Source organism: Chryseobacterium sp. (assembly GCF_041914225.1).
Lineage (GTDB): Bacteria > Bacteroidota > Bacteroidia > Flavobacteriales > Weeksellaceae > Chryseobacterium.
The window spans coordinates 1-115,343 of the sequence record NZ_JAYSDT010000003.1; the positions used below are offsets into that span (position 1 = coordinate 1).

The 115,343-nt window shown below is 37.9% G+C and carries 94 protein-coding genes and 2 pseudogenes (1 of these 96 running past the window's edge); 35 read left to right on the forward strand and 61 right to left on the reverse strand.

Annotated features, from left to right (window positions below):
• Positions 1-91: 91 nt before the first annotated feature.
• Positions 92-910 (forward strand): hypothetical protein, encoded by an 819-nt coding sequence (locus tag ACE3RB_RS01950; RefSeq protein ID WP_374462641.1) that lies wholly within the window; start codon positions 92-94, stop codon positions 908-910.
• Positions 911-1,256: 346 nt separating this feature from the next.
• Here the strand turns inward: ACE3RB_RS01950 and ACE3RB_RS01955 are convergent, their stop codons facing one another.
• The 5 genes from ACE3RB_RS01955 to ACE3RB_RS01975 all read right to left on the reverse strand — a co-directional run bounded on the left by ACE3RB_RS01955 (position 1,257) and on the right by ACE3RB_RS01975 (position 7,848).
• Positions 1,257-3,434, reverse strand: coding sequence for a radical SAM protein (locus ACE3RB_RS01955; protein WP_374462642.1), 2,178 nt, complete (start codon positions 3,432-3,434; stop codon positions 1,257-1,259).
• A 111-nt stretch (positions 3,435-3,545) separates the two neighbouring features.
• Positions 3,546-4,307, reverse strand: coding sequence for a polymer-forming cytoskeletal protein (locus ACE3RB_RS01960; RefSeq protein WP_374462643.1), 762 nt, complete (start codon positions 4,305-4,307; stop codon positions 3,546-3,548).
• 204 nt (positions 4,308-4,511) lie between these two features.
• Positions 4,512-5,390 carry a DMT family transporter gene (locus ACE3RB_RS01965; protein WP_374462644.1) on the reverse strand — a complete coding sequence of 293 codons (879 nt, stop codon included), beginning with the start codon at positions 5,388-5,390 and terminating at the stop codon, positions 4,512-4,514.
• A gap of 67 nt (positions 5,391-5,457) precedes the next feature.
• Positions 5,458-6,729 carry an aminotransferase class I/II-fold pyridoxal phosphate-dependent enzyme gene (locus tag ACE3RB_RS01970; protein WP_374462809.1) on the reverse strand — a complete coding sequence of 424 codons (1,272 nt, stop codon included), beginning with the start codon at positions 6,727-6,729 and terminating at the stop codon, positions 5,458-5,460.
• A gap of 81 nt (positions 6,730-6,810) precedes the next feature.
• Positions 6,811-7,848, reverse strand: a complete 1,038-nt coding sequence (locus tag ACE3RB_RS01975; protein ID WP_002979259.1) for a PLP-dependent cysteine synthase family protein — start codon at positions 7,846-7,848, stop codon at positions 6,811-6,813.
• 222 nt (positions 7,849-8,070) lie between these two features.
• Between ACE3RB_RS01975 and ACE3RB_RS01980 the strand changes: the two genes are divergently transcribed.
• From ACE3RB_RS01980 to ACE3RB_RS02025, 10 genes are all read left to right on the forward strand, one after another.
• On the forward strand, positions 8,071-11,556 hold the full coding sequence (locus ACE3RB_RS01980) for a DUF2723 domain-containing protein (protein WP_374462645.1): 3,486 nt from the start codon (positions 8,071-8,073) through the stop codon (positions 11,554-11,556).
• An 89-nt stretch (positions 11,557-11,645) separates the two neighbouring features.
• Positions 11,646-13,139, forward strand: a complete 1,494-nt coding sequence (locus ACE3RB_RS01985) for a hypothetical protein (RefSeq protein WP_374462646.1) — start codon at positions 11,646-11,648, stop codon at positions 13,137-13,139.
• A 121-nt stretch (positions 13,140-13,260) separates the two neighbouring features.
• A complete protein-coding gene (locus ACE3RB_RS01990) occupies positions 13,261-13,785 on the forward strand; it encodes a DUF1697 domain-containing protein (protein WP_374462647.1) in 525 nt (174 codons plus the stop codon).
• 537 nt (positions 13,786-14,322) lie between these two features.
• Positions 14,323-15,132 carry a 3-deoxy-8-phosphooctulonate synthase gene (gene kdsA / locus ACE3RB_RS01995; RefSeq protein ID WP_047429997.1) on the forward strand — a complete coding sequence of 270 codons (810 nt, stop codon included), beginning with the start codon at positions 14,323-14,325 and terminating at the stop codon, positions 15,130-15,132.
• A 43-nt stretch (positions 15,133-15,175) separates the two neighbouring features.
• Complete coding sequence (locus tag ACE3RB_RS02000; protein WP_374462648.1) at positions 15,176-17,413, forward strand: TonB-dependent receptor plug domain-containing protein; 2,238 nt, start codon at positions 15,176-15,178, stop codon at positions 17,411-17,413.
• A 164-nt stretch (positions 17,414-17,577) separates the two neighbouring features.
• Positions 17,578-17,958 (forward strand): hypothetical protein, encoded by a 381-nt coding sequence (locus tag ACE3RB_RS02005; RefSeq protein ID WP_374462649.1) that lies wholly within the window; start codon positions 17,578-17,580, stop codon positions 17,956-17,958.
• Positions 17,959-18,074: 116 nt separating this feature from the next.
• On the forward strand, positions 18,075-18,548 hold the full coding sequence (locus ACE3RB_RS02010; protein WP_374462650.1) for a DUF3347 domain-containing protein: 474 nt from the start codon (positions 18,075-18,077) through the stop codon (positions 18,546-18,548).
• 88 nt (positions 18,549-18,636) lie between these two features.
• On the forward strand, positions 18,637-21,387 hold the full coding sequence (locus ACE3RB_RS02015; RefSeq protein ID WP_374462651.1) for a multicopper oxidase domain-containing protein: 2,751 nt from the start codon (positions 18,637-18,639) through the stop codon (positions 21,385-21,387).
• A gap of 29 nt (positions 21,388-21,416) precedes the next feature.
• On the forward strand, positions 21,417-22,040 hold the full coding sequence (locus ACE3RB_RS02020) for a DUF3347 domain-containing protein (RefSeq protein ID WP_374462652.1): 624 nt from the start codon (positions 21,417-21,419) through the stop codon (positions 22,038-22,040).
• 13 nt (positions 22,041-22,053) lie between these two features.
• The gene (locus ACE3RB_RS02025) at positions 22,054-22,530 is read left to right on the forward strand and encodes a heme-binding domain-containing protein (RefSeq protein ID WP_374462653.1); all 477 of its coding nucleotides are present in this window, start codon (positions 22,054-22,056) and stop codon (positions 22,528-22,530) included.
• A gap of 103 nt (positions 22,531-22,633) precedes the next feature.
• Here the strand turns inward: ACE3RB_RS02025 and ACE3RB_RS02030 are convergent, their stop codons facing one another.
• The 4 genes from ACE3RB_RS02030 to ACE3RB_RS02045 form a co-directional block, all read right to left on the reverse strand.
• Complete coding sequence (locus ACE3RB_RS02030) at positions 22,634-23,134, reverse strand: GNAT family N-acetyltransferase (protein WP_374462654.1); 501 nt, start codon at positions 23,132-23,134, stop codon at positions 22,634-22,636.
• A 13-nt stretch (positions 23,135-23,147) separates the two neighbouring features.
• The gene (locus ACE3RB_RS02035; RefSeq protein WP_374462655.1) at positions 23,148-23,738 is read right to left on the reverse strand and encodes a hypothetical protein; all 591 of its coding nucleotides are present in this window, start codon (positions 23,736-23,738) and stop codon (positions 23,148-23,150) included.
• 185 nt (positions 23,739-23,923) lie between these two features.
• Complete coding sequence (locus ACE3RB_RS02040; protein WP_002979276.1) at positions 23,924-24,790, reverse strand: RNA polymerase sigma factor RpoD/SigA; 867 nt, start codon at positions 24,788-24,790, stop codon at positions 23,924-23,926.
• A gap of 379 nt (positions 24,791-25,169) precedes the next feature.
• On the reverse strand, positions 25,170-25,961 hold the full coding sequence (locus ACE3RB_RS02045) for a S1/P1 nuclease (RefSeq protein WP_374462656.1): 792 nt from the start codon (positions 25,959-25,961) through the stop codon (positions 25,170-25,172).
• A gap of 451 nt (positions 25,962-26,412) precedes the next feature.
• Between ACE3RB_RS02045 and ACE3RB_RS02050 the strand changes: the two genes are divergently transcribed.
• The 4 genes from ACE3RB_RS02050 to ACE3RB_RS02065 all read left to right on the forward strand — a co-directional run bounded on the left by ACE3RB_RS02050 (position 26,413) and on the right by ACE3RB_RS02065 (position 30,734).
• Complete coding sequence (locus tag ACE3RB_RS02050; protein ID WP_374462657.1) at positions 26,413-27,354, forward strand: type VI secretion system baseplate subunit TssG; 942 nt, start codon at positions 26,413-26,415, stop codon at positions 27,352-27,354.
• A 54-nt stretch (positions 27,355-27,408) separates the two neighbouring features.
• Positions 27,409-28,311, forward strand: a complete 903-nt coding sequence (locus ACE3RB_RS02055; protein WP_374462658.1) for a TssN family type VI secretion system protein — start codon at positions 27,409-27,411, stop codon at positions 28,309-28,311.
• Between the two features lie 27 nt (positions 28,312-28,338).
• Complete coding sequence (locus ACE3RB_RS02060; protein ID WP_002979280.1) at positions 28,339-29,478, forward strand: hypothetical protein; 1,140 nt, start codon at positions 28,339-28,341, stop codon at positions 29,476-29,478.
• 98 nt (positions 29,479-29,576) lie between these two features.
• Positions 29,577-30,734, forward strand: coding sequence for an aminotransferase class V-fold PLP-dependent enzyme (locus tag ACE3RB_RS02065; RefSeq protein ID WP_374462659.1), 1,158 nt, complete (start codon positions 29,577-29,579; stop codon positions 30,732-30,734).
• 69 nt (positions 30,735-30,803) lie between these two features.
• Here the strand turns inward: ACE3RB_RS02065 and blaIND are convergent, their stop codons facing one another.
• Positions 30,804-31,532 carry an IND family subclass B1 metallo-beta-lactamase gene (blaIND, locus tag ACE3RB_RS02070; protein ID WP_374462660.1) on the reverse strand — a complete coding sequence of 243 codons (729 nt, stop codon included), beginning with the start codon at positions 31,530-31,532 and terminating at the stop codon, positions 30,804-30,806.
• A 229-nt stretch (positions 31,533-31,761) separates the two neighbouring features.
• Positions 31,762-32,415, reverse strand: a complete 654-nt coding sequence (locus ACE3RB_RS02075; RefSeq protein WP_374462661.1) for a metal-dependent transcriptional regulator — start codon at positions 32,413-32,415, stop codon at positions 31,762-31,764.
• Positions 32,416-32,756: 341 nt separating this feature from the next.
• On the opposite strand from ACE3RB_RS02075, the gene ACE3RB_RS02080 reads away from it, so the two are divergent.
• The 3 genes from ACE3RB_RS02080 to ACE3RB_RS02090 all read left to right on the forward strand — a co-directional run bounded on the left by ACE3RB_RS02080 (position 32,757) and on the right by ACE3RB_RS02090 (position 37,393).
• Positions 32,757-35,768: a reprolysin-like metallopeptidase gene (locus tag ACE3RB_RS02080; protein ID WP_374462662.1), complete on the forward strand. Its 3,012-nt coding sequence runs from the start codon at positions 32,757-32,759 to the stop codon at positions 35,766-35,768.
• A 90-nt stretch (positions 35,769-35,858) separates the two neighbouring features.
• On the forward strand, positions 35,859-36,287 hold the full coding sequence (locus ACE3RB_RS02085) for a hypothetical protein (RefSeq protein ID WP_374462663.1): 429 nt from the start codon (positions 35,859-35,861) through the stop codon (positions 36,285-36,287).
• 77 nt (positions 36,288-36,364) lie between these two features.
• The gene (locus ACE3RB_RS02090; protein WP_374462664.1) at positions 36,365-37,393 is read left to right on the forward strand and encodes a low specificity L-threonine aldolase; all 1,029 of its coding nucleotides are present in this window, start codon (positions 36,365-36,367) and stop codon (positions 37,391-37,393) included.
• Positions 37,394-37,549: 156 nt separating this feature from the next.
• On the opposite strand, the gene ACE3RB_RS02095 is transcribed toward ACE3RB_RS02090, so the two are convergent.
• A complete protein-coding gene (locus ACE3RB_RS02095; RefSeq protein ID WP_374462665.1) occupies positions 37,550-38,050 on the reverse strand; it encodes a hypothetical protein in 501 nt (166 codons plus the stop codon).
• 157 nt (positions 38,051-38,207) lie between these two features.
• On the opposite strand from ACE3RB_RS02095, the gene ACE3RB_RS02100 reads away from it, so the two are divergent.
• Together ACE3RB_RS02100 and ACE3RB_RS02105 are read left to right on the forward strand one after the other, a co-directional pair.
• Positions 38,208-38,717 (forward strand): hypothetical protein, encoded by a 510-nt coding sequence (locus ACE3RB_RS02100; protein WP_374462666.1) that lies wholly within the window; start codon positions 38,208-38,210, stop codon positions 38,715-38,717.
• Positions 38,704-39,141, forward strand: a complete 438-nt coding sequence (locus tag ACE3RB_RS02105) for a hypothetical protein (protein WP_374462668.1) — start codon at positions 38,704-38,706, stop codon at positions 39,139-39,141. The genes ACE3RB_RS02100 and ACE3RB_RS02105 overlap by 14 nt, the downstream gene beginning before the upstream one ends.
• Before the next feature lie 34 nt (positions 39,142-39,175).
• Here the strand turns inward: ACE3RB_RS02105 and ACE3RB_RS02110 are convergent, their stop codons facing one another.
• The 6 genes from ACE3RB_RS02110 to ACE3RB_RS02135 form a co-directional block, all read right to left on the reverse strand.
• Complete coding sequence (locus ACE3RB_RS02110; protein WP_374462669.1) at positions 39,176-39,730, reverse strand: DUF4256 domain-containing protein; 555 nt, start codon at positions 39,728-39,730, stop codon at positions 39,176-39,178.
• 257 nt (positions 39,731-39,987) lie between these two features.
• Positions 39,988-40,386 carry a DoxX family protein gene (locus ACE3RB_RS02115; protein WP_374462670.1) on the reverse strand — a complete coding sequence of 133 codons (399 nt, stop codon included), beginning with the start codon at positions 40,384-40,386 and terminating at the stop codon, positions 39,988-39,990.
• Between the two features lie 16 nt (positions 40,387-40,402).
• Positions 40,403-40,981, reverse strand: a complete 579-nt coding sequence (locus ACE3RB_RS02120; RefSeq protein WP_374462671.1) for a YdeI family protein — start codon at positions 40,979-40,981, stop codon at positions 40,403-40,405.
• 127 nt (positions 40,982-41,108) lie between these two features.
• A complete protein-coding gene (locus ACE3RB_RS02125; protein WP_374462672.1) occupies positions 41,109-41,579 on the reverse strand; it encodes an SRPBCC domain-containing protein in 471 nt (156 codons plus the stop codon).
• 243 nt (positions 41,580-41,822) lie between these two features.
• Positions 41,823-42,149, reverse strand: coding sequence for an ArsR/SmtB family transcription factor (locus ACE3RB_RS02130; RefSeq protein ID WP_374462673.1), 327 nt, complete (start codon positions 42,147-42,149; stop codon positions 41,823-41,825).
• Positions 42,150-42,439: 290 nt separating this feature from the next.
• Positions 42,440-43,018, reverse strand: coding sequence for an O-methyltransferase (locus tag ACE3RB_RS02135; protein WP_374462674.1), 579 nt, complete (start codon positions 43,016-43,018; stop codon positions 42,440-42,442).
• A 951-nt stretch (positions 43,019-43,969) separates the two neighbouring features.
• On the opposite strand from ACE3RB_RS02135, the gene ACE3RB_RS02140 reads away from it, so the two are divergent.
• Positions 43,970-44,752, forward strand: coding sequence for a YdcF family protein (locus ACE3RB_RS02140; RefSeq protein WP_374462675.1), 783 nt, complete (start codon positions 43,970-43,972; stop codon positions 44,750-44,752).
• 77 nt (positions 44,753-44,829) lie between these two features.
• Here ACE3RB_RS02140 and ACE3RB_RS02145 read toward each other — a convergent pair whose 3' ends face one another.
• From ACE3RB_RS02145 to ACE3RB_RS02175, 7 genes are all read right to left on the reverse strand, one after another.
• Positions 44,830-45,171 carry an EamA family transporter gene (locus tag ACE3RB_RS02145; protein WP_374462676.1) on the reverse strand — a complete coding sequence of 114 codons (342 nt, stop codon included), beginning with the start codon at positions 45,169-45,171 and terminating at the stop codon, positions 44,830-44,832.
• Complete coding sequence (locus ACE3RB_RS02150; RefSeq protein WP_374462677.1) at positions 45,168-45,551, reverse strand: EamA family transporter; 384 nt, start codon at positions 45,549-45,551, stop codon at positions 45,168-45,170. Before ACE3RB_RS02150 ends, ACE3RB_RS02145 begins: the two co-directional genes overlap by 4 nt.
• A 200-nt stretch (positions 45,552-45,751) precedes the next feature.
• The gene (locus ACE3RB_RS02155; protein WP_374462678.1) at positions 45,752-46,147 is read right to left on the reverse strand and encodes a VOC family protein; all 396 of its coding nucleotides are present in this window, start codon (positions 46,145-46,147) and stop codon (positions 45,752-45,754) included.
• A 561-nt stretch (positions 46,148-46,708) separates the two neighbouring features.
• A complete protein-coding gene (locus ACE3RB_RS02160; protein WP_374462679.1) occupies positions 46,709-48,610 on the reverse strand; it encodes a glycosyltransferase in 1,902 nt (633 codons plus the stop codon).
• Between the two features lie 20 nt (positions 48,611-48,630).
• Positions 48,631-49,635 carry an aldehyde dehydrogenase family protein gene (locus ACE3RB_RS02165; RefSeq protein WP_374462680.1) on the reverse strand — a complete coding sequence of 335 codons (1,005 nt, stop codon included), beginning with the start codon at positions 49,633-49,635 and terminating at the stop codon, positions 48,631-48,633.
• On the reverse strand, positions 49,632-50,555 hold the full coding sequence (locus tag ACE3RB_RS02170; protein WP_374462681.1) for a dihydrodipicolinate synthase family protein: 924 nt from the start codon (positions 50,553-50,555) through the stop codon (positions 49,632-49,634). Before ACE3RB_RS02170 ends, ACE3RB_RS02165 begins: the two co-directional genes overlap by 4 nt.
• Positions 50,556-50,647: 92 nt before the next feature.
• A complete protein-coding gene (locus tag ACE3RB_RS02175; protein ID WP_374462682.1) occupies positions 50,648-51,529 on the reverse strand; it encodes an AraC family transcriptional regulator in 882 nt (293 codons plus the stop codon).
• A gap of 184 nt (positions 51,530-51,713) precedes the next feature.
• On the opposite strand from ACE3RB_RS02175, the gene ACE3RB_RS02180 reads away from it, so the two are divergent.
• The 3 genes from ACE3RB_RS02180 (at position 51,714) to ACE3RB_RS02190 (ending at position 56,179) form a co-directional block, all read left to right on the forward strand.
• Positions 51,714-53,108, forward strand: a complete 1,395-nt coding sequence (locus tag ACE3RB_RS02180; protein WP_374462683.1) for an aminopeptidase P family protein — start codon at positions 51,714-51,716, stop codon at positions 53,106-53,108.
• Between the two features lie 14 nt (positions 53,109-53,122).
• Positions 53,123-55,294: a S9 family peptidase gene (locus ACE3RB_RS02185; RefSeq protein WP_374462684.1), complete on the forward strand. Its 2,172-nt coding sequence runs from the start codon at positions 53,123-53,125 to the stop codon at positions 55,292-55,294.
• 279 nt (positions 55,295-55,573) lie between these two features.
• Positions 55,574-56,179 carry a DNA-3-methyladenine glycosylase gene (locus tag ACE3RB_RS02190; RefSeq protein ID WP_374462685.1) on the forward strand — a complete coding sequence of 202 codons (606 nt, stop codon included), beginning with the start codon at positions 55,574-55,576 and terminating at the stop codon, positions 56,177-56,179.
• Between the two features lie 2 nt (positions 56,180-56,181).
• Here the strand turns inward: ACE3RB_RS02190 and mug are convergent, their stop codons facing one another.
• The 3 genes from mug to ACE3RB_RS02205 all read right to left on the reverse strand — a co-directional run bounded on the left by mug (position 56,182) and on the right by ACE3RB_RS02205 (position 57,686).
• Entirely contained in the window at positions 56,182-56,685 is a 504-nt protein-coding gene (mug, locus tag ACE3RB_RS02195; RefSeq protein ID WP_374462686.1) for a G/U mismatch-specific DNA glycosylase, read from the reverse strand.
• Positions 56,686-56,752: 67 nt separating this feature from the next.
• Positions 56,753-57,256 (reverse strand): TlpA family protein disulfide reductase, encoded by a 504-nt coding sequence (locus ACE3RB_RS02200; RefSeq protein WP_374462687.1) that lies wholly within the window; start codon positions 57,254-57,256, stop codon positions 56,753-56,755.
• 1 nt (position 57,257) lies between these two features.
• Positions 57,258-57,686 carry a rhodanese-like domain-containing protein gene (locus tag ACE3RB_RS02205; protein WP_374462688.1) on the reverse strand — a complete coding sequence of 143 codons (429 nt, stop codon included), beginning with the start codon at positions 57,684-57,686 and terminating at the stop codon, positions 57,258-57,260.
• Between the two features lie 144 nt (positions 57,687-57,830).
• Between ACE3RB_RS02205 and ACE3RB_RS02210 the strand changes: the two genes are divergently transcribed.
• Both ACE3RB_RS02210 and ACE3RB_RS02215 read left to right on the forward strand, forming a co-directional pair.
• Entirely contained in the window at positions 57,831-59,492 is a 1,662-nt protein-coding gene (locus tag ACE3RB_RS02210) for an FAD-binding dehydrogenase (protein ID WP_374462689.1), read from the forward strand.
• Between the two features lie 14 nt (positions 59,493-59,506).
• Entirely contained in the window at positions 59,507-60,310 is an 804-nt protein-coding gene (locus ACE3RB_RS02215) for an SDR family oxidoreductase (RefSeq protein ID WP_374462690.1), read from the forward strand.
• A gap of 47 nt (positions 60,311-60,357) precedes the next feature.
• Here ACE3RB_RS02215 and ACE3RB_RS02220 read toward each other — a convergent pair whose 3' ends face one another.
• From ACE3RB_RS02220 to ACE3RB_RS02245, 6 genes are all read right to left on the reverse strand, one after another.
• The gene (locus ACE3RB_RS02220) at positions 60,358-61,128 is read right to left on the reverse strand and encodes a phosphatase PAP2 family protein (RefSeq protein WP_374462691.1); all 771 of its coding nucleotides are present in this window, start codon (positions 61,126-61,128) and stop codon (positions 60,358-60,360) included.
• 68 nt (positions 61,129-61,196) lie between these two features.
• Positions 61,197-63,617 carry a TonB-dependent receptor domain-containing protein gene (locus tag ACE3RB_RS02225; protein WP_374462692.1) on the reverse strand — a complete coding sequence of 807 codons (2,421 nt, stop codon included), beginning with the start codon at positions 63,615-63,617 and terminating at the stop codon, positions 61,197-61,199.
• A gap of 43 nt (positions 63,618-63,660) precedes the next feature.
• Positions 63,661-64,419 carry a hypothetical protein gene (locus tag ACE3RB_RS02230; RefSeq protein WP_374462694.1) on the reverse strand — a complete coding sequence of 253 codons (759 nt, stop codon included), beginning with the start codon at positions 64,417-64,419 and terminating at the stop codon, positions 63,661-63,663.
• 162 nt (positions 64,420-64,581) lie between these two features.
• Positions 64,582-65,868, reverse strand: a complete 1,287-nt coding sequence (locus ACE3RB_RS02235) for a sensor histidine kinase (protein ID WP_374462695.1) — start codon at positions 65,866-65,868, stop codon at positions 64,582-64,584.
• A gap of 68 nt (positions 65,869-65,936) precedes the next feature.
• Complete coding sequence (locus tag ACE3RB_RS02240) at positions 65,937-66,611, reverse strand: response regulator transcription factor (RefSeq protein WP_374462696.1); 675 nt, start codon at positions 66,609-66,611, stop codon at positions 65,937-65,939.
• A gap of 210 nt (positions 66,612-66,821) precedes the next feature.
• Positions 66,822-67,817, reverse strand: a complete 996-nt coding sequence (locus ACE3RB_RS02245; protein ID WP_374462697.1) for an aldo/keto reductase — start codon at positions 67,815-67,817, stop codon at positions 66,822-66,824.
• Between the two features lie 238 nt (positions 67,818-68,055).
• On the opposite strand from ACE3RB_RS02245, the gene ACE3RB_RS02250 reads away from it, so the two are divergent.
• From ACE3RB_RS02250 to ACE3RB_RS02260, 3 genes are all read left to right on the forward strand, one after another.
• On the forward strand, positions 68,056-69,315 hold the full coding sequence (locus ACE3RB_RS02250) for an NAD(P)/FAD-dependent oxidoreductase (protein ID WP_374462810.1): 1,260 nt from the start codon (positions 68,056-68,058) through the stop codon (positions 69,313-69,315).
• 35 nt (positions 69,316-69,350) lie between these two features.
• On the forward strand, positions 69,351-70,343 hold the full coding sequence (locus ACE3RB_RS02255) for an SDR family oxidoreductase (protein ID WP_374462698.1): 993 nt from the start codon (positions 69,351-69,353) through the stop codon (positions 70,341-70,343).
• A gap of 125 nt (positions 70,344-70,468) precedes the next feature.
• Complete coding sequence (locus tag ACE3RB_RS02260; RefSeq protein ID WP_374462699.1) at positions 70,469-72,316, forward strand: chloride channel protein; 1,848 nt, start codon at positions 70,469-70,471, stop codon at positions 72,314-72,316.
• Positions 72,317-72,482: 166 nt separating this feature from the next.
• Here ACE3RB_RS02260 and ACE3RB_RS02265 read toward each other — a convergent pair whose 3' ends face one another.
• The 10 genes and pseudogenes from ACE3RB_RS02265 to ACE3RB_RS02310 all read right to left on the reverse strand — a co-directional run bounded on the left by ACE3RB_RS02265 (position 72,483) and on the right by ACE3RB_RS02310 (position 86,805).
• Complete coding sequence (locus tag ACE3RB_RS02265; protein WP_374462700.1) at positions 72,483-73,427, reverse strand: aldo/keto reductase; 945 nt, start codon at positions 73,425-73,427, stop codon at positions 72,483-72,485.
• Positions 73,428-73,752: 325 nt separating this feature from the next.
• Positions 73,753-75,559, reverse strand: a pseudogene (locus ACE3RB_RS02270) (hypothetical protein).
• Positions 75,560-75,957: 398 nt separating this feature from the next.
• A complete protein-coding gene (locus ACE3RB_RS02275; protein ID WP_374462701.1) occupies positions 75,958-77,109 on the reverse strand; it encodes an efflux RND transporter periplasmic adaptor subunit in 1,152 nt (383 codons plus the stop codon).
• 7 nt (positions 77,110-77,116) lie between these two features.
• Positions 77,117-81,453 (reverse strand): annotated as a pseudogene (locus tag ACE3RB_RS02280) (CusA/CzcA family heavy metal efflux RND transporter).
• Between the two features lie 221 nt (positions 81,454-81,674).
• Complete coding sequence (locus ACE3RB_RS02285; RefSeq protein ID WP_374462702.1) at positions 81,675-82,037, reverse strand: hypothetical protein; 363 nt, start codon at positions 82,035-82,037, stop codon at positions 81,675-81,677.
• Between the two features lie 132 nt (positions 82,038-82,169).
• Positions 82,170-82,739, reverse strand: coding sequence for a Crp/Fnr family transcriptional regulator (locus tag ACE3RB_RS02290; protein WP_374462703.1), 570 nt, complete (start codon positions 82,737-82,739; stop codon positions 82,170-82,172).
• 66 nt (positions 82,740-82,805) lie between these two features.
• On the reverse strand, positions 82,806-83,570 hold the full coding sequence (locus tag ACE3RB_RS02295) for a siderophore-interacting protein (RefSeq protein WP_374462704.1): 765 nt from the start codon (positions 83,568-83,570) through the stop codon (positions 82,806-82,808).
• Between the two features lie 2 nt (positions 83,571-83,572).
• Positions 83,573-84,748: an MFS transporter gene (locus ACE3RB_RS02300; protein WP_374462705.1), complete on the reverse strand. Its 1,176-nt coding sequence runs from the start codon at positions 84,746-84,748 to the stop codon at positions 83,573-83,575.
• 84 nt (positions 84,749-84,832) lie between these two features.
• The gene (locus ACE3RB_RS02305; RefSeq protein WP_374462706.1) at positions 84,833-85,441 is read right to left on the reverse strand and encodes a hypothetical protein; all 609 of its coding nucleotides are present in this window, start codon (positions 85,439-85,441) and stop codon (positions 84,833-84,835) included.
• Between the two features lie 581 nt (positions 85,442-86,022).
• On the reverse strand, positions 86,023-86,805 hold the full coding sequence (locus tag ACE3RB_RS02310) for a helix-turn-helix domain-containing protein (protein ID WP_374462707.1): 783 nt from the start codon (positions 86,803-86,805) through the stop codon (positions 86,023-86,025).
• A gap of 70 nt (positions 86,806-86,875) precedes the next feature.
• Here ACE3RB_RS02310 and ACE3RB_RS02315 point away from each other — a divergent pair, with 70 nt between their 5' ends.
• Positions 86,876-88,081: a CynX/NimT family MFS transporter gene (locus ACE3RB_RS02315; protein WP_374462708.1), complete on the forward strand. Its 1,206-nt coding sequence runs from the start codon at positions 86,876-86,878 to the stop codon at positions 88,079-88,081.
• A 175-nt stretch (positions 88,082-88,256) separates the two neighbouring features.
• Here ACE3RB_RS02315 and ACE3RB_RS02320 read toward each other — a convergent pair whose 3' ends face one another.
• Positions 88,257-89,027 (reverse strand): MBL fold metallo-hydrolase, encoded by a 771-nt coding sequence (locus tag ACE3RB_RS02320; RefSeq protein WP_374462709.1) that lies wholly within the window; start codon positions 89,025-89,027, stop codon positions 88,257-88,259.
• Between the two features lie 92 nt (positions 89,028-89,119).
• Between ACE3RB_RS02320 and ACE3RB_RS02325 the strand changes: the two genes are divergently transcribed.
• Positions 89,120-89,434, forward strand: coding sequence for a winged helix-turn-helix transcriptional regulator (locus ACE3RB_RS02325; RefSeq protein WP_374462711.1), 315 nt, complete (start codon positions 89,120-89,122; stop codon positions 89,432-89,434).
• A 206-nt stretch (positions 89,435-89,640) separates the two neighbouring features.
• On the opposite strand, the gene ACE3RB_RS02330 is transcribed toward ACE3RB_RS02325, so the two are convergent.
• A complete protein-coding gene (locus tag ACE3RB_RS02330) occupies positions 89,641-91,353 on the reverse strand; it encodes an RICIN domain-containing protein (protein ID WP_374462712.1) in 1,713 nt (570 codons plus the stop codon).
• Between the two features lie 587 nt (positions 91,354-91,940).
• Here ACE3RB_RS02330 and ACE3RB_RS02335 point away from each other — a divergent pair.
• Both ACE3RB_RS02335 and ACE3RB_RS02340 read left to right on the forward strand, forming a co-directional pair.
• Positions 91,941-92,438, forward strand: coding sequence for a hypothetical protein (locus tag ACE3RB_RS02335; protein ID WP_374462713.1), 498 nt, complete (start codon positions 91,941-91,943; stop codon positions 92,436-92,438).
• Positions 92,439-92,450: 12 nt separating this feature from the next.
• On the forward strand, positions 92,451-93,392 hold the full coding sequence (locus ACE3RB_RS02340; RefSeq protein ID WP_374462811.1) for a T9SS type A sorting domain-containing protein: 942 nt from the start codon (positions 92,451-92,453) through the stop codon (positions 93,390-93,392).
• A gap of 133 nt (positions 93,393-93,525) precedes the next feature.
• Here the strand turns inward: ACE3RB_RS02340 and bioA are convergent, their stop codons facing one another.
• The 5 genes from bioA to ACE3RB_RS02365 all read right to left on the reverse strand — a co-directional run bounded on the left by bioA (position 93,526) and on the right by ACE3RB_RS02365 (position 98,501).
• The gene (gene bioA, locus ACE3RB_RS02345) at positions 93,526-94,818 is read right to left on the reverse strand and encodes an adenosylmethionine--8-amino-7-oxononanoate transaminase (RefSeq protein WP_374462714.1); all 1,293 of its coding nucleotides are present in this window, start codon (positions 94,816-94,818) and stop codon (positions 93,526-93,528) included.
• A gap of 311 nt (positions 94,819-95,129) precedes the next feature.
• On the reverse strand, positions 95,130-96,113 hold the full coding sequence (gene bioB, locus ACE3RB_RS02350; protein WP_374462715.1) for a biotin synthase BioB: 984 nt from the start codon (positions 96,111-96,113) through the stop codon (positions 95,130-95,132).
• Between the two features lie 4 nt (positions 96,114-96,117).
• Positions 96,118-96,726 carry a dethiobiotin synthase gene (bioD, locus tag ACE3RB_RS02355; RefSeq protein WP_374462716.1) on the reverse strand — a complete coding sequence of 203 codons (609 nt, stop codon included), beginning with the start codon at positions 96,724-96,726 and terminating at the stop codon, positions 96,118-96,120.
• 49 nt (positions 96,727-96,775) lie between these two features.
• On the reverse strand, positions 96,776-97,885 hold the full coding sequence (locus ACE3RB_RS02360) for an aminotransferase class I/II-fold pyridoxal phosphate-dependent enzyme (protein WP_374462717.1): 1,110 nt from the start codon (positions 97,883-97,885) through the stop codon (positions 96,776-96,778).
• On the reverse strand, positions 97,878-98,501 hold the full coding sequence (locus ACE3RB_RS02365; RefSeq protein ID WP_374462718.1) for a hypothetical protein: 624 nt from the start codon (positions 98,499-98,501) through the stop codon (positions 97,878-97,880). Before ACE3RB_RS02365 ends, ACE3RB_RS02360 begins: the two co-directional genes overlap by 8 nt.
• A gap of 66 nt (positions 98,502-98,567) precedes the next feature.
• Between ACE3RB_RS02365 and ACE3RB_RS02370 the strand changes: the two genes are divergently transcribed.
• Positions 98,568-100,058: a PLP-dependent aminotransferase family protein gene (locus tag ACE3RB_RS02370; RefSeq protein ID WP_374462719.1), complete on the forward strand. Its 1,491-nt coding sequence runs from the start codon at positions 98,568-98,570 to the stop codon at positions 100,056-100,058.
• Positions 100,059-100,405: 347 nt separating this feature from the next.
• On the opposite strand, the gene ACE3RB_RS02375 is transcribed toward ACE3RB_RS02370, so the two are convergent.
• From ACE3RB_RS02375 to ACE3RB_RS02420, 10 genes are read right to left on the reverse strand one after another with little or no spacing between them, the layout of a single operon-like run.
• A complete protein-coding gene (locus ACE3RB_RS02375; RefSeq protein WP_374462720.1) occupies positions 100,406-101,593 on the reverse strand; it encodes a PepSY-associated TM helix domain-containing protein in 1,188 nt (395 codons plus the stop codon).
• Between the two features lie 2 nt (positions 101,594-101,595).
• On the reverse strand, positions 101,596-104,013 hold the full coding sequence (locus ACE3RB_RS02380; RefSeq protein ID WP_374462721.1) for a TonB-dependent siderophore receptor: 2,418 nt from the start codon (positions 104,011-104,013) through the stop codon (positions 101,596-101,598).
• Entirely contained in the window at positions 104,000-105,388 is a 1,389-nt protein-coding gene (locus ACE3RB_RS02385; protein ID WP_374462722.1) for an AMP-binding protein, read from the reverse strand. The genes ACE3RB_RS02380 and ACE3RB_RS02385 overlap by 14 nt, the downstream gene beginning before the upstream one ends.
• Before the next feature lie 4 nt (positions 105,389-105,392).
• Complete coding sequence (locus tag ACE3RB_RS02390; protein WP_002979498.1) at positions 105,393-105,638, reverse strand: acyl carrier protein; 246 nt, start codon at positions 105,636-105,638, stop codon at positions 105,393-105,395.
• 1 nt (position 105,639) lies between these two features.
• On the reverse strand, positions 105,640-107,043 hold the full coding sequence (locus ACE3RB_RS02395; protein ID WP_374462723.1) for an MATE family efflux transporter: 1,404 nt from the start codon (positions 107,041-107,043) through the stop codon (positions 105,640-105,642).
• Entirely contained in the window at positions 107,040-108,851 is a 1,812-nt protein-coding gene (locus ACE3RB_RS02400) for an IucA/IucC family siderophore biosynthesis protein (RefSeq protein ID WP_374462724.1), read from the reverse strand. The genes ACE3RB_RS02395 and ACE3RB_RS02400 overlap by 4 nt, the downstream gene beginning before the upstream one ends.
• A gap of 6 nt (positions 108,852-108,857) precedes the next feature.
• Entirely contained in the window at positions 108,858-110,174 is a 1,317-nt protein-coding gene (locus tag ACE3RB_RS02405) for a lysine N(6)-hydroxylase/L-ornithine N(5)-oxygenase family protein (RefSeq protein ID WP_374462725.1), read from the reverse strand.
• Positions 110,167-110,637: a GNAT family N-acetyltransferase gene (locus ACE3RB_RS02410; protein ID WP_374462726.1), complete on the reverse strand. Its 471-nt coding sequence runs from the start codon at positions 110,635-110,637 to the stop codon at positions 110,167-110,169. Before ACE3RB_RS02410 ends, ACE3RB_RS02405 begins: the two co-directional genes overlap by 8 nt.
• 11 nt (positions 110,638-110,648) lie before the next feature.
• Complete coding sequence (locus ACE3RB_RS02415) at positions 110,649-112,586, reverse strand: IucA/IucC family protein (protein ID WP_374462727.1); 1,938 nt, start codon at positions 112,584-112,586, stop codon at positions 110,649-110,651.
• Entirely contained in the window at positions 112,558-114,084 is a 1,527-nt protein-coding gene (locus tag ACE3RB_RS02420) for an aspartate aminotransferase family protein (RefSeq protein ID WP_374462729.1), read from the reverse strand. The genes ACE3RB_RS02415 and ACE3RB_RS02420 overlap by 29 nt, the downstream gene beginning before the upstream one ends.
• A 216-nt stretch (positions 114,085-114,300) precedes the next feature.
• Between ACE3RB_RS02420 and ACE3RB_RS02425 the strand changes: the two genes are divergently transcribed.
• Positions 114,301-115,343: the 5' portion of a TauD/TfdA family dioxygenase gene (locus ACE3RB_RS02425; protein WP_374462730.1), read on the forward strand. 55 nt of this gene lie beyond the right edge of the window; only the first 1,043 of its 1,098 coding nucleotides appear in the window; its start codon is at positions 114,301-114,303; the stop codon falls past the right edge of the window.

Genomic DNA, 115,343 nt, shown 5'->3' on the forward strand with positions numbered 1-115,343 from the left:
TTTGTGAATAATTAAATGAAAAGCTAAATATATTTTCAAGAAAGTGTAACTTTGTGTTACACTTTTTTTATTGATGTAAAAGTCTGATTCTATGAAGAAAAGTATAATCATATTCTTTACAGTTCTGAGTGTTTTCCTTCATGCTCAGAATATCAAAACCAAGAGGGGAATTATTAATATAGACGGCATTCCGGTGGCTAAGCTATCCAACAAATCCAGCGAATATACTTTTATGGATCTGAAGGAGACCCCGATATACACGATAAAGTTTATTGATAAAAGTATTGTTGATTCTGTACGTGACAGCTATATCAGTATCAACAGGGTATATAACAGGGATAAAACGATTGAAGTAGGCTATTCATCACCTTCTGCATTTTCCGGAGAAGAAAAATCTGCAGTTTTTACTTCAGTGAAAGATCTTAAAATTATTGATAACAAAGGCATTAATGTCAAAAATCTTGATGAGCTTTTTTCCAATGTTCCGAAAAGGAAGCTGGACGCTAAAACAAAAGATGCTTATGCGATCAGAAGGAAAATAGACAAGATGAATATTGAGGTCAATAAAGTAGGGGAGATTCTCAGCAATGGTGTTCCTGTAGGCTATTTTACCAATTTACCTGTAAGCTTCGGTTCAGAAGATACTATTATGGATAAAACCCCTATAGATATTGAGATCTATGATGCTAAGAGCAAGCTTATCGGAAGGTATATCACTACAACAAAACAGCTGAAAACAGCGGGAGGGAAGTCTTTTACAATCTATAGAGAAATGTCCGGCAGGGCTTCAATCCTGAAATTCCCAACTTATAAAGCATTGGCAGAGCGCATGGCTATTATGGATCCTAATTTTATTAAAGTTCAGGAAAAGGTATCTGTGGGTGCCGTATCAAAGGAGACTCCAAATTAAAACTCTGATTAAAAAAGAAAAATATTTTCATTTCAATAGGAACGGGCTTTAGCCCGTTTTTTTATTATGGATTAAATTCATTGACCACCCCGTCAAAAATTCTTTGAATTTTCGACACCCCTCCGGAGGAGGGGAATATTTTGCCGTTTTATTTATGGTAGTTAGAAATTTGGATTTGATTTCTTAGTTATGAAAAAGTAGAAGATTCTCTCTCAAAATTAAGATCTGTGTAAATCCGGGAAATCTGTGGGAGATTATAATTCAATAGAAGCAGGTGTTATTCGTTCAGAAAAAATTCACAAAAATTCCGCAATCTCAAAAATCCCTGAGAAAAAAGCGGAAAATTTTATAAACTCAAAATCACTCCGTTTTCCTTCAATTGCTGCATCGGTTTTGAGAACCAGAACAGTTCAAAATCATCAAAATTTTCTTCAAACTGATTCTTAAGTTGTTGAACTGTAGGTTTTTTAGAATTTTCAATCGCATTTTCTTCCAATACACTCATCAGCCATTCAGCTTTTTCCTGTTCCAGCTCAACCTTTACAATATTGGTTTTTAAATGGAATGTAAGCACGGAATATTTCTTTTTATTTTTTACGCGATTCTCAGCGATTACATTTTTCGTAGGAAAGACAACTTTAGAATTGGTCTTCAATTGAAACTGTCCATCTTCCAAAAGACAGTCGTGAATATAATCCGGATGAATGGTTGTTTTTGGAATCTTAAAATCAAACCATTCATGAAGTGGCAATTCAAAATTGACTCCATGCATATAATTGAACAGAGATTTTTTTAATCCGAAGCTAAACTTGTTATGATCGATTCCGGTTTTATCTTTAAAATCCACATCATTATTGGCAAACAGAATTTCCTGCTTTACGGGAACCACTCCAAAATCTTCCGGACTCATTCCAACAGGAGAATGTGCCGTCATAGCAAACTGATGCCAGAAACCACTTTGTAGAATTCCCATTTCGAACATCTGTCGAACCATTTCCAATGAATCAACAGTTTCCTGAACGGTTTGGGTAGGGTAGCCATACATCAGATAAGCATGAACCATAATTCCTGCTTCTGTAAAATTCCTGGTTACATTGGCAACCTGTTCCACAGAAACTCCTTTATCGATTAATTTCAGCAATCGGTCACTGGCCACTTCAAGCCCCCCGGAAACAGCAACACATCCTGAAAGTTTCAGGAGATAGCATAAATCGCGGGTAAAGCTTTTTTCAAAACGGATATTCGTCCACCAGGTAACCACCAGATTTCTTCGGAGGATTTCCAGAGCCACTTCTCTCATTAAAGCAGGTGGCGCCGCCTCATCCACAAAATGGAATCCTGTTTCGCCGGTTGTCCTGATCAGTTCTTCAATCCGGTCTACCAGAATTTTAGCAGAGATAGGTTCATAGATCTTGATATAGTCTAAAGAAATATCGCAGAAGGTACATTTCCCCCAATAACATCCATGTGCCATCGTCAGTTTATTCCACCTTCCGTCGCTCCATAAACTGTGCATGGGGTTGGCGATTTCGATAACGGAAATATACTGGTCCAGTTTTAAATCTGTATAATCTGGAGTTCCTATTTCAGACTGTTTGAAATCATGTCTTTTAGAATTGTTCTTATAGACAACTACATTATTTTCGAGTAGAAAAGTTCTTTTAAATTCACCTTCTTCCGCAGGGGTTCCTAAATTCTGATGAAGTAATTCCAAGGGAAGTTCACCGTCATCTAAAGTAATAAAATCAAAAAACTCGAAGACTCTCTGGTCTTTAACTTCTCTTAATTCTGTATTGGGAAAACCTCCTCCCATTGCAATTTTAATGTGAGGGTAATGCTTTTTGATCCATTGTGCACATTTGAAACCTGAATACAGATTACCCGGAAACGGTATTGAAAAACAAACCAGCTTCGGCTGTATGGTTTCGATTTTTTCCTGAAGAATTTTTAAAGTAAACTCATCAATAAAGGTGGGTCCACCTGATAACTTAGAATATAATTCATCAAATGAATTGGCACTTTTTCCAAGACGTTCGGCATATCTGCTGAAACCAAAATCAGCATCGATATTTTCTACAATATAATCGGAAATATCTTCTAAATAGAGCGTTGCCAAATGTTTGGCTTTATCCTGAAGTCCCATATTTCCAAAAGCAAATTCCATATTATCCAGCTGGTTGAAGCGGGAAGCTTCGGGAAGAAAGTTCATGCTGCAGATCTGCCTTGCCAATGTTGGTGTTTTTCCCTGCAAAAAAGGAATCACCTGCTCTATTGTTTTTAAATATTCTTCTCTTAAAGCATAAATTCTCTGGGAGTTTTCAGAGGTATTCTGAAGATCAATCTTTTTATTGAAAACCTTCTGAATTCCGTCTTTTGAAAATAATTCCAAAATAACATCAATCCCCAGGTCTACCTGATAGCTGGAAATATTTTTGGTATTTAAAAACCCTTTAATATAAGCCGTTGCAGGATAAGGAGTATTAAGTTGGGTAAAAGGCGGAGTTATAAGAAGCAGGTCTTTCAACAGAAATTTTTTGCAAAGTTATTCCAAAGTTTTTTTAGAAAAAAATTTTTCCCCCTGATTATAAACAGTGAGGAAAAGTCTTTAGAGTTTCAGCTTATTGCAATTTCTGTCTCAAAACAAATCAGCAGGCTTAATAAATAAATTATCCGGAGCATTATTTTCAATAAAACTTAAAAAAGCATCTTCATCGAAATATCCGTCCTGATCAAGAATTGCAGGATTCAGCAATGCCATTTCACTGGGTTTTTCAAGGCTGATATTCTCAATGAATTTTCCGGTTTTCCCGGTTATTTCATTATGAAAACTGATTAAATATCTGGAATAGATACTTCCTTCAGCCACCGTGTAATGTCCGTTTTCTGCAATGAGAGAGGTCATAATGCTGCCTCCGGTATAGGTTTCATTATCATTGCCGGATGCTCCGAACAATACTTTGGCAGTAACGGTTCCTGAACAATATAAAGAACCGTTGATGATTATATTTTCTGCCTTTATATTACCGGTTACAATAAGAACAATATAGTCTTCAACATATAGTCTTCCGGATAAATGAAGATCACCTTCTATGAGAACAATTTTATATCCTTCGCCTTCCTGGGTAACCAGTTCGAGAGAAGTATTGTTTTCACTTTCTGTAAGGATAATTTCAGGGACATCATTTTCATGATTGGTTTCCAGAGAGGCTTCTCTTATTTTCTCTGCAATTTCATCATCCAGCATTTCAAGAAATTCAGCAAGACTTTCTTCATCTAAAGGACTTTCATTGAAAAAGTTGTTTTCAAGAGCTTCATGGGTGATATTGTATAAGTTTTCTGAGTTTGCTTTAATTCTATTATATAATTGATCTTTAGTAAGTTTCTGCAATTCTTTCATAGGCTTTTATAATCAATGCATTTATCTGTTATAAAAGGGGAACACCTATCAATAGACACCTGCAATATAGTCAGATAAATTTTGTTATGCCAGAGCCCATAATGGATTGTTGAATTTTTTTTTCAATCAGATCAATAGATATGTATGGTTACTTTTTAATTAAATTGGTGTGATCTTATTGATATCATTTCAGGATAACATAATCTAGGCATGATTCAGTTTTTTACGATCTGTAATTACATTTAAAGTAACTCCTAACAAGATCAGTGTAATCCCGACCAATAAGTTATTGGTGAATTTTTCATGAAACATCAGGACGCTTACCAATACAGCTACTACCGGTTCCAGCGCACCCAGAATAGCGACAGGAGTAGAGCCGATATATTTGATAGCATACACCAGACAAAGACTGGAGATTACTGTGGTAAGAAATGCAAAAATAAGGAAGTTAATGAAAATCTCAGCTGAAGGAATAGCGAAGGACGCATGAGCGATTGCAGCTTTGCTCATAAAGAACATGGAGGTGAAAAGCATGGAATAGAAGGTGAGCTTAAACCCGGAAACTTTAATATTTGATTTATTGACAATAACCATATATAAAGCATAGAACAGCGAACTGAGCATCACAATTCCCAATCCTGTAAAATTGATTTCCAGCCCGTTTCCTTTCATACATAAAACAATAACCCCGGCAAAAGCAAGAAGTAAAGAAACTATGGATAATCCTGTAAGCTTTTCTTTATAGAAGAAAAACATCAGCAGTGCAACAATAACAGGATAAATAAATAAAACGGTAGAGGCAATTCCCGGAGTAAGGAAATCATATCCTAAAAACAGAAATTCTGAAGAAAGGGCATAGCAGATACCAAGGATGGCCAGAATTAAAGTTTCCTTTCTATTAATTTTAAAGCTTTCTCCGGAATACAGCAGATATCCTCCCACCATTAAAGCCGAAAAGAAAAATCTGTAAAACAGCGTAATATCCATTGAAAAGTGCGCCTGTTTGACAGGCAGGATAAAAATCGGAATCAGGCCATAAGAAACAGCCGACAGAATTCCCAGTGTGTAACCTCTAAGTTTCATGTGCTTTTATAGTTATTAAACAAAAAAGCCACTGAATCAATCAGTGGCTTTCTTTTATTTTGATGAATTAAATCGGTTTAAAACTTAATCCTTGTTCCTGCAGTAATTTTTGTTCCTGCTCTTTGTAGTAGCCACCTACCTGTTTATCATGAATAGCTTCAAATGCTGCCAGAGTTTCATTAATCTCTGCATCTGTATGAGAAGCGGTAGGAATAAGTCTTAAAAGAATCATTCCCTTCGGAATGACCGGATATACTACCACAGAAGTGAAGATACCATAATTCTCCCTTAAATCTTTTACCAATAGAGTAGCTTCTACCGGAGTACCCTGCATCATTACCGGAGTTACACAGGTATTGGTATCTCCAATATTGAATCCTCTTTCTTTAAGTCCGTTCTGTAGTTTATAAACATTCTCCCAAAGCTTGGCTTTGATCTCAGGTCTTGATCTTAATAGTTCCAGTCTTTTCAAACCTCCGATAACCATTGGCATCGTAAGAGATTTTGCGAAGATTTGCGATCTCAGGTTGAATTTCAGATATCTGATAATTTCTTTGTCACCCGCAAGGAATGCCCCGAAACCAGCCATAGATTTGGCAAAAGTAGAGAAATACACATCAATCTGATCGTTACAATCCTGCTCTTCACCCACACCGGCACCTGTTTTACCAAGTGTTCCGAAACCATGGGCATCATCTACCAATAATCTGAACTGGTATTTTGATTTAAGATCGCAGATCTCTTTGATTTTCCCTTGCTGGCCTCTCATCCCGAAAACACCTTCTGTAATCACAAGGATACCACCTCCTGTTTCCTCAGCTACCTTGGTTGCTCTCTGAAGGTTTTTCTCAAGACTCGCCATATCGTTGTGCTTGTAGGTAAATCTTTTACCGGAATGAAGTCTTACCCCATCCACGATGCAGGCATGAGAATCCATATCATAAACAATTACATCATTTCTGCTTACCAGGGCATCAATAGTAGAAACCATTCCCTGATAACCGAAATTCAGTAAATATGCTGATTCTTTTTTTACGAAGTCTGCCAATTCCCTTTCCAGTTGAAGGTGCTGGTCTGTTTCTCCGGACATTGCTCTTGCTCCCATTGGATAGAACATCCCATATTCAGCAGCTGCTTTTGCATCCGCTTCAATTACTTCAGGGTGATTACACAGCCCTAAGTAGTCATTGGCACTCCAGAAAATTACTTCTCTACCCTGAAACTGCATTCTAGGGCCGATAGGTCCCTCTAATCTAGGGAAAATAAAATAGCCTTCACCATAATCTGCAAATTGTCCAAGTGGTCCTGGATTTTCTTTTATTCTTTCAAAAATATCCAACATTGTATCGTAATTTTTAAGTAAAAAAGCCTTTTTTGTCAGAACGCAAAAGGCTTTATTGTATCGTGATTTTATTCGTTCTTATTTGATAAACTCAGTTTTGAAAACTTCGTCATAGTTGTGAACACAGTTGTTTACGAATCCCTGTTCAGCCATCCATTTATCACTGTAAACTTTAGTGATATATCTTGAGCCATGGTCAGGATATATTAAAACAACCAGGTCGTTTTCTGTAAGTTCATGAGACTGGGCATACTGCATCAGTCCCTGTGTTACAGCTCCGGTAGTATAGCCTCCCATGATCGCTTCTTTCAAAGCAATTTCGCGGGTTCTGTACGCGGACATTTCATCATTTACCCTTACAAACTCATCCACCTTGTCGAAAAGCAGGGCAGAAGGGATCAGGTTTTTACCCATTCCCTCGATCTGATAAGGATGTACATCTTCTTTGTGAATTTCTCCTGTTTCGTGATAGCTCTTCAGAATAGAACCGTCAGCATCTACTCCGATGATCTTGATGTCCGGATTTTTTTCTTTCAGAAACTTCGCTGAACCTGATAATGTTCCACCAGTTCCTGTACAGGCAAAAAGGTGAGTGATCTTACCTTGTGTCTGTTCCCAGATCTCAGGACCTGTCGTCTGGTAATGTGCATCAATATTAAGCTCGTTAAAATATTGATTGATGTAAATAGAATTAGGAGTTTCCTTAGCGATTCTTTTAGCTACTTCATAATATGATCTCGGATCATCTGCCGGTACATTGGCCGGACATATATACACCGTGGCTCCCAGTGCCTTCAGGTAAGCAATTTTTTCGGGTTTTGTTTTATCACTTACTGCAAGAATACATTTATATCCCTTAATGATACATACCATCGCAATAGAAAACCCGGTATTACCGGAAGTAGTTTCTACAACTACAGAATCTTCTTTTAAAAGGCCTTTTTTCTCTGCGTTCTCTATAATATGAAGTGCGATTCGGTCTTTGGTGGAATGTCCAGGATTATATGATTCTAACTTGGCATAAACGGTTGCTGGAATATCTTTTGTAACAGTATTTAGCTTCACCATAGGAGTATGTCCTATCAGGCCAAGGATATTATCGTAAACATTACTCATTATTTGTTATTTTCAATAAAAATCTGACTACAAAAATACAAAAAAATAAATAATTACTAAACTTTTGTTTGATTTCTAGGGCATAGTTTGTAAAAAATTATTTTCGTATTTTCAGTTTTGACACGAGTGTAATCGCAAATACTACGCCAAAATTTTTAAATTTTGTTAAAACCCGCATAAAATAAGATAAAAGCCTTATTTTCGCATAATTGATTTAATACTATGAAAAATTGGACTTTTAGGCAATGGAACACCGTCTCAGGATGGGTGATTTTCGTCATTGCGTTTTTCACGTACTTGTCCACCATAGAACCCAATTTCAGTTTCTGGGATTGTGGCGAGTACATTTCTTCTGCAGTAAAACTTGAAGTAACGCATGCTCCCGGAGCTGCTTTATTCCAGATAGTGGGTGCCGTGGCAGCCATTTTTGCATTAGGGAAAGGCGAAAATTACTCCATCGTGATCAACGCGATGTCTGCATTGTTCAGTGCGCTGACTATTTTATTTTTGTTCTGGACGATCACTCATTTTGTGAGAAGACTTTTAAACAAAGATTTTGAAGAAATTACGAAACATCAGGAAATCTCTATTTTATTTGCCGGAGCGGTAGGAGCACTTTGCTTTACGTTCTCAGATACTTTCTGGTTCTCAGCAGTAGAAGGAGAGGTTTATTCTATGGCTTCTATGTTTATCGCGCTTTTGGTCTGGTTAATCACCAAATGGGAGAATGAGTATAAAGCAGGAGACAGTGAAAGATGGATTATTCTTATTTTCTTCGTTTTAGGACTTTCTGTGGGAGTGCATATGATGTGTATGCTGGCAATCCCTGCAGTATGTCTGGTATATTATGCAAGGAATTATAAGTTTACCTGGAAAAACTTTATCTGGGCAAACCTTATCACACTGGGAATTTTGATTATTGTTTTCAAAATTATTTTCCCTCTGATTATGACAATGTTCGGAAGACTTGAGATTTTCTTCGTGAATGGTCTTGGACTTCCTTTCCACTCCGGAACAATCGCGGCTTTTGTTTTGATGGTAGCAATCTGCTATTTCTTAATCAAGTATGCAAGAAAAGCAAAAAGAAAGATCTATCAGACGGGTGCACTATCTGTAGTTTTCATGATGATCGGGTTCTCCTGCTGGATGGTTATTCCAATCAGAGCGAATGCTAACCCGCCGATGAACCTTAATGATCCTGACACTGCAATTGGTATGCTGGATTATTATAACAGAGAGCAGTACGGTGACTGGCCAACAATCTACGGGCAGAATTATACTGCATTCCTCGATGCTAACGGAATTGAGAAAAACGAGGATGGAAGCTTCAAGACACAAAAAACCGGTGAAATCTACGAAAAAGATGAAAAAACCGGAACGTACAGAAAGACCGGAGACCGTTTCAATTATGTATTCAGCAAATCTCAGGTAAGCTTAATGCCGAGAATGTTCAACGAAGATAAGGATGTAATGGCGAACTATATTTCTATGTATGGTGCTCCTGATTTTACATTCAATTATGCTAACGAAGATGTGGCAGACAATCCGCAGGCTAAACAGATCTTTGATGAACTGAGAGCAAAATATGAAGATAAATCGATTACCGCTTCAGATTATCTGAAGGTAAAACCTTATAATCTGATCAATGTTCAGAAGCCTTCGTTCCTTCAGAATATGGATTATTTCATCACTTTCCAGAACGGATATTACTTTGTAAGATACCTGATGTGGAACTTTGTAGGAAGACAGAATGACCTTGAAGGAAACATGGAAAGTACAAAAGGAAATTGGATTTCCGGAATTCCTTTTATCGATAATGCTGTGGTAGGAAACCAGGATAAAATGCCTGCTAAATTCAAGAATGAAAGTACAGTGAAATTCTTCTTCCTTCCATTAATTTTAGGTTTGATCGGATTCTTCTTCCAATTAAACAGGGACTTCGGAAGATTCTATGCATTATTATCTTTATTCATTTTAACAAGTGTAGGAATTATCTTCTATACAGGAGTAAAGCCTTTCGAGCCGAGAGAAAGAGACTATGCAATGGTAGGTTCATTCTACGCATTTGCCATCTGGATCGGTATGGGCGCCGGAGCGATTTTGTGGTTCCTGCAGTCTAAAGTAAAATCAAACGGAGCCAATATTGCTCTGGGAGTGGTTTTATTAGGAGTACCTTTCATGATGGGCTTCCAGAACTACAACGTTCATGACAGAAGCAACCGATATACAGCGTATGATTATGCGTATTCCGTTTTAAAATCATTACCGAAAAACGATATCCTTTTCGTGTACGGTGATAACGATACTTACCCGGTTTGGGCAATCCAGGAAACAGAAAGATTCAGAGACGATGTGAAGGTGGTTAACTTTACCCTTGCTTCAACTCCATGGAACCTTGACCAGATCAAAAGGAGAACTTACAACGCTATGGGAATTCCCAGCCAGTTGACTCACGAAGATTACAGAGATGGGGTAAACGACCAGATCTATATGATGAAGAAAGAAGATTGGGAAGGTGTGTTCTCTATGCTGAAAGAGCAGGGAGCTCCTGAAACTGAATTCCAGTCTTTCAGAAAATACCTTACTCAGGATTCTTTAACACTGAAACAGGCGATTGAATTCATTAAATTTAAATCTCCTGAAAAAGATGAATTGTTGAAAATGTATTTCGGAGAAGAGAAATTTGAGAAGTACAATATCCTTCCGGTAAACAAATTCATCCTTCCTGTTAATAAAGAAAATGCTTTAAAGTCGGGAATCATCAACAAAGAAGATCTTCCTAATGTTGCTAATCAGATTATGATTACTTACAAAGGAAATACATTGTATAAAAACAACCTGATTTTGATGGATCTTTTAGCCAACTTCGACTGGAAGCGTCCTATCAACTTCTCATCAGGAGGTATTTATGACAGTGAGAATATTTTCTATCTGAACGATTATCTTCAGTTTGACGGATTCAGTTACAGATTAATTCCAATCCAAACGCCTCCGACGGCTGATGGAGATATGGGAAGAGTAGATGCCAATTCTCTTTATAACGTAGTGAAAAACTTCAGATGGGGGAACTTTAAAAATTTAAATGCTCACTTTGATGAAACGGCAACTTCCAATATCATCAGCTACAGAATGTCAGCGAGTAGAGCCGCAGCAGCTCTTGCATTAAGCGGACAGAAAGCTAAAGCACTGGAAATTCTGGATCTTGCAGCAAAAGAAATTCCGGCAGAGAAATATAATGACCCTCGTTCATTAAGTTCAATTGTTTCAGGATACATCATTGCAGGGCAGGAGCAGAAAGGTCTTCAGATTGCAGAAGTACTTAAAAAAGGAATCTTTGAAGAGTATGATTACTATTTAAGCCTTTCCAAAGCAGACCAAAGCTACCTGAGAAGACAAATGAGAACAAAACCTATGGAATATTCTCTTGTTGTTTCTGCAGTAACAGATGCTTACACGAAAATAGGACAGAAAGAAAAAGCATATGCTTATCTTGTAAAATCTATAGAGCCGATTGATAAGAAGTTCAATGTATTTATCAAAGACCTTCAGGAAATGGGCAGAGATAAGGCGATGAAGGAATCTGAAAATGTACAGCAGATCACGCCATTCTATCAATATTTATTTGATGTGATGGAGCCTTATGATTCTACGTATTCAAAAGAAAAAGAAAGTCAGATTACGAACGCGATTATCAAAGCGACAAAATAAAAATACTTTAAAACGGAACTTCGGTTCCGTTTTTTTATTATTGGGAATCCTGAATATTAAGATTATATTTGTGAAACTAAAAATACATAATGGCTGAAACAAATAATAGCAGGTTCCCCATCTATGCCGTAATTGCTACAGTTGCTTTTAAACTTCTTTTTTTATTGACACACTATATCCAGGAAGATGCATTTATCACCTGGAGAGTAGCTCAGAATCTGCTGGACTACGGTGTGATCGGGTTCAATGGAGATACTAAAATCTCTGCATCTACAACACATCTGTATGTTTTTGTATCTTATCTTTTCAATCTTGTTTTTGGAAAAGAGAACTTTATTGAGCCTCTTTTGATTTTTAATTCCTTATTGTTTACCATAGGAACTTTATTGCTTTCTCATCTGGTTCTTAAAAATCCATGGCATAAAGCGATCTTCATATTTCTGATCGGTATTTTACCTCCGGCTATTAAAATCTCAATTCTCGGAATGGAGTACGGAATTCTGTTCTTTCTTGAAATGTCATTGCTATACTATGGTTTCCACAAAGGAAAAAAATGGGTATTGACACTCCTTCCGGTTTTAATTATGTTTACAAGAATCGATACGGTAATATTCCTGGGAATTGTATTTCTGGTAGATGTATTCTGGAACAGAAAAATCAGATGGAATTATATTTTTGGTGGAATTCTGGGCGTTTTATCAACAGTAGCTTTTAACTGGTTTTACTTTGGTGAGCTGGTGAACAATACCATTACTGCAAAAAAGCTTCTTTATAGTGAAGACCTTACAATCCAGCAGCATATCGGCTACTTTTTTAAGAGTTTCGGAAACTTCTGGGGAATGCTGAAAGTTCCCGGAGATTTTAATCCTGTCACCATCGTTGTATTGATCTTTGAACTGCTTTGCTTTGTTTATCTGATCAGACAGAGAGAGAAAAGAAACTACTTTTTGTGGATGATCTTTATCTTCGGATGGGTAAAACAAATCATCTTTATTTCTCAAAAAAGTTTATTTGACTGGTATTACTGGGTTCCGCAGATTTTACTTTTCGTACCCGTTCTTATTTTTGTACTGGAACAGAAAGAGAGAAGAAATCTTTGGCTGTCATTATTGATTATATTCTACATTTTCCCGATGCTTGTTTTTCAAACCGTTCATTCTATTGCAACAGGAAACGGGGAATGGAATTACCGAAGAACCATTGGTACTTTTTTAAATCAATATGAAAAAGACAAAAATCAGTGGATCCTGCTTGAGCCGGCTGGGTATGTTCCTTATTTTTCAGGATTAAAAACGATAGATGAGGTGGGATTGGTAGATAAACAGATTCAGGAGGAAATTAAAAAAGATAAAGTAAATTACTGGATCAACACGGTAAAAACAAGAAAACCGAAATATCTTCTTTCCTACAAAAACCTGTATGAAGGGAATGATGCGAATTCAGTCTATTATCAGACCCATTATAAACTTTTAAAAGAATTCAGGGTTAAAGATCATCTGAAAAGCGATAATAAGATTTTAGAAAAAATTTACCATCTGAAACCTTCCGGTACAGACTATAATTTGTACATTCGGGTTGATTAAAAGATTGAAATATTTAAGCATTTAAAGATTAAAAATAAAGAGTCTTCATAACTTTTTTACCCTCAAACCCTCAAACTTAAAACCTGCAACCTATTATCTAATCCCTAATCCCTAAAGAAAAATGAAATACTGTGCTTTTCTCCGCGGCGTCAACGTAAAAGGAACGAATATGAAAATGGCGGATGTCTGCCAGGTCTTTAAAAATGCCGGTATGATTGAGGTGAGCTCAATACTGGCGTCCGGAAATATTGTGTTTTCTTCCGATAAAAACAGTGATGAATTAAAGACAATTCTGGAAAAAGCAATGTCAGAGCATTTTTCTTATGAAGCATTTTTGTTTGTGAAATCTCAGGAGGAAACGGAAGTTTTGTGGAACAGTATTCCTTTTGAAAAGAATGATATATTTCACATTTATGGCTTTGTAGGAATTCCAGGTGTGGAAAAGGTTCTGATGGAGGAGTTTCAGAAAGCAGCTCAGGCGGAAAATGAAAAAGCAGCGATTGTTAATGGTATATTTTACTGGCAGGTTCCAAAAGGAAATACCCTGGATTCTACCTTTGGGAAAGTACTGGGTAAAAAGAACCTTAAAGATCAGTTTACAAGCAGGAATGTGAATACTTTTGAAAAGATTTTGAAGAAATTCTAATAAAATCATCACAGAAGTTTCGACAGGCTCAGCATGACATCGCTAAAAAATAACGTTAATGTAATGTGGCTTCGACGTAGGTGTTTGTACGTTGATGGTTTATACTTTTATATTATAATTTTCACATTAATAAAACAGCTAGTATTAGAGTCGTCATGCTGAGCTTGTCGAAGCATCCATCATTTCATAACCAGAAATTCAGGATTCTTTTGATTACCATATGTCTAGTAAAGTACACGTTAATAAAAACAGCTAGTATTAGAGTTGTCATGCTGAGCTTGTCGAAGCATCTATCAATTCATAATCAGAAACCAATATTCTTTTGATTACCATATTGTCTATTGTAAGGTAGACGTTAATAAAAACAGCTAGTATTAGAGTTGTCATGCTGAGCCTGTCGAAGCATCTATCAATTTAATAATCAAAAATCCAAAAGAGCTAAAAACTATTGCCGTGATAGCCTGTTAAACCAACCAAATAATTTCCATTTGTGAAACTTTCTCAGTATTTTTACTGAACTTTTTAATGACAACAAAAATGATTCAGTATTTAGATAATATTTCGCACAAAGATTCAAAAAACTTTTTCCTTATTGCCGGACCTTGTATTATTGAAGGGGAAGATATGGCACTAAGAATTGCTGAAAAAGTAATCAGCATCACGGATAAATACAATATTCCATACATTTTCAAGGGAAGTTTTAAAAAAGCAAACAGAAGCCGTGTAGATTCTTTCACAACCATTGGGGAAGAAAAATCTCTTGAAATCCTAAAAAAAGTAGGAGAGACCTTTAATATTCCTACTACAACAGATATTCATGAGAATGAACATGCGGCGCTGGCAGCACAATATGTAGATGTTCTACAGATTCCTGCATTCCTTGTTCGTCAGACCGATTTATTGATCGCAGCGGCAAAAACAGGAAAATGTGTTACCCTTAAAAAAGGACAGTTCCTTTCGCCGGAAGCGATGAAGTTTGCCGTTCAGAAAGTGACAGATTCCGATAACCAGAAAGTAGCCATTATTGAAAGAGGAAATTCCTTCGGGTATACAGACCTTATCGTGGATTACAGAGGAATTCCTACCATGAGAGAATATGCTCCTGTTATTCTGGATGTTACCCATTCCTTACAGCAGCCTAACCAAAACTCAGGGGTTACAGGAGGAAGACCGGACCTTATTGAAACGGTTGCCAAAGCAGGAATTGCAGTAGGGGCAGACGGTATTTTCATCGAAACACATCCTACACCGGAAACCGCATTATCTGATGGCGCCAATATGTTAAGATTAGATTTATTAGAAGATTTGTTACAAAAATTGACAAGAATTAGAGAATCGATTTTGTAATTGTTAAAAAAACATTAATTTTAGAAATTCTAAAACATTTCTTTTGAAAAAACTAGTTTTACCGCTAAGCCTTATGGTCCCTGTATTGTTTTTCTCCCAACAAAGGAAAAAAGATACAGCGACCACTAAAGTGACCGATATAGAGGAAGTTGTCTTCCAAAAAAAAGCAACAGGAAGAACAAACGACCTTACCAATGTAAGAATTTCAGCAAAAGAAGCAAAATCTGTAGCTTCTATTAATGGTGGGATTGAAGGACTGCTTAAGACCTTACCTTCTGTAAACTCCAATACCGAGCTGTCTTCCCAATATATGGTTCGTGGCGGGAACTATGATGAAAACCTTATCTACATTAATGATATCGAAATATACAGACCTTTCCTGATCAGAAACTCACAGCAGGAAGGGATGAGTATCATTAATCCGGATATGGTTTCCACAGTGAATTTCTCTGCAGGAGGGTTTGAAGCCAAGTATGGTGATAAAATGTCTTCTGCTTTAAATATCTATTACCGGGAACCTGAAAAATTTGAAGTTTCAGGAGAGGCCAGTTTAATTGGAGGCAGGCTGACAACAGGTTTGGCTTCCAAAAATAAAAAATTTACAGCCTTATTTTCCGGAAGGTACAGAAATACCAATCTTGTTCTTAACACTCTGAAGGAAGATACAGACTTTAATCCAACCTATTGGGATTTCCAGTCTTATCTGAATTATCATGTCAGTGACAAATTCTCCATGTCATTCATCGGATATTATTCCAAGAATGATTTTGAGATGATTCCCAGAGCAAAAAGTGTTACATTCGGAAGCCTTCAGCAGCCTATAACCGTGGATATAGGATATGCGGGTAAAGAAAATGACCAGTACAAAAACATGATGGGAACATTCTCCATGAACTATAAGCCGGCAGATAAATGGAAACTTACACTGGATGCTTTTGCTTATCAGAACAGAGAAAGAGAATATTACACCATACAGTCAGCATACGAGCTTCAGACTTTTGATCCTGTGACGCAGCAGCCTGTAACATCGTTTGATGTGGGCGGACAGATAGAACATGCAAGAAATGATTTGTTTGTAAGAACCTACGGAACCCAGTTCAGGGCTAAATTTTCTCCCAATGTAAATACCGACTTTGAGGTTGGATTTAAATATGAAAAAGAAAACCTGAAAGATCTTACCAATGAGTGGAAATTGGTAGATTCCGCAGGATACAGCCTTCCAAGACCGGAAATTATTGATCCGAGAACCGGAACAACAGGAGATCTTAAGCTTGCTTATTATATTGCCGGACAAAACAATATTGAGCCAACAAGACTTTCCGCATACGCACAGTATTCACAAAAGTTCTATTGGGGAGCCAGTAAGGTATTTGTGAATGCCGGAGTACGTGTTGCTAACTGGAGTTTCAATAAAGAAACGATATTCTCTCCAAGAGCACAGTTTGCGATAAAGCCTGATTGGGACAGTGATATGCTGTTCAAAATTTCAGGGGGAATCTACTATCAGGCTCCTTTCTATAAAGAAATTAAAGATTTGGATGGTAATTTTAATTCTGATATAAAATCGCAGCGTTCTATACAGGTTATTCTTGCCAATGATTATGAGTTCCAGATGTATGACAGACCATTTAAACTGACTACGGAACTTTATTATAAGAAAATGGATAACCTGATCCCATATTATATGGATAATGTAAGAATCCGGTATTCCGGGCAGAATAATTCCAAAGGATATGCGTATGGTATTGATACGAGATTATTCGGAGAATTTGTGCCAGGTGTAGATTCATGGTTATCCGCGAGTTATGCGAGGGTGTATGAAAATATAGATGGAAGAGGAGATATTCCGAGACCTACAGATCAGAGGTTGAGGTTTGCCATGTTCTATCAGGATTATATGCCAAGCTTCCCCTCAATGCGTGTGAATCTTACCTTAGTTTATGCGATGGGATTACCTACAGGAGCTCCTGTCATGTTCAACAGTAACGGACAGCCGGACTTTGGTTCAGCGTATAATTATCAGCAGACTCTTCCTTCTTACAAAAGGGTAGACCTAGGGTTAACGAAGGTATTTATCGATCCGAAAGAAAAAAATAAGAGATCAGGATTCTGGGGTAATTTCGAGGAGCTGACATTAGGAGTTCAGGTTTTCAACGCATTCAACATCAACAATACTGTTGCAAACCAATGGATTACAGACTATAACAGTAATTATATGTATCCCGTTCCGGTACGTCTTACAGGGCGTTTCTTTAATGTGAAACTGGAATTCAAGCTATAAAAGACGAAGGATGAGGTTGATATTAAATATAATCTCCCAGAAAAAATAAAAATAGAAAAGCTTTCGAAGAAAATTCGGAGGCTTTTTTATTTCCCGAATTTTATAACAACATTACCAAATTTTATAACAATGGTGTCACAGATATTTTTAACTTTGTCCTACCAATGAAAAAGATTCTTGCCATATTGTTTTCTATTTTCTACTTCGGGTTTTCCTCCGGAGCGGCATTTAGCATTCATTATTGCATGAAAGAATTTGTTTCTGTAAGCCAGAAAACGGATGGTATCTGTGCAAAATGCGGTGTTAAAGACAAAAAAGGATGCTGCAAAACAGAAATTAAAGTAGTAAAAGTAGATGATTCCCAGAGATCAGATCTGCTTAAAATTGATTTTTTAGGTCAGATTTCAGAAATTCCGGTGAAACATCAGTTTGCTGTTATTGATAAATCTTTTTCAGCAACCAAATTTACCCAGATCCAGATTAATGCACCGCCTGAATACCGGCCGGTACCTATCTACATCAATCATTGTAATTTTAGAATTTAGAATCCGTCAGTCGTTTCCGGTATCATCAATTGTATACCGTTACGGGCGACATGTCCTGACGCATTTACTGATGCGTTATCCATTCTTATTAAAAGTTAATTCTAAAATTTAAAACAATGAAAAAATATATCATCACAGCAGCCTTATCTTTATTCTCAATTATTTCAGTAGCAGCCCAATCTAAAAAGGATGCTCAGGTCTCTAAGCTGTATCAGAACTATATCGCTATCAAATCAGCTTTGGCTACAGATGACGCAGATAAAACATCAAAAGCAGCAAACGAATTTATTAAAACAGCTTCAGCCATAGACTATAAAGTTGTATCTGAAGGAAATCTTAATATTCTCAGAAAAGACGCCTCTGTTATTTCTGAAGCAAGAACCGTTGCAGCACAAAGAGAAACTTTTTTCAACCTTTCAGACAATATGATTGCTTTGACCAAAGAGTTTAAGCTTTCTGAAAAGCCCGTATATGTACAATACTGCCCAATGGCAGATGGAAGCTGGTTAAGCGATGAAAAACAGATTGCTAATCCATATTATGGGAAATCTATGCTTACTTGCGGGAGTGTAAAGTCAGAAATTAATTAATTCTTGTATTGTTCTTAAAAACAATAAGTTGTATAGCTTGATTTATAATTAAATTTAAGCTATGCAGCTTCTAAAAGTTCGAAATGTTATGAAAAAATTAATAATGTTTCTGGTGCTTTTATTCTCTGTTTTTACTTTCGCACAAACTACAAAAACGTATTATACCTGCCCGATGCACCCGGAAGTGGTGTCATCAAAACCCGGAGACTGCCCGAAATGCGGAATGACTCTTGTGAAAAAAACAGCAGTTATAAAATCCAAAGTAGCAGCAAAACCGGAAACGAAAGCGATCCCTACAGAGATTAAAACAAAATCTCCAGAAACAAAAATAAATAAGGTAAATAAAGTAAAGGAAACAGCTAAGGTTGAGAAAGCAAAAATAATAAAGCCTTCTGTTCAACCAGAGAAAAAAGTCTTAACTCAAGCTCAAACTGTTTACACCTGTCCGATGCACCCTGATGTGGTTTCAGACAAACCTGGAAAATGCCCTAAATGTGGGATGGATCTGGTAGAAAAAGAAGATCATTCCCGTCACACAGACGCTGAAACGAAAGAAGAAAGGTCTGTTCTAAAGCGTAATTCAGAAAACGGGAGAATAACTTTCGGAGGAAAAACAGTTCGTTATGACCTGTATGTAAAAGATACGATTGTCAATTTTACAGGAAAAAACAGAAGGGCTATTGCAATCAATGGAAAACTTCAGGCTCCTACTTTGTATTTTACAGAAGGAGATACTGCTGAAATTTATCTGCACAATATGCTTAAGGAAAATACCGGATTGCACTGGCACGGAGTGATTCTTCCCAATGAACATGATGGTGTTCCATATCTTACCACAAAGCCTGTAAAACCTGGAGAAACCCATTTATATAAATTCAGAATCTCTCAAAACGGAACCTATTGGTATCATTCTCACGAAGCCCTTCAGGAGCAGATAGGAATGAACGGTATTCTGGTCTTTAAAAAAAGAGAAGGCGAACCGAAAACGGAGTATAATGCTGAAATTCCGGTATTACTGGGCGATTGGAGCGATGATGATCCGATGCAGATCGCAAGAAGGCTTCATATGGCGAATACAGACTGGTATGCTGTAAAGAAAAATGCAGTACAGAGTTACTGGGAAGCCATTAAGTCCGGGAATTTGGGAACAAAAGCCCTGAATGAATGGAAAAGAATGGAAGCAATGGATGTAAGTGATGTTTATTACGATAAATTTCTGATTAACGGTACTCCAAGTTCAGATTATTCCAATTTAAAAGCTGGTGACAAAGTAAGGCTTAGGGTGGCTAACGGAGGCTCTTCTACCTATTTCTGGCTGAACTACGGAGGCGGAAAGATAAAAGTAGTGGGAAATGACGGAAATGATGTGGTACCTGTAGAGGTTGACCGTCTGATTGTAGGAGTTTCCGAAACCTATGATATTGAAGTGACCATCCCTGAAAATAAAAGCTTTGAATTCAGAGCAACTTCAGAAGACAGAATAGGACACGCTTCTCTTTGGCTGGGTTCCGGTGAAAAAATAGAGGCTCCCAATCTTCCAAGGCTTATGCTTTTTGAAGGAATGAAAATGATGAACGGAATGATGGAAATGAGCGGAAATATGAAACCGATGAATATGACGATGGGAAATCAGATGATGGATATGAACGAAGTTATGTATCCGGAATTATCAGAAAATCAAAGGAAAACTACAGCGAAGCATATCAATGAAATGATGGGAGTGAAAACGAAAGAAGAAGATAAGAAAGAGGATCATTCCCAACACTCAGGCATGGATATGAAGGAAGAGAAAACCATCAAAAGACTATCTTACAATATTTTGAAATCTCCTGAGAAAACCATTCTTCCAACCGATAGCATCCGTGAAATGAAATTTACGCTGGAAGGAAATATGAACCATTACCTGTGGACTCTGGATAATAAAACCGTAACAGAGACGGATAAAATTCTGATCAAAAAAGGAGAGGTTCTCAGAATTAAGATGTATAATAATTCAATGATGCGTCACCCGATGCACCTTCACGGTCATGATTTCAGGCTGATCAACTCAAAAGGGGAATACTCTCCACTGAAGAATGTAGTGGATATCATGCCGATGGAAACCGTAACGATAGAATTTGCAGCGAATCAGGATGGAGACTGGTTTTTCCACTGTCATATTTTATACCATATGATGGCGGGAATGGGAAGAATCTTCAGCTATGAAAATTCAAAACCCAATCCACAGCTTCCGAACAGGAAACTGGCCTGGAAAAACTTTATACAGGATAATAAAATGACGAGTTCTATGGCAATGCTGGATGTGGCAAGCAATAAGATTCATGCAGAGACAATGACGATGTTCGGGCCAAGATGGGCTAACCTTAACGAGTTTCATTCCAACTGGAATTTTGATCATTTCGAAGGAAGTGCGAAAGTAGGACGGTTCTTAGGAAAATTCCAATGGGCGCTTCCTTATGCAGGAATCAGGGTTCAGAAAAATCATGAGATCATGGAGAGACAGATGGCGGAAGATATGGGAATGGATTTTCATGGCAAAAAGACCTGGTTCGGACAGCAGAAAGCCTCCAAAAACAAGTTTGCATTTATAGTAGGTATGCAGTATGTGCTGCCAATGCTGATTACTGCTGACGCAAGTGTGGACCAAAACGGAAAAGTATTATTGGAATTGAGCCGTGAAGATATACCGCTTTCCAGAAGGCTGAGAGGAAATTTCAGTGTCAATTCAGATGGTGAGTTTTCAACCGGAGTGAGATATATTCTTCAAAAGTGGTTATCCGTTTCCGGAAATTATGATAATGAAATGGGCTGGGGAGCAGGTATCACTTTAACGTATTAATTTTTTTAACCCATATTATTTAAGAAACAATGAAAAATATAATAACCGTACTGTTTGTGGGAGCCACATTATATTCTTGTAATAAACCCGGCAGTACAATACCTGAAAAGAAAGCAGCACCGGAAATTAAAACGACTGACAAAACTGAACCTGAAATCTCAGATCAGGAAGTAAGAGAAAGCCTGAAGGAAAGTAAAAAAGAAACAGGCCAGCTTTCAGCTTTTCCGATCCAGCAAATTATCAAAGGCTACCTTCCTCTAAAAAATGCCCTGGCTCAGGATGATCCTAAAAAAGCATCCGATGCGGCTAAAAATCTGTTTTCTGTATTAAAGAAAATAGACATCAGTAAAACCGATGCAAAAAGCAATTCTGAGTTGCGTGATATTGTAGAAAGCGCATCGGAAAATGCAGAGCATATCGGAGAAAACGCGGATGATATAGCACACCAGAGAGAGCATCTGCTTTCCCTCAGTAATGACATTACCGATTTAATAAAAGAACAGGGAACAGGAGGATTAAAATTATACCAGGATTTCTGTCCTATGTATAATAACGGAAAAGGAGGGACCTGGATTAGTGAATCGGAAGAGATTATCAATCCGTATGAAGGTCAGAAAATGATCAACTGTGGTTCTGTGAAAAAAGTATTTTAAAACATAAAAAGAGATGAACCGGAACATTAGAAATATATTTTTAGGGTTTGTTCTCATATTTTTGCTGATTCAATTCATTCAGCCTGTCCGTAATACTGATTACGGGCAGGTACCTTCAACAGATATTTCAAAGGTTTACAAAACTCCTGAGAATGTGCAGTCTGTTTTGAGAAATTCCTGTTATGACTGTCACAGTAATTCTACTCATTATCCCTTCTATTCCTATATACAGCCTTTAGGATATTATATTGAAAAGCATATAAAAAAGGGAAAAGAAGAATTGAATTTTAATGAATGGAGTAGTTACAGCCCTCGTAAACAGACTCATAAATTAGAATCTGTTGCGAATCAGGTACAGCAGAAAAAAATGCCGCTTACCTCTTATACTTATCTTCATCCGGAAGCTGCGCTTTCTGAAAGTCAGATAAAAGAAATGGTTCGCTGGATAGAGCTGGTGCAGGCTGAAAATAATAAAGCAAATAAGAATTAAAAAATAGAAAGCCATCCGTTGACAGGGTGGCTTTGTTTATAGGTACATAAGTGGTACGGTTTGTACTGACTATATAGTTTAACTTTTTTCTTTTGGTCTTAATTTAAAATGATAAAATATAACTCTCCGACACCTTTTTGAAACCATATCTACTGAAAAAGTTGTGGGCGCCATGATTGTTGACTCCACTTTCTAATAAGATAAAACTGATATTCCAGCTTTTAGATTCATGAATGGCTTTCTCCAGCAGTTTGCTTCCAAGGGATTGTCCTCTCACAGACTGATCCAGGAGCATATCTTCCAGAATGGCATATTTCTTAAAAGGACTGTTGATCACGTTAAGAACCATCATGCCGACAATTTCCCCGTTTTCATTTTCTGCAATCAGAATATTCAGTTTGGAACTGCCATCGGAATTAAAATCGGTGATCAGCTGTTCTGTCAGAATCAGTTCAAGATCAGGATTCCAGTGGTGTGAATCTATCGCTCTGCCGGACATCATTTCGCCATGAGAAATATAAGCATCTGTTTTGTGGGTAATAAAAAAGTCTACGAGCTCTTTCACGCGGCTTTTATCGGTAAGCCATTGGGTAGTATATTGCATGAGGTGATGATTTTTATTTTAATTTTTTCAATTCTTCCAGCAGTTTATTTTGCTTGTTGATAAATTGATTGAGACTGTCTGTTTTCAGAGGATGAGCATTTTGGTATTTTTCAATTTCGGGAAGCGTTTTTCTTATTTTGAATGCGGAGTATATACTGTAAATGCTTTGCTTATTCCTGTTGATTTGATGTTTAAGTTCTTTTATTTTTTGAACCTTCAGATCATAGTTTTCTGAACTTTCTTTGATGAGCTCAGTCATTTCCTTTCTTAAAACCGAATCGTTAATAGATTTTGCCCGACTTTCCGCAATTAAATAGTAATCTTCTGAATTAGAAATAATACTGTTATATATACTTTGCATTTGATGAGCATCTTCTTGCATTAAAGATATTTTCTCATCTATTTTCCTGAGTTCCTGATCATTTTTGACTTTTTCATAATAGATGCCATCAAATATATCCTGGGTTTTACTTAGGCGTTTTATGGGAATACTGGATTCTGTGCTCTCAGCTGCTTTTTCTACAATATTATTGTTTTGCGATTTATTTTCCCTGCAAGAAAGAGTAGATAAGGCTAGAGCAGAAGCGAAAAGTATTTTTTTCATAGTCTGTTTTATTTTGGTGTATAATCAACATCATATCCCAGGCAGCTAAAATTAATCATTTCAATTCTAACCAAAGTGATTATAGGACATGATTTTAATTAGTTGAACAAATTTTGAAAAATGTTACATCCATAAAAAAACGGAGCCTGAAACCAGACTCCGCCTATAAAATTTTTACGCTAAAATTATTTACCCAGGTAAGATTTAAGGATCTTGCTTCTGGTATTGTGTTTTAGTCTCTTAATTGCTTTTTCTTTGATCTGACGAACTCTCTCTCTTGTAAGATCGAAAGTCTCACCAATTTCTTCTAAAGTCATTGGGTGTTTTCCGTTCAGTCCGAAGTACAATCTTACCAAATCAGCCTCTCTTGGTGTCAAAGTATTCAATGCTCTTTCAATCTCAATTTGCAGAGATTCAAGCATCAGATCTTTATCAGGACTTGGAGATTCTCCTGAACGTAATACATCATAAAGATTAGAATCTTCACCTTCTACCAAAGGTGCATCCATAGACAGGTGTCTTCCGGAGTTTTTCATAGATTCTTTAATATCTTCCTCGCTCATATCAAGAACTTCGGCCAATTCTTCCGGAGAAGGTGGTCTTTCATTTTCCTGTTCAAGGTGAGCGTATGCTTTATTGATTTTGTTGATAGATCCAATCTTGTTCAATGGTAATCTTACAATTCTTGACTGCTCAGCCAATGCCTGTAAAATTGATTGACGGATCCACCATACTGCATAAGAGATAAATTTGAAACCTCTAGTTTCATCGTACCTTTTTGCCGCTTTCATTAATCCTAAGTTACCTTCATTGATCAAATCGGGTAAAGAAAGACCCTGATTTTGGTATTGTTTAGATACAGATACTACGAAACGAAGGTTGGCTTTGATTAATTTCTCCAGTGCGGCTCTGTCGCCGGCACGTATTCTTTGTGCCAATTCTACTTCCTCGTCCGCAGTAATCAGTTCCACTTTACCAATTTCCTGCAAATACTTGTCTAATGAAGCAGTTTCCCTGTTGGTAACCTGCTTAGTGATTTTTAATTGTCTCATTTATTTTATCCTCAAAAAAGAGTTACTATAATATATACGTATGAAAAGGTAAAAAGGTTACACAGAATTCAGTTTTTTTGTACAATGTATACTATAAAAAGTATTAATGATTTTTAATAACAGGTTAAATGCCTGATAATTAATTTGTTATATTTTTTTTATTTTTGATTTTAAATATACAAATTTTATAACTTCCCTAAACCTTAAACCTTAAACCTTAAACCTTAAACCTTAAACCTTAAACCTTAAACTTTAAGCTTTAAACCTTGAACTCTAAACTTTAAACAAAAAAAAACGAAACCGAAGTCCCGTTTTATATCTAAAAGTAGTATTTCAGGTTATATTGAGTACCCGCAAACTCGTAACTCGTAACCCGCAACTAGAAAAGCTCGTTCAGCACTTTCGCCAGTCTCAATCCTCCGTACAGTAACTGTCTTTCCATCGTTTCATTAAACTTGTACTGGTAGTCGTAGGATAATTTAGAATCGTTAGGAGTCTGTGCGTAGATCTTATTGGCAATTTTATGAGAATCATATAGCCAGTCTTCCAGGGTTCCGGCCTGAATCTGTGCTACTTCTTCTTTGGATTTGATATCTAAAAGCTTAGAATATTCAGTGTAGCTGTATTTTTGAGAATCTACAAGTTTTCCATCCCAAACAGAGTGTAAATTCGTTTTTTCCCCGAAATAGGTAACATTGATTTTGTTTCCTCCCAAATCTTCAGCTCTTCCCACGTGTAGCGGCTGTGCAAGATCTCCCATAATGTGAATAAGAAAGATCAAAGCAATTTTTTTGTCTTTTTCAGAAGTGTTTTTATCTTTGATCTGGCTGGACAGGGTGTTTACCTGAGTATAAAGGCTTGGTCCTGCCTGTGCTTTTAAGTTTTGTTCGAAAGCCTTAAAATCAGTCATCGGATCAATGTTTACATAATGCCATGATGAAGCCTGCTTCCATGCGCCTGTCGTATCAGATTTGATAAAATCCGGCCAGTTTGCCCAGTAAGCCAGACGCTCTTTTCCCATGATCTTTTTAATCTCTCTTCTTGCTTTACGGGAAAGGTGGTTTTGTGCAATGTCTGCAATCACTCTGTGTCCCGTTAATCCCCACGCATAAGAATAAAGTGAAGAGGCCATGAATGCTAAAAGCAGAATTTTAGAATAAATACTTTTCATTTTAAATAACAATTTTCAGTCTGCAAAGATACGGCCCGCTTTCGGAATGAGCATGCATTATCCGGAATTTATTCCATAAAGATGATGTTAATAAAATTTAATGTAAATGAAAGAGAGCATTATAGTAAGTTTAACAGCTTTAAATTCCAGAAAAAATACAGAATGACAGGGCTATTGGAAATACGTTGTAAAGTTTTTTAGAGATTAAAATAAAAGTTCATCCCAACTTTAAATTTTAAGTATTAACCGCTAAATGTCTGATCCTGAAAGGATAATTTTAAATTTTAAAAAGCAAATAAACCCTTTAATTACCGTATTTTTACGGAATTTGCCGGAAATTATTCCTTTTAATGTCAATAAATTAGTATTTTTAAAATAAAATTATTGCCAAAATATTTTTTCAAACTTATGAGATATATTATCTTTACAAGTCATAATCAGAGGAAACACTATGTATGAGAATAATATTGTAGATATGCATTACAATAAGCTGCAGACAGACTTTAAGGCTGAAGCTGTGGCGGTTAATCTCTTGAAATACCACCGTGCGGTAAGCAATATATTCATAGAGTGTGTCGGCGTAAATGACCGTGCGTACCTGAAGGATATTAAAAGCATTTCAAGCAGTTATTTAGGATTTGATGAAGAAGTATTTACCATAGAGACTTACAGGGAGGGTATTTATGACTATCTTCCGGAAGGGTTGTTCCATCCGCCGTCTCTTGGAGCTTCCAGAAAAAATGTAGATTCTGTGGTAAGGGAAATCCGCAGGCAGAAAAGAGTAGAAGATGATGCCCGTAAGTTTTTCCGTCCTTTTGAACTGGAGGTTTTCTTTACGGAAATCAGTGCCCTGCTAAAGGAATCTGAGTTTGATATTACAAGCAATACAGATTCTTTACTGGAAACCGTAAGTGAACTTTGGCCTCTGATAAAGATGCTGGATAAACAGAGTGCATATATCTTTATGTATATTTTACCTTTCTTCCACCAGATCAGAGGAGACAAAAGATGGTTTGAAAGATGCATGACTGCTTTTCTGCAGGTACCGGTAAAAGTAACCTTTTCTCCCAATATTATCGATGAAATTGAGAAGAATGACGACTCCATGTTACTGGGAAATTCAAGATTGGGGGTTACCTATATTCCCAGCGGACCTCATATGGACGGGCAGCGCAACTGGGTGGTGAACATTGGTCCTATTCCTTACGGGGATATGAAGAGGTATATCCCGGGAAGTCCGTTCAGAAATGTACTTCAGGCTCTGTATGATTATTTTCTTCCGGTAACCGTAGATGTGGAAGAGAATTTTGTCACAGAAAAGGAAGAATATTCCTTCAGTCTTGAAGACGATGAAAGAAATGCCAGCCGCCTTGGATACTCTACATTCCTCTAAATTATTTTACTATATTTACAACTACCAACAAAGTATAAATTCGAAAAGAAAAAAATGGAAATTTCTTCAGTAAAAGGTATTTTTTTAAGGTATATCTTAATGCCTTTAATCGCTATTATTATGATGGTTATACTCGGTGTAATCAGAAGAAATAAACCTGCGATAAAAATTAAAGTAATTATTGTATACGTATTGCTGTGCAGCTTATGCCTGGCGGTTCCAGGTTTTTTCGGATTTGCCGGAAACCTTTTTAATCCGTACTGGTATCTTATTGCACAGGTTATCTACCTTATTTTGGGAATTATTCACGTAAACCTTTTACATAAATATTTCAAAAAACATATTGATTCCCTTGCAATGAGCATTCTGTTTGAGTCCATACTGTCTCTGACATGTATTGCTTTGGGAGGGTACCTTTTTACCCTGCTCTTTAAGTGGATGAGTAACGGATTGGGAAATGGAGTAATGGCAGCAACAAGTATGCTGATTTTTGTGGTTCCGATGGTATTTTACTACTGTTATATCCAGTTTATCAGCATTCCATTTGATATTTACAAGACATGGAGATATTCTCCGGAGCAGAAACTGCCTGATTTTGAAGGAGCAGATTTTGACAGATTAATGGTATTGAATGTGGAGCTGAGCAAAAAATTAGAAGATACCAACCGTTTCAGAATTAAAGCCAAAACACTTCCGACAGGAGTGACTTTCGGAGACTGGTTCTACAGGGTGGTAGATGATTACAACCATAAAAATCCGGGATCTGTCATCCATCTTTCAGACGAAGGAAATGAGCCGTATTACTGGATCTTTTATACCAAAAAATCGTTTTTCAGCTTTAGAAAGTATATAGATTTCGACCATGATATTACAACAAACAACATTTCAGAAAATGAAGTGGTGATTTGTAAGCGGGTTATTCAGCATGAAGAGGAAGGAATTGCAAGAAAATCATAAACACAAAAAAATTAAAAAGTATTAAACATGATACAGCCTATTAAACATTTTGCGATCAATTGGGTGGACGGGATGAAAGTTTCCCAGAGACACCTTAATGATCAGGATAATTTCTTAATTGATACCATCAGAGATTCCAATTCCCTTGGAATTACTACATATAATTACGGACTTCTGCCTATTTCCAACGAATTTACTGACCGTACCATTTTTGATGTCCATAATACGGCAACCAATGATGTACAGCTTGTTATTAAACGTTGCAGTGCGGTTACCATGGCCGGTTACCGTATTGAGCTGACAGACAGGAGAATCAGTGTGAAGTCTCTGGCAAAATCAATGAATGAAGAGCAGGCAGATGGTGAATATTATATTCTGATCTCTGTAAATCCTTTTGATAAAGTACCTTTCGGGGATATTGACCCTGAAGAAATTCCGCCGCGCCATCCAAGTGCACAGCCGAACCATCATATTGAGCTGCTTCCTGTAACATCTTTGAACAGCAGTTATTCAGGAGGAAATTACCTTATTATCGGAAAGGTGGATCTGAAAGGTAATATTGCCCAGGTGGATTCCAACTTTATTCCGCCATGTACTTCTGTACAGAGTCATCCGGCTTTGGTAGATTACTACAGCAGCTATGCAAAGTCTATCGGAAACCTTCAGCAGTATGCCTTTAAAATCATTCAGAAAGCGTCCCACAAGAATCAGAATACAGCTTTGGCACAAAATGTCAAGTTCCTGTGTACGACAATGATCAATACATTTGGAGATATGTATTTCCAGTTCAGAAATATTACCCCTTGGCAGCCGCCCGTATTTTTAATTGAGTCTTTTGCAAGACTGGCACTTCATTTATACAACTCAACCCAGCTTCTTGTTCCTGCAGAACTGGAAGAAATGCTGAACTACAGTTTAGAGTGGAGCGAAATTGCCCCTCATACTTTACTGAACCAGCTTTCTATTGTTGCAGAGACTAATTACGATCATCACAATTGTGGGGAACCGTTACTTTACATTCAACAGATGCTGAGAAGCCTTGAAACCATTTTCTCTAAGCTGAGCGAGCTTGATTACATCGGTCAGAGAAAAGAAAATATCATTGTTAATGAACAGGAAGTTTCTACCAACACCAATCCTAAGAGAGGCTGGAGTGTTTTAGATTAAATCACTTATCAAAAATAGAGTCCCGGGTGAAAATCCGGGATTTTTTATGTCCTGTATGGAAAAAATTAAAAGTAAATTTGTTGTAAGGATTGATAGAAATGAATTTAGAGATTATCAGACAGGAGACTCCGGGATGTTCGGATAAAATATTTTTAAACAGTGCAGGGGCGTCGTTAATGCCTAAGACCGTTACAGATACTACCGTTAAGTTTTTATATGAGGAGCAGGAGTTTGGAGGATATGCCGCTTTGACACGGAACTCAGATAAGGTCAGCAGGTTTTATGAAGAGGCTGCAAAGCTGATCAATACAAAACCTTCCAATATTGCATTTGTAAGCAGTTCTACCGATGGCTATGCCAAAGCTTTGTCCAGTATTGATTTTAAAGAAGGCGATTGCATCATTACAACCAATGATGATTATATATCCAACCAGATTGCTTTTATTTCTCTGCAGAAAAGATACCATATCGAAATCATCAGGGCCGCCAATCTTCCTGACCATGAGCTTGATCTGGAGGATTTTGAAAACTTAATCAGAAAGCATAATCCTAAATTAATTGCAGTTACTCATATTCCCACCAATTCCGGATTAATCCAGAATATTGAAGGAGTAGGGAAGTTATGTAAGCAATATGATATTCTTTATCTTGTAGACGCCTGCCAGTCTGTGGGACAGATCGTGGTAGATGTTGAAAAAATCCATTGTGATTTTCTGACAGCAACCGGAAGGAAATTTATGCGCGGACCGAGAGGAACAGGCTTTTTGTATGTTTCGGATAAAGCTTTGGAGAGAAATATGTATCCTTTATTTTTAGATAGCATTGGAGCCAGATGGTCTTCCTTTGATGATTTTCAGCTTAATGATACGGCCAGAAGATTTGAGCTTTTTGAAAGGCCATATTCGGCGTTGCTGGGATTTGCAGAAGCTTTGCGTTATGCGAATACGATTGGTATGGATAAGATTGAGCGTTATAATCATACATTGTCAGGGACTTTAAGGAATCATCTTCAGAGTAGTGGTTTCAGAGTTCTGGATAAAGGGAATAGATTAAGCAGTATTATTGCCTTCTGCCAGCCGGACGGAAAGGTGGAAAAAATCCATAAAATTCTGAGTGATAACAATGTATTTTTTAAGGAAAACCGGAGAGGAGATGCATTAATCGATTTTACTTCTAAAAATGTGGACCATGCTATCCGTTTATCACCTCATTATTTCAATACGATGGAGCAAATTGAAATTGTAACACACATATAAACGAGTACCACTCACAATCATACTGTATTAAATATGGCGGGCCCCGGCGAATGCCGGGGCCCGCAATATTTATTTTTTATTTAAAAGATCAAGCGTGTGCTCTACATGGCCGCCGCCTTTCCATTCATCATGTCCCGGAATAATCAGGGTTGCCTGTGAATATTTGTTTTTCAGTTTTGTCATGGTTTTCGGCCATTCTGCAACATTGGCTTCTCCGGTGTAGCCGAGATCAGCTGCTGCTTTGCTTTTTACAAGACAGCCTCCATCCAGTATTTTATATTTTGGAAACCAAACCACTACGTTGTCGGCTGTATGTCCTTCACCAAGAAAGTCTACAACAAATTCTTCTCCGCCAATACGGTAAGGTTTTCCTGTTTTGATAAGTTCGGTAGAAGTTGCTTTGCCTTCTTTCTTTAACAGTTCATTGGTTTTTGCTGTAGCGTAGGTTTTGATTCCTTTATTATTATAAAAGCTTAAATCCCCGGCTCTGTCTTCATGCGAATGGGTAGCAAATACCGCAATCACAGGAAGGTTATGGCGTTTCTGAATAGTATCCATCAGGCTTTGGTATTGGGTTTTCTGCCATGGAACATCGAATAAAATAACTCCTTTTTTGGTTACCAGATAAACGGCATTGGTAGAATATTCTTTTCCACCGAATACTCCAAAAGTCTTGTAAATATAAAAGTTGGGTTTAATCTGCGGTTCAATCACAAAATCCCGTACCTGAGTGTTCTGAGCATTTGCCAATGGACTTAGCAACATCGAAATAATAAACAACGGAATGCTTTTTTTCATAATTTTTTTGAGTAATAATTAATGTTTGATTGTCAGAAAAGACAAAGTCTGTTGTTTACAAACCTAACTAAAAATAAATCTTTGGGACTTAAAGAGATGGAGTTTAACCGTTTTTTAACAGTTTGAAGAATAAATATAATGTTTTTACAAGTAAATGCAGATTGGTAAAAATATTAAACCTAACAGGTTTTTAAAACCTGTTAGGTTTATTTTTTGAATTTTAAAAACGTTATTTTTTAACGAGTATTTTTTCAGTAGCTTTTTTACTCAAAATCTCAGTCTTGCCATCAATTTCTATTGTCATTGACATGTCAAAACTTTCGATTTTAATAATTTTTACCTTACTGTTGAGAAGAAGTTTCCTGTCATTCAGGTAGGTCAGGAAAGCGTCATCGGAAAGTGTAACAGATGCAAAAGTTACATTTTCTCCCGGTTCACAGTTGCTTAATTTCTGCAGATCCTGGGCAATAATATTTCCGTCTTTATCAGGAATAGGCTCCCCATGGGGATCGAATTTAGGATGATCCAGAATTTCATCCATTTTGTCGAAGAAAATCTGGGAATGCACGTGCTCAAGCTGTTCCGCAATCTCATGAACATTTTCCCATCCGAAATTCATTTTTTTAACCAGGAACATTTCAGTAAGCCTGTGCTTACGGACTACAAGGGCAGCTTCCCGTCTTCCTTTTTCTGTAACGATTAAGGGTTTGTATGTTTCATAAATCACCCATTTTTTCTCGGCAAATTTCTTCATCATGTTATTGACACTCGGCATTTTTACATTCAAAAATTTACTGAGCTCATTAATTGTAACCTTTCCTTCATTGTCAACTAAATGAAACAAAGCTTTCAGGTAATTCTCTTCTGTTAGGGTTGTTCTCAAAATGTTAGATGATTTTCATTACAAATCTAACAAAATAATATTAAATCCATTGTGCTTATAAACCAAAAGTTTATTGGAACTGATCAATACATTTTTAAGAAAAATATATTATTTGTGACAATTTAATAAGAATAACATTTAAAAGTAGTTATAAATGAGATTTTTATACATACAATTGAAGGTTTTGATATTTTTACTTTTTGTGTTTTTTGTGAATATTATTTTGATAATTGTGATTATGTATATTTGTTTTTAATGAATGTATGATATATGTATGTTTTTTTTCATTTTTATGTGATTTATTGGATAATTACCTAACTTAACTCACAAAAATTATAGCAATGAAATTAAAAATTACTTTTCTTTCAATCTGTGCATCTTTTTTTATAAATGCACAGATATTGAGCCCCAATGGTTTAAGCAGTGATGATCTTCCGGGGGCCACCTTTAAACTCGATATTGATAATTTTAAAAGAAATGTAAATATTAACAGAAAAAACTCTGAAAAGATTAGCGGTCAATCTATTGTTTTACCACTTATTGATGGTAAGAAAAAGGAGTTTATTCTATCTGAGAATAATCTTTTAAACAGAAAACTTGATAATATTGTCACTTTTGACGGATATTCAAAGGACAGACAGGATAAGATAAAGCTTACCCTTGTTGGAAATGAAATATCTGCAATGATAAAATCCGGAACAGGATATTATATTATTGAACCTTATAAAACTAAAAAGGGAGAATATCGTATTTACAACTCTTTTGAAATGTTTGGTGAAAAATTTACGTGCGGAACTGATGAAAATGATTTTAAAGAAAGTCTGGAGGCTGTAGCCAAAGGTTTGAATGTTCAGAAGTCAGTAACAGGATTTCCTTATGGAAGCTCATTGAAAACTTTCAGGATGGCAGTGGCAACAACCGGTGAATTTACAACTGCTTTAGGGAATCAGGATGCAGCTCTTGGGGAACTGGTTGCAATGATGAACCTTATCAACCAGATATATGAGTCGGAATTATCTATTTCTTTTACATTAATTGATAAAACAACCAATAAAACCCTGATTTTTACTGATGGAGCCACAGATCCTTTTACAATAGACCCATCTTTTGCTTCGGCGGCAAATTCACAATCAGGATTTGACTTGATGAACACGAACGGAACGCTGCCTTATGCAGATTACGATATCGGCCATACCTTTAATATTATGCCGGGAGCCGGAGGAAGTGCTCAAGGGCAAGCCGGGCCACGTCCCTGTACAGCCTCACTTAAAGCAAGAGCCTGGAGCCAGTGGACACTTTCTATGCCGAAATCTTTATCTGCCAACCTGATCGTTCACGAAATGGGACATCAGTTTGGGGCAGGGCATACCTATAATGCTGTTGGAGGGACACCTTCAAGCCCTACATTCTGTACTTCCGGATGGAATTCAGCGGCAGCTACAGAACCGGGCTCAGGATCTACTATAATGGCTTATAAAAATAACTGTACAACTCCTAATGATCAAACCAATACAGGAAATAACGGATTGAATTATTTTCATGCCAAAAGTATTGATCAGATCTTGAATACCCTTACAGTGTCCTCTACCTGTTATACTTCTGTAGTGGTAAATAATACACCGCCTTCTGCCAATGCAGGGAATACTGCTGTCAGCATTCCAAAAAATACGCCTTTTAAACTGAAGGGGATAGGCAGTGATGCTGAAGATACAAACCTTTCATATACCTGGGATCAGGTAGACGTTGCCACTGCTAATGATAAAGGTGCTTTTGGCAGTACTATTAACGGTAGTGGCGGATATACAGCCGTAAACAGTACTACAGCTCCGCTATTCAGATCTGAACAGAATACAATTACCACAGAACGTTATTTTCCAAAAATGAAATTTGTTCTGAACAATCAGAATAACCCTCCTGTTAATGAAGCGGAAGCGCTTCCTTTGGTAGCAAGAACAATGAAAATGAGATTCACTGTAAGGGATAACAGTGTGGTCTCAGGCGGAGCAGATTCCGATCAGGTGGTGGTAACCGTAACCGATCAGGGACCTTTAGCGGTGACCTATCCTAATTCAAGTATAACAGTGAATGCTGAAACAAGCATAAATGTAACATGGGATGTCAACCAGACCAATGTTCTGAAAAATACTGTAAATATTCTTCTTTCTACTGACGGCGGAGATACTTTCCCATATGTACTTGCATCAAATGTTCCTAATAATGGGACCGCTGCTGTAACTTTACCGTTTGTTCCCTATACAAATAAAGCCAGAATCAAAGTTGTTGCAGTGATCAATGATTATGCTGAATTTTTTGATGTTTCTGATACTAATTTTATTATCAGTTCAAACTGTAATGCTTTCCAAACCATTATGGTGGAAAATCCGAAGGTGATAACAGCAATACAGGGTAGTCCGGAATCAAATCTCAATCTGGTACCTCAGACACCGTCTAATGATACGTATACCGCTAAAACACTGACTTTCGATGCTGCAAATATGAGCCCAAACAGCTGGTATATATTTAATCAGACCCAGACAGCTCCCTACCTGCTTAATTCAAGCTCAAGTATGCTTCCTTTGAAATTCAAGGCAACAGAAACCGGAAGTTATACATTAAACTATCCTTCTCCAAATGGAGTGGCTGTCACTCTATACAAAGGAAATCAGACAGGAACGGCTAATTTCGTGACTTCCAATGCAGTGTATTCCGGAACCGGTACCAGCTTTACCTACTACAGAACATTCACTGTAAACCTTGAAAAAGGAGTGGAGTATTTTATGACTGCAAGAAACCTGAGCAATACTCCTATAGGATCAAGTGTTGTACTTAGCATTAACGGGCCGGGACAGTTTTATGATACTGTAAATGCGCCTGCCGGCGTTAGCTTTACCTATGTAGCTATCAATACGGCCACCAATACAATCGCTGCCACAAGTCCAACAGCCAATTTTACGACTTTACCGATAGGCACCTATATTATACAGGGGATTTCATTTACCGGAGCAGAAAGTGCCTTACTAAACAAGTCTATTGCTGATCTTAATCAGTCCAAGGTTTGTTACCAGTTAAGCAGAAACAATATTACTTTAAATATTACATCTGCATTAAGTACCAAAGAGTTTTCCAAAAAGGCTGTTGGCCTGGTTCCGAATCCGGTAAAAGACTTTCTTAAGGTATACAGTGATGAGAAAATAACACATTATGAAATTTATGATATTTCAGGAAGGTTAATGGAAAGAAATACGATGGATAATTCAGTCATCAGCTTTACTAAATTCAAGAGCGGTGTTTATATGTTAAAATTATTAAATAATAAAACATTGATCCATCAGTCAAAAGTTATCAAAGAATAACAGATCATTATATATTTAAAGGGGGCTATAGCAATATAGCTCTCTTTTTGTATAGTATTTGTATAAGATCAATAATATAGTATCAGGAAGATGAAAAACATTTTAATATTTCTGCTTTTTACACTGTTCTGCAATGCATCCGGCCAATCCCGAAGCTTTACATTTAACTTTAATCCTAAAAAATTTATAAAGGAAAATAAGCTCACTGAAGGCGGGAGAAAAGAAATTTTTTTTAATTTATATGATATAAACGGAAAGGAAACAAAATTTATAACAGCAGACAGAACAACAGAAGCATTAAGGAAAGAGCAGGTATACAGTTTTAAAGGGAAATCTGAGGATGGTAAAAAGCTTATTACCTTAACCATTGCCTCAGGAAAACTGACAGGAGCTTATATGGAGAACGGATTATCTTATTTTATTGAACCGCTGGAAAAAAACTGCAAAAAGAAATACAGAATATATACAAGTCCTGAAAAGGGATTTCAGGTAGGACAGCCTGATGATGTTATCAGGTAAATGTGATATTTGCAGATAGTGTGTTTTTTTAATAGCCAGTTGTTTCATAGGAAGGATTTTCTATTTAATTTTACTTTATGAAATTTTCATTCAAAAACGACTATTCTGAGGGATGTCATCCCGCTATTTTACAAGCCCTTTTACAGCATAATCTTGACCAGCAGGCCGGATATGGCGAAGATGAATATTCATTAAAGGCTAAAACTTTAATCAGGGAGAAAATCAATAATCAGCATTCGGCTATTTATTTTGTTTCCGGAGGTACGCAGGCTAACTTAATTGTTATTTCTTCAATTTTAAAACCTTATCAGTGCGTGATTTCAGCTTCTTCCGGGCATATACTGAATAATGAAACCGGAGCTATTGAAGCCACGTGGCACAAAGTGCTGAGCATTGAAACAGCAGATGGGAAGCTGAGACCGTCGGATATTATTCCTGTGCTGGAAAATCATAGGAATGTGCCGCATCAGGTGATGCCTAAACTGGTTTATATTTCCAATTCTACAGAGCTGGTAACAATTTACCTTGCGAAAGAACTGGAAGAACTTTCTGCTTTCTGCAGGCAGAATAATTTATTCCTGTTTATGGATGGAGCAAGATTGGGTCACGGCCTGACATCTGAAATCAGTGATCTTACATTGGAAAAAGTAGCAGCCTTTACTGATGTTTTTTATCTTGGAGGGACTAAAAACGGAGCTTTGATTGGTGAAGCGATTGTGATTAATAATCCCGTTCTGCAGGAAGATTTTGCTTTTAATATCAAGCAAAAGGGCGCATTGCTGGCAAAAGGAAGACTTTTGGGAATCCAGTTCCTGGAACTGATGAAAGATAGCCTGTATTTTGATCTGGATCAGCACGCCAATCAGCAGGCTATGAAAATCAAGAAAGCATTACAGAAAAAGGGAGCTGCTTTTCTTGCGGATACCTATACCAATCAGATTTTTCCAATCTTACACCATAACCTTATTGAGCTTTTGTCTGAGAATTTTGAATTCTATGTCTGGAAAAAAATAGATGAAAATTTTTCTGCGGTTCGTCTTATTACTTCATGGAGTACAGGCGATGAAGCTGTGAACCGTTTTATTGAAATTATTGAAAGAGAATAATATAAAATGAAAAGACTGTCCCAAAAATGTCATTCTGAACGAAATGCAATGTAGTGAAGAATCTCATATAGTTATCTATCAGAGATTCTTCCTTCGTCAGAATGATAAAAGTCCACTATTAGACTTTTGAGACAGTCTTTTTTGTTTTATAATGGATTATTTCAAAGCTTTGCTGACTGTTTTGCAGTCTGCCGCAGTTAGTTTCTGCCCGTCTTTATAGCTGATTTTCTTTTCGTCAGCATATTTGGTCTGCCCGTCTTCTTCTTTATGATCGCCAATTCCTTCTGTTAAAGTATTATCTTTCTGAATGAAGTAAATATCTCTTTTGCTTTTCTTGCCTTCAGAATCGAACTCATAAGTAAGCTTCAGGGTATCTCCTGATTTAAAGCCGGTAACATCTCCTTTTGAACTGTCTTTTTCACTGTTTTTATAAGATAACTTCCCGGTGATCGTTCCTAAATTATCGTCAATAGAAGCAAAAACACTGTCTTTTCCCGTAACCCCGATATAACAGAATGATTTTGGACCAAGCGTATCTACTACAGGTTCTTCTGCAGCAATCGTATCTGCTACTGCTTTGGGAGCCGGTGCTTCAGTTTTTTTATTACAGTTGATTAAAAAAGCTGACACAGCGCCCAATAAGATTAATTTTTTCATATCCTTAATTGTTAAAATCAAATTTTTGCCTTTCAAAAATAACAATAGTATTTATATATTAAAGAATATTGTTGATAAATAAGAATAATTTTCAATGAACTTTAACATGATGAATTTTTTAGGCACGGAAAATGATTTAATTTTTTAAATTGATTTAATGAAAAAGATAACTAAAGTGTTGGGTCTGGGACTGTTTATTTTAAACTTATATTTTGTGACAGGACAGACCCCTCAGAATTATATTTACACTTCTTCGGGAGATCTGCATGGAATTGAAAAGATGATTACCCGTAAAGATATTGGCGGAGTCCAGATTGTTTATAACTGGAAAGCATTGGAAACCTCAAAAGATGTGTATGATTTTTCTGTTATTGAGAAAGATCTCAATTATCTGACGAGCCTCAATAAAAAACTATTTATCCAGCTTCAGGACCGGTTTTTTGAGCCACAGGCTCGATATGTTCCTGATTATATATTGAAGGATAAAGAATATAACGGGGGATTGGTACCTCAATATGACAATCCCGGGGAAAATAAACCTGTAGGAAGTGGTTGGGTAACCCAGCAATGGAATCCAGCTGTCCGGGATAGGTTTCAGAAACTGATCGGAGAACTGGCGAAGAAGTTTGACGGAAAGATCCATCGATATAGAAATGAAAAAAGATAAGACAGGTTTCAGCTGTGATTGTTATTTTCAGGCTGAACTGGAAAATCTGAAATTTGCGAGAAGTGCTTTCCGTCAATCCCATGTTTTGCAGTATGTTAATTTCTTTCCCTGTGAATGGGAAAATGACCATCAATACATGTCCAGACTATTCGATTTTGCTTACAAAAATAATATAGGATTGGGCGGACCTGATATTGTTCCAGATAAAAAAGCACAGATGAAAAATTCTTATCCTTTTTTCAATCAATATAAAGGAAAACTTTCTCTGGTAGCTATGGCAGTTCAGGAGCCTACATTAACGTATAAAAACCCGAAAACCAAAAAACCTTTTACCAAAGAAGAATTTACAGAATACGCTGAAAACTTTCTAGGAGTAAAAATTATCTTTTGGAGTGTGGAATCTCCCTGGTTGAGAGATTCCTGATTGTTCTGATGAAAAGTTGGGGCAATTCTCTGTTTTATACTTTTAATATTCCTCTGAATCCTCTCGCAGCATAATAAGAATCTGCGCCATTGTGATACATAAATACGGTATTGTACCGTCTGTCGCAGAAAACAGCCCCTCCAAGTTCGCGGATTTGTGGTGGTGTTTTGATCCAGCTTGAAGTCTTTTGGTCAAATTTTCCCAATTCCTGAAGATGGCGGTATTGTTCCTCTGTCAAAAGCTCAATACCCATTTCTTTAGCGGTGTCTACGGCATTGCTTTCCGGTTTATTGGCTTTTCTGGCATTCCAGGCCTGATAATCATAGCACAGGCTCCGGCGTTTTGGGCTTTCCGGGGAACAGTCTACGAAAGAATATTCATCCGTTTTCTTATCGTAATCTACAACGTCGGGTTCACCTTCAGTAATTTCCATTTCGTATAGAGACCGGATTTTTTCGGGATTGGCTTCCAGTTTTTGTTGGATTTTATCCCATTTCAGGTCTTTATGACGGTTCATATTTTTTTCGAAACGCGTTTTTAATGTTTTTAACAGCTCGTTGATTTGTTCCGGGGTTAGTTTCTTTTTCATGTCAAATTTTGTTTTATGATTGGTAGATTTGTTGGATAATCGCAAAGACGCAAGTTTTGTTAATGAGGGACTGTTTAAGGCGCAAAGATTTTATCTTCGATAAAATTTCCTTCATTAAGAAGGATTAATAGAAAAGTATTAAGATGAATTATTCTGACTTTAAGCTTAGAGCGAAGCTCATCTTAATATTCTAAATAGCTTAATACAATCTTAATGTTTCAAAAATAAAAGTTTAAACAATTTTAATATGAAAATGATTACTCAATGATAGTAATTTTCCTTTCTGCAGGTCTGAAATACCAGGAAATAATGACCAGTACCAATAATAATACTGCCGGAAAAGTTCTGCCGGCTTTATCACCAATGATAAGATGGGAAATAACAGCGCCGGACATCACGAAGAAAAATCCTGCATAAGCCCATTCTTTTAAGAGCAGGCGTTTAGGAATTAAAATCGCAATAACGCCCAGTATTTTCCATACCCCAATGATGGTCATCAGATAAGAAGGATAGCCGAGATTGGTGAAATTGGCCAGTTCATCTTTGTTTTTCATCAGTTGGACAATGGCCGTTGAAACCATTCCCAGAGCCATCCAGAGGGTGAATATCCAATAGATGATTTTTGTTCTTTTTGTTGAGGGTTGTGGTGTGTTCATGATCTGTTTTTTATGGTTAGTCATTTAATCCTATTCCGTCCATGATCTGTGGAATGCATTTTTCAATGCGGGCTTCACGGGTTTTGGACTGTTTGGCAGAGGAGAAGTGGAGCAGGTAAGCTCTTTGTCTTCCCGGCGTTAATGCTTTGAAAGCTTCTTGCAATGCAGGATTTTGATCCAGCTTCTCCTGAAACTCTTCAGCCATTTCAAACTCTTTTGTTTTCTTCATTTCCACTTTAGCGCCTGATTCTTCAATTTCAACAGCTTCAAACATATATTGGCGAAGAATGTCTTCCAGATCATTAATTTGTTTCACATCAGTAAAACGGATCTGTCTTGCAGCCTGCACATTTTCAGTCTGCTGAATCAGGATATGGTCCGGATCTTTCATCAAGGCGCCTTTAAAGAAGAGCAGCGCACAATATTCCTTAAACCCGTGGATCAGGAAAATGTTTTTCCCTTCATAGGTATAGCAGGGGCAGCCCCATTTTAAATCTTCTACCAGTTCGGTGCTTAGGGCGATTGTTCTTAACTTTTCAAATTCTTCTTTCCACTGTGTGGCTTTTTCGAAGAAAAAATTCACTTTTGGATTCATTGTGTGGTATGTTTGAGGTTTGAGAGTGGGAGAGTTTTGGGTTACGGGCTGCGAGATTCGGGTTATTCACGGGTAATATATAAACCTCGAACCCCGTATCTCGTATCGTCTCTCATCTCTTCGTCTATTATCTTTTCGTCTCTCTAAACAATTCCTGCAAACGGTTATGCGCCATATTGACACCTTGTGCAAATGGCATTTTCAGGTGCTGGTCTCTGAAGTCTACAGATTTATAAATCGTCTGGATCGTAATTTTACTGGTGGTATCTGTTAATTTTTCAAATTCTAAAAACTCGATCTGAGCGGGGAAAGGGGTGTTTTCCATCTGGAAAGTTCTTATAATTTTCTCATTCTGAACAATGTCATGAATAGTCCCATTGGCACTGAAAACCATATCTCCCTGAGGATTTAAGGTTTCAAAACGGTAACTTCCGTGCTGGTTGTTTTCAAATTTGGTTACTTTCGTTCCCATCCATTGCTCGAAAAGTTCTGCTTCTGTATATGCTTTGAAAAGCAGTTCCACAGGAAGATCAAATTCTCTGATAATGAAGATTTCCTGTTTTCCGTCTTCTGCCTGAATTTTTGTTTTAAGTTCCATATTTTGAGTTTGGTGTTTAAGTTTGAGGGTTTGAGGGTTTGAGAGTGGAGAGTTTGATACGTGTTACGCGTTTCGAGTTTCGGGGTTTGTTTTTTGCGGATCCGGGTTTTGGGGTTTACGAGGTTCGTGGTAAGAAATTTCGAGTTATTTTAGATTTTAAATTGCAATTCATTATATCTAACCCATCTCGAAACTTGCACCACAAAACCCCAATAATCCGAAACACGTATCTCGCACCTCGCATCACGTTTCTCTGTTCTGATACGCTTTCATCACACTTTCAAGCTTGTTGAATTTCTCATCCCACATTTTGCGGAAAGGTTCTATAAAATCGGCTATTTCTTTCATTTTATTGGGATTAAGGTGGTATATCATTTCGCGGCCGTTCTGTTCTTGGGTTAAAAGTTCACATTCCGTAAGAATCTGTAAATGTTTGGAAACAGTAGGTCGGGCAGTATCAAAATTGGAAGCAATGGCTCCCGCCGTCATCGATTGTGCCGCCACCAACATCAATATAGACCGTCTCGTAGGATCTGCTATTGCCTGAAATACATCTCTTCTTAAATTCATTGTGTAGTTATTTGACTACAAATATATGTGTAGTTATTTAGCTACGCAAATTTTTTTCGAAAAATTTTGATTAAATAATTAAAAGCCTGTCTATTGAAAGAAAAATGGAGAACTTAATGCTCTCCATTTCTTATCTAAATAATGCTTCTGTAAAATTTTTATTGACTACTTTGTCTCTCATTAATACCTTATCTGTGAAATTTCTAGAAATATTTCTTATCATTTTACTGTTAACAGCTTACTATTATCTTAATGGTTTAAAAATTTATATATGCCTGATCAGCCATGGACTATTGTTTTATAAAAACGCCGATGTATTTTCCGCTGTATTCCACAACAGTAGTGGAGATATTCATTTTATTACAAAAATCCTGATAAGCGGAGTTGTCACCAATATCATCACTGATAAAGACAGCACCTGGCCTCAATCTTTTATAAATCTGATGATAAGCCCACATTCTTCCGTAGTAGCTTTTGTCAGAATCATAATGGAAGACATCAAAAAAGGAAACCTCTTTGAAAATTTTAGGTAAAGATTCTCTGTCTGCAAAACGGAACAGCTTCCAATATTTTTTAAGGTTTTCCGGGACAACATATCCTACATACTGATCGCCATCCTGGGCAAGATAAGGCATATCTGAACTGTATAATGTGCCGTTTCTTTTTTGAAGCGAAAGCAGTATTGCTAAAGAAGACCATCCATAGGCTACACCTGTTTCAAGAACGTTTTGTGCTTTGGTAAATTCACATGCATAATATATAAGCTCTAATGCACCGGGACCACCCATTTTAATAGGGCATTCTTTTTCTTTTGAATCGGCTTTTTCCAGAACATCGGTATATAGATTTCTGAAGTTGTCAGTATCCATAGAAAACAATCTGGACACGGCTTCTTTTTGAGAAACGGCTATTGATGCGGCCCAGGCATTTGTTTTTAATTTTCCTCTAAACGGACTTCTCCGGTTGAATGTATTTTTAATAATTTTTCTGCCCAGTTCAGGATAAAGAGCAGGTCTTTTAAGATAAGCTACAAATGTTTTAAGAACTGTTGATATTTCGTTATTATGTTAAATTGTTTAAGACAAATATAATTTTTTTTAATTCATATTGTATTGAGATAATATGAATTTTGAAATTAAATCTGTTTAAAATTTTTTAATAATACGATTTATAGTTATTATTTTTTCAACGCAAAGCTTTTAAAGTTGAGATGCTTTATTTTAGGGAGCTAAGAATAGACAAGCTTGTCTTATGAAGGTGGAAGAATAACTTTTGCAGATCTTGAATACGTTCTCTTAATATTCTTGCTTACTATATTCTTAATGGTTAAAAATTCATTTGCTTTTTACGCAAAGTTTTTAAAGGGGAGATGCTTTTTTTTGGGGCGCTATGTGGGGGCACCCAAGCTTCCCTGTTGAAGCGGTACTATTTTTTTCGCCCCCATTGGGCGCCCGAAACGCACAAGATTAAATCCTTCTCTTATATTTAATTGGAAGTTTTTGTTTTTTCTTTACAAAAATGTCTGTCCAAAAATATATGAAGTACGGTCATAAAAATGGAAATACTTTTCTGCTTTTTCATTGGGTAGGAATTTTCTCTTTTATTAACACACTAAAAAGTGTGTTGTTTGATTGCAAATGTATAAAATAATTGTATAAATGGAAAGGTAAATTGATGAAATTATTCTAATAAATTTTAATGGTCTGTTGCTGCCAATGCATTATATGATTCAGCAGAGGTATAACCTGAAAAGCTGTACTCAGGAAATTGCCTTATCTTTGAGGATCTGACGTGCCTCAAAACTAATCAATGTATCATAGATGAAATTTTTACTGGACTTTTTATTTCGTGTTTTACAGCTTTTTACAGAACCTTATTTCTTGCTGTTACTTGTTATGGTGCTCATTGCTCTGATGAAAAGAAATAGTAAACATAGAAAACTGAGAATTGGAATAGGCATATGTGCCGTTTTGATGGTCATCTTTATAGGAAATGGTTTTCTGGGCAAACTGATTTCAAGATACCTGCAGAAAAGCTTCCTCAAAGCTTCTGAAGCCAGGAATACTACTTCTCAACATCCTGTTATTGTTGTATTAGGCGGAGGGGTTGTAGACATAGACCATACAGAAAAGCTGCATACAATGTCTTATTCAAGAATGGTAACTGCTTACCAGCTGTATCATGCATACAAGGCAGATAATAAATCCTGTAAAATAGTAATTTCAGGAAAGGGAAGAGGGCGCATCAGCGAAGCTGAATTATTTCGGGAGCATTTAAAAAAAATGGGAGTGGCAGAGGCTGACATTATTAAGGAAGATAAGAGCATGAACACGTATGAAAATGCAAAATATTCCAGCAGGATTTTGAAGCAGATGGCTCCTTCCAGCGTAGATCTGGTGACTTCTGGTTTTCATATGAAAAGATCTGTTGCTTTGTTTCAGACATTTGGATTAAATCCTGTTCCGAACGCATCAGATTTTATTAATACTGAAATTACGCTGATTCCTAACAGCTATAATGCTGCATTTACTTTTGTCATGCTTAAAGAGGTCCTGGGAATATGGCAGGTGCAGCTGTATAACAGTTTGGGATTGAATGGGTAATAATCTAAAATTATGATATAAAACCGGACACTTAAAATAACTTGAGTGTCCGGTTTTGTTTAACAAAGTTTTGATTATTATTTCGTCTTCTTAATAGAAATTACTGTCTGCAAAACCACAGAAGCAATAATAAATATTAGCCCTATATAAAACGAAAGATTCACTTCTTTGCTTTCTCCAAAAAATAAAAATGCCATAATAATAGCATACACAGGTTCCAGATTGTATGTTAAATTAACCGTAAAAGCAGGAATTTTTTTTAAAACCTCTGCAAACATCACATATAAGCCAACTGTACAAAAAAGCGATAAAATGCCCAGATATACAGTGTTTTTTAAGTCAGGAACAATGCTATCTGAATGGAAATAGAAGAGATATACAGGCAAAAACGCTCCCCAGCATACAGTACCGGCAATCATTTGATAATAGTTGATGACCCTGGTATCTCTGAAATCTTAAAATTCTCCTTATCCATGACAGGTTTAAAAACAGCTGTGAAAAAACTGGTCAGGCAATAGCAGACCACGCCAATGGATATATTGGCGTATTTTATACTCGCATAAAAAAGAAGCCAGTGTAACGTAAGCAGTAAGCCGGCTTTTGAAATCTGAATTTTTCCACGGGAAGAAATAGCAGTCGGAATTTTCAGAATCTGGATAATAAAGAACAAAATAATAGAGGAGAAGAGGAGTCTGTACCAGACAAGCAAACCTTCATTAAGTGTGATCAATTTTCCGAATACGCCTGTAAATCCGGCCAACATTACTGCCAGATGTAATAATAAATATGATTTTTTCATTAGAAAATGAACTGTAAAATTGGAATTAATATTTTCTGTTAGAATGTGAAGCATGAGAAAGCTGGTCATTAATAAATTAACGACATGAGTACACTTCAAATTAAATTGAAAATATTAAGGTGCCGGAGGAGGCAGACAGTTCGAGCGGTTCATATTTTGATCTGTTGAATGCCAAATATAGGAAAAAATATTTTGAAACTTTACATAAAAAATACATTGAATTTGTGTCCATCCGGATCCGCAAATACAAAACCATAATAATTTTCTCCAAAACTTTCAGGTTCTGAGACGATGGTTCCACCTGCGTTTTTTACTTCTTTAGCCCAGCTGTTTACCTGTTCTTTACTTTCTGCAGAAAGGGTAAATATGATTTCATTGGAGCTTTGCGGATCTCCAAAGTTCATGGTATTTAAATTTCTTTCGATGATGTTTTTTAAGAAAAAGTGGATGACGAATTCATTTTCTCCGAAAAAAAAGCTGACCAGTTCATTGGAACTGTGCGGATTATTAGGCTTGAATCCCAGTTCTGTATAAAATTTCTGTGTGCGTTCAAGGTCGGTTACAGCCAAATTGGCCCAGATCATTTTAGGTTTCATATTATTTATATTTTGGTTAGGATAAAGGTATTATGTTTAGCTATCATAAAAACTGTCATGTGGCAAGATTTTATATTTTAGGTGTAAATGAAAAATTATGGAAAATATTCTTCAGGAATTAGATATTCACCTCAAAAGAATATTTCCAGGAAATTGAAAACAAAGGAAAACTGGAAGATTTTCTGGACAGATTTATGACCAAAGAAGAGTTCTCAGAAACCGTTATAATATATCTGGAAGAAAAAAGTAAAGAATAAGGGATTCTCAGACGATTAATACTCTACTTCAGGGTTATTATGGAAAGTCCTATAATTTATATTATGTTAAATTGTATATTGTTTTAGTTTCAAAGATTCAAAGCACATCCTAGATTGCATTGTTTTAAGCTATTAATTATTGCATCAGATTTTCAGGTAATAGTCAACTCTATTCCTTGTTTTCTAAACCTAAATAGCCTCTAATCTCATCACCAAACTTTTTAGAAATTAAAATGGCGGATTAAGACTTAATACAAAGATTCTTAATCCGCCATTTTTGCAAATTGCTGTTAACAGTCGTTTTCTATTTATTTTTATTTAATTTTTCTAATTCTGGTAATTCACTTTTGTATTTTTCAACGTCCCAAACTAAATTCCAATTTTTAACGTAGTCAGAGATTGGACCTAAGCCGACTTCTGTTCTTCTTTTATCCACATTGTCAGGATCAATTAAAGGTAAAACATAGTAAGCATTATTATTCTGATTGATTCCTATCTGACTTCCGTATATTTCTTCTTTGCTGTAATATAAAACATCTGCTCCCAATACGTTACGTGTTTCAGAAAAATACAGGAATAAGATATATTGGGTAACAGCTACAATAAGCAGGGTTATTATTCCCAGAGTCCTTGCCCAGCCTTCTTTGATAAAATTGATGATCAGATAAATAAATCCGATACAGAAAGTCAGTCTAAGGGCAAATAAAATATTTTCTGTGAAAAGATGGCCGATAATAGCCGGAGTTTCAAATTTTGGAAAGCTGTATTTGTACCACAGCGATTCTGCAACTACGCCAGCCAAAAATAAGGCAAAGAAGATCAACACCAGCATTCCCCATTTTTTTAGCCCTACCTGAAGAATAGCGTATATTCTTTCTTTCAGAGGTAAATTCTGTGTACTTTGATTAAAGCCTTGTCTGGTCATTTCACCCCAGCCATGCGATTTTTTGAAATAATCTATAAACCCGTTTACTCCCGCTTTCACCACAATAGGATGAAAATAAAAAGGTTCTGAAAAGGCGGTGAAGATCAATCTGAGGAAATCTTTCCTTTTGGTATAAACCTGATGGCTTACGAGATCCACCAGTATGGCATAGATGGAATACAGGAAGCCCATTGAGATCACAAGAGCGAACAGAACCACAAAAAACGGCCAGTTGATAATTCCCAGCAATAAAAAAATGATAAAGATGATATACCCTGAAAATTCGATAAGCGGCCCCAAAAATTCAAAGAAAAACCAATATGGGAGGCTGATCATTCCCAATTTTCTGTATTTCGGGTTGAACATCAGGCTCCTGTGTTTCCACAGAGTTTCCATTGTTCCGCGCATCCATCTGTTCCGTTGTTTTCTGAGAATATCTTTGGACTCGGGAACTTCTGTCCAGCATAAAGGATCCGGAATGGTAAGCACTTCATAAGGTTCATTCCTTTCTTCCATGTATTTCCTCATTCTTACCACCAGCTCCATATCCTCTCCCACTGTACTTTTATCATAACCTCCGCATGCCAGCACAATCTTTCTGTCAAATACGCCAAAAGCACCGAAGATCAGAATCAGACCGGATGCACGAGACCACGCCATACGACCGAGTACAAAAGCCCGGATGTATTCCAGAGCCTGTGTTCTTCCCAACAAAGTTTTCGGCATATTGACGCTTACTACTTTTCCGTTTTCAATGACACAGTTGTTGGCCAGGCGAATTACTCCACCACAGGCGATGAACTTTTTATCGGTCTGCTCCAGCATCGGTTTTGCCAGTTTTAAAATCGAATCCTGCTCCAGAATACAATCTACATCAATGCAGACCAGATATTCCCCTGAAGAGATATTGACTCCCACGTTTAAAGCATCTGCTTTTCCGCCGTTTTCCTTATCAACAACAATAAGCTTTTTAAAGGCAGGATTTTTACTTTTATAAACTCCTCTTACAGCATTGGTTTCGATTTTCCCCTGGATGAAATAAGCCACAGATTCCAGTTCATAAGCTTCGATCAGTTTTTGTATGGAATCATCCTTACTTCCGTCGTTTACAATAATAATTTCCAGATTATGATAGTAAAGGGATAACAGGGAACGTACATTTTCCACAATGGTCATGCCTTCATTATAGGCTGGTGCAATAACGCTGAATACCGGAGCATTGGGATTGGCCGCAATGATGCTGTAATCTGTAAATGTATTTTCTTTTTTATAACGCAGCACAGCGCCCAGTGCATATATTCCTATAAAGAACTTTCTGCTTCCGTATATACTGATGCAATTAGTTCAACATCAGGTTGTTCTATTGCAATGCTCTTGTTTTTTTCGAAACTTTCAAAAATTCCTTCGTGAAGCATTTTAGCGGGAGTAATTTCCTGAATTTCCTCTTTTAATGCATTGATAAAACGGTCAAGCTGGTTTCCTTTCAATGCAATAAATACTCCCGGATTGGTACAAAATTGTCCTGCTCCAAGCGTTAAAGAAGTGACATAATCTTTTGCTAATGCTTCAGCTTTGGCTTCAAGCAGGTTTTGAAAGGCAAATACAGGATTAATACTTCCCATTTCTGCAAACACCGGGATTGGATCTTTTCTGCGGCTGGCAATATCGAACAAAGCTTTTCCGCCAGTGAAAGATCCGGTAAATGCAACGGCCCGGATATCCGGATGCTGGGTCAGATAAGTACCAGTCTCATAAGATGTTCCGGTAATATGGCTAAAAACTCCTTCAGGCCATCCGAAAGCTTTAATAGTTGCAGTTATAGCATCAGCCATTATCTGGGAAGTCTGCGGATGAGCCGGATGTGCTTTTACAATGACAGGACAGCCTGCTCCAATGGCACTCGCTGTATCACCTCCCGCTGTAGAAAAAGCAAACGGGAAATTGCTGGCTCCGAAAACAACTACAGGTCCAATGCCTACATTATATTTTCTGATATCCCCTTTTTGTTTATCAGGCTGGGCAAGATCAATTCTGGCTTCTGTATAAATACCGTCAGCAACAGCTTTTGCATAACTTCTCCATTGTCCTGTTGTTCTGGCCTTTTCACCGGTAAGTCTGGCTAATGGCAATGAAGTTTCGGCATGAGTTACTGTCAAAAGCTCTTCTCCCAAAGCTTCAATCTGATCAGCAACAGCATTCATAAATTCAGCCCGTTCATTTATAGTGGTATTCTTCAGAAACTGGAAGGCTTCAACAGCCATCTGAATTTTTCTGTCTATATTTTGTGTTGATGTTTCTTCCATCATATCTGTGTTTCTGGAATTAATAATACCGGACGATTTGCTCTGCCTTCTTCAATAATTTTTTGAATTCTTTCAGCTTCTTCTCCGTGAAGTTCAAGACGTGGAGCTCTCACATATGGATTACTTATCCCTTCTGCAGTTGCCGCCAGTTTGATATACTGGATAAGTTTAGGGTGAATGTCAAGCTCAAGCAATGGCATAAACCATCTGTAGATGGCTACAGCTTTGTCGTATTCGCCTGTTTTAACATAATTGTACATCGTCATGGTTTCATTAGGAAAAGCATCTACAAGACCTGCTACAAGACCATCAGCTCCAAGCATCAGGGTTTCCAGACAAATGGTATCTACGCCTCCAAGAATTTTGATCCTTTTTCCAAAACGGTTGATCATTCTGGTTACATTGGCTAGATCTCTTGTAGATTCTTTGACAGCCTGAATGGTTGGGTACTCAATAAGTTCTTCAAACATTTCAAGGGTGACATAAATTCCGTAATCTACAGGATTATTATAAATAAGGATCGGAAGATCTGTAGCGGAAGCTACTGCTTTGAAATATTCAACCACCTCGCGGCTGTCGGCTTTGTAACGCATTGGAGGAAGTAACATTAGGCCATCAGCTCCCAATTCTTTTGCTTTTTGGGCAAAATGAACCGCATTTTTGGTTGTATTTTCAGAAAGATTGAGAATAACGGGAATTCTGCCCTGTGTAATTTTTTTAGCATATTGAAGAAGTTCAAATTTTTCTTCAGTTTCCAACGCACTGGCTTCTCCCAATGTTCCGGCAAGGATAATCCCATGAACTCCAGCTTTAATCTGGGCCTCTGTATTGATCGTAAACATTTCAAAATCAATCTTCCCTTCTTTTGTAAAAGGCGTTAATACAGCAGGATAAATACCTTCCCAGTTTAGTTTTGTACTCATATCAAATAATATTTATTCAAAACTAAGTGAATTTTAAAACGGTAAATGTTAATATTTTAATGTATTCTAACCGTATTTTAACAGGTTGTTTTTTATTGCTCTACAGTGGCTTCTTTATAGTGTTTAAGGTATTCTTTAGGTGAATATTTCATGATAGACTTGAAAACCCGGTTAAAATTAGTAAGACTATTGAATCCGCTATTAAAAGCTACAGAAGAGATACTGTACATATTGCTGGATGTCAATAATCTGCAGGCTCGCTGTACACGGAGTTCATTAAGATATTCAATATAGGTGATTCCGGTTCGTTTTTTAAAAGATCTGCAAAAAGCCTGAGGAGTCATACAGGCTTCCCGGGCAATACGGTCAAGCGTAAGTTTAGTTTGGGTAAAATTCTTCTTAATAAAGGTCTGGGCATCTATAATTCTTTGATCATAGTCTGAAATATGATTCGGCAGATTCTTTTCTGAAGACAAAGGAATATGTAGATGCCTGTTTTGCATAAGATGGTTGAGAATCCTGATAAAATCTATAATCTGCTCTACTCCTTCTGTTTTTTGTAATGCCGCAATGTTTTCTCCGATACTTGTTTTCAATTTAGGAGCGATTTGGAAACCAACCTCTGAATGGGTAATGAAATTTTTAAGTTCTTCAAATTCCGGTAAGTCGAAAAATGCAGCGATCTTTTTATAAGGATCAAAAAAAATAGAGATGGAATGAACCTTCTGCTTTTCATTTTTTTCAAAATTGCCTCTGAAAACATGGGATTGATTGGCTCCCAGGTAAAAAATGTCACCCGCTTCAAAATTAAACAGATTCTGCTCTATGGCCAATGTTCCCCGTCCTTTAATGATCCACATGATCTGTGTTTCTGTATGTCTGTGAAAATAAGGATAGAAATTAGGCATAATATCTTCCTGGATTCGGATACTCTTGTTGGTGTCGGCTGGAACAGAGAATTGAAGACTTTTCATGGTTAGGCTGCTTTACTATATAAAATATGCGTTAGGTTAAAATATTGCTGAAGTTAAGCAAAATATGAACATTAAATATTATTTTAAAATCCAACCTTTGCATGTTCTTTATTTTAAACAAGAAAGACTTATTTATGGTACAAAATTGTAAATTTAAACCTTTAAAATAAAAACTATTCATAATATGTTTTCAGCACAAACTTATCAAGATAGAAGAGCCGTGCTACAGAATAATGTAGCGAGCGGAATTTTATTATTTCTGGGAAATATAGAGAATCCTGTGAATTTTGAGCACAATCCTTATTATTTCCGTCAGGACAGCACCTATTTATATTACTTCGGGATCCAGGAACCCCGTATAGCAGCCATTATTGATATTGATGAAAATAAAACCATCATTTTCGGCGATGAGCTAAGTATAGATGAAATTGTATGGATGGGAAGGCAGGAAACCCTTAAGGAAAAAAGCCTGAAATCCGGTGTTCAGGAAACGTTACCTTACACAGAACTTGCCCGATATGTTTCAAAGGTACAGACCTCAGGCAGAAAAGTGCATTATCTTCCTCCGTATCAGCCTTCCAATAAAATTTTGCTTTCAGATCTTCTTGGGATAAAAATTCCGGACCTGCAGCCTTCTGTGGAAATGATCAAGGCAATTGTAAAGCAAAGATCATTCAAAGAACCTCAGGAAATAGTACAGATAGAACAGGCTGTGAATGTCTCCAATGAAATGCATCTGCTGGCCATGCGCCTTGCAAAACCGGGAATGAAAGAATATGAAATTGCCAATGCCATCCAGTATCTTGCTGCGAATAAAGAGTGCCAGATGTCCTATCCTCCGATTGTTACTATAAACGGCGGTATTCTGCATAATCATTACCGTCTCAACACTTTAAAAGAGGGAGATCTTTTTCTCAATGATTCCGGGGCAGAAACGTCAATGGGATATGCCGGTGATCTTACCAGAACATTTCCTGTAAGTAAAGCTTTTACCACAAAGCAGAAAGAAATGTATGAAGTAGTGCTGAATGCTTTCAATAATGCCCAGCAGCTTCTGAAACCTGGTGTTCGTTTCAAAGATATTCATCTGAAAGCTGCTCAGCATCTGGTAGAAGGCCTTATTGATCTTGGACTGATGAAGGGAAACGCTGAAGACGCTGTAAAAAACCATGCCCATACCCTGTTTTTCCAGTGCGGACTGGGGCATATGATGGGATTGGATGTGCATGATATGGAAGATCTCGGAGAACAGTACATCGGTTATACTGAAGAAGAACCGAAAGATACCAAAACATTCGGTCTTAAGTCTTTACGTTTAGGAAAAGCCCTTGAATCAGGATTTGTAGTTACGGTTGAGCCAGGTATTTATATGATCCCGGAATTAATTGATATGTGGCAGGCTGAAAATAAAAATGCAGACTTTATTAATTATGATAAAGTAAATGAATACCGTAATTTCGGAGGTATCCGCGTAGAAGATAATTTTCTGGTTACAGACAATGGCTATAGGCTACTTGGAAACGGACTGATCAAAACCGTAGAAGAAATTGAAAATTACAGAACTGAACATTTAGCTTAATTCAAATATTATTTATGAAGGAAATAAAGAAACTAACAGCCATTGCACTCTATTTTCTGTGCTTATCGCCACTAGCAGCACAGAAGACACAATGGACTCCTGATGGCAATGCTTATTACTCATTTACTGAAAAAGGGGTTGAAGTTGTTGATGTACTGCATCCCGGAAAAGACCAGACACTTTTAAGCAACAGTGAACTGATTCCTGCAGGAAGTTCTGAAGCATTGAAGGTACAGAGCTTTCAGGTTTCTCCGGACGGGAAAAGTTTATTGCTTTTTGCCAATACAAAGAAAGTATGGAGAGATAATACCCGCGGAGACTACTGGATTTTTGACAAAAATACCAAAAAGCTTACTCAGCTTGGAAAAGGTTTGCCGGCTTCTTCATTAATGTTTGCAAAATATTCACCGGACGGTAAAAAAGTAGCCTATGTATCTAAGCATAATATTTATATCGAAGATCTTTCAAACAATCAGCAGACAAAGATCACTTCGGATGGCACGGATGGAATGATCAACGGTACTTTTGACTGGGTGTATGAAGAGGAATTTGGAACTCAGGATGGCTTCAGATGGTCTCCTGACGGTAACAAAATTGCTTACTGGAAACTGGACGCAAGAGGGACAAAAAACTTCCTGATGATTAATAATACCGATAGTCTGTACTCATTTACCATTCCTGTAGAATACCCGAAAGTTGGTGAAAACCCTTCCGGATGCAGTATCTGGTTTTATGATCTTGCTTCAGGATCTACAAAGAAAGCAGATATTGCAGGGGACGAAATACAGCATTATATTCCCAGAATGGAATGGGTACTGGATTCGAAATCTGTTATTCTGCAGCAACTGAACAGAAAACAGAATCAAAGTAAAATTATTGTGGCGGATGCAAGTTCAGGAAACAGTAAGACGATCTACACGGAAACAGATGCTGCATGGATTGATATAAAATCCCGCTGGAATGATAATGATCCGAGCGGATGGGACTGGATTGATAATGGAAAAGAATTCTTATGGCTTTCTGAAAAGGACGGATGGAGACATATTTATAAAATAGATATGAACGGTAAAGAAACATTGATTACAAAAGAAGCATTCGATGTTATAAAACCCGAATTTTTTGATGTTCAGAATAAGCAGATCTATTTTTTGGCTTCACCTAACAATGCCACACAGAAATACCTGTATAAAGTAAGTATGAAAGGAGGAAAAGCGCAAAAAGTAACTCCTGAAATCTATACAGGTTCTAATGACTACAAGATTTCCCCTAACGGAAAGATCGCAATGTTTACCAATGATAACATCAATGCCCTTTCAATAGGTTCCATAGTATCTCTTCCGGAACATAAAGAATTGGTAGCTGCCAAAAGATCAGCAAAAGCAGATCCTGCAATGTCTAAAGCGGAATTTTTCCAGGTTACCACACAGGACGGGATTACATTAGACGGATGGGTAGTAAAGCCTAAAAACTTTGATCCGAATAAAAAATACCCTATTGTTTTTACCGTATATGGAGAACCTGCAATGCAGACGGTAACAGACAGTTTCTACACAGGCTGGAATGGATTATATACAGGGAATATGGCTGAAGACGGCTATTTATATGTTTCCCTTGAAAACCGCGGAACACCCTCACCAAGAGGGCGTGAATGGAGAAAATCGATTTACCGTAAAATAGGACAGCTGAATATCCGTGATCAGGCAATGGGAGCTAAAGCTTTATTCGCAAAATGGCCGTATATTGATACATCAAGAGTTGCCGTATGGGGCTGGAGCGGCGGTGGCTCTTCTACCCTGAACCTTTTAGGACAATATCCTGATATATACCAGACGGGAATTGCGATTGCACCGGTTGCCAACCAGTTATTCTATGATAATATCTATCAGGAACGCTATATGGGGCTTCCTCAGGAGAACAGAGAAGACTTTGTTAATGGTTCCCCGCTCGCTTATGCTAAAAATGTAAAAGGAAACCTTTTACTGGTTCACGGCACAGGCGATGATAATGTACATTACCAGAATACAGAAGTGTATATCAATGAGCTGGTAAAGTACAACAAACAGTTTCAGCTGATGTCTTATCCTAACCGCACACATTCCATTAATGAAGGGGAAGGAACATCACTGCATCTTGCTACCCTGTTTACAAAATTTCTGAAAGAACACTGCCCTCCGGGAGCAAAATAACTAAACTATAAAGAGTCTCACAGTGATGTGGGACCTTTTTATTTTAAATACACCTCTTTTCAACAAAATTCCCTGGATTTCTCCAGGGAATAAAAGTGTCAAAACCTATATTTTTTTATAGTGGTGTGAATGATGTTAAATGGAAAGAAACAATGGATATGCCAAATTAATCACTATTTTATGAAATGTGACTTTTTGTGGTATCTTTTGTTGGCTCCGGAGGTTTTCATTTTTACAGGATTATCACTAAATTTGAGTGAATAATTTCTAAAATCATTCATGAAACTACCACTCTCCTATTATTCCAATCAGGATGTTCTTTTTTTGGCCCGGGACCTTTTAGGAAAAGTACTTTTTACTGAAATCGACGGTGAAACTACAGCGGGAATCATTGTGGAAACCGAAGCTTATTTCGGAGTTAAAGATAAAGCTTCCCACGCCTATGGCGGAAGGCGTACAGACCGTACTGAAACGTTATACAATCCTGGCGGAGTTTCCTATGTTTATTTATGTTACGGTATTCATCACCTTTTCAATGTGGTGACCTCTGTTGAAGATGAGCCTCATGCCGTTCTCGTAAGAGCTGTTGAGCCTTTGATCGGTAAAGAAATTATGGAACTCAGGAGAAATATGCCGGCTTCCAAGCCTTTTATTTCTGCGGGACCGGGATCTGCAGCCAAAGCGTTAGGAATTGACCGTTCATTTAACAGGAAGAAATTAACGGAAAATGAAATCTGGATCGAAGATCACGGCATCGTATATCAACCGGATGAAATAATTTCAGGACCGCGTATAGGTGTTGCTTATGCAGAGGAAGACGCCCTTTTACCGTGGCGTTTCTTTGTAAAAGGAAATAAGTATGTGAGCAAACCGAATAAGGCATAATATCAGGATTCATAAACAGAATGATAAAATTCTTTATAATAAGTAACCAGACTGTCAAGAGTAAACCCGCGGTTCAGACCACTGGTGTTGGGTAAAACCCATACTTTTGCTCCACAGAAGTCTTCAGGCTGCTCTCCCCAAAGAATTTCTTTCTTTTTAGAAAAGGCCTTGTAGGCTGCTTTACCAAGAAAAGCTACATATTTAGGCTGATATTTTGTTATTTTAGATATAAAACTTTCAAGGGCTTCGTCAAATTCTTCTTTTGAAAGCTCATCTGCGCGATTGGTTGCTCTTGCTACAGCAGTTGTCAATCCATATCCGAAATCCAGAAGAGAGATATCATTTACCACTTCTATCTCATAAGGTGTAAAACCTGACTGATGAAGAACTTTCCAGAAACGGTTACTCCTTCCGGAAAAATGAAAGCCGTCATTGGATGATTTTAATCCCGGATTGATTCCACAAAAAATAACATCGAGATGATTGGCAATAATATCTGTAAGCATAATTAAAAGTACAATGGTATAAAAATAAAGAGCAGTATGATTTCTGCTCTTTATGGTTTATAAAAGTTTAGTTCTGTAATAAATTTTTCTTTAAAAATTCTTCCAGGTCTTTGCCATGAAGATTCTTAGCTAAAATGGTTCCCTCACCGTCAATGATGATGTTAAAAGGAAGCTCATCTACTTCATAAAGCTTTGCGACAGGGCTTTTCCAGAATTTTAAATCACTGATCTGTATCCATTTGATACCGAACCTGTCAATTGCTTTCTGCCAGCTTTCTTTATTCCTGTCCAAAGAAATCCCGAGAATTTCAAACTGATTGTTCTTTACCTTATCGGAGTATGTATCATACAATGTTTTCAGCTCAGGCTGTTCTTCAACGCATGGAGCACACCATGTTGCCCAGAAATCGATCAGGACAATTTTCCCTTTTAGTGATGAAAGAGAAAATGCTGTTCCATCTGCTTTGGTCATTGTAATTTCAGGTGCTTTTTTTCCTATTTCTATTGCTTTTTGGGCATCAGCAGAACCTGAAAGAAACAGTAAAAATAATATTGTAAAACAGGTCTTCATATTAGTCATTTGTTAGATAGTTTTTATCCAGCCAATCTGTTTTGATATTTTTGGGAAGGTTTAAAAGCTTCGCATTTTTGAAGCCCTGTTCCATCAGTAATGCAAAAGCAGGACGGATATTAGGACATTTTACAAAAGGACAGCATCCGCAATAGATTACGATTTCTCTGCTTTTCGGGACATCTTTAAGATAATTTCTCAGTTTTTCCAGATTTTCAGGCTCATGAGTGGGACCAATATCTACAGAACCTTTAATAATCGCTTCAGGACCTACTGAAATAATTACGAGATCTTTTGTCTTATGCTTTTCAATTCTGGAAGCCAGTAACGCCGGATCCATCAGCTGGCTGTCTTTCCACGGATCCTGTTTTTGCTGTGCCTGGCTGAAAACCGAACAGACAAGGCAAAACATAATGAACAAATACTTCATACTTCTATTTTTCACAAATATAAGATGAAAAGTTCAGAGTTCAGTCCGGCGTTATACGCTGCATGCTTTAATTTTTCTTATTTTCAATCTGATTCCGAATAATTTTATACATTTATGCTTAGTATCATTCAAACATTTTAACCCATGGAAGAAACATTCCGGCCTGATGCCATTATCATTGGTGCAGGACTGGCAGGACTTACTGCTGCGATGGAAATTACCAATGCCGGAAAAAAAGTACAGCTCCTGGACCAGGAAACGGAGCAGAATATCGGAGGACAGGCTTTCTGGTCATTCGGAGGGCTTTTTCTGATCAATTCGCCCCAGCAAAGAAGAATGGGAATCAAAGACTCTTATGAGCTGGCTTTACAGGACTGGAAAGGAACCGCCGGTTTCGACCGTCCTGAAGATTATTGGCCGCGTCAATGGGCTGAAGCCTATCTGAAATTTGCTGCCGGTGAAAAGTATCAATACATTTCTAAGCTCGGGATCAGGCTGATGTTTATGGTAGGCTGGGCAGAGCGTGGCGATGGTTCGGCAACAGGCCATGGGAATTCTGTGCCCCGTTTTCATGTGAGCTGGGGAACCGGTACAGGAGCTGTAAAGCCTTTTGTGGAGAAGGCTTATAAAGCCAGGGACAAAGGTTTGCTGCAGATGAAATTCAGACATAGAGTGACGGAATTTATAACAGAAAACGGAAAGATAAAAGGACTGAAAGGAGATATTCTGGAAGATGATACTAAAGAAAGAGGCGCAGCTACTAATAGAAATGTAATTTCATCATTTGAATATGCTGCCCCGAACATCATTATTGCTTCAGGAGGAATTGGTGCCAATCATGAGCTGGTAAGGAAAAACTGGCCTGAACGGCTGGGAAAAGCCCCTGAAAATATGGTTTGCGGTGTTCCTGCTTATGTAGATGGTAAAATGATCGGTATTGCAGAAAATACAGGGGCTCATATCATTAATCCTGACAGGATGTGGCATTATACAGAAGGTTTGCAGAACTGGGATCCCATCTGGCCGAATCATGGAATCAGAATATTACCGGGGCCTTCATCTTTATGGTTTGATGCAAAAGGTAAACGTCTCCCTGCTCCTTTTCTTCCGGGATTTGATACGTTGGGAACCTTAAAATACATACAGGAAACCGGATTTTCCTATTCTTGGTTTATTCTGACCCAGAAAATTATCAAAAAAGAATTTGCGCTTTCGGGTTCAGAACAGAATCCTGATATTACCAATAAAGATTATCCTCTTTTTCTGAAAAGAATCTTTGGTAAAAAAGCACCAGGCCCTGTGGAAGCATTTAAAGAACATGGGAAAGATTTTATTGTATCGGACAATCTGGAAGATCTTGTTAAAAGGATGAATGAACTGGCCGGAAATAACCTCCTGAAATATGATAAAATAAAATCCCAGATCGAAGCCAGGGACAGGGAGCTGGATAATAAATTCTCAAAAGATACCCAGGTTAATTATATCAGGAATACCCGGAATTATTTAGGAGATAAGTTGGGTCGTGTAGCGGCTCCCCATAAAATTTTAGATCCTGAGAACGGACCTTTAATTGCTGTACGCCTCAATATTTTAACCCGTAAAACTTTAGGCGGAATCAAAACGAATCTGAACGGACAGGTCTTAAGAGATGATGACAGTATTATTGAAGGATTATATGCTGCAGGAGAAGCAGCAGGCTTTGGTGGCGGTGGAATGCATGGCTACCGGGCGCTGGAAGGCACTTTTTTAGGAGGATGTATTTTCTCCGGAATGAAAGCCGGGAAGTATATTGCCGGACTTAAATAAAATAATGAGCAGATATGAGCAGTTATTTCGATCATAAGGTCATCTGGATCACCGGCGCATCATCAGGTATTGGAGAAGCTTTGGTAAAAAACCTGGCGAAAAACAGCAGTGCCAGAATCATTCTGTCTTCCAGAAAAGAAGATCAGCTGCATTCCGTGGCTGAAAAAGCAGGATTGAGTATTGACCGGTATGCGGTGATTCCTTTAGACCTCAAAAATTATAAGGATATGCCTGATATTGCAAAAAAGGCTACAGAACAATTTGGAAAGATTGATATTCTTATTAATAACGCAGGACTGTCACAGCGTTCTCTGGCGATGGAAACGGATATTGAGGTAGATAAGCAGCTCATTGATATTGATTATATCGGAACAGTAGCCCTTACGAAAGCAGTTGTTCCTTATATGATCAGGAATAAAGGAGGACAGATTGCTGTAGTCTCCAGCCTGATGGGAATATTCGGAGCTCCGATGCGGAGCGGATATGCCGGGGCAAAGCATGCGTTACATGGCTTTTTTGATGCTTTACGGGCAGAATTATTCAATCAGAATATCATGATTACTATTATCTGTCCGGGTTTTATACAGACTGACATTTCTATTAATGCTGTCACCGGAGACGGCTCATTACAAGGGACCATGGATGATGCTACGAAAAACGGAATGCCGGTGGATATTTTTGCAGAAAAAATGCTGAATGCCATTCAGAAACAGAAAAAACAAAAAGCAATAGGAGGAAAAGAAGTGATGGCTGTCTATCTTAAGAGGTTTTTTCCAAGTTTATTGGCCAAAATAATCCGTAAAGCAAAGGTGGTATAAAAAAGCTCTGTTCAATAAAGAGCAAAGCTTTTTTAAGAATGTTTATATCAAAAGGTTTTCACCAGTCCTATTCCCACTGTGTTATTTTGATAAAAAGGCATGATCATAGTAGATGATAAGGTTTTTTTATTTTTATTCCCCCTCAGTAAATTGTCAATTTTTGGAAACAGCCAGTAGGCCAGTTCTGTAGAAAGGATTCCAAATCCGGCTCCTGCTACAACATCCCCCAGCCAGTGTTTATCATTCAGCATCCTGTATACGGCCGTGAAAACCGCGAACGGATATCCTGAAAGGCTCAGCCAGAAATTAGTGTCTTTATACTCCCTGAACATAAACTGTGCTGAAGAAAATGCTGTAGCAGAATGTCCTGAAGGAAACGATAAGGTATTGGAGCCGTCAGGTCTTTCTTCTTTTACCAGATATTTTAAAGGCATGGTAAAAGCTGCTGCGATCAGTTGTGAAGAGGCATAAATAATGGTGCGGTCTCTCAGATTATGCTTTCCTTTTATATCCATGGCATTAAGTCCGTATACCATTACTGCCGGAGCATATTGGGTATAATTATCCAGTTTTATCCGTGCAGGCTGATGCTCGTTGATTTCAAATCGTGTTGATTGATTAAGGCTTTTCAGGTTTTTCATGCTTAAACCTGCTACTCCATAAGCAATGAATGCAGCAGGAATAATCAGGCTTTTATAATTCAGAGTGCTTTTTCGGGCATCTTTGGTGATAATACTGTCCTCTACAGGTTTTTGAACTGATATCGTATCATTGGTATTCTGGGCATTGATCCTGCCAATGGCTGAACTCAAAACCATTATATAAATCAGCGTTTTTTGAAAGTGCTTTTTCATCCTAAATCACATTATAGTTATCCAGTTCTGTATTAAAATTTATAGCTGTATCCTAAACGGATTACCTGGGTTTCGTAATAATCATTGCTTGTGTAGGCAAATCCGGTCCCCTGAACAGACTTCCTGATTACCATTGTGTTGAGCAGATCCGAAGCGTTCATAAACAGTTCGCCCTTCCCTTTCTGAATCGTTTTTTTCACTCCTGCATCCATTGTAAATCTTGACTTTGTTTTTCCCTGTGGAATTATGTCTGATGCCAGATACACCAGGGTAAACTGCATATCCAGTCCTTTTGGAAAATGGAAAACGTTATTCATCTTGACATTCCCTGAGATAGCAGTCTGTCGGTCGGCTGAAAAAGTATTAGGCTGAGGATACAGGTTTTGTACAGTAAATGCGTTGATCTGGTTACGGTATAGATTTCCATTAACATTGAAAGAATATACATCTGATACTTTCTGGTTCCATATTGTTTCCAAACCGGTATTATAACTCTTTCCTGCATTCTGGAATATCGCATAGATAAGTGTGTTGCCCGGGACAATACTTGAAATTCTGGTGATGGTTCCGTTGGCAAAACGATGATACAGTGCAGAATATAAATATCCGTTATCCCAATTGTGTTTGTAGCCCAATTCAACAGAATTCGTAAACTGAGGACGTAATGCCGGATTCCCTACCTTAATAATCTCTGCATCATCATATTTAGGGAAAATTCTGATATCCACTTCGTTGGGGCGGTCTACCCTTCTGTTGTAAAAAACAGAGAACTTGTTGTGATCATCAAGTTTGTAAGCAAGCCTGAAATTCGGGAATGGCTGGGTATAATTGTATCCATCGCTTTTATACGTAGGATGGTTAGGATTGACATTATATTGAATTTTTACATATTCTACCCGCAGTCCTAATTCCGCTTCCCATTTTTCATTTTCAAAGACATAATTTCCATATACGGCAGGAATCAATTCTTTATAATCGGCTTTTCCTCCTGCAGAAACATCCAGGACAGAATTGGCGCCCGGAAAAAAATTCATATTGGTAGGAATACTTCTGTTCCGAAGCTTAATTCCGGTTTCTATTCTTCCGTACTTTAAGGGCTTTACATAATCTACATTGAAATCATATACCTGTTCATCGGATAATAATTTGAAGGCATCAGTACCCGTAGAAGCAGGAAGGTAGTTATCGTAGAAATACTTTTCATCTTCTCTGTGAAATGTATAATTGAATCCAACATTCAAAACATGTCCGGCTTCTTTGAATTTATGCTGATAGGAAGCAGTACCCATCACTGTTGTTTTCAGCTCATCCTCCAGAAACTGCCACAGACGAAGCCGCTGAGACAGATCTCCGTTGAAAAACGGCTGGTCTCCCCTGTCTGTAATTTTTTCACTTCCATACATTCCAGAAATGGTTAATGTATTTTGCGGATCAATAGTCCAGTCGATTCCTGCTTTGGTGGTGAAGAAATTGGTATTTCTGTTTCTTTTCAGCTGGGAATTGATTATAGTTCCGTCATCATAAGTACGGGTTACAAATTCATTTTTATTAAGGGTCTCAGTATATAAATTATCGGCCTGTAAAAATAGATTGACCTTGTTTTTTCTGTAATTAACAGCCAGTGAAGGGTTAATTTTGGGAGTGAGCGTATATTGCGGTCTTATGCCGGGCAGATTTTCCTTTCTTACCCAAAGTGAGCCTAATCCTGTGGTAAACCCGGCTTTTCCGTTCCAGCCGTTCTGCTTATTCTTTTTCATGATAATATTGATGATTCCGGCATTCCCGTTGGCATCATATTTCGATGAGGGATTGTTGATGATCTCAATTTTATCAATGGCAGAAGCAGGAATATTATCCAGTCCTGTCTGGCTTCCAAAACCGGTGAGAGCAGTCTGTTTGCCATCAATCAGTACAGTAACCTTATCATTTCCTCTCAATTGTACTTTACCGTCCTGTACAGTAATCCCGGGCAGATTCTGCATGCTTTGCAGTACAGAACCACCATTTTGGCTGATGTTATCTGCAACGGAATAGGTCTTTTTATCAAGGCGGCTGTCTATTTCATTCTTTTTGGCGGCTGTAATGGTAACCGTTTCTATTTTGGTCTCATTTTCCTGGTCCTGAGTCAGTTCAACATCAGGAATCTCCAGAAATTCGGACAAACTGCCAATAAAAACGGGTTGTATATGTTTTTTATAACCGGTGAGTGAAGTTTCCAGAATATAATGATCCGGTTTCAGACCGGTAAGAGAAAATCTTCCGTCTTCATGAGTAATCGTTCCGGCTGCAAAGGCGCTGTCTTTTTCTTTTTTTAAAATAATATGGGCGTAAGGTAATGCTGTTTTGTTTTTGTCGGTAATTCTTCCTGATGCTGTCACAGACACTGTCTGTGCAGAAACAAGGGATGAAATGATCATACAGGACGGGAGAAAAAACAGGGCTGTTCTATTCATTTTACTATTTTTATTTTCTTTTAAATCTATTTGAAGTGTATAATTATTTGTTTTGAAGGGATGGTAATTCCCGGGTATGTTTTCTTTGGGAAATAATAATCATCAGAACCATCAGTGCAAGGGATATCAGGGATGCATTAAGTGTTCCCAGGTCCAGCCCTCCTTTAGCCAGAGGTTTGGTTAAAAGATCGCCAAAAGTTGCTCCAAAAGGTCTGGTAAAAACAAAAGCAATCCAGAACAGGAGAACATGATTGATTTTTGTGAAATAATGAAGCAGGACTACAGCTAAAATAATCAGGCCGGTAATCAGAGCTCCGGTCATATATCCCAGTCCCAGATTATCACTCAGGAAATCCCCAAAAGCTGTTCCCAGGCTATTGGAAAACAATATTGCTGTCCAGTAATACAATTCTTTATTTTTTTCAGAAATCGGATATACTTCAAGGTTTCCGTATTTTTTATACCATAAAAATAAAGAAAGCAAAAGTCCGGAGAGTAAAATGAGGCTCCCGGTAAGATATCCTGTTTTCAGTGTTCTGTCTATAAAATCAGAGATTTCCGTACCTAAAGTCGTTGTTCCTATGATCACCATCCAGTAAATTGCCGGAATATATTTTTTTACACTGAGCTGCACAGACAAAATAACGATGAAAAATACAAGGGTGATCAGAATTCCCGCAGTATATCCTAAATTCAAGGTCATGGAAATAAAATCTCCCAGTGTTTCTCCCAATGTAGTGGCTACAATTTTCATTAACCAGAAAAGGAGTGTAACCGCTGCAACTTTATTAAATATTCTCATTCTGATGTACTTTTATAATGGATAAAGAATACTGCAGAACTAAAAGCCTGGAATGTTTCTGAAATCATTCATAAATACAGTTAATACCTCAGTATATTTTATACAAAGGTGCAATCCGATTTAGAAGAAATTCTGAATTGTTGGGTACGGAAATCTTTTTAACTAAAATTTAACGGTAAAAATATGGAGGCCGTTTTCAAATCTGTAGCTGATCATCCATTGGTGCAGCCTGCATATTTCGTGTATGATAGACAGTCCCAGGCCGCTTCCGTTATTGTCCGCTGAAAATTTAGAAAATCTTTTGAACAGTGCTTCTGTATTCAGTTTTTCGGTTCCTGAATTGGAAACTTCAAAAAAAGATTGATTTAATTCTATAGAAACAGAACCTCCCGGAGAAGTATGACGGATGGCGTTGATGATGAGGTTATTGATCAATATTTCTGTCAGAATACTGTTCCCGTTTACTTTTACATCATTTGAAATATTTTCTGCGGCTGAAATGTTTTTTTGTTCAAAATGCTCTTCAAGAATCTCAATACTTTGATGAAGCAGCTGATCAAAGAAAATTGTCTCCGAATGGTCAAACTGGTTATTATCAATTTTAGCGAGAAGCAAAAGATTTTTATTGATACGGGAACTTCTTGTAAGCGCTTTGTTGATGTCTTCTGCAATTCTGTATTGCTTTTCAGTGAGATCCTGATCCTGAAGTAAAATATCCAGTTTGTTTTTAATAATGGCAAGCGGGGTCTGCAGCTCATGAGATGCATTTTCGGTGAACTCTTTCTGGGCCTTATAAGTAGAAACATTTCGTTCAATCAGTTTGTAAAGGGATTGATTAAGCTCTTCAAATTCTGAAGTATCGGAAACCGGAAATTCTATGTTATTCTGACTGTTAAGATTAAAAGTCTTCAACTGATCCAACGTATCTCTGAAAGGTTTCCAGATGGATGAGGACAGCTTTCTGTTCAGGTATAAAAGTCCGACAACAATAACCACAAAAAAGAATATCGTGATCATCGCAATCACAGCTATGGTTTCATGGGATTCTTCAATGTTCGTTTGTATGGTAAACAGATAGGGTTTGTTGTGCAGGTAAACTACTTTTTTAAGGCATCTGTAACGTTCCTTTTTTTGTTCTGAAATAAAAGGCAGCTGCTTTTCATAAGTATAAACTGTATCTTTTCTGATCTTACCGGGAGATATCTTTTCAATATTGGTTTCAGGCTGAATGTGATTCCATAATTCAAGACTTTTTTCCATGTCGCCATCGGAAAGCTTTAACCGGTTAAATTCATAAGCTGTTTTCTCTATAATAATCTGGTTATGCTCATCCAGCTCACTTTTCCAGATGGTATCTACCACAAAGTAATACACAGGGATGCTTATCATCAGAACAATAAGTACATAGATGAGAAAGGGCTTTGTGGTTTTTGTTAATAGAGGCTTCAAAATGATGGATTCAATGTTTAAAGTTCGGGATTTAAAGTTTAATCTGCTTCTGATATCACTAAAACTATTTAGTTTTCCCACTTATACCCTGTTCCGTATACCGTTTTAAGATAATGTCCGCATCCCGCATCATACAGCTTTTTCTTAAGGTTTTTTACATGGGCGTAGACAAAATCATGATTATCAAGCATATCTGCCAGATCTCCGGAAAGGTGTTCTGCAAGTGTACTTTTAGAGATCACTTTATTTTTATTTCCGATAAAATAAATCAAAAGGTCAAATTCTTTTTTCGTTAATGAAATCGTTTCATTATTTACTGCCACTGTTTTAGCCAACAGATCTATCTGAAGCTCATTTTGCTTCACTACGTTGGAACTGCTGAACTGTTTCCGGCGGATCACAGAATATACCCTTGCCATCAGCTCAGAAAGATGAAAAGGTTTGGTAAGATAATCATCGGCGCCCAGTTTCAGGCCTTCAATTTTATCATCCAAAGCATTTTTGGCAGAAATAATAATGACACCGTCCTGTTTCTGCTGTTTTTTTAATTCTTCCAGAATTTTCAGACCGTTCCCATCCGGAAGCATGATGTCCAGCAAAATACAGTCATAGTCAAAAGCCTCTGTTTTATTCATAGCTTCATCAAATGTAGCGGCATGTTCACAGAGATAGCTTTCTCCGGACAGATATTCGGAAATACTTTTGGCGAGCTCAGCTTCGTCTTCAACAATCAGGATTTTCATGCCATAAAGCTATCATTAAATTTTGAAGAAATTTTGAATATAATGCGTCTGTTAATTCAATTTCTGATTACCATGTCTTTTCTTAGAGATATGTATGATATGCAAATAAGGATTTTATCTCTGATAAAATCCTTATTTCTTCAATATTTTTTACATGCAAAAACTCTTTTCTTCATTGCGTTCCCTAACGCTATTTGATTTTCTATCCTGTTATTTTTCTTCCGGAACCTGGGCTTTTTCATAGATCAGCCTTTCACTTTTTAATTCTTTCCAGAATTCAGCAGGAATAGCCGTGTTGAGGGCATCCACATTATCTTTTACCTGTTCAGGCTTGCTGGCTCCCGGGATAATGGATGCAAACTCATCTGCTGCCAGTACAAAATGGAGTGCCGCATCAACAAGACTTATACTGTACTTTTCAGCAATGGAAGTCATTCGTTCCCGCTTTTCACTCATTCCTTTCGGTATAACGTCTTTATAATTGTAACGTTCCCTTCCTGCCACATATCCTGAATTGTATCCTGCTCCTGAAACCAGTTTTACACCAGATTTTCTGACAGCAGGAAGAAGACGGTCCACAGCGTCTTCATGCTCAAGGATAGAATATTGCGTTGCAGAAAGACAGATATCCGGATCAGCAGATTCAATACAGTCTAAGATAGGTTCTATTTTATTGACACCCATTCCCCAGGCTTTTATGACACCCTGATCCCTAAGCTCGGAAAGAATCTTAAAAGCACCCTTTCTGGCCTGTTCCAGAAAGTAGGGATAACGGTCTCCTACCTGGTCTTCAGACAGATCATGGATATAAACGATATCAATATGGTTCAGTCCGGTTCTTTCCAGGCTTTCCTCAATTGATCTCTGTACAGCATCAGCAGTATAATCATGGCGGAAATCATAATTCAATGGGTTTTTCCACATGGTAGGCGGAACTTGAGCTTCAGGCACTTCACGGAAAAGTCTTCCCACTTTGGTCGAAAAAACAAAATCATTTCTTTCCTGTTCTTTCAGGAAACTTCCAAATCTTCGTTCACTTTTCGTCAATCCGTACCATGGAGAAGTATCATAATATCTGATGCCTGTATTCCATGCTGCCTGCAGAATTTCATGAGCCTGTTCATCTGTGATATTTTCGAAAGCAGTTCCGATCGCTACTCCACCAATTCTCAGTCGGTGTTTTTCTGTTAAAATGTCTGTTTTCATATTGAAATATTTTATGGTGTTGGTTATAAAAAGGCTGCAAACATCGTGCAGATATGATGGAAACGTTAAAAGTAAAGAACGATTCCGAACTTTTGAAATCCTTAATGAGTAAAGATATAAGGCTTCTTTTGATATTTTAAATATTATGTTAAATGTTTCTTTTATCACTTCTTTGGTCCTGTTATTGAATGAAATACAGTACACCATTTCAATAAATTATTTCATATGAAAAAAGCATATTCTAATCGTAGGAGGAGGATTTGCGGGTATTAACCTTATCAAATCTCTCAAAAATGATAAACGGTTCAAAATAACGCTAGTCGATAAGAATAATTATCATTTTTTTCCACCCCTTATCTATCAGGTGGCCACTTCTTTTATAGAAGCTTCCAATATCAGCTACCCTTTCAGAAAGCTGTTTTCAAACAATAAAAATGTGAAATTTCATATGGGCAGCCTGCTTAGGGTAAACCCGGAAAATAAAACAATAGATACGGATACCGGTACTCTGGGGTATGATTATCTGGTATTGGCACTGGGAACAGAATCCAACTTTTTCGGAATGGAAAATGTAAGAAAATGTGCCCTGCCGATGAAAAATATCGAAGAAGCACTTTACCTGAGAAATCATATCCTGCTGACCCTTGAAGAAGCTGCCCGAAACAAAGACATCAGGGAAGCCGAAAAGCTTCAGAACATTGTTATTGCAGGCGGTGGCCCGACAGGGGTGGAATTGGCAGGAATGCTTGCAGAGATGGGAAGGTATATTGCTCAGAAAGAATATCCGGAAATTAAGTTAGGCCTTTCCAATCTTTATCTTATAGATGCACTGCCTACCCTCCTTTCCCCGATGAGCCAGCTGGCTCAGAAGACAGCTTATGAAAAACTGAAAGAATTAGGCGTAAAAATTTTATTGAATGTTTCTGTAAAGGATTATACAGATAACAAAGTCATTTTAAGCGACGGAAACATTATTGAGACAGAGACGCTGATCTGGACATCCGGAGTGATCGGAAAAGAAGTTCCGGGATTACCGGAAAACAGTCTCGGAAAAGGAAGGAGAATTTTGGTGGATGCCTATAATAAAGTGGGAGGAACCAATAATATTTATGCATTGGGGGACATTGCACTGATGCTTTCAGAAGAAAAATATCCGAAGGGACATCCTCAGCTGGCTCAGGTTGCCATCCAGCAGGGTAAAAATCTTGCCGCTAATTTCAAACGCATCGAAGATGGAAAAGTCCTGGAGCAGTTTCATTACAATGATAAAGGAAGTATGGCTATCATTTCAAAATATAATGCTGTAGTGGATCTTCCGAAGCATTCCTTTAATGGATTTATCGCCTGGCTCACCTGGCTTTTTATTCACATTATTCCTCTTGTAGGGTTCAAAAACAAAATTCAGCTGGCAGTGGACTGGTTCCGTTTATTTATCACCAACAATCCATCCATCAGGCTTATTCTTTTCCCGAAAAGAAATACAACAGGCAACGGATAACTACATAACAAATACCAACACTTAAATCTTATAGTATGAAAAATCAAAGAAGACCTCCTTTTTTCGGAGAAACAGTGGTTATTACAGGAGCTTCAAGCGGAGTTGGTAAAGCCACGGCAGAAGCTTTTGCAGAACAGGGTGCAGATCTTGTTCTGGCAGCAAGAGGTGAAGATGCACTTAAAGATACGGCAGAATTATGCAGAAAATTGGGTGCTACCGTGATTGCAGTACCTACAGATACTTCCGTAGCTGAAGATGTTCAGAATCTTGTCAGGGAAGCCCTTGAATTCAGTGGTAAGATTGATTATTGGGTAAATAATGCCGGAGTGCTGGCCTTTGGTAAATTTGAGGAAATTCCGGCAGACGTTACAGACCAGATTGTTAAAACAAATCTTCTCGGATATATGCATTCTGCTCATGCGGTACTTCCTGTTTTTAAGAAGCAGAAAAAAGGAGTACTGCTTAATAATATTTCTATTGGCGGATGGATGCCGGCACCGTATGGAACAGCCTATACAGCCTCAAAATACGGGGTCCGTGGTATGGTGGAAACATTACAGGGAGAGGTCTCAGATTTTCCGGATATCCATATCTGTGCGCTGTATCCCGGTTTTCAGAAATCTTCCGGAATAGAGCATGCTGCCAATTATTCAGGAATAAAACTGAGTACCCCTCCACCCTCTTTTGATCCCCGGGAACTGGCTGCTGCAATTGTAAAGGCCGCTAAAAATCCAAAAGAAGTCATCTATCCGGACTGGTCTGCCATTGTGTTCAAAAATTTATATGAAATAGTTCCCGGAGTCATCCGGTATGTATCTTCAGCAGGGATGCGTATGGTGATGAAGAACGCTAATAAAGACAGTAAAACCGGAGGAAATGTTTTAGAGCATTCCAAAGGGAAGATGGGAATAGATGGAAAAACATTGTTTTCTTTTCCTAAAAAGCCTTTGCTATGGGCAGGAGCCGGAATTATAGGGGCCATGGCTGCAGGCTTACTTTTATCAGGAAAATCTGGTAAGACAGAATAATCATAAACAGGGAGGAAATTGATATGACAGACGTTGAAAAAGCTGTTTTTAGCTGTTTTTTGTAAGATATTTCATAAATTTACGGAGCTGTATCTGTTTCATAACAGCATAAAAATGTTTCCAAGGTGAAAATTCACAACAAAAAAAAGTACCTGAGCTTCCTTAAATTTAAAAGAGATTTCCAGAAATACGGATTGGAAAAAGCACGCAGTTATGAGCTTATTCTGCATTGGCTGAACAACAGACTGAGCAGAAACCAGTTTCTTGTGCTTTCCGGGATTCTTGTAGGCTGTACGGCCGGTCTTGCAGGGGTGATCCTGAAAACTCTGGTACACAATATTCATTATTTTATTACCAATAAGGTACATTTTGAATATCAGATTTTATTCTATATCGTTTTCCCTTTTTTAGGGATTGTTCTGACTACCATGATTGTTCTGACACTTTTCAAAGGACAGGACCGTAAAGGAATAGGAGCTATTTTGTATGAGATTGCACAGAATTCCAGCATTGTGGCTTCCGTTAAAATGTATTCCCAGGTGATACAGAGTGCGGTAACTGTAGGATTAGGTGGATCTGCCGGACTGGAAAGTCCTATTGCCGTGACCGGAGCTGCTATTGGTTCAAACTATGCGCAAACCTACAGGCTAAGTTATAAAGAACGTACTTTGTTACTGGCCGCCGGTGCTACTGCCGGGATTGCTTCAGCATTCAATGCACCTATTGCGGGGATTATGTTTGCCTTTGAAATTCTTCTGACCGGAGTGGTTTTTACAGACTTTATTCCTTTGGTGGTAGCAGCAGTCTGCGGAAGTCTTTTGTCAAGAATTTTACTTCAGGAAGACGTGCTTTTCAGGTTTTATACCAGAGATGCCTTTAATTATAAAAATGTTCCCTATTATCTTATCTTAGGGATTGTTACAGGTTTATATGCCCGTTATTTTGTGGTTATTTCTCAAAAAGTGGAACATTTCATAAAAGGACTTCAGCTTTCAAGAATGCGCAAAGCGATGTTTGGAGGCGCTGTTCTTTCGCTTTTGTGTGTTCTTTTTCCTCCTTTGTTCGGGGAAGGGTATGAAACTGTGAAAGCCTTTACCAACGGGAATACCTACTCTATTATTGAAAACAGTTTTTTCAGATATTTTGAAATCGGGGACTGGACGATTATCATATTTTTAGTTCTGGTTCTGCTTTTAAAAGCTTTTGCTACTTCCTTTACCATATTCAGTGGTGGAAACGGAGGAAATTTTGCCCCGTCTCTTTTTGCAGGCGGAACTTTAGGGTATTTGTTTGCACTGGTGTGCCAGCATCTGGGATTTACAGATGTTCCTGTTACCAATCTTGTTCTGGTAGGAATGGCCGGAGCGATGAGCGGTGTACTGTATGCCCCGCTTACTGCAATATTTCTGATCGCTGAATCCAGTTTTGGGTATGATTTGTTTATCCCGCTGATGATTGTTTCCGTGATATCTTATCTTATTGCCAAATGGTTCTCCCCGATTTCCCCGGAACTGAAATCTTTGGCAGATCAGGGAAAAATCTTTACCAATAAACATGATAAAAACCTGCTCTTTGCTTTAAGAACGGAGGATTTTATTGATCAATACTCTCAGACCATCAATCAGAACGCTTCTGTTACGGAACTGTTTGAAATGGTTAAAAACGGAGATAAAAATATTTTCGCTGTTGTAGATGATAACAGAAAGCTCAAGGGAGTGCTTACTCTTGATGATATAAGACCTTATCTCTTTAACAAAGAAATAGAAACTTCCCAATCGGTTACCCAGATCATGAAAGCACCGCCGGCAGTTCTTCACCGCGAAAATAAACCACTGGATATTCTCCAGACTTTTGATGATACCGGTGTCTGGAATCTTCCGGTAGTGAGTGAAAATAATGATTTTATAGGATTTATTTCAAAATCATCCATATTGATGAGCTACAGACAGCTTCTGAAAGAATACTCTGATTAGGTATTGACCTACAATAGGACAACTGAAGAACTCAATTCCCCTCCTCCGGAGGGGTGGCGAAAATTCAAAGAATTTTTGACGGGGTGGTCAGCATCGTCGAATAAAAAGAAAATCCGTTCAGCAATTGAACGGATTTCTGTTTAATCTATAATGAAAGTCGAAAAAATTAGTTGCTTGCGTTATTGAGCAGATCAATATCTTCCTGATCCAAAACAAGTTTTGGCGCATTGAATACTGTTTCCAGCTGGGATGCACTCGTAGCACTTACAATAGGTGCCGTGATCAATGGATTCGATAACAGCCATGCCAGAGAAACGGTTCCCTGGGTGGTATTATGCTTGGCACTTACCTGGTCCAAAGCCTTTAAAACCTCAAGTCCTTTATCATTTAAATATTTTCTTACGCCTTCACCTCTCGCACTTTTTGCAAGATCTGCCTCATTACGGTATTTACCCGTTAAAAAGCCTGCTGCGAGAGACCAATATGGAAATACGCTTAAATCAAACTGTTCCGCCAAAGGTGCATAATTTTGCTCAAAACCTTCTCTTTCCATCAGGTTATAATGAGGCTGCAATGCAACATATTTAGGAAGATTATTCTTTTCTGCCGCGTCAAATGATGCTTTCAGACGTTCCGGCGATAGATTGGAAGCTGCAATATACCGTACTTTTCCTGCTTTAATAATCTCATCATAAGCGGACAGCGTTTCTTCTACCGGAGTGGTATCGTCATCAAAATGGGTATAATAGAGATCAATATGATCAGTCTGAAGTCTTAGCAGCGACTCATCTACAGATTTTAAGATATGCTTTCTGCTGATATCAAAGCCATGTTCTTTTGTTTGTGAACCTACTTTTGTTGCCAAAACAATATTGTTACGGTTGTTACGGCTTTTCATCCACTTTCCGATGATTTCTTCAGATTGTCCGCCTTTCCCGTTTACCCACCATGAATATGTATCTGCTGTATCTATAAAGTTGAATCCTGCTTCCGTAAAACGGTCCAGTATATCAAATGACTGTTTCTCATCCAGTGTCCATCCAAAAACATTTCCTCCGAAATTAATTGGTGCAATCGTTAAATCAGTGTTTTTGATCTTTCTTTTTTCCATAAAAATAATTTTACTAAATGACTTCTAAGGTAGGGAATATTAAGCCCTGAGAATATTTAAAATAGCCATTTCTGCTATAGTTATTATAAATGAGAATACTGATGGTTACTGAGTTTTTTTTTTGATTAAAAGTAAAAATGTTGGAAAACGCAAGAGCGCAAAAAATCTAAGCCGCAGAGATTTTATCTCCAATAAAAATTGTGTATCGCAGAAATCAGATATACACTTGCTGAAAATCTTTGATTTTTCTGTGCCTTAAATTGCCTGATAATTTCACTAATCTTTGCGCCTTTGCGTTTTTCCAACAAAAATATTCTCACTATAGTTATTTTTCAACCTGTGGAATCTCAATGGCTATAAGCTGAAGTTTGTATTCTTCCAGCTGAAGATTGATCACAGATAATTCATTTCTGAAATATGAAGAGTTTGTAAAAAGATCATGATAATAATCTATACCTTCGAGTAGATTTTTCCTGAAAGTATTCCATTTCCTGGTTTGTGAATGGGTGATCTGTAATGATGAATCTGTAATTTCCTTTCTCAGATAATCCACGTACATTTTCAATTCGTTGATGAACATATTTGGACGGTAGTTATCCGGAAGAATATTGGTATTCCCATAAATATGTTTTACCATGTCTGAAAGAGACACTTCCTTATCAAAAAAGGCAATATTGGGTCCGGGACATATCACAACACCTTGCTTTTCGCCTTTGATTTCAAGGTTTTGTTCCATATAAGCGGCATTCACAAGTCCCACACACAGACAGGCTTTATGTGATTGCAGCCTTTCTTTTTTCAAATTCCGCCTCTGTCAGCGTTTCTTTTTCACTATAAAGTTCTTTCAGTTTGATATCCTGATACTTTCTGGAAGCTGTGCAGGTTCCTTCCGGAGAAAATTCTTTACTCAAAGCGAGCAGCTTTTTAGGACATGAACTTCCATATTTGCCTTTTGATTCTTTTTCATATTTCAGTTTTTCATTAGAAGTTCCTTTTACGGTGTTGAAAGGTACTCCCAATGGCGAAATATTGCTCAGATAGAAATCCTGTTCTTTTGATTGTACAAGCAGATTACGGGTTTCGGAATCTACAGAAGTAGCTTCAGGTACCAGTAAAAAGGGTGATCCCCAACCTACGCTGTCAACATTATAATTGGTTAATAAGAACTCATGTTCCTCGGATGTTCCTACTCCACCCTGAACGGTAATTTTCATTTCTAAAGGCTCAGACACCACAGGTTTTCCTTTTTGCTCCAGAGCTGCTGCCATTAAGGAATGGGCGGATTGTATAAGATCGTTTTTTTTCTGCCTGAATTCTTCCATAATCGGTCCGAGAAGCATCCCTTCGGTAGCAAAGGCATGGCCTCCGCAATTCAGTCCGGATTCTATCCTGTATTCTGAAACCCACAATCCTTTTTTGGCCAGGAAATTTCCCTGGATCATGGCAGAACGGAAGTCACTCACTTTAAGAATGATTTTCTTTTTGATCTTTCCGTTTTTATCCGGGAAAAAATCTTCAAATTCTTCCATGTAGCTATATAGGCGAGGATTCATTCCAGCAGAAAGTACGACCGATGATGAAAGCTTGCTTTTGGCAAACCCGCGAAGAGAAGCGTGAGCGTCGTTATACATGACCGGAAGCTGTTCATTCTGATGATAATTATCTTTATCTACTTTCGTCATGATATTGACATCAATACTTCCGGGATTTAAATTGGATTCAATGAAACTTTTAATCTGGGAACTCCAGTTGTCTTTCTGATGGATAAGGCTTTGAAGGCTGTTTTTGAGGTCTGAAGTATTGGGAAGCATAGCCATAAAGTCTTTCAATGCCTCTTTATTTCTGCTGATTTCCTGTTTGAAAGATTCAAATTTTTCATTCACGATATCATCCACCATATCCAGATAGGCTGTAATTCTTCTGGCTCTGTAATCTTCTGTTTTTGCAGAGATACCGAAATAGTCAAGATTGAACTTTTTATTGTAAAAGTTCTTCATCTTCTCAAGGATTTCATCATCAATGATGGAGATCACAGAAGATATTCCATACTGCGCAACACGAATCGGGCTGTCTATTGTATAAGCCAGTCCCATTACCGGAATATGGAAATTGTGCAAAGGTTTTTTTGTCATAAAGTTTTGATAAAAGTTCTTTTATTTTATCTAAAAATCCTTTACAACTATTCACTACTATAAAAATATTATTTTAAAATGAATTATGCATTAAATAATACTTTGTATGTGAAAAAACATGTCAAATATCATTTTTTTTCAATTTGGTCAAATAAAAAGATCAGTTATCCAACTGATCTTTTCTTCTTGTATGTTTTATTTTAACCGTAAAAGTCACAAAAGTTTTTTACACTTAAATTTTTCATAAGAAGCTTACTTAAACATATAAGTACACCTAAGTTTTTGAAAATCTTTGATTTTCGCTTATGGAAATTTTCAGCTTCATTATTTCAGCTTGGTTAAGTGTACTAAAGTGTTTCAAAATAAAAGCTTTTGTGACTTTTGTGGTTTCACTTTAATTATTCCGCTTTGTTTTTAAGCATCATCAGAAGGCTGTAAGCTCCTTTCTGTACAATTTTCTTATCCTTTAAGACATCAGCTTTTAAGATTTCCGTAAACTGATCATCTGAAATTCCGACTGCTACAGGAATCATTTTATAACTGGATTTTCCAAGATCTTCAAAAACATAATTTTTGTTTTCAAAAGAAACTACTGCTTCGTTGGGAAGTCCCTGGGTATAGCGGCTGCTGATATTGACTTCGGCATTCACGTACATGCCTTTTACAAATTCAGTATTTACAGATGATAATCTGGCTACCGCAGTTGCCGAACCTCCGTTTTCGATGCTTGGAACTACACTGATAATCTTTGCATTTGACTTAACGCCCGGATTCTGATTGTTGTAGACCAGAATTTCCTGCCCGACTTTTACATCATTTACATCATTTTCAAAAACCTTTAATTCTAACAATAATCCGGCCGGATTAATCAGCTCAAATAAAGTATCTGACGGGTTGATATATTGTCCGTTATTCACAAGAATTTTGCTCACAAAACCCGTAAACGGAGCATAGATATTAATCTTGCTTCTGATATTTCCTGTACTCAGCCCCTTGGCATTAATTCCAATGATTCTGAGCTTTTCCTCAAGACCTTTTAACGTAGCATTCAGAGTAGAATATTCTGCCTGAGCGGTCTGCATCGTTTTATCACTGCTGGCTTTGCTGGTATTGAGATCTTTCTGGCGGTTATAATTCAGTCTTGCCGCTTCGAGCTGAGCTTTTGTCACCAGATAATCCTGCTGGAGCTGTATAAACTGCGGATCCTCTACCACAGCAAGCACCCGTCCTTTGCTGAAATGACTTCCATTAATTACATTGATAGACTTGATATGCCCTCCCATAATACTGGAAACCAAACTGATGTGAGATGGTGCAATTTCTGCTTTCCCATTCAGTCTCACGAGCTTTTCCATATTTCTGTCCTGAACCGTGGTGGTTGTCAATCCTACAGACTGAATCTGTTTTTCAGTAAGATGGACTGTATTTTCATTGTTTTTAGCGAATTTTGTGTTTTCGTAAACCGTTTTTTCTTCCTCTTTCTTTCCTGAGCATGAAGATAAAGTGAGGGTTAGAGCAAGGCTGTATAGAGATATATTCTTGAAATGCATGACGTTATTATTTTGAAATTAAGAATTGAAGTTCTGCTCCGGTCTGATTAAGCTTTTCCAGCTGGTCAATATAATCTGCTTTGGTTTTTACGGCCTGGTTCACGAGGATTACCCAATTCAGGTAATCAATTTCCCCCACTTCCATCTGTTTCTGCGCTGTTTTTAAAATCGTTTCAGATTTTGGAAGCTGTTTTTGTTCATAATTTTCAATGATCCGCTGTTGATTCATATAATTGGCCAGCTGTTGGTTTAACCTGTTTTTAAGCTCAATTTCTTTTCTTCTGTACTGGTTTTCGGAGATGGCAATTTTTGCCTGTGCTGCTTTTGCCAAAGCTCTTTGTCCTTTTGTAAATAAAGGAATTCCTACACCCACCTGAACGGAGTTGAAACGGTTATTATTGATATTTTTCATACTCTGGTTGGTATATCCCACAAGGAGATCAGGAAGCAGTCTGCTTTTTTCCAGCTGTACTTCTGCTTCTCCTACTTTGATCTGTTGCTGCAGATACTGTAGCTCCGGATGCTGCTTTACCATTTCTTCAGAGATCTGAAGACCCATATTTATCGTTGGTTTATCAGCTATGGGTTGGTAAGGCATTTCGGATTGAAGTAACAGTTGAAGCTGAAGTTTTGCTATGTTCAGATCATTTTCAAGAGTATTCAGCTGAACTTTTACCTGTTCTTTCTGGATTTCTGCTGTGGATTCTTCCAGGATATTGGCTTCTCCTTTTTTTAATCTTAATCCTGCTTTATCGGCAAAATTACTGTACAGCTGGCTGATGTATTCCAGCACTTTTTTCTTTTCCTGAAGGACCAATATTCTGTAGAAAACATCTGTCACTTCCTTGGTAAGCTGTGCCTTTGTCAGATTCTGATTGATAATACTGGCAGACCATTCGGTATCCAGCATCTGCTTCCTTTTTGAATATACTGTCGGAAAGCTGAATCGTTGAGAAATTCCGAATGAATTATCGGTTTCCTCACCCTGAATCTGCCCAAACCCTCCGGTAACTTCGAGCTGTGGAATATCCAGATAGCTGGCTTTCAGCTTTTCCTGATAATCTGATACTAATTTTGAGTTTTTAAGAGTGCCATTTTGCAGGTATGCTTTTTCCAAAGCCTGGTCGTAAGTAATATTTTCCTGGGCCTGATAACTTCCAAAGGTGATCATCAGTAAGAAAACAGACAGTTTTTTATAGTTGGATTTTTTAGAGAATTTCATTTTATTTTTATTAATATGTTCAAAAAGGACGTACAGAATAGGGAGTACAAACAAGGTTAAAAGGGTTGCAAGCATCAAACCTCCGATTACTACGGTTGCCAAAGGTCTCTGTACTTCCGCTCCCGCACCATTGCTGATGGCCATAGGAAGGACCCCTAAAGAAGCTACAAAAGCTGTCATCAAAACCGGGCGAAGCCTGATTTTTGTTCCCATCAGTACAATTCTGCTGGTGTTGGTTATTCCGTTCTTTTTCAATCGGTTAAACTCTGATATCAAAACAATTCCATTAAGCACTGCAACTCCGAATAACGCAATGAATCCCACGCCTGCACTGATGCTGAAAGGCATCCTTCTCAATGCCAGAAAATAAACTCCTCCGATGGCAGACAACGGAATGGCGGTGTAGATCAGTAAGCTGTGTTTTACAGAACCGAAGGCAAAGAATAATAAAAGGAAAATCATTACTAATGAAATAGGAACAGCCACTTCAAGTCTGGCTTTAGCTTCATTCAGATTTTCAAAAGCGCCTCCATATGAAACGGTATATCCGGGTGACAGTTTGAGGCTTTTGCCTGCTTTTTGCTGAAGTTCTTCCACAATGCTCTGAACATCTCTTCCTCTTACATTAAAACCTACAATGATTCTCCTTTTTGTATCTTCCCTCTGAATCTGGTTCGGACTGTTTTTAAGTTCTACTTTAGCCAGCTGTGATAAAGGAATCTGTTCCCCGGAAGTGGTAGGAACCAGAAGATTTTGAATGCTTGTAATATCTTTTTTATGTTCATTATCCATTCGGACAACAATATCAAACTTCTTCTCACCTTCATATAAAGCGCCTGCGGTCTGGCCTGCAAAAGCCATGTTGATCACCCTGTTGATATCTGCCACTGAAATATTATAACGGGACAGTTCAGAACGGTTATAATCAATAACAACCTGTGGAGCGCCTACCACTGGTTCAATATAAAGATCCTGGGCACCTTTCACTGTATTGATGATGCTTCCCATCTTTTTTGCATACAAAGCAAGGCTGTCCAGATCTTCACCATAAATCTTGCAAACCACATCCTGTCTTGCTCCCGTCATCAGCTCATTGAAACGCATTTGTACAGGAAACTGGAAGCTGGTTGTCAATCCCGGAATAACGCTTAATGCTTTACTCATTTTATCAGAAAGCTCCGGAAATGTTTTGGCAGAGGTCCATTCCTTTTTAGGCTTTAAAACAATGATAATATCCCCGGCATCCATGGGCATAGGCTCTGTGGGAATTTCAGCACTACCGATTTTGGTCACTACTTTTTCCACTTCGGGAAACTGTGTTAAAAGGATGTGCCCGGCCTGCGTAGTTGCTTTTTTTGTTTCGTTGATGTTGCTTCCCTGGAGGATTCTCATTTCAACGGCAAAGTCACCTTCTTCCAATGACGGAATAAACTCTCCTCCCATTCTGGAAAGGGTAAAAACGGCACCTGCAAAAAGGATCAGCACGCTCAGGATTATTGTTTTTCTGTATTTAAGTGTTTTCATCAGGAGCTTTTGGTGGCCTGTTTCCACTTTACCCATGACACGGTCTGAAATGTTTTCTTTTTCTTTCTTTTTTCTGCTTAATACCAAAGAACTCATCATCGGAATATAAGTGAGAGAAAGTATAAATGCACCGATCAGCGCAAAAGCAACCTTCTGTGCCATAGGCTTGAACATCTTTCCTTCAATCCCCTGAAGTGTAAAAATCGGAAGATATACAATTAAAATAATGATCTGTCCGAAAACAGCACTGTTAACCATCCTGGTAGCCGAGCCTGAAACCTGGTCATCCATTTCCTTTTTGCTGAGCATATTGTCTTTCCCGAAATGTTTTTTGTGGGCGAGCTGGTGCAGCACTGCTTCTACGATGATGACGGCTCCATCTACGATAAGCCCGAAATCAAGTGCTCCAAGGCTCATCAGGTTCCCTCCCACACCAAAGATGTTCATCATGATAATGGCGAAAAGCATAGCCAAAGGAATTACAGAAGCTACCAGTAATCCTGCCCTGAAGTTTCCTAAAAATAAGACAAGAATGAAAACCACGATCAGTGCACCTTCCATCAGGTTTGTTTTTACCGTACTGATTGTATTGTTTACCATTTTGGCACGGTCAAGGAAAGGCTCAATGACGACTCCTTCCGGTAATGATTCCTGAATTTTTTCCAGTCTTTCTTTAATATTTCCGATCACAACATTGGCATTCTCCCCTTTCAGCATCAGAACGATAGCTCCGGATACTTCTCCGGTATCATTATAGGTCATAGCACCATACCTTGTCGCATAACCGATCTTTACGGAGGCTACATCTTTGATATGCACTGGAATGCCTTCCCGGGTTTCCGCTACCTGAATGTTCCCGATATCTTCCGTACTTCCCAGAAGCCCCTCACTTCGGATGAACAAAACTGTTTCCTTCTTTTCAATATAAGCTCCTCCCGTATTCTGGTTGTTTTTCTCCAGAGCAGCAAAAACATCATTGATATTGATATTAAATGCCTGAAGCTGATTGGGATTAATGGCAATTTCGTACTGTTTCAGTTTTCCTCCGAAACTGCTGACATCTGCCACTCCTTTGGTCCCAAGAAGCTGCCTTCTGACCACCCAGTCCTGGATTGTCCTAAGTTCCGTTTCGTCATATATATTTTCATAGCCTTTTTTGGCTCTTACCACATACTGGAAAATTTCTCCCAGCCCGGTGGAAATAGGTCCTAATTCCGGCTTGCCAATTCCTGCCGGGATATTATCCTGAACAAGCTGTAAACGTTCCTGAACCTGCTGACGGCCCAATACACATCGGTATTATCATCAAAAACTACAGTCACTAATGAAAGTCCGAAACGTGAAAAGCTTCTCAGCTCTGTAATTCCGCTGATATTGCTGGTAGCCTGTTCAATAGGAAACGTAACAAGCCGTTCTATATCTGCCGCACCGTAAGAAGGCGCCGTTGTAATGATCTGAACCTGATTATTGGTGATATCCGGCTGAGCATCAATAGGAAGTTTCGTGGTTTCGTAGATCCCAAAAAGTACAAGCCCCACTGTAAACAGAGCAACGATGAGTTTATTCTTTACAGAAAACTCAATAATTTTATTTAACATGAAAAAACTATTAATGGATAACCCGGAGGCAAAACGTTCCTGAATGAAGTCTTTATTTATTCACAGACAGCGACTGAAAACCTTCCGGCCTCATCATTATATCTTAAGAAAATAAAGTTAGTAATACATCATAAACAACGTTATCATGCACAACAGGTTAAATTGATATGTAATAATAAATGGACTGCTTTAAGACTAAAGCAATTTCAGTATAGAATCAATTAAGAAAGCCGCGGAGGCTGGAAAATCTGAGAAAGGTACTGATGGGAAAAATCTTTTTCCTTATAGATACTGGTTTTCTTTGAAACCGTAATCTCCTTAGTTTTTTTTATTTCAAATGTCAGTTCCGGAAGCTGGGCATGTACAGTCAGTACAATAGGAGGATTGATAAACGGCAGCTTCTGGTCTGTATCCCAGTCAGAATCCTGCTTGTGGTTATCATAATGTTCCATGACAAATTCTGAAAGACTCCCATGGTATTCCATGAAATGTTCAACAAACATAGGCACCTTCAGTACTTCCCCCGCATTGGTGGTAGCCAGCACATACATCATTGAGCATAATATGGAGAACCATTTTAACATTGGTGCAAATATAAGGCTTAAATTTTTCCTGAGAAGGCTGTAGTATTAAATTTTTGAGAATTTAATCCAGTTTAAAAATGGTTTAAATAAATAATAGTTATTCCAAATAATGTTAGATTCACCAAACAAAAATTAAATTCTGGATTTCAGTCTGCTCAGTGTTTCCTGTGAAATATTTAGATAGGAAGCCACCATTTTATTAGAAAGCCGGCGTACAATAATCGGATTTTCTTCCAGTAGCTGTTTGTATTTTTCAAGAGCATCCTGCACCATAAAAGACATCAGTCTTTTTGTGTTGGCAATACAGGCAATTTCAATATAAATTCTGTAAAATTTTTCCCACTGAGGAATAATGTCCAGTAAATGATAAAAATCCTGGTGGGTAATATAGTATACCTCCGAATCTTCTACAGCCTGAAGAAGCTCATCCGAAGGTTCTGAAGTAATAAAGGTATGAAGTGCTGTGGCAAACTGATTTTCAAAAGCAAAATATCTTGTAGAATCCTGTCCCTCCTTATTAATATAAAATATCCGTAAACAGCCTTTTACAACAAAGAATGTTTTCTTAGGAGAGTGAACATTGGTAACGAGAAGCTCGTTCTTCTTTAATTTGACAGGTTTGAAATAAGAAAGAATAACTTTCAATTCTTCATCTGTTATTGATATTTTGCTTTTAATATATGAAACTAATACGTCTTCCATTTATTTAAATCAGTCACAGCAAATTTAGCAATAAATATATTAAAAAATTACTGCTGTTCCGGCTTCTTATGTGCTTTCGGACGATTTCCCTTCCGCCTGCCCTGCTCTCCAATAGGAACAGGCATACATGGCATGGGTGTCCCATTTCAGATTTGTTTTAAAATAGGTGCGAAGTTCCTGCACCGTTGTATATTCTGCTGCGATATAAACATATTCTTTCAGAACGCCAGGTGGAAACCGAAAAGATTTAACTGTTTCTGAAAGCTGACTTCCGTTTTCAGGATGAGGATTGTGAAGCCATTCCACCGAAATATCTGCGGCGGAACACAGAATAAGCTCATCTTCCCTGCCTGCAACTTCCAATATTATCTTTGCTGTTACATAAGACGGAAGCTGTTCTGCTATGGCACTGATGACCGGTAACGCTGTAGCATCCCCTGCCAGCAGATAAAAATCAGCATCAGGAACTAAAGGTCTTGTACTTTCTTTCATCCCTATTTCCAGTATATCACCCGGATTGGCTCTCAGTGCCCAGGCAGAAGCAGGTCCGTTATCACCATGGGCAACGAAATCTATAATTAATTCGCGCTTTTCCAGATCAATTTTTCTGTTGGTATAGGTTCTGATAATAGAAGCACTTCCCTCTTCAGCCGGTATAAATATTTTATTGTTTGAACCGGAGCGTACATTAACTAATAATTCAGCCTGGTTATCATTTATTTTAAATACCACACGGATAAGGTGAGGCGTAAGATATTGTTTGTTTTTAACGATAAATGCAGAGCGTATTTTCTTTGTCTGCTCTGCCTGAGCAATTACAGAGTTTTCCATTCTTATTTTTTATTAATTAGTAGAATCACGATAGACACTATACAGCTGATGCCCCCGAAAAGATACACCGCCTGATAATCAAACCAGCCTGCGATTAATCCTGCAACAGGTCCTGCCAGCCCTAGTGAAAGGTCAACGAAAGCCACATACGCCCCCAATGCTGTTCCTCTCATCTGGAGTTTTACTTTTTGGATTGCAAGCACTCCCAGAGCTGGAAAAACCAATGAAAACCCAACACCCGTCAATCCACATCCGATAATGGCCAATATTTTGGATGCAGACGTCCAGATCAGCAGCTGTCCTGCTACTTCAATGATCAGAGAAAGTAAAGCAATCGTAAAACCTCCGTATTTATCTGGAAAAGAAGCAAATAGAATTCTGGTCAGAACATAGCATGCCCCGAAGATCATAAAGGCAAGTGAAGCATCACCCCAGTTTTTCTGTGAGAAAAATAAAGCAATAAAAGAAGCAATACATCCAAAAGCCATTGATGAAAAAGCAAGACTCAGTCCCTGTCCGGATATAGCACTAATTACCTTATAGAAAGGAGTTCGTACATGCTCTTTATCTACAGGAATAGAGGGAAGATTGGCGGTGGAAAGCCAGCTTATCACCGGAAGTAAGGCAATAAGGACAAAAGCAGGCAGAATATCATATTCTTTGCTTAGCCAGATGCTGATAGGTGCTCCAATTGCAATTCCCGCATACATAGCAATACCGTTCCACGTCATTACTTTCCCTGAGCTGCAATGTCCCACGAGACCTATTCCCCAGGTTAATGCTCCTGTAACCAGAAAACTTTCACCTACCCCATGAATAATTCTTGCCAGTAAAAGAAAGGCAAGTGCCAGCAGTGGATGAGCCTGAAATAATACAGCCAGTACATAAACTGCTCCGGCAATCACAGCCAGTATCACACCGGACATTTTTCTTTTCTTGGCTCCTTTTGTATCTGTGATTTTGCCGGAATAGGCCCGCGTTAAAAGTGTTGACAAGGACTGAAGGCCAATAACAAGTCCCACCATTATACTGTCAAAACCTAAGCTGCTCTGAACAAACCTGGGAAGTACCCCCAAAGCAATTCCTATCGTCAGGTAAACTCCAAATACCGAAATAATAATCGGAGCGGTCACCTGGTAGAAATTAATAGTCTGCCCCTTTTCTAATGTTGTACTCATAAATTTTGTTTAAAATATTCGGGTGCAAAGGTCCCCGAACAGCTAACACAAAACTTTGATCTAGATCAAAAAAGGGACAGGGTTTTAATCAAAATCTAAAAAACCATCGGTAAGCTGTTTCCATTGTATTTTGGCAACTCCAAACATTCCGGGAATGGCAATGAAAAGATTTCTTATTACATCAAGGAATTTTGCATTGAAATTTGGCCTTTCATTTCGTCCGTATACTGCTGCTTTCAGATGATCAAGGCTTCTGGATATCATGAAGGTAGAAGTAGCTGCGGAACCGTAGAAATGAGCAATATGGCGGTTTTTTTTATCCTGGGGATTTATGGAAGGTCTGCAGGTCATGGATATACTTTCAGAAAAGGTGTCCTGATAGAAACAAATATCTGTAACTTCTACCCAGTCATATCCTTTGGCTTCAGGTTCTCCCGGCCCCGGAATGTCAATCCGGATAAAATCTCCTTTCTGAGGTTCCCTGTTGACCGCATTACCATCAGAATCATACAATTTAAATGCTGCGAATGCTTTACCGCTATAACTTTCCCATTGATTCACTGAGAAAAATCTTTCTTTTAATATGGTAAATTTCAGCGGAATCAAATCCTGCCTGTATACTTTTCTGCTTTCCGTATCATGGAAACCTCCGGACTTTTGTGCAGGAACACCTTTGAATATCTTTGGACTCATATGATAAGGTTTTTAAGCAATTTAATCCAAAATCTATTCTGAATTTTATGAGCAGGGTCACAAAAAAGGTAAACGCCTGTTTGATTATGGACTTAAATAATCTATTTTCCGGCGGTCATTTTTCTTTTTGCAATTCCTTATTTTGGTTAGAAAACAGGCATACAATTCATATAACAGCGAATTATATTTTGCAGGCTGTGTATTTATATTGTCAATTCATAAATCCTAAAGAAAATAAAAAACAATTAGGAAATAATTACTTTTACTTAAAATAAATAATTTTTAAAAAAAATGAGCTTACGATGTTTTGCATAATATGATTTTTGTTTATATTTGTGAATCGAAATAATTTTTTTTCATCATTTGTGTTTTTTTAAGGTCTCCACTTATGGAGACCTTTTTGTTTTCAATTGTATCATAAACGAATATTGGCTATTGAAGTGGAAAAATAATTGAAATGTGAAATATTTCTTTTTTTAATATCGCTAATTGCTTTTACATAAAGGAATGTGTGAAGTTTTATAATGTTAATAATTCCCTTTTTTATCGAATATTGAACTGCTTTAAATGCTTTTTGAAGCTTATTGAATGGTCTTAATGAAATCAGTGGGCCTGAACTGCATCACAGCCTGAAAACTTCTGGTGAATGCCTGAACACTCTTATACCCTACTTCATAGGCCGTTTCTGAAACCGTAAGAGTGCCCGAGCTTAAAAATTCCAGACTTTTAATGATGCGAAGCATCTGCTGGTATTTGCTTAAAGTAAGTCCTGTTTCTTTTTTGAAAATTCGTTCCAGTGTACGGAAAGAAAGAAGAGCTGTGTCACTGAGATCTTCCATCTTGATTTCATTCCGGTAATGGCTGTGAAGATGTTCTATGACTTTGGTAAGGCGTTTGTCTTTCGGAAGACTGATGTGAAGGGTCAGTGAATGCTCTACAAACCTTGGAAGTTCGTTAAACAGTGCTTTCAGAAAAATGTTTTCATCATGATCTGAATTCATCAGCTTTGACCATTTCTCGGAATATTTGATCATTTCTTTTAAAACCGGAGGGACGGAAAATACATTGATCTCATGATAGAAAGGATTATCCGTACTGATATCTGCAAACATGATCATCAATTTTATTTTTTCAGAATGTGAATTCGTTTTGTGAATAGCATTCGGGGGAATCCATACAGCGTGATTCTGCGGAAGAAGATAGATTTTTTCCTCAATAGTGATATACTGGAAGCCGCTTTCCACATAGACCAGTTGGCCTTTCTGATGGTGGTGAAATACATCATCGTGAACCCAGTTTTCTTCAAACCAGACGAAATAAGGTTTCTTCAGTTCATCTATTTTTATGCTGTCGTTCACGTTCATGTCGTTTTAGGTTAAAATTTTGGCAAAATTAAACAAAATTACTAAGCTAATTTTGCACAAAAGTTTAATTATGATGAAGAATGAAGTAAAAAAGAATGCTTCGTATGTTTTATTAATCATTAATGTTCTGGTCGTTATATTGATTTCCAGCAATCTCCGTTCCCCGATTGTTGCAGTTGCGCCTGTGTTGGGAGAAGTAAGAGATGCCTTAAATCTGGACAATTTTCAGGTGAGTTTACTGACTTCTATTCCACTGTTTATGTTTGCAGCCTGTTCTGTGCTGGTCAGCAGATTTTCCAATAAGTTCGGGATCAGTAAACTGCTGATGTATTCTCTGATTATTTTAAGCTTTGGTTTATTTTTAAGAATCAGCGGATCTCTTTGGCTTTTATTTTTAGGTTCTATCTTCATTGGCTTGGGAATATGCATTGGTAATGTAGTTACTCCTGGATATGTTAAAAATAATTTTCCGAAACAGATTGGCCTCATGACAGGGATTTTTGCTGTATCTATGAATCTTACGGCAGCTCTGGCTTCGGGGTTTAGCGTGAAAATCGGAGAATGGACAGGATTCGGATGGAAAGGCTCCCTGGGAATATGGCTGGTGATCGCAGCATTGGGCTTTCTGGTTTTATCATTGGAACTCATTCTCAATAAAAGAAATCCTGATCAGCCCAAAACGGCACTCAGTACTTCAGATTTTAATATGTTCAGATCTGCTCAGGCATGGAATATCAGTATTTTTATGGGGCTGCAGTCTTTATTTTATTATTGTCTGGTAGCATGGCTGCCTTCATTTCTTGCTGATTTTCATATGCAGGGAGAAAGTTCCGGCTGGGTATTTTTTGTGATTCAGATTACGATGATTCCTGTTACGTTCTGTTGTCCGATTATTGCCAGCAAAATGAAAGATCAGAGAGTTATGATCCTTTTTATCTGCACTCTGATGTTCGGAAGTACCATGATGTTTGTCTTCCTGAAGTCTCAATGGATTTACGTAAATGCTGTGATCATAGGGATTTCCAATGGATTGTCTTTCAGTTTATCCATTCTGTTCTTTTCCACAAGAACGAAAAGCAGCATCAACGCGGTTAAAATATCAGGGATGGCACAGTCGGTAGGATATCTGATTGCCGCTTTTGGACCTCCAATATTCGGTAAGCTGCATGACTGGGATGTTTCCTGGAACAGTTCATTTTATTTATTGAGTTCTGCGGTACTGTTAATGCTCTATTTCGGAATGAAGGCTGCGAGAAATAAATATGTAGAAGATTAAGACATAAGGTAAAGAGACTGTCTCAAAAGTGTCATTCTGAATGAAATGAAGTGGTTGCCAATGAGATTCTTCTTTCGTCAGAAATCGAAGATTTGACTTAGTCAATGGCAAAAGCCAAATTATTTGATTTTTGAGACAGTCTTTATTTTTTTTGCTTTTAAAACAGTTTTATTAATTAAAATTTTAATTCAGCTTCTTCACCGTCATCAAGTACAAAACATCTCTTCTCCAGTCCGTTTTCATTGATTTTCTCCGTAATAAATTTTCTGTCTTCCGTACAATGGCTTACGGCTTCAAGGTGAGTTACCCAAACAGCAGACTCCGGAGCATATTCACAGACTTTCAGAATGTCTTCACTGGTCATAATAATGGGATCTCCTATGGAAAAAGTAGCGGCTCCTCCTGCGACAATGATGTGTTGCGGCTGATGTTTAGCGATTTCCTGAGCAATTTCATCATACCAGATAGTATCTCCTGCGATGTATACTGATTTATTGTCTGTTTTAAATACAAAACCATTCACGATTCCCATTTTTTCTCCGATTTCTCCGGTTCCATGCTTTCCTTTGGTGGTCGATATCTCAATATTTTTGAATTGAACCGGATCATTATTAATGGCAATAATGTTTGTGAAACCTTGACCTGCAATTTGTTCCGAAATGACATCCGGGCAGATAACCGGAATATTTTTGTCAAGAAGTTCAATAGCAGCAGCGTCCCAATGATCAGGGTGAAGATGGGTTACAGCCACCGCATCTACGCTTTTTAATTTTTTATTTAATTCTTCTTTATTAAAAGGCAGGTCTACGAGAGGATTGAGTAATTCGCTGTCTGTCATTGGCATTTTTCCTCTCGAACCTTTGTCTCCGAGCATGGGATCTACCAGAATAGAAACTCCATCAATATTCAGTAGTAATGTTGCATTGCGCCACAATTGTAATTTCATTTTGGGTATTTTTGTAGAACAAAGGTATTACCTGATCACGGTAAAACAATCGAAGGTTACCAAAAGGTTAACCATAAATATTCAACTGACTTATGAATTTTGAAGAATTTAAAAACTGTGGATTAAGACGAAGTCTGGATGTCCTTTCAGGTAAATGGAAACCGTTAATTCTGCAAAACCTCTTTGAGGAAGATCGGGTACGTTTTGTGGAGCTTTGGCGGAATATGCCCAGAGTTTCCAAGAAAGTACTTGCGGAACAGTTGAAACAGCTGGAAAAAGATCTTATTATTGAACGCACTGAAGTGTATAATTTTCCACCGGAAGTTTATTATAAACTGACAGAAAAAGGTCAAAAGCTGGGGCCAATTCTTTCTGAACTTCATTCATGGGGAGACGGATTGACATAAAACAGCTAATTCAATTGTAAGTTTATATATGATTTACAGTTCAAAGGCATACTATCAGGAACAATGACAAGATTCCGAAATGAATTTCTTATGTAGTGAAGTTTTAGTTTTTTGTTTAAAAAAAATCGCGGTAAGGACTACTTACCGCGAAATAATATAAAAATTTTAGAAAATAAAGTCACATTTATTACCTCTTTCTGAGATGTTTAGTTCATTGCTATAAATTTGAACTTGAACAGTTGGCAGGATGTACCATAATAATCCCAAAGCTGTAAGTTAGAATTGCCGTCCATGGTACAGCTTGGAATATCCCAGCCACGGGTAGCATCAACCTTCGACAGAATTTTGTAATAACCATTGGAGACCGCAACTACCTGCCATGCCTGCGCATCATTGCTATAGTTCTGCCAAAGCCGGATTGAGGTTCCCAGTGTGTTGCTGTTACTTGTCAGGTCAATACAACGGTTAGATGCACTCGCTTTGGATACAAAACGCCAGTATCCATTTCCGGCATCAATAGCAACCCATCGCTGCGCGTTGGCACCATTCCTTGTCCATGGTCTCAGCACTGCGCCATTGGCATCCTCACCTGACTTTAAATCAAGTACTTTGTTGGCGTCGGTTTGAAATTCAATCTCGTAAATACCATTATTGACCAGGCTGCTGGTTGTGTTACAGTTTCCAACAGGATAATTGGAGGATGCATATTGCTGAAACCACTGTTTGGTTGGGGCAGCACATGCCTCCCAGTCATTATTGAAGGCTGTTCCTGCATTAGGATCTCCTTTGTGAAGCAGATCATCAGGGGCAAGGAGGTTCCAGCTCACATTGCCCGACTGATCCACAATATATTTTAAGTTTGCGCCAAATCCGCTTCCGCCTGCCGTACCGGTTGTAGCAACACCGAAGGTACCATACCCCTGAGGTGCCCAGTCGGTTTCTGTAATGGCGATAGGTGCAATGTCTGCGATTGGTTTAACGTTGATATTCCATGCATTTTGAAAGGATTGATAGTTGGTGACACCACCCCAGTAACCCGGGTAGATATGAACAGCATAGCCAATATTCCCTCCTGTGATCTGGTTATTAACATAGCCCTGATAATGCGATTGCCATCCCGTACCTGGTATCCAGCAAACATTATTGGCTCCGTTGTTACGGATAATATTCACTAAAGGCTGGAAGAAGTTTTTAAGTGCTGCAAAGTGCTCGTTTCCTGTAGAGCCCCATGTGCCATTTGTTCCGAGGATTTCAACGGGTTCATTAGCTAATTCGAACATTACGTTGTCGGCATTCTTTAAGCCAGGATGCTGTGACAAAAAGGTCCATACAGTTTTAAGATAGCTATGGTAGGCATCGTTTACGGCAATACGGTTTGGACATACGCCCGGCGGACGCAGGATAACATACATTCCCAGGCTGCGGGCATGGTTGATCAGTGGAATAATCACCTGATCCGTATAAGTAACCAGGCGGTTATAATTGAATCTTGAGATATCGTTCTCAGGGATGGCCGGTCCCGGATCATTGGTCCAATACGGATCAATATGTAGTCGGATGTAATTGAGATACCAGCCATCAGCAGCGTTGCTGAGTTTGGTCATGACAGCCTTGTTGTAGTTCAGAGCTCCCTGAACATTGTAATTGTCCCAGGTACAGTAGCCTGAATTGGCACCATACTGACATCCGTTAAACCAGGGGCTGGGTGTTATGGCAACACCATGTAAGAGTACCTTATTGCCGCAGGGATCTTGAAGATATCTGCCTCCGACATGCAGCATGGGTGTTGCTGCAAATGCCCTTGCGCTGGCGTTCAGATTGGTTTCAGGTTCATCCAGTAATTTTTTTTCTTCCATCGTAGAGCAGCTGGAAAGAATGATTAACAGAAAGGCCAGTAGCCACATTTTGTTTGTTTTCATAGTTTAAATATTAATATTATAGGGTGATTTATCAATTTTACTTTTAGCCATCAATTCTTCGACTCCCTATTCTGTATAGGAGTGCCAGATATTTTGACGGTAAGGTAATGTTGCAATAATGTAACGATGCTCAACAAGATCATGTGTTGATCTTCGTTACTTGTTCTTTGCCTTCAGATTTTGCAGTACAGTGGAACCGTTTCTATTCCATTTCATAGCTGAAAGCCTTTCTTCTTTTCCGGATTCTCCATACTTAAAAGTATGATATTGTGAAAATCCAAATAATCACGAGTTGTAATTGTTAGTTTGTGATAAAAATATGAATATTATTAAATACAAAGCAATACTTTTATTAAATTAACATAAAAAAATTAATATCATAAATAAAGTTGTTGATAAATAATTATAATTCTTTTTGTAGTAAGAAAATATGAAGAACCTTATCATAAATTTTCGTTTAGATGTTTATGAAAAAAGACGAAATGACTGTTTACTTTCTAAAATTTTACCATACATTTGAACCCACAACCTAAAAATTTCAGGCTTGCGGGTTATATTATAACCTCGAAAATTTAAAAAACCAAACAATGAAAAAACAATTATTATTTGTGCTTACTCTCGCAGCACAAGCTTCTTTTGCACAAATTATTTCCAAAGATCCTGCGTTTGCTTCAAACGGTATTTACACCCTTCCGGCAGGAAGCTCATATTTAGGAACGGGAAGCACGTATGCGGGAGAATTAACGGCAACGACAAATTCAGTATTTTATAAATCCTATAATACCAGTACCAACCAATTAATTATTTCTAAAGCGACAACTTACAGTGGTTCTTTAGATTTGACTTTTGGCACAAATGGTAAAATTGCATTGAATTACAATGACGGTTCTCTTGTTGGATTTATAAGACATACAGATGATAAATTAACTCTACTACTCAAACGATACGATTCTACGAGCAATGCATATTATCTGGATGTAGTTCGGTTACTTTCGAATGGACAATTGGACTCTTCATTTGGAAATGGAGGAATAAAAGTATTAGCCAATTTATCCGTTTCTTTTGAATTAACTAATCTTATATAGCAGGGAAATAAAATTCTTGTTTCAGGAATTAGTATGGATTCTTTTGGTCAAACTGATTCGAAAACTCATACTTTGAGATTAAATTCTGATGGTACATTAGATAATAGCTTTGGGAATAATGGAGAAATATTGACTTATCAACAGAATCCTTTTCAGAGTTCATATCTTCCTTATATCATTTTAGATAACCAACTTAATCTTCTTTTTTTTGGAAATGGTACAATAAAAAAATACACTGTTGACGGACAACCTATGACTGGTTTTGGTAACAACGGAGAAGTTTCGTTTAGTGGAGAACCCAGTATTGTAAAAGTAGATTCTGCTGATAAAATTGTGTATGCAAGAAATGATTTATCGTGGCAGACTCCACCTGTTTTAGGGAGGCTTAATGCAGATGGCACACCAGATACCACATTCAATTATAATGGTATTGTTGGTCTTGAATTTCGTGATATCTATGAAAAAAATGGTTCTTATTATATTGCGGGCTTTGCTGAACTCAATAATAGTGGCTACACTTATTATTATATTTCTAAACTTAATCAAAATGGAGCTATTGATCCCGTCTTTGGAGAATATATAGAAAATGATCCTGATTTAATTTATCATAGTATTAATTCAATAAAGGTTTTTGATGATAATATCATTGTGAGTACAGATGGAGAGACATTAAACATTGTAAATTATCTTATGAACGGCACAGCCACATTATCAACAAAGGCAACTGTAAAAAATAATACTGAAATTACTTTTGCTAGCCCTGTAGAACATCATTTAATTTACCAGGCAAAAGAAAAAATTAATAAAATAGAGATCTATTCTTTTGAAGGGAAATTATTGAAGACTGTAAAAGAAAATAATTCTGATGTTTCTGAGCTTTCTAAAGGAGTTTATTTTGCAAAAACTATTTTTGAAAATGGAATGCTCCTGACAAAAAAGCTTATTAAGAAGTAAAAATATTTAAAAAGCTAAAAAATCAGGTGTTATTGCAAAAGTAAAACGCTGAATATAACCTTAAAAACCTTATAGGTTTCCAAAACCTATAAGGTTAAAAAAATTAAAAATAATTATTACCGGAAGGGATCGTTCAGTCTTCAAACTGATCCAGAACTTCCATAATATTCTGATAGACAAAATCCAGTTCTCCAAAGGTGATGCAATATGGTGGGACCAGATAGATTACATTTCCCAACGGCCTCATGATAACCCCTCTCCGTAAGAATTCATTGTAAAGCTTCTTCCCTATTTCATTGAAATAAGAAGTCCCATTCCCGGTTTTAAAATCGAAGGCTAAAATAGTTCCGATCTGGCGAACTTTTTCCACACGAGGATGTAAAGCAAGTGCCTTCACAAACTCTGAATGTTGATGAGTGATGCGGTTGATATTCATTTGAGTTTCATTTGTCAATAGTAGTTCCATACTGGCAAGAGCCGCTGCACAGGCTAAAGGATTAGCTGTAAACGAATGCCCGTGGAATAAGGTTTTATACCGGTCTTCAGAAAGAAATGCCTTGTAGATGTCATTAGAACAGGTAGTAATTCCCATAGGCATGGTTCCGCCGGTAAGCCCTTTTGAAAAGCACATGATATCCGGTTTTTCCGTAAGATAATCTGCTGCAAAAAGTTTCCCTGTTCTTCCAAATCCGGTAAAAACTTCATCCTGAATCATAAGAATACCTTCTTCTCTGCAGAATTTCATCAACTGGCTTAGGTCTTCAGCTTTATAAATCAGCATTCCGGCTGCACCCTGAACTAGTGGTTCATAAATAAAACATGCTATTTCATCAGCCAGTTCTTTAATCTGTGATCGTAGGCTTTCAAGGCTTTCAGCATTGGGTGTATCAATAAAAACGACTTCAAAAAGCATGCTTTCAAAAGGTCTTGTCCAGAAGCTTTTTCCACTTACAGACATCGCTCCGAAGGTGTCTCCGTGATAGGCATTTTTAAAAGCTAAAATCTTTGTTTTCTTTTGACCTTTATTATATGCATATTGAATACACATTTTTAAGGCTACTTCTACCGCTGTAGATCCGTTATCAGAATAAAAAACTTTTTCCTGGCCGGATGGAAGAAGTTTCAGTAAATTTTCTGAAAGCTGTACCGCAGGTTCATGAGTGAAGCCTGCAAAAATAACCTGTTCCAGTGTATTTAACTGTTCAAATACACGTTGTGAGATATAAGGATGAGAATGTCCATGCAGTGTTACCCACCATGAAGAAACCACATCCATATATTTTTTTCCTTCGGTATCATATAGATAAATTCCTTTTCCTTTTACAATGGGAATGGCATCATCAGCGGTTTTCATCTGTGTGTAAGGGTGCCAGTTGACCGCTTTATCTCTCTCCTGCAGACTGATTTCTTTTGTTGCTGTATTCATATATTGATCTAAAAAGTGGTAAAGAAGAATGTGGTTTTTAAATTTTAACGCTATGATCGCCAGGCTTTTATTATATATGCTGTTGTTTTAAGCTCGCAAAGGTGTTTCACTCAATAATAAGAAATATTCTGCTTTGCTAAATAGAATGCCCTTGCAAACGAAATATTTTCAGAATTAAAAATCTTTTCTTTGCGAACTTTAGCGTTAAAAACTAATACTAGTACTGATGAAATCAGATATCAATGCTGCGATAAAAATCATAATACTAATAATCCAGCTCATCTCTCATTATTTTTATCGTTCATAATTGTCTAGCAGCATGTTTCTTTTTTCATCATAGGTTTCAGGCCTAAGGTCTGCAGCATCTGCATATCTTCAGAAACTCCAGGATTAGGTGTTACCAGTAATGTTTCTCTTTCTCCTGTGAAAATAGAATTGGCACCTGCCATAAAGCACCATGCCTGTTCTGTTTCAGACATTTCTATACGTCCGGCACTTAGTCTTACCATAGAAGATGGCATTACAATTCTTGCGGTAGCGATCATTCTTACCATTTCCCAGGTGTCTACTTTTTCATTATCAGCCAATGGTGTTCCTTCTACCCTTGCCAATGCATTGATGGGAACGGATTCCGGATGTTTTGGCATTGTGGCCAATGTCAGAAGCATTGAAATCCTGTCTCTGTGGGTTTCACCAAGCCCGATAATTCCTCCGGAGCATACTGTGATTCCTGCTTTTCTTACATTGTTGATCGTATTGATTCTGTTATCAAAAGTTCTGGTAGAAATGATTTCTTCATAATACTGCTCAGAGGTATCAAGATTGTGATTGTAGGCATACAGTCCTGCTTCCTGAAGCCTTACCGCCTGTTCTTCTGTAAGCATACCTAATGTGCAGCAAACTTCCAGGCCAAGTTCGTTTACCCCTTTTACCATGTCAATTACCCTGTCAAAATCACGGTTATTACGAACTTCACGCCACGCTGCCGCCATACAGAACCTTGAAGATCCGGAATCTTTTGCTTTTTGTGCATGGGCAATTACGGTTTCTGTAGGTAATAAAGCCTGTACTTTGATATTGGTATGATAACGGGCAGCCTGCCCGCAGTAGGAGCAGTCTTCAGGACATCCGCCAGTTTTGATGGATAATAAAGTAGAGATTTGCACTTCTGAAGGATCATGCCATTCCCGGTGTACGGTGGCGGCTTTATAAATAAGTTCCATCAGAGGTAAATGATAAATTTCCTCAATCTCTTCTTTCGTCCAGTTGTTTCTCAATGTTGTTTTTGTATCCATTATCCTAATTTTGTATTGTTAACTGTTTTGCAGCATGTTGTATAGACTCCTTATCAGTGATGGTGATTTCGGGAATCTTTATAATTTTTGTTTCTTTTTCAATAAAGCTGCAGATCACTCTTTCTGTATCTTCGGGGAAATCTCCGTTAAGAATTAGATATTCCAACGGTATTTCTCTCTGCTGTAAAGCTAAGATTGAAAGCAAGCTGTGATTGATGCAGCCCAGATAGTTTCTTACGACCAATGCTGCCGGGAGGTTTAATTCCTCAATCAGATCGATCATGAATGTTGTGTCTGAAATCGGCACCATAAGACCTCCGGCCCCTTCTACAATCAGTGGGTTTGCTGTTTTTGGAAGTCGAAAATCGTTCAGGCTGATCGTAATATTTTCTTCTCTTGCTGATTGATGTGGTGATGCAGCCAGCTGTAACCGGTAAGTTTCCGGATGGCAAACGTTAGTGTCTGTCCATGCTTCAATTTTATGGCTATCGGTATAATGCAGATCTCCTGATTGTATAGGTTTCCAGTATTCTGCTTTAAAATGCTGAACCAAAACGGCTGAGCATACTGTTTTTCCTATTTCGGTTCCTATTCCTGTTATAAATAGTTTCATGTTTTGATTTGGATTCGTGATTCGTGTTGCGGGGTTTAAAAATTATACTTTACATAAATTCTTTAATAATTCCTGTCAGTTTCATAATTTCTTCTTCTGTATTAAAGCTGTGAAGACATATCCTCAGCCGTTCACTTCCTTCTTTTACCGTTGGGCTGTATATGGCATAGGTTAAAAAACCTTCCTCTGATAAAGTATTCTGCACTGCTTTAAGTTTTTGATTATCGGGGATGATAATAGCCTGGACCGGACTTGTTCCTGCTGATGGTGATTGGAGATTTTGGCTTCGGAAAATTCTGATATTGTCCTGAAGTTTTATCGCCTGATCATGGCTTTGATCTAAAAATTCATATCCGGTTTTTATGCTTATCCATTGGAAATCCTGTGCTGATGTTGTGTAAATGAACGGACTTGCAAAATTGATCAGATAAGATTTCACCGTTTCATTACAAAGAATTGCTGCGCCATGGCTTCCAAGAGCTTTTCCGTAAGTGATAACTGCTGCTGAAACCTGATGTTGTAATTGATACTTTTCAATCAATCCATATCCAAAAACTCCGAAAGCGTGGGCTTCATCAACAATTAAAGAGGCTTTATACCGTTTTGTAATCGCTGTAATTTCCTTAAGAGGAGCAAAATCTCCTTCCATCGAATACAGGCTTTCGATAGCGATATAACAATGTCCTTCCTGTCTTTTTAAAATATTTTCAAGGTCTTCAGGATCATTGTGTTTGAACTTCAGTTTTTTAACATTCGAAAGTTGACATGCATCATGTACCGACCGATGAATCTGTTCATCTACAATCACTGTATCATGGCGGTTGGGAAGCGTAGAAAACAAAGCCAGATTCGCATTATATCCTGACGGGAAAAGTAATGCTGATTCAAAATGATGTTTCTGAGCAATATAATTTTCCACGGAAACTGCAATATCGCTGTTCCCGCTAATTAACCTTGAACCTGTACTTCCGGAAAGCAATTGAGGATTTTCCACAATTTTCTCCAGCAGGATATTTTGAAGCTGTTTGTTTCGCGCAAATCCCAGATAATCATTGGAATAAAAATCAATTCCATCAGATTGAAGCCTTAACTGCCTTAATGTTCCTTCAGCTTTCCTTTTGTCTAGGGATTCCTGAAAACGGGAAGTATTGCTAAGCATAATGTAACCGGGCTACTTCTTCTGTAATCGCATTCATCCACTCTTTATGCAATTCTTTTTCTATGGTCAGAATATGGTCTGCATGGTGTTTCCAGTCTGGCAAAAATTCATTCAGCTGATGAATCATTTCTTCCAGATGTCCTTCTTCTTCAAGGATAATAGATTTTACCATGATTTTAGAAGAAGCTTCAGTAAGTACCTGTTGATAGACAGGGTAAAGTTCATCTGCCCGGACCTCAATCGCATAGGTTACAAAAAGATAGGCAGCATATTTAATATCTGTTTTATCAAGATTAAAAGCTTTCTGAAGGTAGCGGCAGGCTTTTATATCCAGTGAGTGAAGATATTGGCTTGTTGCTATAGGAGCCAGAAGTTCTGTGCTTTCGTAGGTTTTGCATAACTCAGGATCTATTTTCCCGATCTGTTTTTTCAGGTAATAAGCGTGGCGGTGCTCTTCAGCAGCATGTTTCAGCTGGATTTGAGAAACCAGAGTTGGATGTTCACATTTTGATATTTTTCTGGCACCGGCATTTTCCATGAAAGAAAGTGTATTGAGCCATTTGGCATGGGTACTTCCGTCCTGTACTATTCTTTTTAACAGATGATGAAATTCCATAGATTTTTATTTTGATGTCAAAAGTAGTATATTGCCGGATGGTTACGTGGTGCCAGTTTTGATATTATGGATAGTCCGGTTAGAATTCCCTATGAAAGTTTTATAAAGATTGACAGAAAATCAGAAACGTCTATCTATTTACAGATCGCGAATCAATTGATCAATGCGATTCAAAGAGGCTTTTTACCTTTTGGGACGAAACTTCCCGGGACAAGAACCTTCAGCGAAATGCTGGAAATCCATAGAAATACAGCGGTTGCGGTTTATGATGAACTGTCGGCGCAGGGCTGGACAGAGAGTTTTCCGAACAAAGGAACTTTTGTGATTGGAAAAGATCAGGAAAAACCAGTGAAAGTGAACGATTTTGAGCAAAATAACCTTCAGAATTATCCAATAAAGACTGGTTTTTCATTCAAAACATCCAATATTTTAGATAATCCTTTTGAACATTCGGATTGTGAATATGTCTTTAATGATGGCGTTCCGGATATCCGTTTAACGCAAATCGGACAGCATTCCCGGTTTTACAGCTCTATTTTGAAACGTAAGTCCAATCAGAAAGCTTTTGGACATTACAATCATGACGGAAGTGAATTTTTTAAAGAACATTTATCCCAATATCTGAATCTTTCCCGCGGACTTCCTATTTCCAAGAATAACCTTCTTATTACCCGAAGTACGGAAATGAGTATTTATATTGTTTCCGAGATTCTTCTTTCTGCCGGTGACACTGTATTGGTGGGCGCTTTGAGCTACTTTTCAGTCAATATGATCTTTATGAAAGCCGGTGTTGACATTGTTTCGATTCCCATTGATGAAGAAGGAATTATAGTGGAAAGTGTCCGTGAAGCCTGTAAAAAGCAGAAAATACGGATGCTTTATCTCACTCCGCATCACCACTATCCTACTACGGTTGCCTTGAGTGCTCAAAGACGTTTCGAGTTGCTGGAACTGGCCAATGAATACGGATTTATTATCCTGGAAGACGATTATGATTATGAATTTCATTATGATAAAAGTCCGATTCTTCCCTTAGCCAGCGCTGATACCAACGGAATGGTGATCTACATCGGTTCTTTTGGGAAATCCCTGGCTCCCGGATTCAGAACAGGGTTTATTGTGGCTCCGGAAAACCTGATGACAGAAATGCGTAAATACCTGGGAATTATAGACCGTCAGGGCGATATTCTGATGGAAAGAGCACTTGGAGAAATGATCGCAGAAGGTGAAATCAACCGTTATCTGAAGAAATCTTTAAAAGTCTATCAGGAAAGGCGTGATTATTTTTCCGGATTGCTGGAAGAAAATCTTGGTGAGTTTATCTCTTTTGAAAAACCTTCCGGAGGGCTTGCCATATGGCTGGAATGGAATATTCCGCTGAATCTGATGCAGCTGAGCAGGAATTGTGCAAAAGACAATCTTTTTATTCCTAAAACATTGTTGTATCAGAATAAAGATCTTACGGCAATGCGTTTGGGGTTTGGAGATTTGAATGTTGAAGAGATGAATAAGGGAATTGAGATGTTTTCAAAAAACGTGAAGGGATTGATTGGTTGATTTATAATCAATTGCATATTTCTTGGTTGGAAAACGCAAAGGCGCAATTGAGATGAAGAGAACTTGTTTTAAGGCGCAAGGATTTTATCTTTGATAAAATTGATACTGGATAATATGACGTTTTAACCTTTTAAATTTAACCACAAAGTCACAAAAGTTTTTAAACACTTAAGTTTTTTAAGCTAAAATTCATACATAATAAAGTACACCTAAGTTTTTAAAATCTTTGATTTTCATCTTATATAAACTGTTCTGCGGTATTATTTTAAACTTATTTAAACGGATAAAATAAATCTTTTGTGACTTTGTGGTTTAAAAAAGTAAAAGCCCCTTCCCAGAGGCTTTTATTAATGATGAGAAGGATAAACTATTTTGTTTTTCTGATGCTTCGGTTTCTTCTTTTTTCTGTTTAAATAAATAATAAAACCGGTGATGGGAAGCGAAGTTGCGATAACAGCTGTCAGAAAATAAAATATTCTGCCTATTAATCCCAAAATACTTCCGGTGTGAAGATCATAGTTTCTTTCTCTTAAAGCGGTTCCGTACCCGATGTTTTGGTTTTTATATGATTGAGATTTTACAATACTTCCTGAATACTGATCAAAATTAAACTGTTCGTTTCTGTATTGTCTTCCGTCATAGGTAAGCTCAGCATAATAAGTACCTTCTTCTGATCTTGGAAAATTGATAAGCGCAGATCTTTTGTCTTTCAATCCTTTTTCCATGGTATTTCCAACCAGATTGAGAATATGTTCCCGGTTTGAAAATTCTTCGGAAGGAATGATGCTTTTGACTTTCTTTTCTGTGGGAGAGTTTCCATTTAATGCATTCTTTATCCATTTGTCTGCATCCTCAAAACTCCATATCAAAGCGGAATAAGAAATAATAAGCAAAGGAATCACGGAATAAAATCCCAGCACATTATGAAGATCATAATTGATTCTTTTCCAGTTGGCGGATATTTTAATGAAAAACATTCCTTTCAGCATGCTTTTACTCATTTTACGGGGATACCATATCACTAGCCCTGAAAAAAGAATGATCGCCAACACCAGTGTGGAATAACCGGTAATTGTTTTTCCTATTTTCTCACCCAGCAAAAGCCTTCTGTGAAGATCCAGTACAATTTCAAAAAAATCCTTTTTGGCATCTTCTACTTCCTGTACTTTTCCGGTATAAGGATCTACGTAGATTCGATAATAATAGATATAAGTTCCCCAATAGGTCCATGCTTGGTTGTCCATTTTAAGGGTTCGGAATATATAGGTTTGCGCAGGATCGGAAGGAATTATTACCCTTTTGACCTTCAACCCTTCGGGAAGAGCTTTTTCTGCTTTTTTCGTAAGTTCAGATAGTGAAAGCCTTTTTTGTCCGATATTTTCAACAAAATATCTGTTGGGGTGAACAATATGTTTTAATTCTTCTTCAAAAGAAAGGATACATCCGGTAGCTGCCATAATAACAACGATAAGCCCGGACGTGAGTCCGAGCCATAGATGTAGCTGATAGGCAATTTTTCTCAACTTTAATTTCATCCTTAAAATTTAAAGCTTACCTCAGCAACGAAATTACGAGGCATCTGCGCGACTATCACTCCCTGCCCTGCAAAATACTGTACATTGCCCAGGTTATTCATTTTAAATCCTAGTCTGTATCTTTCTTTTTCAAGGGAAATAGAAGCATTCATTAAAGTGTAGGCAGGAAATGCAAATTGTCCGGTAACCACTTTATTTCCGGTAATCTGCTTTCCAACACGGTTTACCCCGAAACCTACTCCTAATCCCTGAAGTCCTTTGATCGGAAGGATATAACTGATCCATGAATTGAATACATTCGCAGGACCTGCAGATTCCGGACGGCGCCCGTCTACAGCAGGATCAGCTTTTTCATATCTGCTGTGATTGTAGGCATATCCGGCCATGATATTTAATCCCTGAACAGGATTCATGATGGTTTCTATTTCAATTCCTTTGCTTCTTTGCTTTCCGTCCTGAACAACAATATTGTATTCTTTTCCGTCACGGATCACTCCGGTTCCTCTCTGTATATTGTCGACAAGGATGTCGTAATATGAAACGGTAAAATTAACCTTGTTTCTCCAAAGGTTTCCTTTCAATCCTACTTCCCACTGGTTGGCCATCTGAGGTTTCATATCTCCGCTAATGTCCGGAAGCTGTTGTGCAACAGGTGCCGTATAGCTGAAACCATTCATATAGTTACCATAGGCAGATAACTGGTCTTTTAGGATTTGATATACAATTCCTGCTTTTGGAGACCATGCAGTCTGATTAAAATCTCCCGTACGGATATTGGTATTCAGGTTCAGCTGTCCTTTACTTTCATAGTGATCCATACGTAAGCTTAAAAGCGTGATCAAACGGTCTGTAATATAGGTGACATTTGAAATATAAGCACCATAAAGGTTGGATGAAGAGTTATTTCTTACCAAAGGCGCTGTTGAAGTCTGAATTTTCTGCAGCACAAGATCTCTGGTGATGTTGGCATATCCTGCTAAAGTTTGTCCGTTAATGTTATCATATACCACGATCGGGGAATGATTGTTATTGATAGATTGGTTTAAATAATCTAACCCGATCAACACTTTGTTTTTAATTTTTCCAATATTAAATTCTCCGGTGAAATTCTGCTGAATACTTGTAGAAGAAGCTTCTGAGTTCTGCCACTGCACATTACGTTCCAGCATGGCATCACTTGTATTTCCCCTGATAAACTGATATTGGTATAAACCTTCTGTCTTTCTGAAGTTTCTTGAAATCAAAGTCTGTGAAGTCCAATGATCTGAAATTTTGTAATTCGCTTCAGCTTTTACATTGATCGAAGGCGCTTTTAAAGTAATATCATTATTAGAATAAGACTTTTTCCAGTCGAAGCCAAGTTCATCAGGATTATGGGCAAAATAGGCTCTTGTTCTCGGAAGGAAAATAATCGGTGTATTGGTTCCTTCATAATTATAGATCTGAGCTCCTAAATTGAACTTCAATCTGTCATTTACTTCATAGCTTATGGTAGGAGCTACAAAGAAAGACTTTCTGAATTCTGAATCCCTGAATCCATTCTGATACTGATACGCTGCATTCAAACGGAATAACATATTTCTGGATTCTGTAATAGGTCCGTAAACATCAGCTGTGACACGGTTCAGATTATAGCTTCCCATCAGATAAGACGCTTCTCCTCCGAAATAGTCTTTCGTTTTTTTGGTTACAGCATTAATCAAACCTCCAAACGAAGTTACCGCACCTCCATACAATGTTCCGGATGGGCCTTTGATCACTTCCAGACGTTCAATGTCGGCGGGATCTATCTCACCATTGGTATTAGCCGGCAGACCATCTACCATGGATACTTTGGTAGGAAAACCTCTGAGGCTGTAGTAGAAACTTCCGTCTCCCGAACCTCTTCCCGGGCTTCCCTGCATTTTTACCATACCCGGAACGTTTTTCAATACTTCCGAAATATCGTAAGTAAGCTGTTCTTTCATGATCTGCTGGTTGATGCTTGTATAAGCCTGTGGATTTTCAAGAGCTTTCAAAAGCATTTTGGCCACTGAAGTGCTGTCCTTATCCAAAAATTTATTTCTGCTCACTGCATATACGGTAATTCCCTCAATCACATTATTGTGTAACGGGGCGTAGATCGCAGGAATCTCATAGACATCTTTCTGAATATGGATGGGCTCCCTCATCAGTTCGATGTCATTTAAAACCACCTGAAGCGTATATTCTCCAGGTGGCACATTTTCAAAGTAATATTCTCCTGAATTATTGGTTTTTGCCTGATAAGACGTGTTGATAAGCCTTAAAACAGCGTTTTTTACCGGTGCTTTTTCAGACAGCATGATTTTGCCATGAATCCTGTCGCCCTGTTGTGCAGAAAGCGGGTTGGAAGATAAAGCAAGACCAAGAAGTAATATAAGGGTTTTAGATGTTTTCATGCTGTAATTTTTGTAACAGGGGATAGTTTATTTTACCGTTTTGTGATAATGGGAATGTGTCTATACGTTCTGTGCGTACATATTGAGGGTTGATACGCAGCTTATTTTTAATGGTTTCGGTGATGACCAGAGGATCAATATCCGGATTGTCATACAGCACAACGATTTTTTTATCATTGGCATTCAGGCATACGAAGGTATTGCCCTGCATTTCATTTTTAAGAATGAATTCTACCTCATCCAGATTCAGGCGTATTCCGAAAAGCTTCATGATACGTTTTATCCTTCCTGTGATATAATACATTCCGTTTTCATCTTTTCTCGCGGTATCTCCGGTATGCAGTACGGAAGGCTGCTCATACGTCGTCAGATCTTCCAGTTTATTAGCATAACCACCAAAAATACTGACATGTGAAAAGAGAAGCTCATCGGTTTCAGGATCAATTCTGAAACTTCCGTTATGTACAGGCGTTCCGATTGAGGTTTCTCCTTCCAGCAATCCTTCTGTAGTAAGATAAGCCATTCTTCCACCTGCTTCGGTCTGCCCGTATTGTGCAAAGAAATCTTTTTTAAATTCATGGCAGTAAGAGAAAATAGTCTTTCTCAATTCAGCATTGATTACGCCTCCGGTATGGGTAAAATACCTCAGGTTTGGAGAATCTTTCCTGAAGAATCCTATTCTGTTCAGGTTTTCATAGAGAAAGGGAACTCCGCCTAAAGTGCTGTAGCCGTACTCCTCCATTTCGTCCCAGAATGCTTTCTGCATAATGTCTTTATCCGTGCAGACAATTCTTCCGGCACGCATGCAGTTGGTGGTGAAAATAGAGAATCCGTATACAAAGTTGATCGGAACGTTTAAAGGAACTACATCCGTTTCCAGAATCGGCATATACTGAAGGATACTCAAAGCGTTCTGGTAAAGACTTTCATCAGATAATTTAACCAGCTTCGGTACACCTGTCGTTCCCGAAGTACTTAGAAGGATTTTGATGTCAGGATGAATGGTAACTTCACTCTTATAATCATCCTTTGCAAAGATGCTGATGTTGTCTGAGAATTCTTTCAGGCTGTATCCTTCAATTTTTTCCCTTTGCGGATCAAAGATGTATTTCGGGCGGTATTCTGCCTCAATACGCTCTTTGAATTCCTCATGCAGTTTCTGTCCAAATAACGCAATGGTGAGCGCTGTTCCGTAAAAATTGAGGAGCGCCTCAATACTTGGCAGCTGATTATCATTGTATAAAAAGATCAGCCCTTTTTCTACCGGGTTTAAGCCTAAAGTACGGTACAGTGTTCCCACCGGTATTGTTGTACCGGTGGAAGCATCTGTGAACGCCAGGTTCTTATTGGCAATTACATTTTCTAAAATTTTCATAGGCTTAATTTTCTACGAATACATCGTATTTTTTCATTTTTTCACGAATCTTGCCGACGGTTCCCATCTCAAGAATATCGTTAAAATCAAACTTTATCTGATAAAACTGTTCAAGCGCTTCTACGATCAGAAGATGGGACATGGAATCCCATTCCGGGATTTCCTGATACGTTAGTTTTTCATCTACCAGTTCTTTTTTTATAGCGATGGCAGAGGCAATAATTTCATAAAATTCTTCTGTAGTGTTCATTTTAAATTTTTATAGTTTTCCATTTTCCATTTCTAAAAATTATCAGGAATAGTACAGCCAAAACAATCTCCGAAGAAACGATAGCGGTAAATATTCCTGTCAGTTCCCAATGAAGTCTTACCCCTAAGAGATAAGCCATAGGAAGCTGAATCACATAAAACATGATAATATAAAGCAGGGTAACCTGCATGATATTTCCGGCTGCATTCAAGGCGCGGCTGATCACCATGGTGAATCCTAAGAGCAGATAAGCCATAGAAACCACATGGATATACTGCACCGCATATCCTGCAACTTCCGGTTCTGTAGTGAAAAATTTCACCACATATTCAGCAGCAATCTGCCAGAATAAGGCTACAATGACCAGATAAGTCATGTTGATGGTTCCTGCTCTCCAGACTGTTTTTTCTGCACGTTCCGGTTCTCCGGCACCCAGATTCTGGCCTGTAAGTACTCCTGCTGCATTTCCTATTCCCCAGGCAGGCATTGTTGCGACAGAAGCAATACGCTGGGCAATAATGTATCCTGCCAGCGCTGTTGTTCCGAAGGTAGAGATGATCTTCACCATAATCAGCCAGCTGGACGTGGGAATAATATACTGAACCAATCCTCCAAAGGCGAGTTTCAGAATCTTCTGCAACAATGGAATATCAAGCTGAAAAGGAACTCTGATGCTGATGCTGGTTTTTCCTGTGGCGAATATGAATGCCTGATATACAACTCCTAATGTCCTTGATAAAACCGTAGCATAGGCCAATCCCATCAATCCGGAAGCAGGAATAAATCCTAACCCGAAAACAAGGATCACCGCAAAGATGATATTGGAAATATGGCAAATCCAAAGTGATTTCATGGCAATATCTGCATCACCGGCACCTCTGAAAAGTCCATTTACCGAAAGACGGAGAATCACAAGCCCGATACTTAAAAACACCAGTCTTGAAAAAGAAATTCCATCCGTTACCGTACTGGCATTGACGCCAAGGAAATCAACAATTTCAGCGGAGAAATAACAGGACATACCACCAATCAACAAGGCAAAAAACAGGGCGAGCAGGATAATATACTGAGCTGTTCTGCCCATTCCTTCTTTATCTTTTTCACCCGCTCTTCTTGCAATAAGTGTAGCTGCTGCGATACCAAGTCCTACTGCGATGGCATACGCAAAATTGATGTAGTTGTCTGTGATCCCTACAAGTCCCAGTACTTTATCTCCTAATCTGGCAATAATCAGCAGGTTGACACTTACAAAAACAGATTCCATTACAAGTTCCATCACCATAGGAATGGCAAGGCTAAAGATGGAACGGTTGATACTTCCGGAAGTCAGCTCAACTTTCTTTCCGGCTATGGCTCCATACGTAAAAACCGCTCCTTCTTTTACTATATGCAGGAATTTCCTCATACTGCTGCTACTGAATTTTTATTAGCAATCTGATACAGAGGGTTAGGCAGTGCTCCGTCTTTTCTCGGAATGGCAAATGCCTTGTTTTCACTGTAACCTTTGTTTTTCAGACGCAGACTGTTGATATAGAATCTTTTGAATGCCGGCACATACAGGTCATACTTTTCGTATCGTTCCTGAAGGTGGGTATTCTCCGCTTTATAATTTTCTACACAGTTGTGAACAAGCTCCCAGAATTTCTCTTCCTTAAAGTTGGAATACGTATGCAACACATTAGACAGATATCTGAAAAATGCATCAAAGACGCCAAGCAAAATGAACAACGGGATATTTTCTTTGTTGGAAGACTGAATTAAACCGTCTGCAAGGTGTGCAGGAAGCTTTTCTCTGGCTTCTGTGGTTAAAACGATATCATCTACAAAGTCTTTGATCACAATTCTCTGCGGAACTCCGTTTTTCAGAACCACCATAATATTTTCGCCGTGTGGCGTTACACATAATGAATGCGTGTAATAGATATGTAGCAAAGGCGTAAGATAGGCATCAAGATAACTTTCAATCCATTCTTTGATATCCACACCTGCTTTTTCTGCAAATGCCTGAACTAATGGAATTCCGCTTTCGTCTACATAGAGTAAAGAAGCCATGGTAACCATTTGCTCATCCTCTTTCAGATAGTTTTCAGCACTTTCTCTCCATAATGCCCCGAGGAATTCATTATATTGGTAAGGAACACTGGCAATAGCACCGTATTGTGGGTGCTGATAAGTGATGGCAGCTTCTTCTCCTAAGAAAATAGTTTCTTTCTTCTCCAGATAAGCATCATCTTTTATTAACCCTTTTACCCAATCTGTAATGGCGGGAGCAATTTTCATTTGCTTAGGCGATAATCCTCTGATATTTCCTGTACTCAGAATAGAAACCGCTGTTTTCAGGTATCTCTTTTTAGGATGATCTACATTGAATAAAGTACGGATACTCTGCTGCGGACTGTAGGTATCACTTCCCTCTCCCAGCTGGATTAAAAGCCTGGAAGCAATATCCCCGGCAAAATGAATCTGAAGCTTATGCTCCCACTGCCATGGATGTACAGGAATAAAATGATAGTCTTCAACATTTTTACCTTCATTAATCAGTTTTTGTTGAAAATCATTATATAAATCCTCTCCTATTTCAGAACGATAAAATTGCTCTTGGTCAATATGTTCCAAAGCCTGTAATGACGATCTGCTTTTATGGGAAGCCAGCCAGATTACTTTTAAATTCTCATCTGCTTCAGGGGCAAATGTTTTCAGATCACGTGGAGAAAAACCCAATCGGCTTTTGTTCACAATAACCCACGGATGTCCGGTCATGTTGTGCTCCACAGTCTGGTAATCAGCATCCGCAAGGTCTTTTGAAGACATTACTCCTTTGGATAAAATAAAAGCATCACAATACAGCGTATGCAGTAATTCTTCCGTATATCTTGCAATGGTATAAGGATCTAAATCAAAAACAGACTGCATTTCCAGGAAAAATGCCGCAACATCTACCGAAGGCTGGTCTTCACCGTTTTCGGTTTTTATAATGCTGTCTTTATCAATATGCCAATAATCCATCATCCTTTCCTGGCCGCGGAAGTGGTATGAAATATTTTCAAATCCTGTTTCTAGTTTGAAAACGGTATATCCTTCTTTATCTTCAAAAGCTATCACAGGTTTCAAAAGCTCTTCGTGCATCAGTTCTGCGATGGTTTTGGCCATTAGGTTTCTGTTGGCCTGATTCCAGTTTTCCTGGCTTACTGTATTTTTTAAGTTGGTGTTCATTGTTAATTAGATTTTGGCAGTTGGTAAATCAGCATATTTTTCGACATCGAAATCCTGGAAAGCAATTTTCTTTTCAATGGTATAATGCTCTCTTCCCAGAATATCATTAATGATGTAGGAATTACGGTAAGCAGCCATTCCCAGATCGGTAGAAATATAGCTGTGGGTATGTACTTCGGCATGAAGCACATAGATTTCGCCACCGTTGTGATCTATGGAGTAATTCCTGTTCACATCAAACAATCCGCTGGAATCTCTCTTTATTCTGTCTTGAATGTTCTTTAGGAATGCAGGCTCGTGGTAACGGTATCCTGTTCCCAGAATCAGATAATCCGCTTCCTGATCATAAGGAACTTCCTGTTCAAGTTGTGTGAATTCAAGGTTGATGAAATCAGGATTGCTGTTGTCTACTCTATTCAGCTGGCTGTTAGGGATAATTTTAAGATTAGGATCAGCGTTGTCAATGTTCAGATCATAAATGAAATCGTAGATATCATTGATCAGATCGTAGTTGATTCCTTTAAACTGAGCTTGCTGCTTGCTTAAAATCGTTTTTCTTGCAGATTCGCTTCTGTTGTAGAAATAATCAACATAATCCGGTGAAGTAAGTTCCAGTGTCAGTTTAGAATATTCCATAGGGAAAAATCTGTCTGGCCGGGAATACCACCCCAGCTGCGTTTCATCATTTCTGTTTTGAAGAAGGTCATAAAAAACCTCTGCAGCACTTTGGCCAGAACCGATAATCGCAATTTTCTTTCCCTGAGATATCAGTTCCTCTTTTCGATACAGATAAGAACTTGTATGAATAATTCTGGAATCATCTTTCGGAACAAAAGAAGGAATATGAGGCTGTGTCCCCGTTCCTAAAATCAACCTTTCCGTTTTAAAAACAGTTGTTTCTTTTGTTTTGGTGTGAATGGCCGTTACATGATATAAACCTTCTTCATAAGTGATATCCACTACCTGCGTTGAAAAACAGCACTGCGGAAGCTGTTCAATGACCCATTGACAGTAGCGGTTATATTCTTTTCTCGGAATGAAAAAGTCTTCTCTGATAAAGAACTTATACAGTCTTCCGGTTTCCTTCAGATAGTTCAAAAGGCTTAAAGGATTCGTTGGGTCGGCCATGGATACGCAGTCGCATAAAAATGGAGTCTGCAGGGTTACATGGTCGATCATTAATCCCGGATGCCAGTCGAAACCATCTCTCTGGTCAAGAAAAAGGGCCTTCAGTTCCGGAATCGGATTGGATAATGCGGCAAGTCCCAGATTGAATGGTCCAATACCTATGCCTATTACATTGTATACGGCTTCGTTAGTCATTCTTTGTGATGTTTGTGGTGATTTGTACCTCTTTATTTTGTGGGAATTTTTCCCAGTACCATTCTCTGTAACAGAAGTTCAGATTGGCTTTTTTATGAGGCATTTCTATTACTTTATCTACTTTGAAGCCTACGTGGGCTTTGTTCATCATAGAAGCGAGAGAGTCTACGGATCCTTCGCCTACCATTTTTCCTACTTGTGGCTGCGCAAAAACATAATCAACCATAGATTGTGTGGATGGAGATACAAATTTCTTTTTAGGATCAGTAGGTGCAATAAACTGGTGCGTTCCGTAATCTGTAGGTAATACGTCATAATAATCTCCCACAATATCTCTGCAGGCCCAGTACACTTCAATATTACAGGATGGTTCATCGTTTCCGGCAATGATATAGCTGTGGGCTTCATCACCCGGAAGCATGAGTCTGTAATACGTTTCCAGTTCGTCAATAGGCCAGTTCATCTGCCAGATTTTCACGGAATGTTCACGGAATGTTCACGGTTGAACCATTCATGAAGCATTTCAAGGTCATTTTCCAAATTTATAGGGCGCATGCTCATGGTCACATCTTCTTTCTGGAAATACCTTTTAAAGAAGATTTCTGTTCCCTGAGGATGAATCAGCTGATCTGAGAAGAAATGTTTGTGAAGAAGGTTCGGAACTTTAGCATAAGAAATTGATGAAGCATTCACACCGCCGTCTACATCAGACACCGCCGACTGAAGGTTTGATTTTACGGCCCAATATCTTTGATTCAAAGCATAATCCGTTAAAGATGATGGCTCAGACTCATGAAGATTTTCAAATTCTCTGTACAGAATATGGATCAGTTTTCTTTCTTTTACCAGGCCTGTTTTACCTATGGAAGCGATCAGTGCGCTCAGATTACTCACCAGAAGATGGTGGGAAATAATGTCCAGAAGACGCTCATCCCTAATGAAAAGATCTTCAATTTCAGGATAATTTTTGATCAGGGATTCATATTTTCCTTTAAAGCTTTCTTTGATCAGATACCCTTGTCCGTCTCTCACATAAATAGATTGAGGAAGAAGTTGATGATCCAATTGTACAAGCAGATTCTGCTGATGGACTTCCGGAGCCATTCCCAATTGATTATACAATCTGTTTAATGGTGAAAGCAACAGATTTATGTATTTTTCAAACCAGATAATGGCTGCCTTTTCCGCATCCAGCCCCAATTGATTGGCAACATTTTTAAAGAAATGGGTTGTAAAATTGAAACCCTCTGTGGATTCATCCTGACAAAGTCTTGCCAATAAAATGACTTTATCTTCAGTTGTAAAAGGATTTTCACGGAGCAGAATATTCAGACTGTCCATATTTTTTCCTTCATAATGAACACTTAATGTGGATGGTTCCAGCAATACTTTAAAATCCGGGAAACTTTGTTCAAAGGAAGCCTTTACATTTTGCCACCAGATTGCCGAAGCATATCCTCTGTTGAGATCTTTTAAACTGTTTGTTCTTACAGAGCCTGTCATTAACACATGCAGAGAAAATTTCAGCATCCAGCTGAAGTCAGGATTGTATACCGTTCTGATAGAAGATGTTGCATAGAAATCTTCTCCCAATGGCCCGATATGAATAATTTTCCCGGAACCGAGCATTTCAGGATATTCTTCTGTTGATAAAAGATATTGTGCTTCCCATGGATGACAGGGAACAATGTAAAAATCATTGATGTTTTCAAAATCGTAACTTTCTGGTATGGATGTCCATTTTTCAAAGATTTCTTTTGCAGAAATTCCCGGAAGAGATTTTTCCGTGATGCAGTCTTTATGAATCAGGAAATAGTCCAGCTGAAATCCTTTCCCGAATTCGGGGCTGTATAACAACTGTTCTTCCTCAGAAAATCCCATTCTTGATTTGGTGAAAGGATGCAGATTGTGTCCGGCAGGAAGCATTTGCTCAGATTCAAGAAAAGAATAGGTTAAAAGCTGATCATCTTGCAGACAGGCTTCTGTGGTCAGTTCAAGGTTTCTTAAGCTGCTTTGAATTCTTTCTGCAAATTGTTTGAATCCGCTTTCATTGGCAGTCTCTGAAAATTCTTTGTAAACCAATTCTGTCAGTTTTTGGTCATTAACTTCAAAAACTTCTTGATTTTGGTGGTCTACAGCCCACAAAGCAGATCCGTATTCATGAAAAAGAGTTTCGGAACGGTAAGAAACCGGAGCAAATAAAAACAGTCCGCTTTTTTTCATTTCAAATCTCATGTGCAGTGGATAATCACTCTTCTGAAGAGCTTTTGCTGTGAGAAGATCATATTTCGGAACGCCCTGATAGAATTTTCCGTTTCCCAGTTCTCTCAGCATTCCGTTCAGCAGAATTCTGAAAGTAATTTCCCGGGCTTTTTCTCCTGTTTTATTTTTCTGTATTAAAGTCTTTTCCATGATTTTTGATTGTGGTGAGAATCTGATGAATGTCTTCTGTCGTGGTAATCGGGTTCAGGAAGGTGAATTTCAGATAGAAATTTCCGTCAACCTTTGTACTGGCTACAAGGATTTCTCCGCTGTAGAACAGTTTCATCTTGATGTATTGATTCAGGGCATTCAGATCACTGATTTCCGGTCTTACATATCTGAAAACAAGAACACTTAAGTCTGAATCTGAAAGAAGTTCAAAATCGGCATCTTCAGTGATCATTGCTGCAGCATCTTTCGTAAGATCAATCACAGTATCTGTATATTCTGCCAGCTGTTCTTTGCCCATCATTCTAAGGGTAAACCAAAGCTTTAAAGCATCAAATCTTCGGGTACTTTGAGTAATGGATTTATTGATCTGTGCCGGAATTTCCTCCTCGTCCATTTCTTTCGGATTCAGATAATCGGCGTGATGTTTTAGAATCAACAGTTCTTTCTTGTTTTTAACAATAAAAGCACTGCTGCTGATGGGCTGGAAGAATGATTTGTGGTAATCAATCGTTACAGAGTCGGCTCTTTCAATGCCATTGATCAAGTCACGGTATTTTTCACTTAATAATAAAGCACATCCATACGCTGCATCTACGTGCATCCAGATGTTATAATGCTCTGCAATATTCGCGATATCTTCCAGTGGATCAATGTTTCCAAAGTCTGTAGTTCCGGCTGTCGCTACAATACCAATAGGAATATTTCCTAACTGCTCTTCTCTTTTAATGTATTTCTTCAAAAGAGAGATGTCCATACGAAAACGGTCATCTGTTGGAACTTTAACGATGCTTTTCTCTCCCAGCCCCATTATAGAAGCATTTTTCAGGTTACTGAAGTGAGATTTATCTGAAACAAATATTCTGAAACGGCTTGCCTCCACTGGAAGACCATCCATTTTAATATTGTGATGATATCTTTTCTGAGAAAAACAGTCACGCATCATCACCAATCCCATTAAGTTGCTCTGTGAGCCTCCTGCTGTGAAAACGCCATCGCTTTCATTTGTATTGTATCCAATCTGACCCGCAGTCCAGTCAATGAGTTTTCTTTCCATGAAAGTTCCTCCGGCGCTCTGATCATAAGTATCCTGTGAAGAATTGATGGCACTTACAAGGATTTCGCCAGCCAATGCCGGAATTACTACAGGGCAGTTTAGGTGAGCCACATATTGTGGAAGGTGAAAAGCCGTGGCGTGTTTTACATAGATTTCGTCTACTTCTGCCAGAAGCTCATTATAATTGGATAATTTTTGATTAAGATCAATCTGTTGTACCATTCCTTTCATTGTTTGGGCTTTTATGCCGCTGAATGGTTTATTATTCCTGTAAAGAAATTCCCGGACAAGGTCTAAAGTACTGTTGACAGCATTACGATAATGATCATAATTGTCAGGATGAAAAATATTCCCAAAATTCCCCGAAATTTGAGGTGAAGTTGTGCTTGCCAGCTCTTCAAGGGATATTAAATTGTTGTTCATAAAAGTTTTGTAATGTGATTTTTTTAATCTGTGAATTGTTGTGGTTTTTTCGATATATGATTATATATATCTGATAGTCAGGTTTTTAATTTTTACATTTTTTATTATATTTTATTTGGTGGTTGCGAAATTATTACTAAATTTGACTCGATTATTGTTATTTAGAATAATTAAAAACAAAGATAAAAATTATTATTTAACACCAAATTTTTTTTAATGAATTCTACAGAAATTTTAGATAAAGACAGTTTAACAGCGGTAAAACTGCTTCCTACGGTCATAGAAGTTACCCCACAGGAAAGAAGAATGATAAAAGATGCAGCAGTACATCTTCAGAAAAAATATGACACTTATGAAAACCGTGATTTTATAAAGCATGTACATCAGCTGGCCTCTTATTTCTTACCGGAAAGAATTTTAAACATAGCAGCTGATTTTGCGAGTGACTTTTCTGAAAATCAGTATGGGGCGCTGATCTTTACAGGTTTGATGGACATTGATCAGGAGGAAATAGGTTCTACCCCACCGAACTGGCAGTCGGCAGATTATTCAAAATTTAACTTATATGGTTTTGCGTGTGCCCTTATCCATGGAGCACTTCCCTCAAAACCTGTACAATATTATTCACAGCGTAAAGGCGGTGGTCTGATTCATGCGATTATCCCTGATGAAAAAATGAAGGAAACACAGACCGGATCAGGGTCTGCAACCGATTTATATGTACACACAGAAGATGCTTTTCTGAAACATCAGGCTGACTTTTTAAGCTTTATGTATGTCCGAAATGAAGAGCAGGTACCTTCAACTCTTTATTCTATCCGTTCTCATGAATCGATTGGGGAAAATTATAAGCCTCTTTTTGAACCTATTTATAAAATCCCGAAAGATGCTAACCTGGAAACGGGAAGCAGTGAAGAAGAAACCCTGGATTCTGTATTGTATGGCAATACCAATCTTCCTTTTATGCGATTTGATGCGGCGGAACAGCTTTTCAATGCCAGCATAAGACAATCTGATGAAGCTCACAATACACTGCATGAATTCTGGGAAGAAGCCAGACATCTGATTTATTCGGGATTTACGCCTCAGGCCGGAGATGTTATTCTGGTTAATAATCATTTATGCGCTCACGGAAGATCAGCTTTCCGTGCGGGAGTAAGAAATATTGATGGTATAGAACAGCCGTGCGAACGAAGAATCATGCTTCGGATGATGAGTAAAGTGAGCCTAATCGATATGAGAGCGCATACCCTTACGGA

Excerpts from the sequence above, each read along its gene's own strand:
- ACE3RB_RS01950 (WP_374462641.1), top strand. The coding sequence starts at position 92 with ATGAAGAAAAGTATAATCATATTCTTTACAGTTCTGAGTGTTTTCCTT.
- ACE3RB_RS01960 (WP_374462643.1), bottom strand. The coding sequence starts at position 4,307 with ATGAAAGAATTGCAGAAACTTACTAAAGATCAATTATATAATAGAATT.
- ACE3RB_RS01965 (WP_374462644.1), bottom strand. The coding sequence starts at position 5,390 with ATGAAACTTAGAGGTTACACACTGGGAATTCTGTCGGCTGTTTCTTAT.
- ACE3RB_RS01975 (WP_002979259.1), bottom strand. The coding sequence starts at position 7,848 with ATGAGTAATGTTTACGATAATATCCTTGGCCTGATAGGACATACTCCT.
- ACE3RB_RS01980 (WP_374462645.1), top strand. The coding sequence starts at position 8,071 with ATGAAAAATTGGACTTTTAGGCAATGGAACACCGTCTCAGGATGGGTG.
- ACE3RB_RS01985 (WP_374462646.1), top strand. The coding sequence starts at position 11,646 with ATGGCTGAAACAAATAATAGCAGGTTCCCCATCTATGCCGTAATTGCT.
- ACE3RB_RS01990 (WP_374462647.1), top strand. The coding sequence starts at position 13,261 with ATGAAATACTGTGCTTTTCTCCGCGGCGTCAACGTAAAAGGAACGAAT.
- kdsA (WP_047429997.1), top strand. The coding sequence starts at position 14,323 with ATGATTCAGTATTTAGATAATATTTCGCACAAAGATTCAAAAAACTTT.
- ACE3RB_RS02005 (WP_374462649.1), top strand. The coding sequence starts at position 17,578 with ATGAAAAAGATTCTTGCCATATTGTTTTCTATTTTCTACTTCGGGTTT.
- ACE3RB_RS02010 (WP_374462650.1), top strand. The coding sequence starts at position 18,075 with ATGAAAAAATATATCATCACAGCAGCCTTATCTTTATTCTCAATTATT.
- ACE3RB_RS02015 (WP_374462651.1), top strand. The coding sequence starts at position 18,637 with ATGAAAAAATTAATAATGTTTCTGGTGCTTTTATTCTCTGTTTTTACT.
- ACE3RB_RS02020 (WP_374462652.1), top strand. The coding sequence starts at position 21,417 with ATGAAAAATATAATAACCGTACTGTTTGTGGGAGCCACATTATATTCT.
- ACE3RB_RS02025 (WP_374462653.1), top strand. The coding sequence starts at position 22,054 with ATGAACCGGAACATTAGAAATATATTTTTAGGGTTTGTTCTCATATTT.
- ACE3RB_RS02030 (WP_374462654.1), bottom strand. The coding sequence starts at position 23,134 with ATGCAATATACTACCCAATGGCTTACCGATAAAAGCCGCGTGAAAGAG.
- ACE3RB_RS02035 (WP_374462655.1), bottom strand. The coding sequence starts at position 23,738 with ATGAAAAAAATACTTTTCGCTTCTGCTCTAGCCTTATCTACTCTTTCT.
- ACE3RB_RS02040 (WP_002979276.1), bottom strand. The coding sequence starts at position 24,790 with ATGAGACAATTAAAAATCACTAAGCAGGTTACCAACAGGGAAACTGCT.
- ACE3RB_RS02045 (WP_374462656.1), bottom strand. The coding sequence starts at position 25,961 with ATGAAAAGTATTTATTCTAAAATTCTGCTTTTAGCATTCATGGCCTCT.
- ACE3RB_RS02050 (WP_374462657.1), top strand. The coding sequence starts at position 26,413 with ATGTATGAGAATAATATTGTAGATATGCATTACAATAAGCTGCAGACA.
- ACE3RB_RS02055 (WP_374462658.1), top strand. The coding sequence starts at position 27,409 with ATGGAAATTTCTTCAGTAAAAGGTATTTTTTTAAGGTATATCTTAATG.
- ACE3RB_RS02060 (WP_002979280.1), top strand. The coding sequence starts at position 28,339 with ATGATACAGCCTATTAAACATTTTGCGATCAATTGGGTGGACGGGATG.
- ACE3RB_RS02065 (WP_374462659.1), top strand. The coding sequence starts at position 29,577 with ATGAATTTAGAGATTATCAGACAGGAGACTCCGGGATGTTCGGATAAA.
- blaIND (WP_374462660.1), bottom strand. The coding sequence starts at position 31,532 with ATGAAAAAAAGCATTCCGTTGTTTATTATTTCGATGTTGCTAAGTCCA.
- ACE3RB_RS02080 (WP_374462662.1), top strand. The coding sequence starts at position 32,757 with ATGAAATTAAAAATTACTTTTCTTTCAATCTGTGCATCTTTTTTTATA.
- ACE3RB_RS02085 (WP_374462663.1), top strand. The coding sequence starts at position 35,859 with ATGAAAAACATTTTAATATTTCTGCTTTTTACACTGTTCTGCAATGCA.
- ACE3RB_RS02090 (WP_374462664.1), top strand. The coding sequence starts at position 36,365 with ATGAAATTTTCATTCAAAAACGACTATTCTGAGGGATGTCATCCCGCT.
- ACE3RB_RS02095 (WP_374462665.1), bottom strand. The coding sequence starts at position 38,050 with ATGAAAAAATTAATCTTATTGGGCGCTGTGTCAGCTTTTTTAATCAAC.
- ACE3RB_RS02100 (WP_374462666.1), top strand. The coding sequence starts at position 38,208 with ATGAAAAAGATAACTAAAGTGTTGGGTCTGGGACTGTTTATTTTAAAC.
- ACE3RB_RS02105 (WP_374462668.1), top strand. The coding sequence starts at position 38,704 with ATGAAAAAAGATAAGACAGGTTTCAGCTGTGATTGTTATTTTCAGGCT.
- ACE3RB_RS02110 (WP_374462669.1), bottom strand. The coding sequence starts at position 39,730 with ATGAAAAAGAAACTAACCCCGGAACAAATCAACGAGCTGTTAAAAACA.
- ACE3RB_RS02115 (WP_374462670.1), bottom strand. The coding sequence starts at position 40,386 with ATGAACACACCACAACCCTCAACAAAAAGAACAAAAATCATCTATTGG.
- ACE3RB_RS02120 (WP_374462671.1), bottom strand. The coding sequence starts at position 40,981 with ATGAATCCAAAAGTGAATTTTTTCTTCGAAAAAGCCACACAGTGGAAA.
- ACE3RB_RS02125 (WP_374462672.1), bottom strand. The coding sequence starts at position 41,579 with ATGGAACTTAAAACAAAAATTCAGGCAGAAGACGGAAAACAGGAAATC.
- ACE3RB_RS02130 (WP_374462673.1), bottom strand. The coding sequence starts at position 42,149 with ATGAATTTAAGAAGAGATGTATTTCAGGCAATAGCAGATCCTACGAGA.
- ACE3RB_RS02135 (WP_374462674.1), bottom strand. The coding sequence starts at position 43,018 with ATGGATACTGACAACTTCAGAAATCTATATACCGATGTTCTGGAAAAA.
- ACE3RB_RS02140 (WP_374462675.1), top strand. The coding sequence starts at position 43,970 with ATGAAATTTTTACTGGACTTTTTATTTCGTGTTTTACAGCTTTTTACA.
- ACE3RB_RS02145 (WP_374462676.1), bottom strand. The coding sequence starts at position 45,171 with ATGATTGCCGGTACTGTATGCTGGGGAGCGTTTTTGCCTGTATATCTC.
- ACE3RB_RS02150 (WP_374462677.1), bottom strand. The coding sequence starts at position 45,551 with ATGAAAAAATCATATTTATTATTACATCTGGCAGTAATGTTGGCCGGA.
- ACE3RB_RS02155 (WP_374462678.1), bottom strand. The coding sequence starts at position 46,147 with ATGAAACCTAAAATGATCTGGGCCAATTTGGCTGTAACCGACCTTGAA.
- ACE3RB_RS02165 (WP_374462680.1), bottom strand. The coding sequence starts at position 49,635 with ATGATGGAAGAAACATCAACACAAAATATAGACAGAAAAATTCAGATG.
- ACE3RB_RS02170 (WP_374462681.1), bottom strand. The coding sequence starts at position 50,555 with ATGAGTACAAAACTAAACTGGGAAGGTATTTATCCTGCTGTATTAACG.
- ACE3RB_RS02175 (WP_374462682.1), bottom strand. The coding sequence starts at position 51,529 with ATGAAAAGTCTTCAATTCTCTGTTCCAGCCGACACCAACAAGAGTATC.
- ACE3RB_RS02180 (WP_374462683.1), top strand. The coding sequence starts at position 51,714 with ATGTTTTCAGCACAAACTTATCAAGATAGAAGAGCCGTGCTACAGAAT.
- ACE3RB_RS02185 (WP_374462684.1), top strand. The coding sequence starts at position 53,123 with ATGAAGGAAATAAAGAAACTAACAGCCATTGCACTCTATTTTCTGTGC.
- ACE3RB_RS02190 (WP_374462685.1), top strand. The coding sequence starts at position 55,574 with ATGAAACTACCACTCTCCTATTATTCCAATCAGGATGTTCTTTTTTTG.
- mug (WP_374462686.1), bottom strand. The coding sequence starts at position 56,685 with ATGCTTACAGATATTATTGCCAATCATCTCGATGTTATTTTTTGTGGA.
- ACE3RB_RS02200 (WP_374462687.1), bottom strand. The coding sequence starts at position 57,256 with ATGAAGACCTGTTTTACAATATTATTTTTACTGTTTCTTTCAGGTTCT.
- ACE3RB_RS02205 (WP_374462688.1), bottom strand. The coding sequence starts at position 57,686 with ATGAAGTATTTGTTCATTATGTTTTGCCTTGTCTGTTCGGTTTTCAGC.
- ACE3RB_RS02210 (WP_374462689.1), top strand. The coding sequence starts at position 57,831 with ATGGAAGAAACATTCCGGCCTGATGCCATTATCATTGGTGCAGGACTG.
- ACE3RB_RS02215 (WP_374462690.1), top strand. The coding sequence starts at position 59,507 with ATGAGCAGTTATTTCGATCATAAGGTCATCTGGATCACCGGCGCATCA.
- ACE3RB_RS02220 (WP_374462691.1), bottom strand. The coding sequence starts at position 61,128 with ATGGTTTTGAGTTCAGCCATTGGCAGGATCAATGCCCAGAATACCAAT.
- ACE3RB_RS02225 (WP_374462692.1), bottom strand. The coding sequence starts at position 63,617 with ATGAATAGAACAGCCCTGTTTTTTCTCCCGTCCTGTATGATCATTTCA.
- ACE3RB_RS02230 (WP_374462694.1), bottom strand. The coding sequence starts at position 64,419 with ATGAGAATATTTAATAAAGTTGCAGCGGTTACACTCCTTTTCTGGTTA.
- ACE3RB_RS02240 (WP_374462696.1), bottom strand. The coding sequence starts at position 66,611 with ATGAAAATCCTGATTGTTGAAGACGAAGCTGAGCTCGCCAAAAGTATT.
- ACE3RB_RS02245 (WP_374462697.1), bottom strand. The coding sequence starts at position 67,817 with ATGAAAACAGACATTTTAACAGAAAAACACCGACTGAGAATTGGTGGA.
- ACE3RB_RS02255 (WP_374462698.1), top strand. The coding sequence starts at position 69,351 with ATGAAAAATCAAAGAAGACCTCCTTTTTTCGGAGAAACAGTGGTTATT.
- ACE3RB_RS02265 (WP_374462700.1), bottom strand. The coding sequence starts at position 73,427 with ATGGAAAAAAGAAAGATCAAAAACACTGATTTAACGATTGCACCAATT.
- ACE3RB_RS02275 (WP_374462701.1), bottom strand. The coding sequence starts at position 77,109 with ATGCATTTCAAGAATATATCTCTATACAGCCTTGCTCTAACCCTCACT.
- ACE3RB_RS02285 (WP_374462702.1), bottom strand. The coding sequence starts at position 82,037 with ATGTTAAAATGGTTCTCCATATTATGCTCAATGATGTATGTGCTGGCT.
- ACE3RB_RS02290 (WP_374462703.1), bottom strand. The coding sequence starts at position 82,739 with ATGGAAGACGTATTAGTTTCATATATTAAAAGCAAAATATCAATAACA.
- ACE3RB_RS02295 (WP_374462704.1), bottom strand. The coding sequence starts at position 83,570 with ATGGAAAACTCTGTAATTGCTCAGGCAGAGCAGACAAAGAAAATACGC.
- ACE3RB_RS02300 (WP_374462705.1), bottom strand. The coding sequence starts at position 84,748 with ATGAGTACAACATTAGAAAAGGGGCAGACTATTAATTTCTACCAGGTG.
- ACE3RB_RS02305 (WP_374462706.1), bottom strand. The coding sequence starts at position 85,441 with ATGAGTCCAAAGATATTCAAAGGTGTTCCTGCACAAAAGTCCGGAGGT.
- ACE3RB_RS02310 (WP_374462707.1), bottom strand. The coding sequence starts at position 86,805 with ATGAACGTGAACGACAGCATAAAAATAGATGAACTGAAGAAACCTTAT.
- ACE3RB_RS02315 (WP_374462708.1), top strand. The coding sequence starts at position 86,876 with ATGATGAAGAATGAAGTAAAAAAGAATGCTTCGTATGTTTTATTAATC.
- ACE3RB_RS02320 (WP_374462709.1), bottom strand. The coding sequence starts at position 89,027 with ATGAAATTACAATTGTGGCGCAATGCAACATTACTACTGAATATTGAT.
- ACE3RB_RS02325 (WP_374462711.1), top strand. The coding sequence starts at position 89,120 with ATGAATTTTGAAGAATTTAAAAACTGTGGATTAAGACGAAGTCTGGAT.
- ACE3RB_RS02330 (WP_374462712.1), bottom strand. The coding sequence starts at position 91,353 with ATGAAAACAAACAAAATGTGGCTACTGGCCTTTCTGTTAATCATTCTT.
- ACE3RB_RS02335 (WP_374462713.1), top strand. The coding sequence starts at position 91,941 with ATGAAAAAACAATTATTATTTGTGCTTACTCTCGCAGCACAAGCTTCT.
- bioA (WP_374462714.1), bottom strand. The coding sequence starts at position 94,818 with ATGAATACAGCAACAAAAGAAATCAGTCTGCAGGAGAGAGATAAAGCG.
- bioB (WP_374462715.1), bottom strand. The coding sequence starts at position 96,113 with ATGGATACAAAAACAACATTGAGAAACAACTGGACGAAAGAAGAGATT.
- bioD (WP_374462716.1), bottom strand. The coding sequence starts at position 96,726 with ATGAAACTATTTATAACAGGAATAGGAACCGAAATAGGAAAAACAGTA.
- ACE3RB_RS02360 (WP_374462717.1), bottom strand. The coding sequence starts at position 97,885 with ATGCTTAGCAATACTTCCCGTTTTCAGGAATCCCTAGACAAAAGGAAA.
- ACE3RB_RS02365 (WP_374462718.1), bottom strand. The coding sequence starts at position 98,501 with ATGGAATTTCATCATCTGTTAAAAAGAATAGTACAGGACGGAAGTACC.
- ACE3RB_RS02370 (WP_374462719.1), top strand. The coding sequence starts at position 98,568 with ATGGATAGTCCGGTTAGAATTCCCTATGAAAGTTTTATAAAGATTGAC.
- ACE3RB_RS02375 (WP_374462720.1), bottom strand. The coding sequence starts at position 101,593 with ATGAAATTAAAGTTGAGAAAAATTGCCTATCAGCTACATCTATGGCTC.
- ACE3RB_RS02380 (WP_374462721.1), bottom strand. The coding sequence starts at position 104,013 with ATGAAAACATCTAAAACCCTTATATTACTTCTTGGTCTTGCTTTATCT.
- ACE3RB_RS02385 (WP_374462722.1), bottom strand. The coding sequence starts at position 105,388 with ATGAAAATTTTAGAAAATGTAATTGCCAATAAGAACCTGGCGTTCACA.
- ACE3RB_RS02390 (WP_002979498.1), bottom strand. The coding sequence starts at position 105,638 with ATGAACACTACAGAAGAATTTTATGAAATTATTGCCTCTGCCATCGCT.
- ACE3RB_RS02395 (WP_374462723.1), bottom strand. The coding sequence starts at position 107,043 with ATGAGGAAATTCCTGCATATAGTAAAAGAAGGAGCGGTTTTTACGTAT.
- ACE3RB_RS02400 (WP_374462724.1), bottom strand. The coding sequence starts at position 108,851 with ATGAACACCAACTTAAAAAATACAGTAAGCCAGGAAAACTGGAATCAG.
- ACE3RB_RS02405 (WP_374462725.1), bottom strand. The coding sequence starts at position 110,174 with ATGACTAACGAAGCCGTATACAATGTAATAGGCATAGGTATTGGACCA.
- ACE3RB_RS02410 (WP_374462726.1), bottom strand. The coding sequence starts at position 110,637 with ATGAACTGGCCTATTGACGAACTGGAAACGTATTACAGACTCATGCTT.
- ACE3RB_RS02415 (WP_374462727.1), bottom strand. The coding sequence starts at position 112,586 with ATGGAAAAGACTTTAATACAGAAAAATAAAACAGGAGAAAAAGCCCGG.
- ACE3RB_RS02420 (WP_374462729.1), bottom strand. The coding sequence starts at position 114,084 with ATGAACAACAATTTAATATCCCTTGAAGAGCTGGCAAGCACAACTTCA.